The sequence below is a fragment of the Paenibacillus sp. P2(2022) genome (assembly GCF_029522175.1).
Taxonomy (GTDB): domain Bacteria; phylum Bacillota; class Bacilli; order Paenibacillales; family Paenibacillaceae; genus Paenibacillus; species Paenibacillus polymyxa.
Genome location: NZ_JAKWFI010000001.1, coordinates 807400 through 922742, shown reverse-complemented (window position 1 = coordinate 922742; position 115343 = coordinate 807400). Strand labels below are relative to the sequence as shown.

Annotated in this window: 107 protein-coding genes and 1 pseudogene (2 of these 108 only partly in view); 16 read left to right on the top strand and 92 right to left on the bottom strand. The window is 45.1% G+C overall.

Features of this window, described 5'->3' with window-relative positions; genetic code table 11:
• The 5 genes from MMB75_RS03920 to MMB75_RS03900 all read right to left on the bottom strand — a co-directional run.
• Positions 1-909: the 5' portion of a dihydrolipoamide acetyltransferase family protein gene (locus MMB75_RS03920; RefSeq protein ID WP_025365153.1), read on the bottom strand. 486 nt of this gene lie to the left of the window's left edge; only the first 909 of its 1395 coding nucleotides appear in the window; its start codon is at positions 907-909; its stop codon lies off the left edge, out of view.
• Positions 910-998: 89 nt separating this feature from the next.
• Positions 999-1985, bottom strand: a complete 987-nt coding sequence (locus MMB75_RS03915; RefSeq protein ID WP_016822271.1) for an alpha-ketoacid dehydrogenase subunit beta — start codon at positions 1983-1985, stop codon at positions 999-1001.
• Positions 1986-1987: 2 nt separating this feature from the next.
• Positions 1988-3016 carry a thiamine pyrophosphate-dependent dehydrogenase E1 component subunit alpha gene (locus tag MMB75_RS03910; RefSeq protein ID WP_013371751.1) on the bottom strand — a complete coding sequence of 343 codons (1029 nt, stop codon included), beginning with the start codon at positions 3014-3016 and terminating at the stop codon, positions 1988-1990.
• Positions 3017-3156: 140 nt separating this feature from the next.
• Entirely contained in the window at positions 3157-4578 is a 1422-nt protein-coding gene (lpdA, locus tag MMB75_RS03905) for a dihydrolipoyl dehydrogenase (RefSeq protein WP_016822272.1), read from the bottom strand.
• Positions 4579-4699: 121 nt separating this feature from the next.
• Positions 4700-4933 carry a hypothetical protein gene (locus tag MMB75_RS03900; RefSeq protein ID WP_017427510.1) on the bottom strand — a complete coding sequence of 78 codons (234 nt, stop codon included), beginning with the start codon at positions 4931-4933 and terminating at the stop codon, positions 4700-4702.
• Between the two features lie 207 nt (positions 4934-5140).
• Between MMB75_RS03900 and MMB75_RS03895 the strand changes: the two genes are divergently transcribed.
• Together MMB75_RS03895 and MMB75_RS03890 are read left to right on the top strand one after the other, a co-directional pair.
• Positions 5141-5737 (top strand): thymidine kinase, encoded by a 597-nt coding sequence (locus MMB75_RS03895; RefSeq protein ID WP_026065459.1) that lies wholly within the window; start codon positions 5141-5143, stop codon positions 5735-5737.
• Between the two features lie 169 nt (positions 5738-5906).
• Positions 5907-6683 carry a sporulation protein gene (locus MMB75_RS03890; protein WP_025365154.1) on the top strand — a complete coding sequence of 259 codons (777 nt, stop codon included), beginning with the start codon at positions 5907-5909 and terminating at the stop codon, positions 6681-6683.
• Positions 6684-6804: 121 nt separating this feature from the next.
• On the opposite strand, the gene MMB75_RS03885 is transcribed toward MMB75_RS03890, so the two are convergent.
• From MMB75_RS03885 to MMB75_RS03725, 33 genes are all read right to left on the bottom strand, one after another.
• Positions 6805-7209 (bottom strand): hypothetical protein, encoded by a 405-nt coding sequence (locus MMB75_RS03885; RefSeq protein WP_045244451.1) that lies wholly within the window; start codon positions 7207-7209, stop codon positions 6805-6807.
• Positions 7210-7568: 359 nt separating this feature from the next.
• Positions 7569-8072: a hypothetical protein gene (locus MMB75_RS03880; RefSeq protein WP_045244450.1), complete on the bottom strand. Its 504-nt coding sequence runs from the start codon at positions 8070-8072 to the stop codon at positions 7569-7571.
• Between the two features lie 169 nt (positions 8073-8241).
• Positions 8242-9942: a methyl-accepting chemotaxis protein gene (locus tag MMB75_RS03875; RefSeq protein ID WP_016822278.1), complete on the bottom strand. Its 1701-nt coding sequence runs from the start codon at positions 9940-9942 to the stop codon at positions 8242-8244.
• A 248-nt stretch (positions 9943-10190) separates the two neighbouring features.
• The gene (locus MMB75_RS03870; RefSeq protein ID WP_045244449.1) at positions 10191-10940 is read right to left on the bottom strand and encodes a class I SAM-dependent methyltransferase; all 750 of its coding nucleotides are present in this window, start codon (positions 10938-10940) and stop codon (positions 10191-10193) included.
• A 458-nt stretch (positions 10941-11398) separates the two neighbouring features.
• Positions 11399-12202 (bottom strand): sporulation transcription factor Spo0A, encoded by an 804-nt coding sequence (gene spo0A / locus MMB75_RS03865; RefSeq protein WP_013371763.1) that lies wholly within the window; start codon positions 12200-12202, stop codon positions 11399-11401.
• Positions 12203-12419: 217 nt separating this feature from the next.
• Positions 12420-13580 (bottom strand): SpoIVB peptidase, encoded by a 1161-nt coding sequence (spoIVB, locus tag MMB75_RS03860; protein WP_016822280.1) that lies wholly within the window; start codon positions 13578-13580, stop codon positions 12420-12422.
• 123 nt (positions 13581-13703) lie between these two features.
• Complete coding sequence (gene recN, locus MMB75_RS03855) at positions 13704-15422, bottom strand: DNA repair protein RecN (protein WP_019687901.1); 1719 nt, start codon at positions 15420-15422, stop codon at positions 13704-13706.
• Positions 15423-15480: 58 nt separating this feature from the next.
• The gene (gene ahrC / locus MMB75_RS03850; RefSeq protein WP_013371768.1) at positions 15481-15930 is read right to left on the bottom strand and encodes a transcriptional regulator AhrC/ArgR; all 450 of its coding nucleotides are present in this window, start codon (positions 15928-15930) and stop codon (positions 15481-15483) included.
• Positions 15931-15946: 16 nt separating this feature from the next.
• Positions 15947-16423, bottom strand: coding sequence for a hypothetical protein (locus MMB75_RS03845; RefSeq protein ID WP_045244448.1), 477 nt, complete (start codon positions 16421-16423; stop codon positions 15947-15949).
• A gap of 154 nt (positions 16424-16577) precedes the next feature.
• Positions 16578-17429, bottom strand: a complete 852-nt coding sequence (locus tag MMB75_RS03840) for a TlyA family RNA methyltransferase (protein WP_016822283.1) — start codon at positions 17427-17429, stop codon at positions 16578-16580.
• A 75-nt stretch (positions 17430-17504) separates the two neighbouring features.
• Positions 17505-19403, bottom strand: a complete 1899-nt coding sequence (dxs, locus tag MMB75_RS03835) for a 1-deoxy-D-xylulose-5-phosphate synthase (protein WP_031461695.1) — start codon at positions 19401-19403, stop codon at positions 17505-17507.
• Positions 19404-19510: 107 nt separating this feature from the next.
• The gene (locus tag MMB75_RS03830) at positions 19511-20434 is read right to left on the bottom strand and encodes a polyprenyl synthetase family protein (protein WP_016822285.1); all 924 of its coding nucleotides are present in this window, start codon (positions 20432-20434) and stop codon (positions 19511-19513) included.
• Positions 20406-20666, bottom strand: coding sequence for an exodeoxyribonuclease VII small subunit (gene xseB, locus MMB75_RS03825; RefSeq protein WP_013371773.1), 261 nt, complete (start codon positions 20664-20666; stop codon positions 20406-20408). The genes MMB75_RS03830 and xseB overlap by 29 nt, the downstream gene beginning before the upstream one ends.
• Entirely contained in the window at positions 20656-21969 is a 1314-nt protein-coding gene (xseA, locus tag MMB75_RS03820; RefSeq protein ID WP_044785404.1) for an exodeoxyribonuclease VII large subunit, read from the bottom strand. The genes xseB and xseA overlap by 11 nt, the downstream gene beginning before the upstream one ends.
• Before the next feature lie 66 nt (positions 21970-22035).
• Complete coding sequence (gene folD / locus MMB75_RS03815; protein WP_016822287.1) at positions 22036-22893, bottom strand: bifunctional methylenetetrahydrofolate dehydrogenase/methenyltetrahydrofolate cyclohydrolase FolD; 858 nt, start codon at positions 22891-22893, stop codon at positions 22036-22038.
• 37 nt (positions 22894-22930) lie between these two features.
• A complete protein-coding gene (gene nusB / locus MMB75_RS03810) occupies positions 22931-23380 on the bottom strand; it encodes a transcription antitermination factor NusB (RefSeq protein WP_019687905.1) in 450 nt (149 codons plus the stop codon).
• 136 nt (positions 23381-23516) lie between these two features.
• Positions 23517-23750, bottom strand: a complete 234-nt coding sequence (locus tag MMB75_RS03805; RefSeq protein ID WP_016822290.1) for a DUF2273 domain-containing protein — start codon at positions 23748-23750, stop codon at positions 23517-23519.
• Between the two features lie 15 nt (positions 23751-23765).
• On the bottom strand, positions 23766-24305 hold the full coding sequence (amaP, locus tag MMB75_RS03800; RefSeq protein ID WP_013371778.1) for an alkaline shock response membrane anchor protein AmaP: 540 nt from the start codon (positions 24303-24305) through the stop codon (positions 23766-23768).
• Between the two features lie 73 nt (positions 24306-24378).
• Complete coding sequence (locus MMB75_RS03795) at positions 24379-24792, bottom strand: Asp23/Gls24 family envelope stress response protein (RefSeq protein WP_013310820.1); 414 nt, start codon at positions 24790-24792, stop codon at positions 24379-24381.
• A 125-nt stretch (positions 24793-24917) separates the two neighbouring features.
• Positions 24918-26261: an acetyl-CoA carboxylase biotin carboxylase subunit gene (gene accC, locus MMB75_RS03790; RefSeq protein ID WP_013371779.1), complete on the bottom strand. Its 1344-nt coding sequence runs from the start codon at positions 26259-26261 to the stop codon at positions 24918-24920.
• A 60-nt stretch (positions 26262-26321) separates the two neighbouring features.
• Complete coding sequence (gene accB / locus MMB75_RS03785; RefSeq protein ID WP_016822291.1) at positions 26322-26813, bottom strand: acetyl-CoA carboxylase biotin carboxyl carrier protein; 492 nt, start codon at positions 26811-26813, stop codon at positions 26322-26324.
• A gap of 138 nt (positions 26814-26951) precedes the next feature.
• On the bottom strand, positions 26952-27776 hold the full coding sequence (locus tag MMB75_RS03780) for a SpoIIIAH-like family protein (protein ID WP_045244447.1): 825 nt from the start codon (positions 27774-27776) through the stop codon (positions 26952-26954).
• Positions 27777-27838: 62 nt separating this feature from the next.
• Positions 27839-28480 carry a stage III sporulation protein AG gene (gene spoIIIAG / locus MMB75_RS03775; RefSeq protein WP_016822293.1) on the bottom strand — a complete coding sequence of 214 codons (642 nt, stop codon included), beginning with the start codon at positions 28478-28480 and terminating at the stop codon, positions 27839-27841.
• Between the two features lie 16 nt (positions 28481-28496).
• Positions 28497-29264: a stage III sporulation protein AF gene (spoIIIAF, locus tag MMB75_RS03770; RefSeq protein ID WP_044785233.1), complete on the bottom strand. Its 768-nt coding sequence runs from the start codon at positions 29262-29264 to the stop codon at positions 28497-28499.
• A gap of 38 nt (positions 29265-29302) precedes the next feature.
• Positions 29303-30493: a stage III sporulation protein AE gene (gene spoIIIAE / locus MMB75_RS03765; RefSeq protein WP_017427498.1), complete on the bottom strand. Its 1191-nt coding sequence runs from the start codon at positions 30491-30493 to the stop codon at positions 29303-29305.
• Positions 30494-30505: 12 nt separating this feature from the next.
• The gene (spoIIIAD, locus tag MMB75_RS03760; protein WP_013371785.1) at positions 30506-30895 is read right to left on the bottom strand and encodes a stage III sporulation protein AD; all 390 of its coding nucleotides are present in this window, start codon (positions 30893-30895) and stop codon (positions 30506-30508) included.
• Between the two features lie 8 nt (positions 30896-30903).
• The gene (spoIIIAC, locus tag MMB75_RS03755) at positions 30904-31107 is read right to left on the bottom strand and encodes a stage III sporulation protein AC (protein WP_010345636.1); all 204 of its coding nucleotides are present in this window, start codon (positions 31105-31107) and stop codon (positions 30904-30906) included.
• Between the two features lie 12 nt (positions 31108-31119).
• A complete protein-coding gene (gene spoIIIAB / locus MMB75_RS03750) occupies positions 31120-31638 on the bottom strand; it encodes a stage III sporulation protein SpoIIIAB (RefSeq protein WP_013371786.1) in 519 nt (172 codons plus the stop codon).
• Positions 31631-32626, bottom strand: a complete 996-nt coding sequence (gene spoIIIAA / locus MMB75_RS03745) for a stage III sporulation protein AA (protein ID WP_016822297.1) — start codon at positions 32624-32626, stop codon at positions 31631-31633. The genes spoIIIAB and spoIIIAA overlap by 8 nt, the downstream gene beginning before the upstream one ends.
• 390 nt (positions 32627-33016) lie before the next feature.
• Complete coding sequence (locus MMB75_RS03740; RefSeq protein ID WP_013371788.1) at positions 33017-34270, bottom strand: aspartate kinase; 1254 nt, start codon at positions 34268-34270, stop codon at positions 33017-33019.
• A 196-nt stretch (positions 34271-34466) separates the two neighbouring features.
• Positions 34467-35024 (bottom strand): elongation factor P, encoded by a 558-nt coding sequence (gene efp, locus MMB75_RS03735; protein WP_013371789.1) that lies wholly within the window; start codon positions 35022-35024, stop codon positions 34467-34469.
• A 33-nt stretch (positions 35025-35057) separates the two neighbouring features.
• Positions 35058-36131 carry a M24 family metallopeptidase gene (locus tag MMB75_RS03730; RefSeq protein WP_039269268.1) on the bottom strand — a complete coding sequence of 358 codons (1074 nt, stop codon included), beginning with the start codon at positions 36129-36131 and terminating at the stop codon, positions 35058-35060.
• 74 nt (positions 36132-36205) lie between these two features.
• Positions 36206-36796, bottom strand: coding sequence for a YqhR family membrane protein (locus MMB75_RS03725; protein ID WP_045244446.1), 591 nt, complete (start codon positions 36794-36796; stop codon positions 36206-36208).
• A 265-nt stretch (positions 36797-37061) separates the two neighbouring features.
• On the opposite strand from MMB75_RS03725, the gene MMB75_RS03720 reads away from it, so the two are divergent.
• From MMB75_RS03720 to MMB75_RS03710, 3 genes are all read left to right on the top strand, one after another.
• A complete protein-coding gene (locus MMB75_RS03720; protein WP_016822300.1) occupies positions 37062-38063 on the top strand; it encodes an ABC transporter substrate-binding protein in 1002 nt (333 codons plus the stop codon).
• Positions 38064-38331: 268 nt separating this feature from the next.
• Positions 38332-39324, top strand: a complete 993-nt coding sequence (locus MMB75_RS03715) for a DUF1385 domain-containing protein (RefSeq protein WP_016822301.1) — start codon at positions 38332-38334, stop codon at positions 39322-39324.
• A gap of 7 nt (positions 39325-39331) precedes the next feature.
• Positions 39332-39652, top strand: a complete 321-nt coding sequence (locus MMB75_RS03710) for a hypothetical protein (RefSeq protein WP_181575626.1) — start codon at positions 39332-39334, stop codon at positions 39650-39652.
• A 120-nt stretch (positions 39653-39772) separates the two neighbouring features.
• Here MMB75_RS03710 and MMB75_RS03705 read toward each other — a convergent pair whose 3' ends face one another.
• The 3 genes from MMB75_RS03705 to mntR form a co-directional block, all read right to left on the bottom strand.
• Positions 39773-40762 (bottom strand): patatin-like phospholipase family protein, encoded by a 990-nt coding sequence (locus tag MMB75_RS03705; protein ID WP_016822303.1) that lies wholly within the window; start codon positions 40760-40762, stop codon positions 39773-39775.
• Between the two features lie 95 nt (positions 40763-40857).
• Positions 40858-42600 (bottom strand): family 10 glycosylhydrolase, encoded by a 1743-nt coding sequence (locus MMB75_RS03700; protein WP_045244444.1) that lies wholly within the window; start codon positions 42598-42600, stop codon positions 40858-40860.
• A gap of 137 nt (positions 42601-42737) precedes the next feature.
• On the bottom strand, positions 42738-43163 hold the full coding sequence (gene mntR / locus MMB75_RS03695) for a transcriptional regulator MntR (RefSeq protein ID WP_007430946.1): 426 nt from the start codon (positions 43161-43163) through the stop codon (positions 42738-42740).
• Positions 43164-43415: 252 nt separating this feature from the next.
• Between mntR and splB the strand changes: the two genes are divergently transcribed.
• Positions 43416-44480: a spore photoproduct lyase gene (gene splB, locus MMB75_RS03690; protein WP_045244443.1), complete on the top strand. Its 1065-nt coding sequence runs from the start codon at positions 43416-43418 to the stop codon at positions 44478-44480.
• On the opposite strand, the gene MMB75_RS03685 is transcribed toward splB, so the two are convergent.
• The 8 genes from MMB75_RS03685 to adhE all read right to left on the bottom strand — a co-directional run bounded on the left by MMB75_RS03685 (position 44473) and on the right by adhE (position 57305).
• Positions 44473-45189 (bottom strand): cytochrome c biogenesis CcdA family protein, encoded by a 717-nt coding sequence (locus MMB75_RS03685; RefSeq protein ID WP_025365168.1) that lies wholly within the window; start codon positions 45187-45189, stop codon positions 44473-44475. The two genes, splB and MMB75_RS03685, sit on opposite strands and share 8 nt — an antisense overlap.
• Positions 45190-45357: 168 nt before the next feature.
• Positions 45358-47376 carry a methionine--tRNA ligase gene (gene metG / locus MMB75_RS03680; protein WP_045244442.1) on the bottom strand — a complete coding sequence of 673 codons (2019 nt, stop codon included), beginning with the start codon at positions 47374-47376 and terminating at the stop codon, positions 45358-45360.
• A 415-nt stretch (positions 47377-47791) separates the two neighbouring features.
• Positions 47792-48082, bottom strand: coding sequence for a membrane protein insertion efficiency factor YidD (yidD, locus tag MMB75_RS03675; RefSeq protein WP_045244441.1), 291 nt, complete (start codon positions 48080-48082; stop codon positions 47792-47794).
• A gap of 1 nt (position 48083) precedes the next feature.
• Positions 48084-48575 carry a Fur family transcriptional regulator gene (locus tag MMB75_RS03670; protein WP_016822309.1) on the bottom strand — a complete coding sequence of 164 codons (492 nt, stop codon included), beginning with the start codon at positions 48573-48575 and terminating at the stop codon, positions 48084-48086.
• A gap of 255 nt (positions 48576-48830) precedes the next feature.
• A complete protein-coding gene (locus MMB75_RS03665; protein WP_044785242.1) occupies positions 48831-51050 on the bottom strand; it encodes a copper amine oxidase N-terminal domain-containing protein in 2220 nt (739 codons plus the stop codon).
• Positions 51051-51267: 217 nt separating this feature from the next.
• Entirely contained in the window at positions 51268-52026 is a 759-nt protein-coding gene (gene pflA / locus MMB75_RS03660) for a pyruvate formate-lyase-activating protein (RefSeq protein ID WP_045244440.1), read from the bottom strand.
• A 77-nt stretch (positions 52027-52103) separates the two neighbouring features.
• Positions 52104-54365, bottom strand: coding sequence for a formate C-acetyltransferase (gene pflB, locus MMB75_RS03655; RefSeq protein ID WP_045244439.1), 2262 nt, complete (start codon positions 54363-54365; stop codon positions 52104-52106).
• Positions 54366-54692: 327 nt separating this feature from the next.
• A complete protein-coding gene (gene adhE / locus MMB75_RS03650) occupies positions 54693-57305 on the bottom strand; it encodes a bifunctional acetaldehyde-CoA/alcohol dehydrogenase (protein WP_016822313.1) in 2613 nt (870 codons plus the stop codon).
• Positions 57306-57564: 259 nt separating this feature from the next.
• Here adhE and MMB75_RS03645 point away from each other — a divergent pair, with 259 nt between their 5' ends.
• On the top strand, positions 57565-58281 hold the full coding sequence (locus tag MMB75_RS03645) for a Crp/Fnr family transcriptional regulator (RefSeq protein WP_014599995.1): 717 nt from the start codon (positions 57565-57567) through the stop codon (positions 58279-58281).
• A 142-nt stretch (positions 58282-58423) separates the two neighbouring features.
• On the opposite strand, the gene MMB75_RS03640 is transcribed toward MMB75_RS03645, so the two are convergent.
• From MMB75_RS03640 to MMB75_RS03610, 7 genes are all read right to left on the bottom strand, one after another.
• The gene (locus MMB75_RS03640; RefSeq protein ID WP_016822314.1) at positions 58424-59191 is read right to left on the bottom strand and encodes a dioxygenase family protein; all 768 of its coding nucleotides are present in this window, start codon (positions 59189-59191) and stop codon (positions 58424-58426) included.
• Positions 59192-59896: 705 nt separating this feature from the next.
• Entirely contained in the window at positions 59897-60241 is a 345-nt protein-coding gene (locus MMB75_RS03635) for a winged helix-turn-helix transcriptional regulator (protein WP_013371810.1), read from the bottom strand.
• A 243-nt stretch (positions 60242-60484) separates the two neighbouring features.
• Positions 60485-61216: a ThuA domain-containing protein gene (locus tag MMB75_RS03630; RefSeq protein ID WP_031461699.1), complete on the bottom strand. Its 732-nt coding sequence runs from the start codon at positions 61214-61216 to the stop codon at positions 60485-60487.
• 19 nt (positions 61217-61235) lie between these two features.
• The gene (locus MMB75_RS03625; protein WP_016822316.1) at positions 61236-62204 is read right to left on the bottom strand and encodes a sugar phosphate isomerase/epimerase family protein; all 969 of its coding nucleotides are present in this window, start codon (positions 62202-62204) and stop codon (positions 61236-61238) included.
• Between the two features lie 77 nt (positions 62205-62281).
• Positions 62282-63364 carry a Gfo/Idh/MocA family protein gene (locus tag MMB75_RS03620; RefSeq protein WP_016822317.1) on the bottom strand — a complete coding sequence of 361 codons (1083 nt, stop codon included), beginning with the start codon at positions 63362-63364 and terminating at the stop codon, positions 62282-62284.
• The gene (locus tag MMB75_RS03615) at positions 63357-64124 is read right to left on the bottom strand and encodes a sugar phosphate isomerase/epimerase family protein (RefSeq protein WP_025365172.1); all 768 of its coding nucleotides are present in this window, start codon (positions 64122-64124) and stop codon (positions 63357-63359) included. The genes MMB75_RS03620 and MMB75_RS03615 overlap by 8 nt, the downstream gene beginning before the upstream one ends.
• Before the next feature lie 33 nt (positions 64125-64157).
• Complete coding sequence (locus tag MMB75_RS03610; RefSeq protein ID WP_230681876.1) at positions 64158-64304, bottom strand: hypothetical protein; 147 nt, start codon at positions 64302-64304, stop codon at positions 64158-64160.
• A 306-nt stretch (positions 64305-64610) separates the two neighbouring features.
• On the opposite strand from MMB75_RS03610, the gene MMB75_RS03605 reads away from it, so the two are divergent.
• Entirely contained in the window at positions 64611-65429 is an 819-nt protein-coding gene (locus MMB75_RS03605) for an AraC family transcriptional regulator (RefSeq protein WP_013371816.1), read from the top strand.
• Between the two features lie 79 nt (positions 65430-65508).
• Here the strand turns inward: MMB75_RS03605 and MMB75_RS03600 are convergent, their stop codons facing one another.
• The 5 genes from MMB75_RS03600 to MMB75_RS03580 all read right to left on the bottom strand — a co-directional run bounded on the left by MMB75_RS03600 (position 65509) and on the right by MMB75_RS03580 (position 69863).
• Complete coding sequence (locus MMB75_RS03600) at positions 65509-66993, bottom strand: alpha-N-arabinofuranosidase (RefSeq protein WP_103042513.1); 1485 nt, start codon at positions 66991-66993, stop codon at positions 65509-65511.
• A 323-nt stretch (positions 66994-67316) separates the two neighbouring features.
• Positions 67317-67595 carry a DUF6171 family protein gene (locus MMB75_RS03595; protein WP_045244437.1) on the bottom strand — a complete coding sequence of 93 codons (279 nt, stop codon included), beginning with the start codon at positions 67593-67595 and terminating at the stop codon, positions 67317-67319.
• Positions 67596-67690: 95 nt separating this feature from the next.
• A complete protein-coding gene (locus tag MMB75_RS03590) occupies positions 67691-68008 on the bottom strand; it encodes a hypothetical protein (protein ID WP_016822322.1) in 318 nt (105 codons plus the stop codon).
• Between the two features lie 57 nt (positions 68009-68065).
• Positions 68066-69010, bottom strand: a complete 945-nt coding sequence (locus MMB75_RS03585) for a Gfo/Idh/MocA family protein (RefSeq protein ID WP_045244436.1) — start codon at positions 69008-69010, stop codon at positions 68066-68068.
• Positions 69011-69173: 163 nt separating this feature from the next.
• Complete coding sequence (locus MMB75_RS03580; RefSeq protein WP_025365176.1) at positions 69174-69863, bottom strand: TerC family protein; 690 nt, start codon at positions 69861-69863, stop codon at positions 69174-69176.
• Between the two features lie 351 nt (positions 69864-70214).
• On the opposite strand from MMB75_RS03580, the gene MMB75_RS03575 reads away from it, so the two are divergent.
• Both MMB75_RS03575 and msrA read left to right on the top strand, forming a co-directional pair.
• A complete protein-coding gene (locus MMB75_RS03575) occupies positions 70215-70832 on the top strand; it encodes a TVP38/TMEM64 family protein (protein WP_045244435.1) in 618 nt (205 codons plus the stop codon).
• 181 nt (positions 70833-71013) lie between these two features.
• Complete coding sequence (msrA, locus tag MMB75_RS03570) at positions 71014-71985, top strand: peptide-methionine (S)-S-oxide reductase MsrA (RefSeq protein ID WP_045244434.1); 972 nt, start codon at positions 71014-71016, stop codon at positions 71983-71985.
• Positions 71986-72079: 94 nt separating this feature from the next.
• On the opposite strand, the gene MMB75_RS03565 is transcribed toward msrA, so the two are convergent.
• Positions 72080-72883, bottom strand: coding sequence for a lipid II flippase Amj family protein (locus MMB75_RS03565; protein ID WP_017427474.1), 804 nt, complete (start codon positions 72881-72883; stop codon positions 72080-72082).
• A gap of 152 nt (positions 72884-73035) precedes the next feature.
• Between MMB75_RS03565 and MMB75_RS03560 the strand changes: the two genes are divergently transcribed.
• Positions 73036-73224 carry a DUF2188 domain-containing protein gene (locus MMB75_RS03560; RefSeq protein WP_017427473.1) on the top strand — a complete coding sequence of 63 codons (189 nt, stop codon included), beginning with the start codon at positions 73036-73038 and terminating at the stop codon, positions 73222-73224.
• Between the two features lie 188 nt (positions 73225-73412).
• On the opposite strand, the gene MMB75_RS03555 is transcribed toward MMB75_RS03560, so the two are convergent.
• Both MMB75_RS03555 and MMB75_RS03550 read right to left on the bottom strand, forming a co-directional pair.
• A complete protein-coding gene (locus tag MMB75_RS03555; RefSeq protein ID WP_025365179.1) occupies positions 73413-74117 on the bottom strand; it encodes a YitT family protein in 705 nt (234 codons plus the stop codon).
• A 420-nt stretch (positions 74118-74537) separates the two neighbouring features.
• Positions 74538-75464 (bottom strand): DMT family transporter, encoded by a 927-nt coding sequence (locus MMB75_RS03550; RefSeq protein ID WP_016822329.1) that lies wholly within the window; start codon positions 75462-75464, stop codon positions 74538-74540.
• Between the two features lie 303 nt (positions 75465-75767).
• Between MMB75_RS03550 and MMB75_RS03545 the strand changes: the two genes are divergently transcribed.
• On the top strand, positions 75768-76181 hold the full coding sequence (locus MMB75_RS03545; RefSeq protein ID WP_025365180.1) for a YhjD family protein: 414 nt from the start codon (positions 75768-75770) through the stop codon (positions 76179-76181).
• Between the two features lie 480 nt (positions 76182-76661).
• On the opposite strand, the gene MMB75_RS03540 is transcribed toward MMB75_RS03545, so the two are convergent.
• Positions 76662-79187 carry a transglycosylase domain-containing protein gene (locus MMB75_RS03540; RefSeq protein WP_045244433.1) on the bottom strand — a complete coding sequence of 842 codons (2526 nt, stop codon included), beginning with the start codon at positions 79185-79187 and terminating at the stop codon, positions 76662-76664.
• 192 nt (positions 79188-79379) lie between these two features.
• Here MMB75_RS03540 and MMB75_RS03535 point away from each other — a divergent pair.
• Positions 79380-79837, top strand: a pseudogene (locus MMB75_RS03535) (Y-family DNA polymerase); the annotation flags it as partial.
• Positions 79838-80039: 202 nt separating this feature from the next.
• Here MMB75_RS03535 and MMB75_RS03530 read toward each other — a convergent pair.
• The 3 genes from MMB75_RS03530 to MMB75_RS03520 all read right to left on the bottom strand — a co-directional run bounded on the left by MMB75_RS03530 (position 80040) and on the right by MMB75_RS03520 (position 84333).
• Complete coding sequence (locus MMB75_RS03530; RefSeq protein ID WP_044785255.1) at positions 80040-81308, bottom strand: DNA polymerase IV; 1269 nt, start codon at positions 81306-81308, stop codon at positions 80040-80042.
• Between the two features lie 795 nt (positions 81309-82103).
• Positions 82104-83144, bottom strand: a complete 1041-nt coding sequence (locus tag MMB75_RS03525; protein ID WP_045244432.1) for an NAD(P)-dependent alcohol dehydrogenase — start codon at positions 83142-83144, stop codon at positions 82104-82106.
• Between the two features lie 319 nt (positions 83145-83463).
• Positions 83464-84333 (bottom strand): SDR family NAD(P)-dependent oxidoreductase, encoded by an 870-nt coding sequence (locus MMB75_RS03520; protein ID WP_045244431.1) that lies wholly within the window; start codon positions 84331-84333, stop codon positions 83464-83466.
• 222 nt (positions 84334-84555) lie between these two features.
• On the opposite strand from MMB75_RS03520, the gene MMB75_RS03515 reads away from it, so the two are divergent.
• A complete protein-coding gene (locus MMB75_RS03515) occupies positions 84556-85461 on the top strand; it encodes a helix-turn-helix domain-containing protein (protein ID WP_045244430.1) in 906 nt (301 codons plus the stop codon).
• A gap of 648 nt (positions 85462-86109) precedes the next feature.
• Here MMB75_RS03515 and MMB75_RS03510 read toward each other — a convergent pair.
• Both MMB75_RS03510 and MMB75_RS03505 read right to left on the bottom strand, forming a co-directional pair.
• On the bottom strand, positions 86110-86967 hold the full coding sequence (locus MMB75_RS03510; protein WP_029515122.1) for a GRP family sugar transporter: 858 nt from the start codon (positions 86965-86967) through the stop codon (positions 86110-86112).
• 136 nt (positions 86968-87103) lie between these two features.
• On the bottom strand, positions 87104-87943 hold the full coding sequence (locus tag MMB75_RS03505; protein ID WP_016822338.1) for an AraC family transcriptional regulator: 840 nt from the start codon (positions 87941-87943) through the stop codon (positions 87104-87106).
• Positions 87944-88221: 278 nt separating this feature from the next.
• Here MMB75_RS03505 and MMB75_RS03500 point away from each other — a divergent pair, with 278 nt between their 5' ends.
• Entirely contained in the window at positions 88222-89586 is a 1365-nt protein-coding gene (locus tag MMB75_RS03500; RefSeq protein WP_045244429.1) for a glycoside-pentoside-hexuronide (GPH):cation symporter, read from the top strand.
• A gap of 314 nt (positions 89587-89900) precedes the next feature.
• Here MMB75_RS03500 and MMB75_RS03495 read toward each other — a convergent pair whose 3' ends face one another.
• The 4 genes from MMB75_RS03495 to MMB75_RS03480 form a co-directional block, all read right to left on the bottom strand.
• Positions 89901-90188, bottom strand: coding sequence for a stage VI sporulation protein F (locus tag MMB75_RS03495; RefSeq protein WP_016822341.1), 288 nt, complete (start codon positions 90186-90188; stop codon positions 89901-89903).
• Between the two features lie 111 nt (positions 90189-90299).
• Entirely contained in the window at positions 90300-92348 is a 2049-nt protein-coding gene (recG, locus tag MMB75_RS03490) for an ATP-dependent DNA helicase RecG (RefSeq protein WP_025365192.1), read from the bottom strand.
• A gap of 1 nt (position 92349) precedes the next feature.
• Positions 92350-93216 (bottom strand): DegV family protein, encoded by an 867-nt coding sequence (locus MMB75_RS03485; protein WP_080942673.1) that lies wholly within the window; start codon positions 93214-93216, stop codon positions 92350-92352.
• 48 nt (positions 93217-93264) lie between these two features.
• Positions 93265-95049, bottom strand: coding sequence for a DAK2 domain-containing protein (locus tag MMB75_RS03480; RefSeq protein ID WP_045244427.1), 1785 nt, complete (start codon positions 95047-95049; stop codon positions 93265-93267).
• A 498-nt stretch (positions 95050-95547) separates the two neighbouring features.
• Here MMB75_RS03480 and rpmB point away from each other — a divergent pair, with 498 nt between their 5' ends.
• The gene (gene rpmB / locus MMB75_RS03475) at positions 95548-95736 is read left to right on the top strand and encodes a 50S ribosomal protein L28 (protein ID WP_013310881.1); all 189 of its coding nucleotides are present in this window, start codon (positions 95548-95550) and stop codon (positions 95734-95736) included.
• 223 nt (positions 95737-95959) lie between these two features.
• Here the strand turns inward: rpmB and spoVM are convergent, their stop codons facing one another.
• The 18 genes from spoVM to dapF form a co-directional block, all read right to left on the bottom strand.
• Positions 95960-96040, bottom strand: a complete 81-nt coding sequence (gene spoVM / locus MMB75_RS03470) for a stage V sporulation protein SpoVM (RefSeq protein ID WP_010345573.1) — start codon at positions 96038-96040, stop codon at positions 95960-95962.
• A gap of 390 nt (positions 96041-96430) precedes the next feature.
• Complete coding sequence (gene rpe, locus MMB75_RS03465; protein WP_016822345.1) at positions 96431-97099, bottom strand: ribulose-phosphate 3-epimerase; 669 nt, start codon at positions 97097-97099, stop codon at positions 96431-96433.
• 4 nt (positions 97100-97103) lie between these two features.
• Entirely contained in the window at positions 97104-98021 is a 918-nt protein-coding gene (gene rsgA, locus MMB75_RS03460) for a ribosome small subunit-dependent GTPase A (RefSeq protein WP_016822346.1), read from the bottom strand.
• A 73-nt stretch (positions 98022-98094) separates the two neighbouring features.
• On the bottom strand, positions 98095-100374 hold the full coding sequence (pknB, locus tag MMB75_RS03455) for a Stk1 family PASTA domain-containing Ser/Thr kinase (RefSeq protein ID WP_045244426.1): 2280 nt from the start codon (positions 100372-100374) through the stop codon (positions 98095-98097).
• Positions 100371-101147, bottom strand: a complete 777-nt coding sequence (locus tag MMB75_RS03450; RefSeq protein ID WP_277506961.1) for a Stp1/IreP family PP2C-type Ser/Thr phosphatase — start codon at positions 101145-101147, stop codon at positions 100371-100373. Before MMB75_RS03450 ends, pknB begins: the two co-directional genes overlap by 4 nt.
• 6 nt (positions 101148-101153) lie before the next feature.
• Positions 101154-102194: a dual-specificity RNA methyltransferase RlmN gene (gene rlmN / locus MMB75_RS03445; protein WP_025365198.1), complete on the bottom strand. Its 1041-nt coding sequence runs from the start codon at positions 102192-102194 to the stop codon at positions 101154-101156.
• A 186-nt stretch (positions 102195-102380) separates the two neighbouring features.
• Entirely contained in the window at positions 102381-103796 is a 1416-nt protein-coding gene (gene rsmB / locus MMB75_RS03440) for a 16S rRNA (cytosine(967)-C(5))-methyltransferase RsmB (protein WP_026065454.1), read from the bottom strand.
• Positions 103793-104752, bottom strand: a complete 960-nt coding sequence (fmt, locus tag MMB75_RS03435; protein ID WP_025365200.1) for a methionyl-tRNA formyltransferase — start codon at positions 104750-104752, stop codon at positions 103793-103795. The genes rsmB and fmt overlap by 4 nt, the downstream gene beginning before the upstream one ends.
• A gap of 6 nt (positions 104753-104758) precedes the next feature.
• A complete protein-coding gene (def, locus tag MMB75_RS03430) occupies positions 104759-105256 on the bottom strand; it encodes a peptide deformylase (protein WP_016822352.1) in 498 nt (165 codons plus the stop codon).
• A gap of 132 nt (positions 105257-105388) precedes the next feature.
• Positions 105389-107965 (bottom strand): primosomal protein N', encoded by a 2577-nt coding sequence (gene priA / locus MMB75_RS03425; RefSeq protein ID WP_045244425.1) that lies wholly within the window; start codon positions 107963-107965, stop codon positions 105389-105391.
• Positions 107965-109269 carry a bifunctional phosphopantothenoylcysteine decarboxylase/phosphopantothenate--cysteine ligase CoaBC gene (gene coaBC, locus MMB75_RS03420; RefSeq protein WP_016822354.1) on the bottom strand — a complete coding sequence of 435 codons (1305 nt, stop codon included), beginning with the start codon at positions 109267-109269 and terminating at the stop codon, positions 107965-107967. The genes priA and coaBC overlap by 1 nt, the downstream gene beginning before the upstream one ends.
• A gap of 90 nt (positions 109270-109359) precedes the next feature.
• Positions 109360-109563, bottom strand: coding sequence for a DNA-directed RNA polymerase subunit omega (gene rpoZ / locus MMB75_RS03415; RefSeq protein ID WP_013371850.1), 204 nt, complete (start codon positions 109561-109563; stop codon positions 109360-109362).
• A gap of 120 nt (positions 109564-109683) precedes the next feature.
• Positions 109684-110256 carry a guanylate kinase gene (gene gmk / locus MMB75_RS03410; protein ID WP_016822355.1) on the bottom strand — a complete coding sequence of 191 codons (573 nt, stop codon included), beginning with the start codon at positions 110254-110256 and terminating at the stop codon, positions 109684-109686.
• A 14-nt stretch (positions 110257-110270) separates the two neighbouring features.
• Entirely contained in the window at positions 110271-110531 is a 261-nt protein-coding gene (gene remA / locus MMB75_RS03405; RefSeq protein WP_005548256.1) for an extracellular matrix/biofilm regulator RemA, read from the bottom strand.
• A gap of 56 nt (positions 110532-110587) precedes the next feature.
• Positions 110588-111475 (bottom strand): YicC/YloC family endoribonuclease, encoded by an 888-nt coding sequence (locus tag MMB75_RS03400; RefSeq protein WP_016822356.1) that lies wholly within the window; start codon positions 111473-111475, stop codon positions 110588-110590.
• 35 nt (positions 111476-111510) lie between these two features.
• Complete coding sequence (locus tag MMB75_RS03395; RefSeq protein ID WP_016822357.1) at positions 111511-113397, bottom strand: bifunctional homocysteine S-methyltransferase/methylenetetrahydrofolate reductase; 1887 nt, start codon at positions 113395-113397, stop codon at positions 111511-111513.
• A 156-nt stretch (positions 113398-113553) separates the two neighbouring features.
• Positions 113554-114573: a hypothetical protein gene (locus tag MMB75_RS03390; RefSeq protein WP_031461721.1), complete on the bottom strand. Its 1020-nt coding sequence runs from the start codon at positions 114571-114573 to the stop codon at positions 113554-113556.
• Between the two features lie 207 nt (positions 114574-114780).
• A protein-coding gene (gene dapF, locus MMB75_RS03385) for a diaminopimelate epimerase (RefSeq protein ID WP_016822359.1) crosses the window boundary here: on the bottom strand, positions 114781-115343 show its 3' portion. Its footprint extends 271 nt past the window's final position; only the last 563 of its 834 coding nucleotides appear in the window; its start codon lies off the right edge, out of view; its stop codon occupies positions 114781-114783.

Sequence of the window (115343 nt, the reverse complement as noted above, 5' to 3'; positions counted from 1 at the left end):
ATTCACGACTGCTTTCATGAGAAAAGCCAGATACGTAATATTGATGCCTTCTTTTTGCTTGAACTCGTTTTTGATCTTGTTGCGGAGCATCACCAGATTGGTCACATCCACTTCAATCGTCGTCCAGGCATGAGGAATCTCCGAAACACTTTGCCGCATATTACGGGCAATTGCACTACGAATAGGTGTAACATCAATAAAATACTCGGATCTGTTATTGTTCCCACCCTCAACTTCAATCATAGGAACTTTCGGTGCTTCCGTTAAATGAATGCCGCTGTTGCGCACCGGAATTGTAGGGTCCATATTTTGAACTGGTGCACTATGCTGAGCGGCGGACTGCTGTATTCCTGCAAAAGGAGATCCTTGACCTTGGGTCGTCCCAGTCGTTTGGTCAGTCACTCCAGTTGGAGCTGAGCCGCCCTGCTGAACAAAATTCAGCACGTCTTTGCGAGTAATTCTTCCCCCCATGCCTGTGCCTGGCACCCTGCTTAGGTCCACATTGTGCTCAGCAGCCAGAGTTTGAACTGCTGGAGAAAAACGTCCGCGCATGGACTGATCCGATCCAGCACTCTGCTGGGATTGTGCTTGTACGTTGCCTTGAGATGCTGATGCCGCTGGTGCCGCTCCTCCTGTTGATGCTGTAGGTGCAGCCGACTTCGTCTGGATACGGCAAATCAACTCGCCTACCGCTACCGTCTGACCTTCCTCCGCCAACAGGTCACCCATAATGCCATCCAATGTGGATGGGATTTCAGCGTTCACTTTATCTGTAATGACCTCGCAAATTGGCTCAAATTGCTCTACTGTGTCACCAGGTTGTTTCAGCCATTTGGCAATTGTTGCCGATACGAGTGATTCAGCCAATTGCGGCATGGTCACGTCGTTCCATTGTGTTTGGTCTGACATTTTTTTCAACTCCTTAACATCATAGAAGGGCGCGTTTTATCGCTGCCCCACTACTCTTTTGGAATACTTTCGCCCGAATCTGCTCTATATTAATACATGGCGAGACGGCGCATGGCTTCCTTCACTTTATCCTTGTTTAACATATAAAACTTCTCCATTGGTGGACTGATCGGCATGGCTGGCACATCAGGAGCGCACAGACGCTCAATCGGTGCATCCAGTTCGAACAGACACTCTTCATTAATAATAGCTGATACCTCGGCACCGATACCGCCCGTTTTGTTGTCCTCATGAACGATTAAGACCTTACCTGTATGTCGTGCAGCCTCGATAATGGCTTCGCGATCCAATGGCTGGAGTGTGCGCAAATCCACAACATGTGCGGTAATGCCCTCTTCCTTCTCCAATTCCTCAGCTGCCTGCATAACAAAATGCAATGGCTGGCTATAACCGATGACCGTAATATCGTCACCCTCACGCAGTAGATTAGCCTTGCCGATTGGAACGATATAATCATCCTCAGGCACTTCACCCTTAATCAGCTTGTAGGATTTTTTATTTTCAAAAAACAGCACTGGGTCAGGGTCACGAATAGCTGCTTTCAGCAATCCTTTGGCGTCATAAGGTGTAAATGGAGCAACAATTTTTAGACCCGGTGTACCAAAAAAGATAGATTCCGGACACTGAGAGTGATACAAACCACCAAAAATACCGCCACCGATAGGTGCGCGGATCACCACAGGGCAATTCCAATCGTTGTTGGAGCGGTAGCGGATTTTAGCCGCTTCACTAATAATCTGATTCGTCGCTGGCAGCATGAAGTCCGAATATTGCATTTCGGCAATCGGCTTCATTCCGTACATTGCCGCACCAATTGCAACCCCTGCAATCGCCGACTCTGCCAATGGTGTATCCATGACACGTTGCTCACCGAATTGGTCCATGAGCCCCTTAGTCGTTGTAAAAACACCGCCTTTTACGCCGACGTCCTCACCTAATACAAAAACCGTTTCATCCTGCTCCATTTCTTCCTTCATAGCAAGACGTATCGCATCAATATATTCCATCATCGCCATAATTACCGACCCTCCCCATCGCTATCAGCATACACATGCAGTAGCGTATCTTCGGGCTTAGGAAAAGGCGCATTATCTGCATATTCAATGGCTTCCTTGACTTCGAGCAGCAGTTCGGCCGACAGATCTGCATCTTTGGCCTCATCCCAAATGCCGCATTCAATCAAGTAACTCTTCATGCGGGCTACGCCGTCCTTGGCCCAGTTCTCATCCACTTCCTCCTTGGTCCGGTAAGCCAGATCATTATCCGAAGTGGAGTGAGGGGACAGACGGTACATCATCGCTTCAATTAGCGTAGGACCTTCACCGCGGACAGCACGTTCACGTGCTTCCTTCACCGCAGCATATACGGCTAGCGCATCATTACCATCGACACGAATACCAGGGAATCCGTAACCCAATGCTCGGTCACTTACCTTGCCTGCCAACTGCTTATGAATCGGAACCGATATCGCATATTGATTGTTCTCGCACATAATGATGACTGGCAGCTTCTGTACACCCGCAAAGTTACAGCCTTCGTGAAAATCCCCCTGATTGCTGGAGCCTTCCCCAAACGTAACAAACGATACAAAATCCTTTTTCTGCATCTTGGCGGCCAGCGCTACACCGACTGCATGTGGAACCTGTGTGGTCACTGGGCTGGAGCCTGTCACAATACGCAGTCGTTTACTACCAAAATGCCCCGGCATCTGGCGACCGCCGCTATTAGGGTCATCTGCCTTGGCAAATGCCGACAACATCAATTCGCGCGGTGTCATGCCGACTGCAAGCACGAATCCGTAATCCCGGTAATAGGGAAGGAAATAGTCCTTTTCCCGATCTAAAGCGAAAGCTGCACCTACTTGTGCCGCCTCCTGCCCAATACCGGAAACGTGGAAGTTAATTTTTCCTGCCCGTTGCAGGAGCATGTTGCGCTCGTCAAATCTTCTTGCGAGCAACATATATCTGTACATATCAATTACTTGTCCGTGAGTAAGTCCCAGCTGTTCATGTCTGAAGCCAGCGTCTACAGCGCCTTTAGAACTCATTGAGGCACCTCCTTAAATGTCAAACATCCTACTTTCAGCACCTAGTACCATCTTGTCTTAAAACCTGGTACTAAACTCTGACTAACCCCATTATAATCCTTTTCGCCCCAAAAAGAAAAGTACCGATTTATTTGAAACGTTTATATGCCTATCGCTTGTCCATCAACGGCCAGCATCGCTTCTCCCAAAATCTCCGACAACGTTGGATGCGGATGAATAAGCTGTCCGACTTCCCACGGCGTAGCATCCAGCAATTGCGCAAGAGCGGCCTCGCTGATCAGATCCGTTACATGCGTACCGATCATATGTACACCGAGAATATCATTAGTTGTCTGGTCCGCCACCACTTTAACGAAGCCGTCCCGACTACCGTATACTAGCGATTTCCCGATCGCTTGGAAAGGGAACTTCCCTGTTTTCACCTGGTGTCCACGTTCACGGGCTTCTTGCTCCGTCAAGCCGACGCTTGCGGCTTCAGGACGTGTGTAAATACACCGCGGAATCATATAGTTGGGTACGCTGTGAAACTCTTCGCCCGCCAAATGATGAACTGCCTGCAAACCTTCATGACTTGCTGCATGGGCCAGTTGTAAGCCGCCGATGCAATCCCCGATGGCGTAGATATGTGGCTCATTTGTCTGCAAATGCTCATTAACCGAGATAAACCCACGCTCCACGCGGATATCTGTATTTTCCAGCCCAATATTTTCCACATTCGCCTGACGACCTACAGAAATGAGCAGTTTGGAAGCACTGAGAGTTTCGGTTTCTTCTCCTTTTTGCACGTCAATCTGTACGCCTTCCTCATCCTTGCCATAGGTTTCGGCCAACACTTGTGCCCCCGTCAGCACCTTGACACCACGCTTGGTTAACAAGCGCTGCATTTCACGCGAAACGTCCTCGTCCTCCGTAGGAATAAGTCGATTTGCGGCCTCAACCACTGTAACCTCCACGCCAAAATCATTCAGCATGGAAGCCCATTCCACGCCAATGACACCACCACCTACGATAATCAGAGATGCTGGCAGCTTCTCCATAGTCAATGCTTCGTCACTGCTCAGAATAAATTCGCCATCTGGCTCTAATCCAGGCAGCACACGCGGACGTGATCCTGTTGCAATAATGAGATGTGCAGGAACAATCGTCTCCATCTCACCATCTTCTAGCTCCACAGCCACTGCTCCGCTTTTAGGAGAAAATATAGACGGTCCAATCACGCGTCCCTTACCGCTCAGCACCGTAATTTTATTTTTACGCATCAAAAATTGAACGCCCTGGTGTAGCTGCTCCACAACGGCTTCCTTACGTTCCTGAACCTTGGGAAATACAAGCTGTGCTCCCGATGTCTCGATACCATATTGCGCACTTTCTTTAATCGTTGCATATACTTCCGCACTGCGCAGCAAAGCCTTGCTTGGTATACAACCTCGGTGCAGACAGGTTCCGCCAAGCTTGTCCTTTTCGATGATAACCACTTCCTTGCCGAGCTGAGCTGCGCGAATTGCTGCTACATACCCTCCGGTTCCTCCACCCAAAATAGCGACATCACAATGTATAGTCATGTTTCTCCTCCATTAACATTGATTATATATAGCTTATTGTACTCTCTTTATTTCACTGTACAAAATATGGCGTTTAGGCATAGGCTGCAAATCATCTACCTAATCTAGATATCTCTCCATATCATTCATACAGCGCATCTCGTAATTTGGTAGACATTCTTGGACTTTGTGCTGATTTGGCTCGTAACGCCTTGCGGAACGATTCATTTTGCTTGTTCAGAAGATCTAGCTCTGTCTCCAGCTCAATGATTAGCTCCAGAGCTTGCGGGCTAATCAGTCCTTGTTCCAGTAATGCTCTTCTTTTGGCACTATAATCCGTGTTTTTTTCATCCATGCCTTCCACTCTTCCCTTCATTCCACTACGCTTCACCATATCATGCCCGCGGCGGCAGAGCAATGACGACCACATTTACGTTTTAAGAATAGACATACAAAAACATGTCGAAAAACAATATATTTTCTCTAGTCTGTATGTGGCTCGTTATGGTAATCTATAATGGCGTTTTCTTTCGGAGATGAAGATTTACAGCATAATGTACATGTTAAGAGAGGGGAATTCGCTTTGCCTACAGGACGAATTACGATAATTACAGGCCCCATGTTCAGTGAAAAATCCGGCGAATTAATTCGCCGTTGTCAGAAACTAATCCAATACGGGCATCGCAAGGTGGTCGCTTACAAACCAGCTGAAGATAACCGTTATGCCGAGGACGAAATTGTAAGTCGGATCGGATATCGGCTACCCGCTATCTCTATTCCAAGAAAACTTACGGATGAGCTCGTTCAGCATATTTTGCAAGAAACGAAAGATGCCGATGTGGTTGCCTTTGACGAAGTCCAGTTTTTCAGTCGACATATTATGTCGCTCATACAAGAGTTAGCTTATTGCGGAAAGCATGTCATTGCCGATGGGCTGAATCTGGATTACCGAGGCAAGGAGTTTGGCTATGTCGGTGGTCTGCTCGCTATGGCGGATGACATCGAAAAGCTGACTTCCTTCTGCGCTGTATGCGGCAGTTCGGAAGCAGTATTTACACAGCGTATGGTCAATGGGAAACCTTCCACTGTAGGACCTATCGTGATGATCGGTGACTCTGAGGCTTATGAGCCTCGTTGTCGTAAATGTTTTATACCTCCCCATAAAGTGAACTGCGATTAGTAAGCTACATGGGTCAGCAAATTCCATGCGCCTACTTGTTTTCCATTACTTTTTTCTTGCATTTTTTTGGAACGGTTTAAGCTGTTTCCCCGTATATCCGGTTAAGCTGTACAGGTTCTTAGTTTTCGTGTGTTTACCATAACCATAAGATTATCGGGGGGACGGAATGATGAGTTTCTTTAACAAGATCTTAGCAAGTGCAGGAATCGGTTCAGCCAAAGTCGATACGTTAGTGGATCAAACTGTATATGTGCCTGGAGAAGAACTTAGCGGCATCATACGTATCAAGGGCGGTAAAATTGATCAGGAAATCGGCAAAATTGATATTGAGCTCAAGACTGAATATATCGTAGAGCACGATGATAAAAAAAACGTCACCACCTGCTGCATTGCGCGGATCAAGGTATCTGATGGCTTTCATCTAAAGCAAGGACAGGAGCTTGAAATCCCCTTTTCCTTCAGATTGCCTTTGGAAACCCCTGTTACTCATGCCAAACAGCCTGTCTGGCTGGAAACAGCATTGGATATTGGCATGGCTTTGGACCCGACCGATCGTGATTCACTTAAAATCGAGCCGCATCCTTATATGAGTACGGTGTTTGAGGCGGTTCACCTGTTAGGCTTCCGATTCCGTTCCTCCACCTGCGAACGTCACCCCAAGCTTGGACGCGGTGTTCCATTTGTGCAGGAGTTTGAGTTTACGCCTGGCTCGGAGTATGCACGGGATATCGAGGAGCTAGAGCTGATTATGCAGTTGGAACCCGAGGGGGTACATGTGCTTGTAGAAGTAGATCGTAGAGGCAGAGGCTTGTCCGGTTGGCTTGAGACTGCCTTTGATATGGATGAGCGTCATGCCTGGTTGAGCTTAAGCAGGGAAGAACTATCCTATGGACCAGATCATATAGCTGATGCGCTAGAGGAATTGATTGACAGGCAACTTCGCTAACAATGTAGTAAATATAGCAAAATACTAACAAAAAACTCCTAACCAATTTATTTACATATGGTTGGGAGTTTTTATGAATTATAAGAATTCTTTAATGATGGTCCTCAATAGTTTGCATAGACTAAAGTGGCAGCATATCCTGTCTTTCCGCCTTATGCTTACACTCTTTACATACTCCATATAGCGAACCATTATCATCAGCATAAAAGGTTAATTTTTCTTCTTTTTTACAAAAGGAGCATTTTTGCTTGCCTGTGCTCTGGATTGAGTCAGACAGTCCAAACCCAGCTTGAGTCTTAATATCTGCCACTTTTGTATTTGTGCGTGTCCCAGAAGACATTTTAGACTTCATTTCATTTGCGGTGCGGGATTGCCGGGCAGGCTTACGAGGACGAAATTCAATGACATTATTGCCCCGATGTTCATTCGCTTGTTTATTGCTGCTACGTCCACGCCATGCCATAACAATCCAACCCAACGCCACTAACAACACGCCGACGATCACCCAAGTCAGACTATTCCACATGCTCTCATCCCCGCCTTTGCTTTAGAATCTTTTGCATCCATACCACTAGCCCGTTCAATACGATGACTTAGCCTATAACATATGATTGTATATATCCGTGTATACAGCCTCTATGTTGGTCATTCGATTGCTACCCATGTAAAAATCTACCCTCCAGTGAAACATCCGACTCGCCTCTTAACGAGACATTGATCATGTTAGGTAAAACATGTTATGCCGAGGAGTAGTTTGAGCCTTTTTACAAATTGTACATCATCCTTTTGAAAAACGATAATATCCACTCTATGGACATCGTGCTCCTTATCATAATGCTTATCTACTTCCCGATGATGAGCACAAAAATGTCTCAGATGGCTACATTACTCCCCTTGATAATAAAAATCAATGAATCTTTTCGTCAACGGATTAAATTTATCAAAACGTTTGCGATGTGGTAAAAAGCCTGACTTATGTACTTGTTCTGCTAGTGTTTCTACATGTTCAAATCGCTTGAAAAAGGGCAGCGCAAAAGTGTAGATATCTTCAGTAATCTCTTGGATCACTCGTTCTCTTTCTGCTTCTGTGGACACAAGATAATCCCTGTTGCCTGTATATTTCTTGGTTAAAGCGATCAACTCACTGTGAAAACAAGCCCCTGTACTATACTTCTTTTTTATACTTTTAGATTCCACGTTAATGTAAACTTTTAATGCACTATATTTGGTCGCGCCAAAACAAATTTCAAATATAAATTCCTTGTTTTCTTTTTTCAAAACTTTTCTGCTTTTCAGATATTTAAAATCATTCAAAAATGGTACAGCTATGATTTTGTCTATCGATAACTGACGCAGGTCACTTGCTTTAAGTTCAGTCTTATTGTCCATGATATCACTCCAACTCAAAGAATTTCCCATCATTATATCATATCTTTCCAATTACAGACTCTGCATATCTCCACGGTAAAATCGCAATCTATTAATTAAAAATGAATAGGAAAAAAGCCCCTCACAATAGAGCGGCTTTTTCCCCTGAAATATAGAAACGGTATACGATTTATACCTTGAATTTACCAATTTGTCCTTGTAGGTCTTCTGCCATTTTGGACAGATTTCTTGCAGAGGAAGCAATTTCCTCCATCGATGCCAGTTGTTCTTGAGTCGCGGCAGATACGTGCTGTGTCCCGGCTGCAGCCTCTTCAGCAATCGCTGAAATTTGTTTAACAAAGCCAACAATCTCATCGGTACTTGCAGACATTTGCTCCGATCCAGCAGAGACCTCTTCAATTTCACTGGCCACTTTATTAACAGTTTCCTGAATAAGCTCAAAGGATGCACCTGCATTTTGCACGACTTCCCGACCTGTCATGACATCTCGCCCATTGGATGCTACCGCCTCAATAGCATGCGAGGTGTCCTTCTGTATCAATCCCACCAGCTCCGTAATTTGTTGAGCAGAATGAGCCGATTGTTCAGCCAGCTTACGCACTTCACCTGCAACTACAGCAAAGCCGCTACCGTGGTCTCCTGCGCGGGCTGCTTCAATGGCAGCGTTCAGGGCAAGAAGATTGGTCTGACTTGAAATATTGGTGATGACATCAATAATCTTCCCAATTTCATCTGAACGCTCTCCCAATCCAGCCATAAGATCAGCCAAGCTATTCATAGAGTCATTCACACTATTCATCTGGACAACAGCCTGCTGGATCAACTGATTGCCTTCAGCTGATTTGTGAGCTGCATCCTGAGCTGATGCAAAAACATTTTGCGCACGGATTGCAATTTGTTCCACACCAATGGACATTTCCTCAATAGCCTGGGATGACTTGGTTACCATATCTACTTGATCGCCCGTCCCTGTAGCTACTTCTTGCACTGTTTCGGTGATTTGTGCAGTTGCTTGGCTATTTTGCTCTGCGCTGGCCGTCAATTCTTCCGAGGAAGTGGTAACCAACTCAGTCGTATTACTTACAGACTGAATCAGTTGACGAAGGTTTTCAACCATAGTATTAAAGGAATGCGTCAGCGTGCTAATCTCATCCTTGCCCTTCACGACAATAGCTTCCCCAGTAAGGTCACCGGACGCAATGCTTTCAGCAGCACGACTGATGCGCAAAATAGGCTTAGAAATAATTTGGGCTATAATGATCGCCATGATCAATGCTAGGATAACGGCTGCAATGCTCAAAACAATTACTAATTGTCTACCTAAAATAAAGTTATCAACAGCTTCTTTTGTAGTCAGTTTTGATCCATCTGCATTCAACTTAATAAGCTGAGCGATCATATCGTTTGAACTATACCATAACTTATAGGATTCCTGGTGAAGGATGCTTGACTGAGTGTAATCATTAGCTCTCCCGGCTGCAATCACTTCTGGCAACTTATCCAAATACTCTGTATACGCTTTGGAGAATTTTTCATACATTTCACGTTCCTTAGGGGTAGCAATTAATTTTTCGTAAGTTTTTCGGCCTTCTTCAACTTTTTTTAAAACCTTATCATATTCGGCCTGAACCTTCTCCATTTCCTCCGGGTCACGTTCTACAATAATATTTAATGAAAGCCGCTCTACATCAGATACATCACCATTTAGTGTTCCGAGGATGGTCACACTTGGCATCCAATGGCTATCAATTTCCATTGAAGTATCGCCTAATTTTTTCATTCTCGAGATCGATACTGTACTAATCACAACCAACAGGATTATTACCGCAAGGAAACCCAATAACAATTTTGTTCGAATGTTAAATTTCATATATTCGCTCCTTAGTTCTCTATATAATAGATATTATATCGACAAGAATCGACACATTGTTTATATCAAAATTAAAGAGAATTTCAGAACTGTTTACAAAAGGAAAACTTTTCTTCGTGATTGTTATATAACTGATTGAGGCATATAATAAGCCGCGTGAGAGTATTATTTTTCAACCATCTAATTCATCTGTTGAAGCATTGCAAGCAAAAAAAAGAGACACCCCAAAGCGGGTATCCCTTTATGTTTTACTTCCTAGCCACAATCATAAATCGCTCTGCATTTGTCCTAATTCCTTTTGGAGTTTGGTTGTCCAGAATGAATTGTTGGAGTATTTCAAAATCATTTTGTTTTTGTCCAAAGTCAGGAATAATGGGAGTGTGTTTTAAAAGGAAAACTAAGTCTGCAGGAGTCTGATAATATTCGGTTGCATTAAATTCGAATGACTGAATGTCGTTAAAGCCCGCTTCATTTAGTTCTGTAATACATTGAGTTTTCAACGAATCTTTCTTATTACCCAATGCCTGCCCTCTTCCAAACGCTTCTTTAATGTTTAATTTGTCATTTTCGCTTACTTGCTGTGTTAAAAATATACCACCCTTAACTAACACCTTAACTATTTCTTTTGCACAGAAGCACGAATGTCGAGAAGAGACTACATTAAAGAATTCCCTGGGAAAATTCAGATTTTCAGCATCCATCTGTAGAAAACGAACATTCGCTATATCAGATTTGATAGAGTTCTTTGTTGCCGTTTCAATCATTCCAGTAGATTGGTCAATCCCGACTAAAAGTAATGCAGAATTTGCTATTGCTAAAATAGCTTCCCCACCACCCGTGCCGATATCAAGCAATATGTCCGACTTCTCGCACGTCTTTGATACTTCATTGTAGAAGTCCCATTTTACTCCTTCCGAGATACATTTCACATTACTGAAATTCCATCCGTTAGTTTTTCCAACCTTATCATAAAACTCTTTATATTCAATTGAATTCATTTTTATCCACCTTCAAATAAGATAATAAACTACAGAATGGCAAACCGAATTTATTCAAAATTTTAGTTTTGTAGTCAACAGGGTAGACTCCCCCCTTAACAGCTGGTACGCGTTTTTTTCCAGCCCGGAAACTAAATACTTCGAACAATACGGAAAGACATCCGATTCACCTCATTTGAAAGTTTGCTTTAATTATATTTCTAATCAGGCATACCAATCAAGAATGATTCGTCGCTAAACTTCTTTGCCCCCTTCTCCTATATGGAGTAGCGTATATCCACTAGAATTAAAGCCCTCCTTAGTGTTAGAGACTTAGTTTAAGGGTAGCAGACAGCAGCACATGTAGAGGCAAAAGATTGTTAGGTTAAAATTTAAAATTGTTCGTAAAAAATACCGCTTATTTATCGGTCATGGATGAACCAATAAATAAGCGGTATCCATTAATCATCCTGATCCTTTCAGGACACCTTATTCTCAATCCGCAATTTGTCTGCGACCATCGCTATAAATTCTGAGTTCGTTGGTTTGGACTTGCTGATATTAATAGTGTAGCCGAACAGGTGAGAGATGCTGTCGATATTTCCACGGGTCCATGCTACCTCAATAGCATGACGAATGGCGCGTTCTACGCGGGATGCCGTCGTTTTGAACTTTTCGGCAATTGCCGGATATAGGGTTTTGGTGATGGCTCCCAAAATTTCGATATTATTGTACACCATCGTAATGGCTTCACGTAGATATTGATAGCCCTTGATGTGAGCTGGTACGCCAATCTCATGAATGATAGCCGTGATGCTGGCATCCAGGTTTTTCGTCTTACCCATAGGCACAACGTTGGACCGCATAGATGAAACGGTTACCGGGCTGTTGCTGACTAATTGCGGTCCTACCAATTGGCGTATACGGTTAGCAAGCACTTCCATATCAAACGGCTTCAAAATATAATAAGATGCCCCGAGTTGAACGGCCCTTTGTGTAATATTTTCTTGACCGAATGCAGTCAGCATAATGATTTTCGGTTGTGGAGTCAGGTTCATTTCTCTCAAACGCTCCAATACACCGAGACCATCCAGATGAGGCATAATAATATCTAAAATAAGTACATCAGGTATGTTGCGGGATTCTGCGATGCGTTGGAGTACTTCTTCACCATTGAAGGCGATTCCTGTAACTTCCATATCCTCCTGATCGGAAATATATTCAGCAAGCAAATTCGTAAATTCCCGGTTGTCATCAGCCAACAATACCTCAATTTTTTGCAATGTACTTCCTCCTTAGTGAGTGTTATTCCATTGGGACATCTGTTTGCATTAAATAAATATTTCTTGTCGGAGTATATGATTTCGACATCGAATTATGAATTCCTTCTGTCGAAAATTATTTTTATTTATTTTTTTTATAAATTCAATTATAATTGAATTTTTATCTTGCAAATCTGAGTTATTCCTCTCCTTTTCGACAAAAAAAATCTTAAGGCCACTAGCTCGCCTTAAGATTAGAGGATGACTTCAAGCTCAGTTTATTATGCATGATTCCTGCGTCACGCAACATCCATTCGATAAAACATCCGTAACCTGATTTAGGATCATTAACAAATACATGCGTTACAGCTCCGATCAGCTTACCATTTTGGATAATCGGACTACCACTCATTCCTTGCACGATTCCGCCGGTCTTATCTAATAGCTTTGGATCTACAACCCGAATCACAAGCCCTTTGGTTGCTGGTTTATCCTGCTGAGAAATGTGTACAATTTCTGCCTGAAAACGCTGAATTTGTTGACCTTCCAGTACAGTCAAAATTTCTGCTGGTCCTTCTTTTACTTCATTCGCAAGTCCCACCGGAATGGGCGTCGAATACAATCCATTTTGAGGCTCATCTGACATTTTCCCAAATATTCCAAAGCTCGTATTCCGTTCAATATTTCCTAAGATCCGATGATCCTTGAGAAAATGAGCACGCTTCTCTCCGGGTTCCCCACTCTGGCTTTTCGCAATTGACGTCACATTGGATTGAACAATCTCGCCGCTGCCCACGACAATGGGAGTTTGAGTATTCATATCGGTAATTACATGGCCCAAGGCCCCGTAAACCCCCTGATCCGGTGCATAAAACGTTAATGTACCTACGCCTGCAGCCGAGTCTCTAATATATAACCCGAGCCGCCACGCTTTATCCTCTTGATCATATGCTGGGGTTAACTTGGTGGAGATCGTCTGTTCGCCTCGACAAAGCGTGATGTCAAGCGGCTTTTTGTTTTTACCTGCCTCGTCCACGGCTTCCGCTACCCTGGCGAGACTATTGAGGGGTTTGCCGTTCATGTGTGTAATACGGTCCCCTAGGCGAATACCAGCTGTCTCACCAGGTGACACCTTACGATCATTGCTTTCCTGAATGATATGGTGACCAACGACAAGCACTCCTGAAGATTTTACTTTGACCCCGATCGTCTGACCCCCTGGGTATACTTTCAAATCGGGAACCACGCTTTCCTGGGTTGTTTTCATGCTTTTAGAGCCGAACAAATCCAAAGAAGCTTGTAGAGGCAGCGCTGCTTGCACATGCTGAGCGTTACCGAGAGAACACATAAGAAAAACAAGCAAAAGACCGAGCAATTTGATCCTGGAGAAAAAATTCAATGGCTGTCACGCTCCCTTTGCTTCTTTCGCTTGACGAGTAAAGGTGGTCGCCAATTGCGTACCTATAAGGTAACCTTGCCCCCAGGCTTTTATAACTGTTAATCATTACGCCAGTCGCTCTTTTCAGGCTTTCTTTCCTTCCGCCAAATTCAGCATTTCCTGTGCGTGATGCAATGTTTTTTCGGTAATTTCTACGCCGCCCAGCATCCGTGCCAATTCCTTAACCCGACCTTCCTCCGTTAGTCCCTCAATTTGAGTCATGGTTCGTCCGTCATGCACATTTTTTTCAATCAGGTACTGATGATCTGCCATACACGCCACCTGCGGCAAATGAGTAATGGAAAACACCTGACAAACGGAAGACAAACGATACAGCTTCTCGGCTATAGACTGAGCTGCACGACCACTTACCCCGGTATCCACCTCGTCAAAAATGAGCACCGGTATTTGATCATGACGCGCAAAAATACTTTTCATTGCCAACATGATACGTGATAACTCACCACCAGAAGCGATTTTACCGAGTGGGCGAAGTGGCTCACCTGGATTGGGCGAAATCAGAAATTCCGCATTATCTATCCCTTGCTTGGTAGGTCGTACCTTTAGACCCTTATATTCATATCCCCGTGGATCTTCAATTGGATCAATGCGTACCTTGAGTGACGTTCTTTCCATTTGAAGATCTTTTAATTCCTGCTCTACTTGCTCTGCAAGCTCTTCGGCACAAATTTCACGCGCTTCTGTAAGCTCTTCAGCAATCTCCAGCAAATCCGAAAGCAACTCATCCCGCTTTGCAATGAGCTGCTCCAGCCGCTCATCTTTATTTTCCAACAGATCGGTTTCCTGCTCAATACGGCTATAGTATTCCAAAATCTGTTCTATACTATCACCATATTTTCGCTGTAGTCCGGTAATTTGATTCAAACGTTGCTCCACCTCATGCAGCTTGCCCGGATTAAATTCAATATCCTCACGATAAGAACGTAATTGAAACGCTGCATCCTCCAACTGATAGAAAGCAGACTGAATCTGCTCCGCAATGGGCTGAAGACTTTTACTATCATAGCTCTGAACATCATTTAATCTGGACAACACGTTATTGACCGTATCCAACCCGCCTCTGCCACTTAACAGCTCATATGCTCCTGATATTCCATCCATCATTTTCTCACTATGGGATAGCTTGACCCGTTCCTCTGCCAATAATTCATCTTCACCCAATTTTAATTCTGCCGCAGCGATCTCTTCCAATTGGAAACGATACATGTCCAATAGCTGATAAGCCTTTTGACTGGAGCTTTGCAATTCCCTTACTTCTTTTTCCGCTTTGACAAAAGCATTGTAGCGCTCCCTGTAAAGCGCTTTGACTGGACCGATGACTGAATCACCGAACGTATCCAGCAGCGCCAGATGTCGATCTGCACGCAGCAAGCTTTGATGCTCATGCTGCCCATGAATATTAACGAGTTGCTCACCTACCTCACGTAACATCGTTAAATTAACCATCTGACCGTTAATTCGAGATGAACTTTTCCCTTGAACCGTAAGTTCTCGACGAATCAGCAAATGTTCCTCTGGATTGGCCTTAATCCCTTGTTCCTCCAACGTATTCCAAACGGGATGTTTGACCGGCAGTTCAAACAAGGCCTCCATTTCTGCTTTATCACAACCGTAACGCACTAGGTCAGCAGACCCCCTGCCACCCGCAATCAGCCCAAGTGCGTCAATAATAATGGATTTACCAGCACCAGTTTCCCCGCTCAATACATGAAATCCTTTATAAAAATGAACATCGACAGCCTCTACGACTGCCAAATTCCGTATAGACAAAGTGACCAGCATCGTTCTTTCACCTCTATGATGTACAAATTAAAACGCCTAATATGCGTAGCCTTTATAATTAGGAAATGTAGCCCATAAGACGATTCACGATAGTTTCACTGTTTTCTTCCGATCGGCAAATAATCAAAATGGTGTCATCCCCGCTAATCGTACCCATGACCTCAGACCATTCGATATTGTCTAATAAAGCAGCAATCGAGTTAGCTGTTCCTGGTAGGCACTTCATCACAATCAGATTGGTTGTGTAGTCAATATGCAAAAAGTTGTCAACCAATGTACGTTTCAGTTTCTGCGTCGGATTGTAACGCTGGTCTGAAGGCATCGAATATTTATATCTGCCGTCGTCCATTGGAACCTTTATGAGCAGCAGTTCTTTGATATCCCGGGATACAGTGGCCTGGGTGACCTGAAAACCAGCCTCACGCAATGCTTCAACTAGATCATCCTGCGTTTCAATCTCATGTTGTGAAATAATTTCCCTGATTTTAATATGTCGTTGACCCTTCATATAATCCTCCTATGGATTAACCTTCATATTCCTCTTCTTCGAGGTCTTCCACTATTGTAATAAGACGAATACTTTTCTCGTCCGTATCAACGTACAATACCCCCGCACAGCCTGGATAGAGCAGCAAATAAGGCATAAGCCTGTCCCGTAAATCAGGACCGTTCCACTCCATAGGTTTCTTGCGGCGTGACGTTTTGACCATATATGTCGAACCGTTACGTACAGCTACGTAGTCAATAAACAAACGGCTATACACGGTATGTCCATTCACTTTAAAAGCAAGCGGTATTTTCATTTTCCCGCCCACCACCTCATATCCTGCTTCCTCCAGTTGGTCCACAGCAGGTCCTTCGTTCAAATCCTCATTAATCGGTATCGTTTTTAGCACAAGCGGTCCCGGCTCCTTTAACCAGGCACGCAGGCTATAAAAAGCCCATATCCCTAACATCACCCCGATCACAGTGATGATAACCGTATCGTATCGCGTGTCCATGAACCGATCACCTCATGGACATATTCTAGGACATGACGCAAAATTCCTTTTCATCTGTACATCCATTATAGGCGAACGTGAGTTCTACAAGCAATCCCTCACACCAAAAAGAGGTTCTCTTAAGTTCACAGAACTCATGGAGAACCCCTGAATGTCACTTACGCGATGGGCCATTATTAAAAGTCTGACCTGCTTCCTGAACAGTTCGTTCAATCAGTGGACTGTAATCCATCTTCTCCAGCTGCGATTCTGCGGCCGGGAGCCCATCCAAACGCCAATGCGCTAAAAATTCAATATTTCCTTCGCCGCCTGTAATCGGGGAAAAGGCCAAGCCTTGCAACGTAAGTCCAAGCTCATGTGCAAACATCAAGATGGTCTGCAACACTTCTTTATGCGTAGCAGGTTCTCGAACCACGCCAGATTTCCCAACCTTTTCGCGACCAGCTTCGAATTGAGGCTTGATTAGAGCTACAATATCAGCAGGTTGATGCAGCAATGCAAGCAATGGCGGCAAAATAATTCGTAACGAAATAAAAGAAACATCAATACTTGCGAAATTAGGCACAGGACCGCTCAAATCCGCAGGTGTCATATATCTGAAATTCGTTTTCTCCATAACGCATACACGCTCATCATTACGAAGTGACCAATCCAGCTGATTATACCCCACGTCAATGGCATACACGTACTGAGCTCCATGTTGAAGCGCACAATCCGTAAAGCCTCCGGTTGATGAACCGATATCTAGCATCGTCCTGCCCTTCATATCCAGCTCGAATTGACGGATGGCCTTTTCGAGCTTCAACCCTCCACGGCTTACATACGGATGCACCGAACCTTTAACTTTAAGCTCACTGGAACGTGGTACCTTCATTCCCGCTTTCTCGATCCGTTCACTGTCCGCCAACACTAAACCTGCCATGATCGCGGCTTTAGCTTTTTCGCGGCTTTCAAAAAAACCTTGTTCTACAAGCAATACATCAATGCGTTCCTTCGGAACAGACATGTTAATCTCCCTTTAGGCAGCCAGGCTGCTCTTGTCATACTTTTTATAAAATCATGTTGTTTACTTTAAGTTATCCTATACAGATTGCCCCATGCCATATGCTGGCTCAGCGGACCACTTACGCAGCTTTAAGCACACAGCTTCAACGGTAAGTCCCACTTCAGCGCGTTGCTCTTTGATGGAGCCGTGCTCCACAAACAGATCGGGAATCCCCATTAAGCGCACCTGTGCATCTTGTATTTCTTCTTTGGCGTAAAATTCCAGTACAGCACTACCCAAACTTCCTGCTTCAGAAGCTTCTTCCAATACGATCAGCTTCGTATGCTGGCGGGCCAGCTCACGCAACATCTCCTCATCCAAAGGCTTGAGGAAGCGAGCATTCACAACGCCCACTTGCATACCCTCACGTTTCATCGCCTCCGCAGCCTCTGTCGCCACTTGGAGCATCGGTCCTGAAGCGATTACAGCGAAGCCCTCACCTTTACGCAGAAACTCCCAACTGCCGATAGGAATAACCCGCAATTCTTTATCCAACGGCACACCAACCACATTAACACGTGGGTAACGATAAGCAATTGGACCGTCTTCGTAGTCAAGTGCTGTTTTCATCATATGGCGGAGCTCATTTTCATCCTTTGGCATCATAAGCACAAGATTCGGGATATGACGCAAGAATGCTACATCAAACACGCCATGATGAGTTTCACCGTCTGCACCAACAAAACCAGCACGATCAATCGCGAACATCACATTGGCATTATGACGACAAATATCGTGCACAATTTGGTCATATGCACGCTGCATAAAAGTGGAATACACCGCAAATACCGGCTTCATCCCTTCCATTGCTAACGCTGCACACATGGTTGCAGCATGCTGCTCAGCAATGCCGACGTCGATCATACGTGTAGGAAACTCTTTACTAAAAGGTACTAGTCCTGATCCACCAGGCATTGCAGGGGTGACCGCAATGATGCGCTCATCCTGTTCAGCCAGCTCAATCAGCGTTCTACCGAAAATTTCCGTATACATCGGATTGCCTACAGCTTTGAGTACCTGACCTGATTCAATTTTGTATGGACTGATGCCGTGCCACTTGTGTGAATCGGCCTCCGCAGGCTTATAGCCTTTACCCTTGGTGGTTACGACATGCACTAATACAGGGCCAGTCACGTTATCAGCCTGCTGAAAAGTCTCAATTAGCTTGGACAAATCATGTCCGTCCACCGGACCAAGATACGTAAATCCCAGCTCTTCAAACAGCACACCTGGAACCATCATATATTTAAGACTGTCCTTGACGCGGCCAGCCGATTTGGCAAGTTTACCGCCTATAGCGGGTATTTTTTTCAGCAAAACTTCCAGCTCATCCTTTGCCCGCAAATAGTGACGGTCCGAGCGAATTTTGCTCAAATAATTATGCATGGCCCCTACATTCGGGGCGATGGACATTTCATTATCATTCAGAATGACCATTAAATTTTTACGTTCATGACCAATATGGTTTAATGCTTCGAAGGCCATGCCCCCAGTCAACGCGCCGTCCCCGATCATTGCAATAACTTTATTGTCCTCGCCCTTCAAATCACGTGCCAAGGCCATCCCCATTGCAGCCGAAAGGGAAGTGCTGCTATGTCCAGCTTCCCAAACATCATGCTCGCTCTCACTTCTTTTTACAAAACCACAAAGTCCATCACGCTGACGAAGTGTATCAAAACGATCCATTCGCCCTGTCAATATTTTGTGCACGTAGGCTTGGTGCCCAACGTCATAAATCATCTTGTCCTTTGGACTGTTATAGCAATAATGCAGGGCGATCGTGAGCTCAACCACTCCCAGATTCGATGCCAGATGCCCCCCAGTCACGGACAGCTTCTCAATCAAAAAGCTCCTGATTTCCTCGGCTAGAGAAGCCAACTCCTCAACCGACAGTGATTTCAGATCGCCTGGTTGCTTTATGTGTGGAAGCAGCACGCATATCTCCCCGCTTTCCTTCAAGTTTGTGTGTAAAGTTAACAAGTATTATATCACACTTTTGGACTGTGCTTAAACGCAGACAAGTCAAACCAGTTCTAACGCTACTAATGATCACGCTTCATTAGGTAATCCGCTATCTCCAGCAAGCGTGAAGAATCGGGAATACCACCTTCTGCAATCACTTTTTTGGCGGACGCTGTGAGTTCCTCCACTTGCCGCAGAGATGCGTCCATACCGATGAAATACGGATAGGTAACCTTCTCCTGTTCAACATCACTCTGCGTTTTTTTCCCCATTTTGCTTTCATCGCCTACGAGATCCAATATATCGTCCTGAATTTGAAAGGCCAAGCCCAGATCTCGTCCAAAGCGGCGAAGCGCCTCTAGTTGACTCTTGTCTGCCCCACCAATTCGTCCACCTGCCAAGAGTGAGAAAATGATCAAATCAGCCGTTTTATGAAGGTGGATATATTCTAGTTCCTCGATCCCCGTCATTCCCTGCTCGCCCGACATATCTGCGACCTGTCCACCTACCATGCCTCTGGCACCGCTCATTTCGGATAAATCCTCAACTATGGACAATAGCGCATCGGAAGAAACCCCGTGACGACGACCCGCCTGCACGATGCTATAAAATGCATGGGTCAGCAAAGCATCGCCCGCAAGAACAGCAACCGCCTCGCCGTATACCTTATGATTTGTCAGCTTTCCTCGCCGATAATCATCATCATCCATCGCCGGCAAGTCGTCGTGAATGAGGGAATACGTATGTACCATTTCTACCGCACATGCTACTGGCAACGCCGCTTCCCTGCTTCCACCAAATGCTTCCGCAGCGGCGATCACAAGCAGAGGCCGCAGCCGTTTACCGCCTGCGGTCAGTGAATAGTTCATAGATTCTCGAAGAACATCTGGAATGTCCCAATGCGCCGGAAACTGCTCGGTCAATGCAGACGAAACTGCATCCGCCGTCACAGTCAAATATTCCTTGAACGACAGTCTATTCAAGCCCTTCACCGCCGTTTTCATCCAATCCGCCGCCGAAAGGCTTCTTGCGCAAATCTCCATCCTCTTCCACGATCATTTCAATTTTACGTTCGACCTGTTCCAGCTTCTGACTGCAAAGCTGAGACAGCTTCATCCCCCGCTGGAACAAATCAATGGCTTGCTCCAGAGGAACGTCTCCATGCTCCAGTTGTCCGACAATTTCTTCAAGAGCGGCCATGGCCGCTTCAAAATTCAATTCCGCTTCATTCGCCACCGTGCTTCGCGTCCTCCTTCATTCCCCATACTTGACAGTCTAACTGTCCGTCACTCACTTTTATCTTGATAGAATCTCCCGGTTGTACATCTTTGAGCGACTTGATTAGCCGTTTCTCCTGTTCATCGTATACCAAGCTGTAGCCTCGGGCCATGACTTTGAGCGGACTCAGCGCGTCCAGCTGACGAATTCCGGTATGCAGCTGCTGCCGCCCCGTTTTTGTAATCGCACGCATCGCAGACTCCAGCTGACGTTGTGCCATATCCGTCTGCTTGCGCGCCGAACGAATTTGTTCACGCGGATTAAACCGCTCTAGTACCTGACGCATACGCGCGTTTTTCTCTGCGTTTAAGCGTGAACGGTTAGCCGCTGCGCGGATCAGACGCTGATGCAGCATGTCCATCCGCTCTGCATGCTGGAGCATGTAGCGGCGCGGATGCAGCAGCACTGGCGAACGCCGAAGCCTAATCAAGCGTTCACGACTGGCTTCCAACCGCTGCCTAAGGGCATTACGCAACCGCTGCTCCCGCTGAAGCAGCTGATCCCGAAGCTCTCCCTGATGAGGCACAGCCAGCTCAGCTGCTGCGGTCGGCGTCGCTGCGCGTAAGTCAGCCACAAAATCGGCAATGGTAAAATCCGTTTCGTGTCCAACGGCCGAAATCACAGGAATGACCGATGCGTAAATGGCACGCGCAACCGCTTCCTCATTAAACGCCCACAGTTCTTCTAAGGAGCCACCACCCCGTCCGACGATCATCACCTGAACCTCCTGCATACGATTCATGGCTTCAATTGCCTTAACGATCGAGGGGGCAGCACCTTTTCCTTGCACAAGAACTGGATACAACACGATTCCAGCCTGCGGGTATCGCCGTTGAAGTGTAGTGATAATATCACGCACAGCCGCTCCGGTCGGTGACGTAATTACGCCAATGGTTGCAGGGTGAGCAGGGAGATTCCGTTTGCGAGTGGTATCAAACAGCCCTTCTGCATCAAGCTTTTGTTTGAGTTGTTCATATGCCAGATAAAGGCTGCCTATACCGTCAGGCTGCATTTGAGTCGCATAAAATTGATATTGACCATCCCGTTCATACACGGATACGTTTCCCCGGGCGATAACACGCGTACCTTCTTTCGGTACGAAAGGGAGCCGTCTATTATGAGTTGCAAACATAATCGAACGTATGCGGCTCCCCTCATCCTTGAGCGTAAAATACATGTGACCACTCGAATGATGCGTAAAGTTAGAAATTTCCCCGCGTATCCATACATCAGACAGCACCTGATCGGATTCCAGTTTCATCCGGATATAGCGATTCAGGTCCTGTATAGAATAAATACGTTGTTGTTCAGCCACAGGCAGCTGCCTTTATGCCAAACCGTGCGACCGCTTGGCCGCTACGAGCGTATTTTGCATCAGCATTGTAATCGTCATTGGGCCTACTCCGCCGGGAACAGGCGTAATCGGACCGGACACTTGCTTTACGCTCTCAAAATCAACGTCACCCGCCAGCTTTCCGTTCTCCAGACGATTCATTCCCACATCGATAACTACTGCACCCGGCTTTACATACGAAGCATCGATGAAATTGGCTTTGCCGATGGCAACGACCAAAATATCCGCTTGTTTACTGAGCTCGGCAATATTCGCTGTACGAGAGTGACACATCGTAACCGTAGCATTTTCACGCTGCAGCAATAATGATACCGGCTTGCCCACGATATTACTGCGACCAATAACAACTGCATGTTTACCAGCTATTTCTACTCCAGCGCGTTTGATTAACTCAATGACTCCAGCGGGAGTGCAAGGCAATAGGCTATCATCGCCGATGACCAGATTCCCTACGTTTACCGGATGAAATCCGTCAACATCTTTCTCCACTGCAATCGCGTCAATGACAGCTTTTTCCTGAATATGCTTTGGTAATGGCAGTTGCACCAAAATCCCATGGATATTACTTTGATGATTCAGCTTATCCACCAGTTTCAGTAATGCTTCTTGCGAAGTATCTGCCGCCAATCGATGAACCTCAGAGTAATAGCCGAGATCATGACACGCCTTTTCCTTATTTTTAACATACACCTGAGAAGCAGGATCTTCGCCTACCAGTACAACAGCCAGTCCGGGTTGAAAGCTGTGTTCTTTCAAACGAATGACCTCTTGCTGAATGCTTGCCCGAATATCCTGAGAGATTTGTTTACCATCAATGATCGGTGCTGACATGTTTAACCACTCCCCAACCTGATTCAGTAGTCTCTAATTAAAAACGTGCTTTCAATTGCTCCAGCTCTTGTATCACTCGTCCCAGCACACCATTAACAAATTTACCCGATTCCTCGGTACCAAAGTGCTTCGACAACTCAATTGCTTCATTGACTGCTACCTTGGCTGGAACATCCTCGCGGAAAATCATTTCATATACCGCAAGCCTCAAAATTTGACGATCTACACGCGAAAGTCGGCTGATCTGCCAGCCTTTCAGGTAATCCGCCAACAGCCCGTCAATCGCTTCCTTGTGCTCCCATGTGCCACGCACATGCTCCAAAACATACGCTCTTAACACTGCCGCGTTTTTAATTACGACTTCGGCTTCGTTTTCCTCGGCCGCTTCCTGAAGCAGCATGTCCACAGCTGCCGCCGCTTCCACTTCATTCATTTCCATATGGTACATACTCTGTACCGCTAATTCCCTCGCCAGACGTCTTTTCATGCCCTGCCTCCTACGCTTGCCTATATCTATTTTTCATTTTAACCAATTTCCACAAAAAAACCTGTGAACGCATCCTCCAAAACCGTTGGGCGCAAATAAGCTACAGCTGTATTTTGGAGAACACGTATCACAGGGTTCATTTAAAAGGACGCCAACGCTGCGACAACCATTCGCTCCATTCTTTCCAAGGGAAGAATGGACCAAGCGCTGAATCGCTACGTCTTCCTAGCGTATATCCGATGAACACCATCAATGCAAAGAACAACATATTCCAAAAGCCTGCCCACAAGTAAATAAAACCGAAAAAAATACCAGCCGTGATCCCCATGATCCGGCCCTTGTAACTTCCCCATATTTCTTTCCAGGGCATCAGGGAAAATCACCTCTATTCCACACGACTCTTAAAGCTTGGTGACTGAGAAACATTAGCGATGTACACCGACACATTGGATACTGGAATTCCTGTAATCTCTTCCACATGGTCGTGTACCCCCTTTTGTACCTCTGAGGTTAACACCGGAATGGAGCTTTCCCCGTCAACAATCGCCCGAATCGTAATATCAAGTCCCGATTCCAACACACGAACGCGTGCTTTCAGATCCTGCATCCCGCGAAATCGGGAAGCCGCTTTGAGGCACAGGTTTTCGATGGTATCCACCGAAATCTGAATATCACCGTATTCGGTTCGCTGATCAATAGAATGCTGTACGGTTTGGTTCCGTCGAATAGAGATATAAAAAACCCGAAGACTCAATAACAACAGAACTCCTGCAATAATCAAGCTGGTAAACCACACCACTCGCTCATCCTCAATACTTAAAACATACGGAATGGCCCCGCTCAGGAGGAGGATGGCGAGAATGGAGATAATTCCGATACTTAAGCTGTACAAAAACAGCAGAAGTCTGTCCATAACTTTAGCCACGAAACGCACAGCCTCCTTAAATTAGAGTAAACCCTCGACCCATAAGGGTCGGGGGTTTGTACAAAGTATCGCTCTATTTAACCCGTCCGGCGCCCAGCACTTCCGGCTCTTCTACTTTTTCAGCATTTTTGAATTGAACATCGTGAATTTGCACGTTCACTTCTACCACGTTAAGACCTGTCATGTTTTCAATGGAACGCTTAACATTATGCTGAATAGCAGCAGCCACCTCAGGCAGACGGTTACCATACTCAATAATGACGGAGACGTCTACAGCAGCTTCACGCTGTCCGACTTCCACTTTTACACCTTTAGATAAATTTTTGCGGCCTAGCAGTTCGGCAAATCCGCCAGCAAATCCGCCACTCATTCCCGCAACGCCCGGTACCTCAACGGTAGCCAGTCCGGCAATGACTTCAATAACTTCTGGGGCAATTTGAATCTCCCCAATTTCTGTACGTTCGAATTCGGTTGGCACTGTGCTCATACCTTCAACACCTTTCGGTCAAAATAAGTTTCATTCCAGCTTTGGATATCAAAGCAGACATGCTCACTTATTATCCATACTATATCATTTGGCGTTCATTATGACAAACTGAGGAAATATACCGATTAAACTTCGTTTTCCTCCAAAAATTTAATATCAAAATCGCCTTCAATAAAGGTCGGATGCTCTAGCAAGCGCTGGTGAAAAGAAATCGTTGTGGGTATGCCCTCAATAGCAAACTCAGCTAAAGCCCGCTTCATTTTGGCAATCGCCTCCTGCCGTGTAGGCGCCCATACAATCAGCTTGGCAATCATAGAGTCATAATAAGGAGGAATGCTATAACCTGGATAAGCAGCGCTGTCTACCCGCACTCCAGGACCGCCTGGAGGCAGATAAAATCCGATTTTACCCGGTGCAGGCATAAAATTACGATCCGGGTCCTCAGCGTTAATGCGGCATTCGATTGCCCAGCCATTAATCGTGACTTCTTCCTGCGTAAAGGAAAGCGGATGCCCTTCAGCGACCGAAATCATTTCTTTAATCAGGTCTACACCGGTAATCATTTCTGTTACTGGATGTTCCACCTGAATACGTGTGTTCATTTCCATGAAATAGAATTTATTGTCCGGACCAAGCAAAAATTCAAGCGTACCTGCGCCAGAGTATTGAACGGCCAAAGCTGCACGAACAGCTGCCTGTCCCATTTCTTCACGAACATCCTGCGAAAGTACTGGACATGGTGCTTCCTCCAACAACTTCTGACGACGACGCTGAACAGAGCAGTCCCGTTCACCCAAGTAGGCAACATTACCATGCTTGTCCGCTATGATCTGTATTTCCACGTGTTTCATACCAGTCAGATATTTTTCCAGATACACGCCCGCATTACCAAAGGCCTTCTGCGCTTCCTGCTGAGCAGTCGTGATTTGCTGGATAAGATTATCCTCATCTTCAGCGATACGAATACCTTTACCACCACCACCTGCTGTGGCCTTGATAATGACCGGATATCCGATATCACGTGCGATACTGATTGCATCCTGTACATCCTCAACCAGTCCGTCTGAACCTGGAATAACCGGAACCCCGGCATCCTTCATGGTCTGCTTGGCTACAGCCTTATCTCCCATTTTGTTAATTGCTTCAGGAGAAGGTCCAATAAACGTAATATTGCATGATTCGCAAATTTCAGCGAAGTCTGCATTTTCCGCCAAAAATCCATAACCTGGATGAATGGCATCACATTCAGTCAATGTAGCAACACTCATCAGGTTCGTAAAATTAAGATAGCTGTCCTTAGACAACGTCGGTCCGATACAGTAAGCCTCATCTGCGAGACGCACATGTAACGAATCCTTGTCAGCTTCCGAATAGACGGCAACTGTCGAAATATTCATTTCGCGGCAAGCGCGAATGATACGAACTGCAATTTCTCCACGGTTCGCGATTAATACTTTTTGAAATGTCATGACTTTATCCTCCCTGGGAGCAGTCTTGCCGAACCCTCAAAAAGGGGTCAAACAAGCTTTTTACTCCGGTTTCACAAGGAACAATGGCTGGCCATACTCAACCAACTGTCCGTTTTCGGCCAAAATTTCCACAATTTCGCCCTTCACTTCAGCTTCCAACTCGTTCATCAACTTCATCGCTTCAATGATACATACCGTTGTTTTATCGCCTACTTTACTGCCGATACTCACATACGGAGCCGTATCCGGGGATGAAGAACTATAGAAAGTGCCTACCATCGGAGATACGATTTTATGTAGATTGCTTGCATATTCCTTCGGTTCCCCAGCAGTTGCATGTCCAACATCGGACTGTACTTGTGGATTCGGAATTGCAGCTTGTGGCGCCACTGTATAAGCAGGTGCTGTTACAGGAGCCTGTACCGTAACGATCTCGCTTTTACCCGGTTTACGGATCATGAGGCGAGTTCCTTCATTTTCAATTTCAAGCTCATGCACAGACGTTTCATCCACCAGCTTGATCAATTCCTTAATCTCGCTTAATTTAAACATCTCTATTAATCACTCCTTCAGCATTTTGCCGGTTGCTGATAACATTTTTGAAACAGCTTTATGTATTATATCACAATCATTAAAAATAGAAAGAGCCCGGGATTGTGCAGAAATCCGGGCTTTTTCGCGTTTTTTGTCTTATTGTGTAACATACTGGACACTGATCTTGTCCTGCGTTACGTTTAATTCCTTCATGACTTTATCGACAATCGTTACCGCTTGCTTAGCATCCAACTTTTCACTCAGAACCACTACTTTGTATTTATCAGCATCTTCCTCGCGGACGACTGCATTGGCGAATTGCTGCTGCAGTTCTTCTTCGATACCGGTAATTTTGGCCTGTTTATCTTCAAGTACATGCAATTCCTTTTGTGCCTCTGCAGCTTTCTGCGGTGTACTATCATTCATTGCCGTAGTCAGCTCGTCATTTTTCTTTTGATTTTCCACATCCCGCTCCAGTAAATAGTTGTCAATCACAGCTGCCGCTGTTGGTTGGGCTGCTTGTTCGTTTGCTACTTGATCAAGTACCTGCTTGTCGGTTTTGGCGCTAGAAGCTGCTTTGTCATCACTTTTAGCTGTCGTGCCTGTCTTAGCTGTAGTTGTGTTTTGATTGGATGCAGTCGATTCAGTAGCAGGGGGGGCGGCGGCTGTGTCTTTATCACCTTTTGATGGTTCTGTTGCTGGATCAGTTGTAGAAGCTGTGTCCTTTGTGGAAGTCTCTGCCGTTCCGTCAGTTACTTCTCCATTGGTTACTACTTCATTTACTTTCAGTTCGTTCATTTGTTCTTCTGCCTTTGTCGTTGCTTCCTGTGCAGCATCCTGTTTAACCTTGCTCACCTGCTCGCTGTCCGCTACTGGCGGATTCGCCGGACTTGAGTCCTCCGTAAACAAATAATATGCAGACAGTACCACCATTAAACTCAGCATGGACACCAGCCAAACGGTTTGTCTTTTATTATTCATGTTCTGTCCTCCATATTCATAAGTGGTTTGCAATATTAACTTCTTTGTTCCCCAATTCCATATTATCCCTGCTTACGCGGAACGACTGATATTTTGTATGAAGGTACGTTTAGTCCCTTCTGCACAGCATCCACAATGAGCTGCTTCACCGTAGGGTTTTCTGCCCCCATAGCCACAACAAGCACTCCCCTTACCTGTGGTTTTACTTTTTTGGTAACAATCGGGGTGTGCTGACCGCCCGATGATTCATAGGTGACAATCTCACCATCGCGTGTATATTGAGTAGTGTGCCTTTGTCCACCATTGGCGTCCGACTCGTTATTTTCTTCCTGCATGTCTTTCACATTCCGTTGAACGATCACTTCTTCGGTAGAATCTACCGTAACCATGACATCGACGGTTCCTACGCCAACAATCTGCTCCAGCATCTGTTTCATATTGTCCTCAAAAGCCTTCTCGATTCCGGCAAAGGAACTGTCCTCACCTACCGTTGTTTCTAACGCAGGCTCATTTTTCATTACGCCAGGCGGTTCTCTCCCTACGTTTTCCGGGTCGACTTTTTTCACATTAACGAATGAATTAAAGAGCATAATCGCTACACCGATAAGGCCAAGAATAAGTAGCCAACGAAATGAATTGAACCTTTTCGCTCCGTCCCCCCCTCCACCCATCCATTGCTCCAGCTTTTTCCTCCATTTGCCCATTTCGGTTCACCTCCTGTTACCATTCATGTGTTCCATCCTGCGAATTAATCACCTGAACATGTGTGCTGTCGATCCCCCATTTTTCACGTAGAATTCCTGTGATTAAACCAAAAGCTTTCTGATCCGCAGATTTGCCATTCTCTGTGGTTTCGTCAGGACTACGATCATCTTCTCGCGTTCCTTCATTATGATTAGAGGGTTTTGACTGTGTCGGCTCCACACGAATATTCACTGTCTTTTCAGCTACAGGCTCCACCATAATCGGCTTGACATCTGTACCCAGCGGGATGTTTGTGTTTTCTTCTTTTTCTGCCTTCTGCTCCGCCAATTTAACCACTACTGACTGAACACCCGTTCCTGCCTCTAGCCCCGATTCTTTCTGCTGAATCTGCGTAAGGGTCACCTGGACCGACTGAATTGCTAACCCAGTGTACTGCTCCAATTGCCCTTTCATTTCCTTAGCTACCTCTTTGCCTGCCCATTGCATGGAGCTTTGTTCCTGCTGTTGCTTTAGCTGTTTGCCTTTGGCTAAGATCTCTTCCAATGTCGGTTCCCTATTACCTGTCTCTGCCTGGCGTTGCAGATCCAATGCGCGCCCCAGAACCTCTGAGGGACTGCTGCTCAGCAAGCGCACAATCGGAGACAGCAATGTCAGCAATACAAGCAGGCTGAGTACGAGTTTGACATACCTTTCCATAGATCGGCTCGGTAAGATCATATCGACAAAAGAAGCCAGCAGCACGATTAGCACTAGTTCCTTGAGCCAGCCTCCCAGCCAGGTCACGTCACTCGCCTCCCTCTCGTTGGATTATGTGCATGTATTCACCTCATCATGACCGTCATGTTACCTGCTGCGAGCATGACGGTAATCGCAAGGAAGGACATTAATCCCACTGCCGCCAGTGCCGCAAAAACATAAATCATACTCTTGCCGATGGCATCCAAACATTCCACAATAGGCGTATCTCCCAAAGGCTGCATGATTGCTGCGGTCACTTTATAAATGAGGGCTAGTGTCAGAATTTTGAGAGCAGGAAAAGCACACAGGAACAAAATAATGATGACTCCCACAAGGCCGATGGCATTTTTAACGAGCAGTGATGCCGAAATGACCGTATCCGTCGCATCTGCCAGCGCCTTGCCTACCACCGGAACAAAGCTACCTGTAATATATTTAGCTGTACGGATTGTTAATCCGTCAGTAACCGAAGAGGTTAATCCCTGTACCGAAATGACTCCTAGAAAAATAGTCAGAAGCACTCCCAGCACGGCAACACCCGCGTTCCGCAGTAGATCAGCTAACTGGGTCAGCTTGTATTTGCCCGTGAGCGAGTTGACCAAGTACAGCACAGCCGAGAAGAACAGCAGCGGGAAAACAAGCGTATGAATAACTGTTCCGACCGTGTTGATCATAAATACAATCAGCGGGTGGGTCACCGAAACGGTGACAACGTTACCCATCGAGGCCAACATGGTAAACAGCAAGGGCAACATCGCCATCATGAAATGAATCATGCTGTCAATTGCTTCTTTGGCATAACCAATCGCTACACTAAAGCTATTAATCGCCAAAATGATAATGACCATGTACACGATAGCGTAGGCAACTTTGCTGACCTGCTTGCTTTCAAAAGCGCTTTGCAGCGTTTCCAGCACCATACTCATAATGCTGAGCATGACGATGGTGACGAGCAGCTTGGCATTCACCCGGATTTCATGGATGAAAAAATCAGCTATGGCCATCAACACACCTTTTATACTGAATCCTTCACCACCCGGAAGCAGCATGTCCATGAAAGAAGGCGTTTTCTGGTCAGGGAAAAATCCGCCGTATTGCTTCATGAGTCCGTCCCAATAATGTTCAACATCATCTTTGGGCATTTGCTCCGCCTGTTGTCTGATCCATTCGTTTGTAGGTGTATCTGCGAAGAGGACCGCAGCCGAGGCGCACCAGAGACATAGCAGCAAAATCACAATAACTTTGAGATTCGGCATGCCCCCCAGCCTTTTCATGGCATCACCCCCTCAGGCGGGCATCAGCTTCAGAATGGTATCAATAATAATGCTGATAATCGGGATTGCGAGTACCATGATGAGTACCTTTCCAGTAAGCTCTATTTTGGAAGCTATACCGTCTTGCCCCGCATCCCGTACGATTTGTGCTCCAAATTCAGCAATATAAGCGATACCGATTATTTTTAATACGGTTTTAAAATAAATCATGTCCATCCCTGAAGACCTGGCCAGTCGCTCCAGCACGGCAACCACAGATCCGATCTTGCCAATCAGCAGCAAAAAAATGACGATTCCCGCAGCTGTTGCAATCAAAAAGGCAAACATCGGCTTCTGTTCCTTGATAACTAAGATGAGGACTGTGGCAACGAGGGCGAAGCCCACCACTTGAATGATTTCCATGTGTTCACCTACTGAAAAAGAAAAATAGATTTGATCTCTTGCAGAAGGTTATCCAGCATTCGCACCACCATGAACAGTACGACAACGAAACCGATGACCGTCACCCAGTGTGCCATGTCTTCCTTGCCCATTTGCTTTAGTACGGTATGAATCATAGCGATAATAATGCCAATTCCGGCAATCTGGAAAATTGCGTTCACTTCTAAATTCATTCGAGCACCCCGCTAATAGATCAAAATGACGATCAATGCTCCGATCAGCAGTCCCAGGCTTCTGCTCATACGCTCGTATCTCACCTGATCTGCCTGCGCCTGCGCTTCTTCATGGGATAACTGCTGGATGGTCAGCGCAATGTGCTTGATCTGGTCTTCACGGTCGCTGGTTCCAAGGCTGTAAGCAAGCTGACGCATCGCTTCCTTCTCGGCCTGCTTCATAGAGGAACGGCTCCACGAGACTTCAATCGCTTTATGCAAGCTTTCTCTGGCGGTCAGGCCAAAAGAGGGGTGCATCCAGCGTGAGGCTTGCTGAAACAGAGAGCGCAGCGGCTCTCGCAAGGGCTCTCCAGTCTTGGCGAAAGCATCTGGTAACGGAGACACCCCGTAAGAAACCTCGGTGGTCAGTCTTTGCAGTGCGAGAATTAACTCTCTGATTTGCCGCGGCCTCATGGCAAATTGTCTTGCCCGCTGCCAGCCTGCCAGTGTGGTGGCTAGTATAACCAAGACAGCTCCCAGCAGCTTAAGCATAGGAGATGCCCCCGTTCTGCCCTTCCCCAGGCAGTGTCAGCCTGCGCTGCTTGGCATCTGCCAGCCGAAAAGAGACGCCCCGGCTCGTCCGCTCCAGCATGACATAGAGCTGGAACAGCTCCTGTCCTGTAGCTAATCCGGCAAAGGCAGATCGGCTCGCCATTTCAGCCACATCACGACCATGTGCGGAAGCAATGACTGCGATGCCTGCATGAAGCGCTTCACGTACCGCTTCCGCATCTTCTGGCCGCCCGATTTCATCCACAATCAGGACATCTGGTGACATCGAGCGAATCATCATCATCATACCCTCCGCTTTCGGACATCCGTCCAATACATCGGTGCGAGGTCCGACATCAAAGCCGGGGATGCCCTTATGACTACCGGCGATCTCAGAACGTTCATCTATAATGCCCACCTTAAGTCCATTTCGTCGCCCTCCGTTGCTTTGCATCCCTCCGTAACTCAGTTGTCGAGCCAAGTCCCTAAGCAACGTCGTCTTGCCATGCTGAGGCGGTGACAAGATGAGCGTATGCCGTATCGTCCCGGATTTTCGATCCGCTACATAAGGTAATATCCGATCAGCTATGCCAGGAATGGCCCGAGCAATTCGTACATTAAAGCTGCTTATATCCCTCAAATGCTCTACTCGCCCTCGGTTAAGCACAGTTCTCCCTGCCAAGCCAACACGATGACCGCCAGGGATGGTAATAAACCCTTTGCGAAGCTCCTCTTCCATGGTGTACAGGGAATGATTACTGATAAAATCCAGCAATCGGTGGGCATCCTCGCGGTTAGGCTTATAGGCTTCAACAGGATTCAAAGTCAGCCGACCAGCAGTCGTTACAAAATGATGATCACCATTCGCATTAACTTCCAGCGGCCTTCCTTCCCGGACCCGAATTTCTTCCAGTTGCTTAAATACCGTTTCTGGAAGCCTTCCGAGTATACCGTGCAACGGTTCCGGAAATAACTCCAGCCATTCCATACCAGTGCCGCCTCCTCACAGTTGTCCTTTTTCTTTAAGACAAGTCTATGGCTGACTCTCGCTTTTTATGCCGAAAATATATTGAAAATCCAGTCGAACCTTTGATCACTCCTATCCATGCTCAGCGGACCTTTCCCCGCTCATTCAAGCACCTTTCCCTGCTTTGTATAATAAAAAAAGGCTCCCTCGAAGCCTTGGTGGCTAAGGGATACCCTTAAATAAAAAAGCTAGATTTACAGCAAAAAGAGGCTGTTCCACAGTCTGTCTCTCACTGATGAAACAACCTCTTAACCTACTGCTGTATTCTATGATTTATCAATCTATAAATAGGGAACGTATAATTTATCGACCTTTCCCCGTCATAGCATTTCTCTATATCAATTGATGTTATTAACGACGGTCTTTAGGGCCGCCTACAAACGCTTGCTCCTCGGTATCCAGATTATAAGCTGTATGCAACGCTTGGATAACCTCATGAAGCTTTCCAGCTTCAATTACACACGATACCTTGATTTCGGATGTGCTTACCATTTTAATGCTAACGCCTTGCTCGGCCAGCACGGCAAACATTTGTGCTGCAACACCCGGGTGGCTAACCATTCCTGCACCTACAATGGAGACCTTCACCAAATTTTCCTCAGACGTTACTTCACGGTATGGAAGCTCCCCGCGAATACCTTCCAGCGTCTTAAGTGCAGCTTCACGATCCGTTAGAGCTACCGTAAAGGAGAAATCTGCTTTTCCTGCCTCAACCCCGCTCTGTACAATAATGTCTACATCAATTTTGGCTGCTGCCAGTGTTCCGAAAACTTTTGCCAGTACACCAGGGATATCTGCAACGCCCAAAATACTGATTCTTGCTACATTTTTATCATATGCAATTCCACTGACTACAACGCCTTGCTCCATTACTGCATCCTCCTTTACGACTGTTCCTTCATTATGGTTAAAACTGGACCGCACAATCAACGGTACCCGGTTATGTTTGGCATACTCTACCGCACGGGGATGTAAAACAGCCGCACCTAAATTGGCTAATTCCAGCATCTCATCATAAGAAATTTCTTTTAGCTTACGTGCCACCTTCACAATCCGTGGATCTGTTGAATATATGCCGTCCACATCCGTGTAAATTTCACAGGCATCCGCTTGAATTGCCGCCGCCAGCGCAACGGCCGTCGTATCAGAACCACCACGTCCCAGCGTCGTAATATCTCCATCTGCAGACATCCCCTGGAAACCAGCTACAACAACAATCTTGTTGCTGCTCAGTGCATCCAGCACACGCTGAGGTTGAATATCCGTAATCCGTGCCCGACCAAAGTCAGATTCAGTACGGAAGCCTGCCTGCCATCCCGTAAACGATACCGCTTCATGACCCAGTTGCTGAATAGCCATCGACAACAATGCGATTGAAATTTGCTCGCCTGTCGTCATCAACATATCCAGCTCACGTGCAGGCAACTGCTCATTTAATAATTTGGCCTGGTCAATCAATTCGTCTGTTGTGTCTCCCATTGCGGAAACGACCACTACACATTGATGCCCTTCACTCTGTTTCTCAACGACGCGTTTTGCCACGCGTTTCATGCGCTCCGTGTCACCGACGGAACTGCCTCCGAATTTCATGACATACAAAGACAACGATATTCACTCCCTCAGACTCAACAGTATGTAACCTTGAGATGGCACCAAACGATTTGAACGTGACATCCTGCGGCATAACTTTAGTACAGTATAATACGAAAGTGCTGTGTGGAGCCAATGTTTTTTAATATTCGTACATATAAAAATATCCTCTGCCCTTAATAAGGACAGAGGATACCTGAAAATGTAAATTCTATGCGCGAGACATGTATTTGCCGTCACGAGTATCAATTAACAATACGTCATCTTGGTTAATAAACAGAGGAACTTGAACATTCAAGCCTGTTTCCAGTTTGGCATTTTTGGTTGCACCTGTAGCTGTATTCCCTTTAATACCTGGTTCTGTTTCAATTACTTTGAGTTCCACGCTGGTAGGCAGGTTGATACCCAGGATTTCTCCGTTGTAGCTTATGATATTTACATTCATGTTTTCTTTCAGGAAGTTAAGCTCCCATTTCAGCTGATCGCTGGACAATGTAAATTGATCATATGTTTCGTTGTCCATGAATGTATGATCGTCTGCACTAGCATACAGATAAGATACACCACGATTTTCGATTTGCGCCCGGCCGATTGTTTCACCCGCACGGAATGTACGTTCAACCGTATTACCATTACGCAGGTTTTTCAATTTGGAGCGTACGAATGCTGCGCCTTTACCTGGTTTTACGTGTTGAAAATCCAGAACTGTAAAAATATCTCCGTCTACCTCGACGGTCAAACCTGTTTTAAAATCATTAACGTTAATCACTAAAATACCCCTCCTACAGGACTGTTATCGTTATTAAACGACTGTAAATTCTTTGCTCGAATGCGTTAATACTTTGATGCCGTTATCTGTAATAACGATATCATCCTCGATCCGTACACCGCCCAATCCAGGCACATAGATACCTGGTTCGACCGTTACAACCATGCCCGGCTCCAGAATATCATCACTTGCCTTCGACAGACGTGTAGATTCATGCACTTCAAGACCCAGACCATGACCTGTACTGTGTCCGAAATTGTCTCCATACCCATGGCTAGCAATAATATCCCGGGTCAGCGCATCCGCTTCACGGCCTGTCATGCCCGGCTTAATATGTTCGAGTGCGTGAAGTTGCGCCTTAAGTACAATATCGTAGATCTCGCGCAACTGAGGCGCCAAATCCCCTTGTGTAGCCACTGTACGGGTCAAATCGGAGCAGTAGCCATCCAGCAACGCACCAAAATCAAACGTAATCAGCTCACCTGCTTGTACTAACTTTGCACTAGCTACTCCATGAGGCAATGCCGAACGAACTCCGGATGCCACAATCGTGTCAAATGAAGAAGAAGTAGCTCCCTGCTTGCGCATGAAGAATTCCATTTCCAGATCCAGCTCACGCTCGCTGACTCCTGGTTTGATGTAAGGTAAAATGTGTGCAAATGTAGCATCTGCCAAATCCGCTGCCCGTTGCATCACTTCGAGCTCTTCCGCATCCTTGTACACCCGCAGCTTTTCCACAATGCCCGATACCGGAACCAGCTTAATAGGTGACAGATCTTCGCTATAAGCTTTATGTGTCGCAACAGTTACATCATCCTGCTCAAAGCCTGTTTCGCTAATCTGATGGGAAGACAGCAATTCTCTTACTGTTTCCATGACCTGCGCAGCGTGCTGCACTACCGTAAAGCCTTGGGCTTGTTCGGTCGCTTGTGTCATATAACGAAAGTCAGTCAGCAAATAGCTATGGGATTCTGTAATCAGCACATAGCCCGCTGAACCTGTGAAGCCTGTCAAATATCGACGATTGACAGGGCTAGTAATCAGCATAGCCCGCAGGTTATGCTCGCCCAGCGCCTGCCGCAACTTTAGCACCCGGTCATTCTTCATCTTCATTCCGCTCCCCTCTGTCAAATAACCAAATGCTATTTTAACACAGGGGATAGGCGCTTGAGAAGTTTTTGTTACGTTCTGTCCCCAGCCTTCTCAGGCTCGCGCATTCTTTCATCCGTATACTCGACAGCAACGGTATATCCGATAAATAGTCCCCACAGTATAAATACGCAAACTTCCGTATATATGGAATTCCATGTTAATCGATAAGGAGGGTTCATCATCCCTAACTTAGGGCCTGTTAACACAAATAAAATAACCCACCAAATCAGACCGTATATAATACCGGGGATTGGGCCATTAAACCTGCGCAAAATCAGGGTGTACACCAATGACGCTACCACGGACAATCCAATAAAAAACAGCAACCCCACCAAATGCCCTGCCATGGTGTTCATGAACGAATGCTTGAAAAACGGCTCTGCCAGAAAGCCAGGCGCCACTACTGTAAAGTGCAGCGTATAAAACAGCCAGCGCAGCAACCCCCAGAGCAAACCCGCAAAAAAACCCAGCTCAAGTGCAAAGGGAATGAGCGGTGTATGTAATTTGCCTGACTGTTGTCTGCCTCTGTTACTGTTGTCATTATGATTACGTTGATTTTGAGATTCACGGGACTGTTCCTGATCACGACCTATTTTCGGTATAGAGTAAGTTTCACTCATGTGGTTGGATCTCCTTTCAAAATGAATAAATTTTCTCATGGTGAGGACTCATTGTTATAAGGAAAAGCATGTGTACTTCCACCAAATTCGTGCCTATCCATTTTGAGAGGTAGTATGCTCCAATGGGGGGCAGTTTAACAATGAAGTTGAAGAGTAGATTTAATAATCTTTGCATTGACAAAATTTCAATCCTGTTTCATAATATATTGATGAAAATGATAATCATTATCATTTTATAATACGTTTATACAGGAGAACGCAATCTATGAAAAAGGGATTTATCGGATTCTTATTGTTACTGACTTTTATGCTCACACTGGCAGGTTGTGGAGCAACTGACAATGCAGCAGATAAAGGTCAGACAACTACGTCGGGCAGCAAACCCACTGAAGCAGCGACCGGTCCTGTGACAGTAAAGCATAATCGTGGTGAACTCACGCTTGACAAGCCCGCGCAGCGTGTCGTGGTGCTTGAATGGACATTTACGGAGGATTTGATTGCATTGGGCGTTCAGCCAGTTGGTAATGCGGACAATGCCAACTATAAGGTGTATGTGACTCCAGAGGCGGCTCTGGACAGTAACGTGGTCGATGTCGGTACACGCAACGAGCCTAATTTGGAGGCGATTGCTTCATTAAAGCCGGATCTCATCATATCCAATTTTGATGGGAATGAAGCAATCTATGAGCAGCTCAAGGCCATCGCACCGACGATTGAATATAATCTGAACGATGGTAACGGCTACGACTATGATAAGATGGTGAAGATTTTTAATAGTATCGCAGTCGCTCTTGGAAAAGAGGATAAAGCTAAGCAGGTGCTTGCCGATCTGGACCAGCATTATGCCGAAGCCAAACAAAAGCTCGCCGCTGCAAACAAATCGGATTTCCATTTTATACTGACACAGGCTTTTACTTCGCAAAATGCAGCCAGTCTGCGTATGTTTTCAGATAATTCAGTCGTTGTGGGAACACTGGCGAAGATCGGTTTGGTTAACGATTGGAAACCGAGCAAGGTTGAATCGTATGGCTTTTCAACGGTTGGCATTGAAGCTCTGTCAGCCGTTCAGGACAGCAACTTTATCTATATTGTGCAGCCAGACGATAATGTTTTCGGCTCATCTATGAAAAACAATTCTGTTTGGAACGGTTTGAAATTCGTCAAAGAAAAACGTACTTATCCGTTGGCCAGTACAACATGGACGTTTGGCGGCCCGGTCTCGTCAAAGGGACTGGTGGATGAGACTGTCGGGGCAATTACGCAATGAATTTGATCTGGCGATTCCGTCTGATTTTATAACTGGCGATAATAAGCATTTATGGGGGCAGTCTGACCGCTCTCATAAATGCTTTTTTAAACCTATGGCATGATATCTCCCCACACTACAAGGATTTCCATCTTCTCCGTTATGATTAAATTTCCTTTTCGAATGATAAAATTAGCAGGTCACTACATCCCATTTTCGTCTAACTAGATATTCCCTTCCAAATTCGATACAATATACAAAAAAGTATGTATTAAGAGAGGTGAGACGGTTGTCACAAGCATCCAAGCCTGTGAGCTACGGCGGTCAGGCAGTCATTGAAGGTGTCATGTTCGGCGGCAAGCGTGTCAATGTCACGGCAGTTCGCCGCAAATCTGGCGAAATCACATATTTGGAAGTACCACGCAAGGAGCAATCCTGGGTGTCCAAATTCCGCAGAATTCCGTTATTGCGGGGGATTGTCAGCATCATCGACTCCAGTGCCAAGGGCACCAAGCATTTGAACTATTCAGCCGATGCGTATGCTGATGATGAAGTAGATCCGGAAGAACGCGCTGAACAAAAGAAAAAAGAGGAATCCCGTTGGAGCCTGAGCATGATGATCGGCGTGGCTGCGGTCGGTATATTGTCCTTCCTCTTTGGCAAAATTGTATTAACCCTGGTTCCGGTTGTTGTGGAGAGTTTCCTGTTTGGCGGCTTGTTTCACAACCAGATTTTGCATAATCTCGCTGAAGGAGCTATTAAGCTGATTTTGCTGCTCGCTTATTTATGGGGTATTTCCCAAACTCCGTTAATTAAGCGACTGTTTCAATATCACGGCGCGGAGCATAAAGTGATTACTGCATTTGAAGCAGGGGAAGAACTGACTCCAGCCAACGTACAAAAATATAGCCGACTGCATTATCGCTGCGGTAGCAGCTTTATTATGCTCACCGTGATTATCGGGGTACTCGTCTACTCCCTGTTTACCTACGATAATCTGTGGGAGCGCATGGGGCAACGTCTTTTACTACTTCCGATCGTATTGGGTCTTTCTTTTGAATTTCTCAAGCTGACCAATGCACTTCGGGAAATTCCAGTGCTTCGTTATCTAGGTTACCCCGGCTTATGGCTGCAGTTGCTTACCACCAAAGAACCGACCGATGATCAAGTGGAGGTATCGATTGCCTCATTTAAGCGTATGCTTGAATTGGATGCTGAGTTAGAAAATGTACCTGTAAAGGAGACTCTCAACAGTCCGGTCCTTGATCCTGTGAAAGGATGAGTGAATGATGTACAGACATGCCGTTATTTTCTGGCTTACCCTTGCTTTGGGCGCATATGGAATTGTAGATATGCTATGGAAAGGTAGCTGGGGCTTTCTCATTAGTTTACTAATCCCCGTCTTTATTTTTGCAGTTATATTTCTGCTGTACAAATACCAGCCAGTACAACGCAAGCGAACTCCCAAAGTTAAGCCCTCTGTGCGCACCATGGCCAAAACAGCCAGTGCACGTAAACAGCAGACTACAAGCAAACGCAAAACGTATCCTTTTCATGTCATTGAGGGTTCCAAGGGCAAAAATGAAGAGGAACAACCTAAATATCATTAATCATTATCAACCTTTAAAATGTAACACAAAGGAGCCATCACCCGTGTTATGCAATATGACCGGGAAGAGGCTCCTTTTTTACTTTCTTTTAAAATTACTTCAGCTGCCAGTAAGTGGTGCTTATTTCATGGCGTACATGGTATCTTTCATCAATTGATACTTACTATACTGCTGCTGGTAAGAAGTGATGCTCCATTTGTGGAAAAAAGCTTCTCCTGCCTGCACACCGGAAGCATACAACAAATCACTTTGCTCTGGTGAAATGCTGAATTGGGCAGTGCGGATACCCAAAGTTGGAATTTTAATGGTCCGATACCGATTCTCCTGCTCAATATACCGTTCATCATGTGCCGATAGCATGGTATCAAAAATAGCCTGCAGCATGGTCAATGGGCCTCGTATATAAGAAACCTTGGTCTCCGTCCCTGTTTTGCCCACCATTTGAAATCCTACCGTTGGAATCGTTTTGGCCTCACGTTCATTGACAGGCTCATCAAAAAGCCATAGAGGCAGATTGCTGAGTAAGGCTCCATCAACAACAAATACAAATTGCTGTGAAAAGGTTTTTCCCTTGGCAAGTGCAGAATCAAGTCTTAACATAACAGGATCAAAAAAATAAGGGATACTCGTGCTCATCCGAATGGCCTTGGCTACCTCTAGTGAAGAGGGGTTTATACCAAAACGTTTGATATCCTCAGGAAGCACCAAAATGCGTCCATTCGTAATATCTGATGCAATAATGCGCAGCTTGCCAGGAGGTAGATCCGCGAATGTACGCACTCCTTTAGCTAGTAACAGCTCGCGTACCCAATGCTCCAGTGCCTCCCCTGAGTAGAGCCCTTTTTTAAGAAAGATACGTGCTGCTGGCCCAACCCACTTAATATTGAACACTGGAGAACGTCTTAACAACTTGACCAAGGGAGTTTTCTCAATTACGGCTTTCATTTCATCCGCCGTATATCCCGCAGCCAATAAAGCAGCTACAATAGCCCCTGATGATGTACCAGCCAAACGATTGAATACAATATCATGCTCCTCCGCAGCCTTAACTGCACCCGCCAGCGATATTCCCTTAACCCCTCCACCCTGGAACACAGCATTGATCAGCATAGATCAAAAAACCTCCGTTCTCTTGGGAGTAAGCAGTTCTACTGCTTATGTATGAGAACGGAGGTCCATATAGAACCTAAATGATCCAATTTATATCATAATTGATAATAATTTTGAAGAAGTTGAATGAGTCCGTATGGATTTTTCCGCAAATGCTGTGCACTAAAATAAATATCCCCTTTGACCTGCTTATAATTCTCGTTCAGTTCAAGCTGCTTAATTAACTCTTGAGCGGATTGCCATCCTTTTTCAGGGGTGCCGATTTTATAAGGTGAATGGCCAATATACAGCTTAACATCTGAATTTTTGACCTCATTGGACCACCATGCGACAAGCTTGTCATATCCAGCCGCTGGGAAACCGATACTCCAGTAAATTTGTGGAGCTACATAATCAATCCATTCTTTGTTAATCCAGGTTCTTACATCTGCAAATGTCGTGTCATACGCAGTAACGCCTGCCTTGGTGTCTGAACCCGTTAAGTCCTGAGACTTGTTGCGCCACACGCCAAAAGGACTAATCCCGAATTGAACTTTCGACTTGCTGGCATGAATGCTTTTGCCCAAATCGCGAACAAAACTATTTACATTATCTCTCCGCCAGTCACCTTTGTTAGAGATTTTGTTGGCGTTATATGCTTTGAATGTCGCGTCATCATCAAAAGTCCCGCTGTAAGGATAAAAATAATCATCCAAATGGACACCGTCAATATCGTATCCGTTTACGACCTCCATAATCGCAGCAATGACATGCTGACGTGCAGCTGGAATTCCAGGATTGATGTACAACTGGCTACCATTCTTAACAATCCAGTCCGGATGTTGATTAGCCACATGGTTTGCTGCCAAACCGCTAGTTGTTCCTGTAGAATTAGCACGGAACGGATTAAACCAGGCATGGAATTCCATCCCCCGCTTATGTGATTCACTAATCATAAATTTCAACGGATCATAGCCTGGATTTTTACCCTGGGTATTCGTTAAATACTTGCTCCATGGCACAAGATCAGACGGATAAAGCGCATCCCCGCTGGCACGAACCTGAACAAATACCGCGTTAATGCCCATACCCTGCAAATCATCGAGCATTTTTGTAAACTCCTGCTTTTGCTTCTCGGAACTGCTTCGTGCAGATGAAGAAGGCCAATCTCCATTAATGGTGGAAATCCATGCTCCACGCATAGAGGTTGTAGCCTTCACCTGAGCCATATTTCCCTGTGAGGAACCTGAACCTTCCTCATTAGTAGAGGTTGACGGTGAGGTAACAGCGTCCTGTCCATCCTCCTTGGCTCCCTGATCGGTACTAACACTCTCCTGATTGCCAGATGCTGAGTTATTTGATGTTGAGCTGCTGTCTCCCACAGAAGTACTCCCAGCAGTAGAGGTACCTTCTTTACCACTGCTTAACGTAATGACCCGCTCTGAGGCTTGCCAGTCTACTTTTAACCCCAACTCTTCCCCAACAAAACGCAATGGTACCATGACTCTCCCACTTGACATACGCGCAGATGCGTCCAATCGAACCGACTTGCCATTCACAGTAGCGCTTTGTGCACCATTATCCATAGATATATTTTTGTTCTGTGCTGTAATCGTTACCGTACCAGACGATGCCGACCAGTTGACCTGTGCGCCTAATCCCTCACTAATCACTCGCAAAGGAACCATCGTGACATTCGCTCCCTGTACAATGTACGGTGACGCATCACTTTGCAGGGACTGTCCGTCCAATATAATCTCAATCTCACCAGTTGATGCCGCTTGAACTCCAGGCACGATGGCAGTCTGTACTGCTAAGAGTAGACCCGCAGCCATGAGCCCTATTTTCTTCCGCTTCATATCTTTATAATCCTCCGCTACCCCTGTTAATTTTAACCCCTATCTTGTCCTGCTATATAATGGATAGACGCTAATAACCAGATATTTGTTGCGGTCAGGAAAATAAAAAAAAGCATTGTCCATAAGGACAGATGCTTTTAGGAATCCCCACTCAATTCCTTGTGTATGTCATGAAGCTGGCGCAAGCGATCTTCATCTCGGCGGAAATATTCAACCAATGTCTCGATACGTGTGATGGAATCCCAGCTCAAATGGTGTTCAATACCTTCCACATCTTTATATATTAAGTCCTTGTCAACCCCAATCATATCCAGAAATTGCTCTAGTAACTGGTGGCGGTCAACCAACCGTTTGCCGACCTTTTTCCCTTTCGGTGTCAAAATCAGTCCCCGATACTTCTCATATACAAGATAATCGTCCTTATCCAACTTCTGAATCATCTTGGTGACGGACGAAGGATGCACCTCCAAACCCTCTGCGATATCCGAGACACGAGCATATCCCTTCTCATCGATCAGTTGGTAAATGCGCTCCAAATAATCTTCCATGCTTGGCGTTGGCACTTGTTTCCCTCTTTTCTGTTATTGAACGGGCGCTTACCGCCTTCATTTCCTGCATTAAACCTACTATGTAATGATACATGTTATCATCGCTCATTGGCAAGTCTCGTCCCTCCACTCACATCTATTGCCACGATTTGTTCAATTTAAGCAGGGTACACTAATGTTGTCGCCCCTGTATCGTTACTTTCTGCGGAGATGCTTTAGAGTTGGACACCAGAGCACAGAGGATTTATTTCGAAAGGAGCGTTAGCCATGTCTACGCTTGAGCGTACTCCTGTCCAAATCAGAGGAACCAAACCATTCATGCCTGATCTGGTGTTTTTTGAACCAGACGCACTAAATTATCCCAAAGGCCAGCGTATTATGGGTTGGGTCAAAGCCAAGGATATTCCGTATCGTATGACGACCTCTCACAACCGAATTACCAATTTACCAGGTGAAACTGAAGTTGAAAAATACCGAATGGCAAAAAAGACACTGGTTGTCGGCATCCGTAAAACATTAACTTTTGACCAATCCAAGCCCTCTGCCGAATATGCCATCCCTATTTCGACTGGTTGCATGGGGCACTGTCACTACTGTTATTTACAAACAACCTTAGGAGCAAAGCCGTATATTCGCATCTATGTCAATACTGACGATATCATATCAGCAGCTAAAGCCTATATCGAGGAGCGGGCGCCTGAAATTACTCGTTTTGAAGCAGCTTGTACCTCTGATCCGGTTGGTTTGGAGCATATCACTGGATCACTTGGAGACTTGATTCGTTTCATGGCAGATGAGGAATTTGGCCGACTTCGTTTTGTTACAAAATATCATCATGTTGATCCATTGCTGGATATTAAACATAATGGCCATACTCGCATCCGCTTTAGCATTAATTCCGATTATGTTATTAAACAGTTTGAACCTGCAACTTCGCGCTTTGAGGAACGTATTGAAGCAGCGGGCAAAATCGCACGGGCCGGTTATCCGCTGGGGTTCATCATCGCACCCATCATTTGGTATGACGGCTGGGAAGAAGGATACGGAGAGCTGCTGCGTAGATTGGGAGAAACCTTGCCCCAGCATGCTACGAAGGATCTGACATTCGAATTAATTCAGCATCGCTTTACCAAAACATCCAAAGCTGTTATCGAGAAACGTTACCCGAAAACCAAACTGGAAATGGACATAGAAAAACGTAAGAAAAAATGGGGCCGCTGGGGCCAGAATAAATATGTTTATCCCGATGAACAGCAAAATGCACTACGGGAGTTTATCACAGAACGCATTTTTGAACATTTTCCTTTAAGTCGTATCGAATATTTCACATAACCAGCATCCAATCCGGGGTAATCCGTTGTAAAAAAAGCGTAACATCTGTCATATGATCCGTTACCAGCAGACCGCCAGTGATCACAAGCAGCATGCCACCTATTTGGATAAGGATGGAAGTATAACGGGACGATAACTTAACAGAGCCTGCCAGCAAAGCCAATACAAAAAACGGAATCGCAAAACCAAGTGCGTAGCCAGTAATCAGCTTGAACCAAATGTGATGCTCTACTGCCGCCAAAGCGATAATAGCTGTTAGCATAGGACCGATACAGGGTGACCAGCCTGCCGCAAACCCAATTCCGATTACAAAGGAACCGGCGTAACCGGCAGGCTTCCATGTCCAGCGCAGCTTATGCTCTCTCATTAGAAATAATGGACGCACGAAACCAAGAGATACCAGACCCATGAGTATAATAAGTAGTCCCGCTACGACTCTTAGCGTATCCCCATAATTGGCAAACCATTCTCCAAGCAACCCGACACTTGCCCCCAGTGAATAAAAAACAACCGAAAAGCCTAATACAAAAGCAAGCGTGTGTCCCATCGTACGATAGCGAACCTCTGCCCTGTGCCGTCCTTCAGCCAGTTCACGTGCCGACATTCCTGTTATATACGATAAATAGGATGGATATAGTGGCAAGCAGCACGGTGAAAAAAAAGAAACCAGTCCAGCAACGATGGCCAACCCGGCGTTGACATCTGACATCATCATTTCCTCCCACCTGTCTTAGTGAACACGCAGAGCAAATACAAGCCCTACCTACTAAAACATACGTATAGACAGAGAAAAATATGATGCAAGCCAAAAAGCGTATGCCTGGGAGAATAATATCCAAGCATACGCTTTTTACGTTCTTTTATTTTATATAGCCTCTTATTTTACAATCGCACCATTTGGCATACCATCCGGTACAGTGGCCAATGTAAGCTGATCCCCATGTGATGCTGCCAAAATCATACCCTGCGACAGCTCACCCCGAAGTTTTACTGGCTTAAGATTGGTCACACAGATCACCTTACGCCCAATGATATCCTCAGGTGTATAAAACTTCGCAATTCCTGATACCACCTGTCGCTGCTCATAACCAAGATCGAGCTGAAGCTTCAATAGTTTATCGGCCTTCTTCACAGGCTCACAGGCGACAACCTGAGCAACGCGCAGTTCTACCTTGGCAAAATCCTCAATGCCAATCTCTTCTTTCGGCTCTGGTGCTTCCTGGCTCGCCTCAGATGCATTCAGCGGTTGAGCTTGTGTGGCAGCTTCCTCCGGTTTCTTACCTCCAGTCATTGCTTCTACGATAAAAGCAACCTCTTGCTCAGAGTCCAGACGAGGGAAGATCGGATTACCTTTTACCAACTGCGTTCCTTCTGGAATACGTCCAAATTGCTTGCCGCTATCCCATGTAGTCAGCTCCCCTTGACGAATACCGAGTTGTTCCCAAATTTTATGAGGTGCACGCGTCAAGAAAGGCTGAAGTAAAATGGAAGCAATACGCAAGCTTTCTACCAAATGCACCATAACAGATGCCAATTCGCGACGTTTTGCCTCATCCTTAGCCAGATTCCAAGGTTGCGTCTCGTCAATATACTTGTTGCTACGGCTGATAAATTGGCTAATCGCCGTTAAAGCCACGGAAAATTCCATGTTTTCCATAGCTTCTTCAACTTTACTATAAGTCGATGTTGCCATATCTACCAAAGCTGCGTCGAATGAGGTTACATTGGCTTCATAAGCGGGAACTTTGCCGTCAAAATATTTGTCTACCATCGCTACCGTACGATTCAACAAGTTGCCCAGATCATTGGCTAAATCCGAATTTACACGATCTACAAAACTTTCAGGTGTGAATGTTCCATCCGCTCCAAATGGCACCTCGCGCAGCAAGTAGTACCGAAGTTGATCCAGACCATAACGGTCAATCAACGTTACCGGGTCTACCACATTGCCTTTAGATTTCGACATTTTGCCATCTTTCATGAGTAACCAACCATGTGCAAATACTTTTTTAGGCAACGGAAGGTCCAGTGCCATCAGCATGATTGGCCAATATATCGTGTGGAATCGTACAATCTCTTTACCTACGATATGCACATTTGCTGGCCAAAATTTATCGTACAGCTCAGTATTAGAAGAGCCATACCCCAAGGCAGTGATGTAGTTGGAAAGTGCGTCAATCCACACGTATACGACATGCTTCGGGTCCCCCTTGACCTTAACACCCCAGTCAAAAGTTGTACGGGAAACAGCCAGATCCTCTAACCCCGGCTTGATAAAGTTGTTAATCATTTCTTTTTTCCGGGATTCCGGTTGGATAAACTGCGGGTTCTCTTCATAAAATTGCAGCAACCGATCAGCATACTTGCTCATGCGGAAAAAGTAACTCTCTTCCTTGACCAGTTCTACAGGGTGTCCACTATCCGGGCTCTTACCTCCAGTTACATTACCTTCAGCGTCCTTCACGACGTCAACGAGTTGAGTTTCTGTGTAGTAAGTCTCGTCAGGAATGCTGTACCAACCTTCGTATTCTCCCTTATAAATATCGCCTTGTTTTAATAAACGATCAAAGATTTCCTGTACGACAGCCTTATGACGTTCCTCCGTAGTACGGATAAAATCGTCATTGGAAATGTCGAGCTTCCGCCACAGGTCTTGAATACCTGCCACAATGTCATCTACGAAACGTTGCGGCGTTTTGCCAGCTGCACTTGCCTTTTGCTCAATCTTCTGGCCATGCTCATCCGTTCCTGTCAAATAACGAACCTCATAGCCCCGTAGCCTCTTGTAGCGAGCCATCGCATCACCCGCTACCGTCGTGTAGGCGTGTCCTATATGGAGCTTGTCACTGGGATAATAGATCGGTGTTGTAATGTAAAATGTGTTCTCACTAGACATGTATGTTCCTCCTGTTTTGTTCACGACAGCAAAAGATTTGCTATCATGATAGGTACTCCAATTCATGAATTCGACACAAATTGGGCACAAAAAAGACCCCCGTCCCTATGGGACGAGAGTCACCTCACGCGTTACCACCCAAATTCCCTGTACCCTCGCAGAATACAGGCTTCACCGGTCACATCTGACCGCCCATTAACGCTGGATCACGCCTCCTCCTTACGATTGCCTCTTGAACATAGCTTCTTCACTGTGGCAAATACGCTCGAAAAAGGTTCCTCCAGGACCATATTCAGGCTTCACTCCAGACCGGTTTTCAGCTAACTCCGGCTCTCTGTACTGGACGACTTACCTTACTCATCCCTTCACAGGAAAACAATATTAACCAAAATATAACCAAATCGGCATGGCGCTGTCAAGTCAGACCCTTCTCAGTATGGGTAGCCAAACGATCTTTGTCAGACTGATCTAACCCCTTTTTTGCAGGAGGGACCAAATCTACACCGCCGGGATGAAATGGATGGCATTTAGCTATACGCTTTGCAGCTAGCCATGAGCCTCTGAGCGCACCATGCACTTCTACCGCTTCCAGCGCATACGCCGAACACGTCGGATAGAACCTGCAGGTAGCCGGCTTTAATGGTGAAATGTAAGCACGATAAAACTGAATCGGAGCCTGTACCACTCTGCGTGTGGTGATTTTCATTTCAGTAGCCCCCGTGGCTGTGAGTGTGACTGCTCGTCTGTTTGAAACCCCCATCCGAATTACTCTCAGTATGCCCATTCTTCTGCTGACAGTCTTTGCAATAACCAAAAATTTCAAACTTATGCTCGACGATTTGGAATTGATCTGTTGTATCTGTCATTTGCATTGGACAAAAAGAAATCGGCAATGTTTTCTGACAGCTCAAGCAAATCATATGGTGGTGGTGATGATGTTCATTACAGCTCACCTTGAACTTCATCCCATCCTCAAAAGATACCTGCTCCAGTACACCCAATTCCTGCATTACACGCAGATTGCGATATACTGTATCAAAGCTAAGTCCGCTGTACTTCTTACCCATATATTCATAAACGTCTTTAGGGGACAGATACCCTTCATTCTCGGAAAATAACGTGGCCAACGTCTTGCGTTGATCTGTAATACGCAGCCCCTGAGCGGACATCGTTGCGATAATCTCATCCTTTGTCAGCATGCGTTTCACCCTCCCCTGTCTATAGTTTCAGGTTTTCTGATGCAGGCTTAGGCTTGCATCTATTCATTATACCACGATTAAAGTCAATATTATAAGAGATATTCGCGCTACTTATAAGAAAAAGACGTTCTCCAGTGCTGCAACCAAGTTCGCAACGGGAGAACGCCTATATCCTGCAAGTGACATCGACTTTTAAAACGGTGAATGATGAGACTCAAGTGGTCTATACCGGTAAACAGCACCGATTATTTAAAATTAGTTTTTAATAGCTGGTAAAGGCATAACTACTACGGAAACCGGCAGATTACTACCAGCAGCTGCAGTGAAATACATCTCTACACTTTCTTCGATATGACCTGTGCGATACAGCACACTCATCTCATTCGGAGCTTGCACAGAACCATTTGTTGGTATACCCACAACCTGATTATTCACCATCGCATAGCCGGCGTATTCGCCTCCACGTGGGTTGAACGCAATCAGTGAATACGGCGCTACATGATCCAACTTAACCTTATATACAACACCAAAGTTGCCGGCATTGGAAGCAGAAGAGCCGTCCAGACCGTCGGTACCAATCAGATTCGGGTCCACCTTATTATCACCAAGAACGATACGTTGAGCTGTTTTACCAACCTCTTCGGTATAATTGAGTGAAATATCTGAATTTGCGTACGTTCCACGGTTATGAATGCCGTCCTTAGGCAGTTTTGCCAGAGTAGGCAACGCAGTCAACGGATCTACATTAGCATCTAGCACAACTACCGTGTATTGAATAGGTTGATCCGTGTACAGATCGGATAACAAAGAAATAACTTGTTTTTGCTTGATTTTTTGCGCGTTCAAATCTTGTAAAATAACACGGCTCTCACCCGGATTTAGAACTGTGCTGGAATGCTTGCTTCCATCCAACATAGATTGAAAGTACCTTTGAATCGAAACTTTACCCGCAGCTGTGGCAAATTCAGATGGTCCAGCAAAACCGGAATTTTCGACATTTATATTGGTTGGAGTGATATTGTTGTTGGTCGCAATCACGTACATCTTCACATCTCGACCCGTTTCATTGACATGATGGACAAGAATACGCGTACTGCCTGATCCGGTTTCCTGATACACGATACCATCCTGGAACACACGCTCTGGGCTGTTAGCACGGATCAATAGACGTGGGGAAGAAGTACTTGTCACTGGAATAGTAGCCATAGCAGGCACCTGACTGCCATCTACACTGTATTTATCACCATATGGCGTGAAAATTTTATTGAAATCATCTTCGTTGTACAGCAGTTCATTCGTAATTTTAATTGTTTCACTTTTGGTACCTGTTGCGCCATGCTTATCAGTCACGGTCAGGGTAATGGTTACATCACCTGGCTGGAAGAAGGCAAGTTTCTTGTTCTCCCAATCACGCTTAGTGATCGCATTTTCGTCGTCAGTACTCAGGTCGGTAATGGTAATTTTTTCACCCATCTTGTACTCTTTTTTATCCGTTGTAAACAGAGCTACCGGCGGCTGGTTTGGCGGTCTTACTGTAATTGTTACTGAGTAAGGATCACTCCAGTTCCCAGCAGAGTCAAGAACGGAATAGGTAACTACATATGTACCCGGCTCCTGAAATACGTCCTGCTTACCTTCCCAACGTTGGTTCACAATCGGAAGACCTGTAGGAGAAGATTCCTTGGTCAAATACGTAACTTGAGTTTCACCCGCATAGATATCTTTTTGTTGAACCGTGAAAGAAGCTTTTGGCTTCTGATTCAAATCCATGATAACTTGTTTAGTTGTATTATTCACAGTATAAGGAATATTTAAGGCCTGCGTAATCGAGGTCAACGGTACCATAAATACGTTCTTTTGTTGGAAAGCCGGTCCCTTCATTTGTCTAGCTTCACCGTTAACCGTATAAACTTTGCTGTCTGTTTTGAAGCGCAGGACATTTGTTCCTTGGGTGATTACGGTTTCTTTGGTGGTAGTGTCATAACTAAACTGCAATCCGACACGGCTGACAAGAGAACGGATAGCTACATAGGAAACTCCGTCTTTGACTGTCATCGGCTGAGTTGCCGTATATACCTGTCCGTTTTGTTCCATTTTAGCACTGTTCAAATACAAAATCAGTTGATTCGCATTCATGGATGTTGGAGCTCCACCAGGATTGGTGATCGTTCCGTCTCCACCGTATACATCATTGGTTACGTTCGATCCGTTAGTGGTATCTGTAGGCAGCCCAGTCAATGGATCATTGGATACACCCGTGTTATCAGGTGTTACCGTATTAGCTGGTGTGCTTGTTCCATTTTGATCTCCGATACTATTCTGAACGCCGGAATCAGCAACATTGGTCGTCTGCTGGGCGCTAACCGAATCGGTGGATTGAACGCTTGTTGATGCTGCTTCTGCTCCTACAGGGGCTACTGCAGCCACCTGAGCTACCGCCAAGGCGGTGAGCATGGTCCATTTCTTGAAATTCATTGTCTGTCTCCTTCTATCCCCAAATTATTATCATTCCCGTGAAAAGTCATACTATTAGACGCGACAGTTGTCAAAAAGTTTCTGGAAATTTTGACGATCATGAAAAAAAGGGAACTTTCTCCTGTGATTGCAAAAATTCAACAACAAAAAAACCGCCGTCCATCTATCTGATGTGACGGCGGCTTCATGACCTGAAAGTAGTTCTAATCCATTTACATTATGATGGACGACAAGCAGTATCCGTTCCTGCAGTCTCCAGACGACCCTCTTCAATGAGCCGGTAAGCACGTTGAACTTCTTCATCTGTAGGAGACGGAACTCCCTCCAACGGATACGCCTTGCCGAGCATTTCCCATTTGTAAACACCCATTTGATGGTAAGGTAAAATTTCGAATTTCTCGACTCCGTTCAACGTTCCAATGAACCGTCCCAAATTGAGTAGATCTTGCTCGTCGTCATGGATACCCGGTACAAATACGTGTCTAATCCACATTTTGCGCCCTTGCTCAGACAACCAGCGGGCCGTACTTAGCATACGATCGTTGGATTTGCCTGTAAGCTTAATATGCTTGTCGTTATCGATGTGCTTAATATCAAGTAGTACCAAATCCGTTACGTCCAGTAGTTCATGGATACGACCTGCATCATTAAAGCCGTTACTGTCCAATGTCGTGTGCAAATTCCAGCGACGTTTCACTTCTTTGAACAGCTCTGCTACAAAATGAGCTTGTAATGTCGGTTCTCCACCGGAAACTGTTAATCCACCTCCCGAAGAACGGTAGTAGGCTAAATATGGTTCAATCTCAGCCAATACTTCTTCTAACGTCATCGGATTACCTTCATTCAAGGCCCAAGTGTCCGGATTATGGCAATATTGACATTTCAACAAGCATCCTTGCATAAAGAGCACGAAGCGGATGCCGGGACCATCGACGGTCCCGAAGGTTTCCAATGAGTGTATGTGACCTTTCAACATGTTGCATCATCCTTCCCGCATCCGCTATGCGTGCGTCAGTGTATTATTTGATACGTAAAACTTATTTACATTGTACCTTACATTGTACCGTGGAAAGTACGGTTAATAACATCCAATTGTTGCTCACGAGTCAGCTTGATAAAGTTAACGGCATAACCGGAAACACGAATCGTAAGTTGTGGATAGTTTTCTGGGTGTTCCATTGCATCCAACAGTTGTTCACGAGCAAACACATTGACATTCAGATGATGTGCGTGGCTTCCAAAGTAGCCATCCATCATCGAAACAAGGTTTGTTTTGCGTGTTTCTTCTTCTTTACCCAGTGCTTTAGGCACGATGGAGAAGGTATTCGAGATACCATCTAAGCTGTGTTCATAAGGCAATTTGGCTACAGAACTCAGAGATGCCAGAGCGCCTTTTTTATCACGACCATGCATTGGGTTTGCACCTGGTGCGAACGGTTCGCCTGCTTTACGTCCATCAGGTGTTGTACCTGTTTTCTTACCATATACCACGTTGGAAGTAATGGTCAGTACAGATTGAGTAGGAACCGCATTACGATAAGCTTTATGTTTGCGGATCATGCTCATGAAGCTTTCTACCAGTTCTACAGCGATAGTATCTACGCGGTCATCATTGTTACCGTAGCAAGGATATTCGCCTTCGATTTCAAAGTCAACAGCAATTCCTTTTTCGTTGCGAATTGGTTTAACTTTTGCATATTTAATGGCGCTCAAGGAGTCGGTAGCAACTGACAGACCCGCAATACCACAAGCCATGGTACGAAGAATATCACGGTCATGCAACGCCATTTCAATGCGTTCGTAGCTATATTTATCATGCATATAGTGAATAACATTCAAAGTGTTCATGTACAGTTTTGCCAGCCATTCCATCATAGGTTTGAAACGGCTTAACACTTCTTCGTAATCCAGCACTTCACTTGTAATAGCTGGGAACTCAGGTCCTACTTGAACGCCGGATTTTTCATCCTTACCGCCGTTAATGGCATACAGCAGAGCTTTTGCCAAGTTGGCACGAGCGCCAAAGAATTGCATTTGTTTACCGATTCTCATAGCGGATACACAACAAGCAATACCATAATCATCGCCGTAGATTGGACGCATCAAATCGTCATTTTCATATTGAATGGAGCTAGTTTCAATAGAAACTTTTGCACAATATTTTTTAAAGCCCTCAGGCAGTTTTTCTGACCACAGTACAGTCAAGTTAGGTTCTGGAGCAGGTCCTAAGTTGTACAGTGTGTGCAAGAAGCGGAAGCTGTTTTTGGTAACACGAGTTTCTCCAGTGACAGACATACCACCAATGGATTCTGTTACCCAAGTTGGGTCACCACTAAACAGTTCGTTGTAGTCAGGTGTACGCAGGAACTTAACAATACGCAGTTTCATAACAAAATGATCGACCAGTTCCTGAGCTTGTTCTTCGTTCATCGCACCTTCCTCAAGATCACGTTGAGTATAAATATCAAGGAATGAAGATACACGTCCCAAGGACATTGCTGCACCATTTTGTTCTTTAATCGCTGCAAGATATCCAAAATATACCCATTGGAAAGCTTCTTTTGCATTGTTAGCTGGTTTAGAAATATTAAAACCGTGCTCAGCAGCCATTTGTTTCAATTCATTCAAAGCACGAATTTGTTCAGAAATTTCTTCACGCAGACGGATTACGTCTTCTTCCATGGAATCAACTTCAAGGCTTTTCAATTGAAGTTTTTTATCTTGGATCAAGAAGTCTGCACCATACAGAGCTACGCGACGATAGTCACCGATTATACGACCACGACCGTATGCATCTGGCAGACCAGTAATGATGCCAGCTTTACGAGCTGCTCTCATTTCATCTGTATAAGCGTCAAATACACCTTGGTTGTGTGTTTTACGAATATGAGTGAAAATGTCAACAATGCTTTGTGGCACTTCAAAACCATAGGCTTTACAAGCATCGATCATCATCCGAATTCCACCAAACGGCTGCAAAGAACGTTTGAATGGAGCATCTGTTTGTACGCCGACAACTTGTTCTTTGTCCTTGTCCAAATAGCCTGGTTTATGTGAAATGATGGTGGATGGCGTATTTACGTCTACATCAAGAACGCCGCCGTTTGCCAACTCTTTTTTAGTAAGATCAGATACAATTTCCCACAATGCAGTTGTATTGGCGGTAGGACCAACCAAAAATTCTTCATTGCCAACATAAGGTGAGATATTTGTTTCAATAAAATCGTTGACGTTAACTTCTTTAGTCCATTTTCCTTTTTTAAAACCTCTCCAGCCAGATTGTTGCTCTTGTAATTCTCTCTCAATCACCGACATGTAAATCCCTCCAAATTGTTTGGTCTTCCGGACTTGTGATTTTTTTCACGTTTAAACTATTTCTTGAGCCCGGCCTTTTCACCGATGCCTTACGCTCAGTGTCGGGACCTTTCTTACACTCTTATTGTAGAATAATGATAGAGTGTAGTATGTGACAAAAATCACAATATGAGTGATTTTTGTCACTTTATTTTCCCTAGCTTCACGCGCATACCTCTAGCCTTGCCGTTCACCTCCCTTCCCAAACCAAGAGGCCCTCTATATAGAGAGCCTGCATTGGTATTGTATAGAAAAATGCTTAGTTACAAGCCTCTTCATACTATTATATTATTGATCAAAGCGTCCGTAGAAGGCATTACGGTATACATCAGCCAATTCAGTAACCAGCGGCAGCTTTGGATTTGCAGTTGTACATTGATCCTCAAAAGCGCGGTCAGCCAAATAATCTACACGTGATTCAAAGTCTTTTGGATCGAAACCAAGTTGTTGGAACGATTCCTCGATACCGAGTGTTTTGTTCAACTTACGGATCGCGTCAATTAAACTGTTAACCCCTTCTTCAGTGGTACGTGCAGGCAGTCCCAGTATGCGTGCGATTTCTGCATAGCGCTCATCTGCAACAAAGTGCGAATATTTAGGGAACGATGCAAATTTTGTCGGTTTTTTCGCATTGTAGCGAATAACGTGCGGCAGCAAGATAGCATTCGTGCGGCCATGCGCTGTATGGTATTGTCCGCCCCATTTATGTGCAAGACTATGGTTAATACCCAAGAATGCATTAGCAAACGCCATACCTGCAAGTGTAGAAGCATTATGCATTTTTTCGCGAGCCAGCTTATCACCAGTCAGAGCCGATTGCTCCAGGTATTGGAATACCAGTTGAATGGCTTTAATTGCCAGACCATCTGTGTAATCATTGGCCATTACAGACACGTAAGCCTCGATAGCATGCGTCAGAACGTCCATACCTGTATCTGCTACAGCAGTTTTAGGCAGCGAATATACAAACACAGGGTCAATAATTGCCACATCAGGAGTCAACTCATAGTCAGCCAGAGGGTACTTCGTGTTGCCCAGGTTTTTGTCCGTAATAACTGCAAACGATGTAACTTCCGAACCTGTACCCGAAGTTGTAGGGATAGCCACAAATTGTGCTTTTTGACCCAGACGTGGGTACTTGTAAATCCGTTTACGGATATCCATGAATTTTTGTTTCAAGTTATTGAAATCAGTATCCGGATATTCATAGAACATCCACATGCCTTTAGCAGCATCCATTGGCGAACCGCCGCCGAGTGCGATGATGCAATCCGGTTGGAAACGTCTCATCATTTCAGTACCGCGCTCTACCGTAACTGTCGATGGATCTGGCTCTACTTCGGAGAACACTTCAATAGCAACCGGTGTTTGACGCTGGTGCAAATAATGGATGACACGGTCCACATATCCGAGTTTCACCATCATAGGGTCAGTGATAATGGCTACACGTGTGATATCAGGCATTTTAGCAAGATACTGTGTCGAATTTTTTTCAAAATAGATTTTGGAAGGTACTTTGAACCATTGCATATTCACCGTCCGTTTCGCCACCCTTTTCACATTAATCAAGTTAACTGCAGATACGTTCGACGAAGTCGAGTTACGACCGTACGAACCGCAACCAAGTGTCAACGAAGGAAGGTTGGTGTTGTAAATATCACCGATTGCGCCATGTGTGGAAGGTGCATTTACAATGATACGTCCTGTTTGCAAACGATCTGCGAAGCGAGCAATAACATCCTCATCTTGCGAATGGATTGCTGACGAGTGACCCATACCGCCGAACTCTACGACTTCAGCAGCACGTTGGATACCTTGCTCTGCATTTTTTACTTTGTAGCAAGCCAATACCGGACTCAATTTTTCCGCAGATAATGGGAATTTGGTTCCTACTCCTTCAATTTCAGCGACCAAAATTTTGGTTCCTGCCGGTACTGTAATACCGCTCATTTCAGCGATTTTTACAGCAGACTGGCCGACAATGGCCGGGTTCACTGCACATTTTTCTACATTCATAGCTCCTTGAGTGAGCTTAGCTGCCTCTTCTTTATTTACAAAGTAGCAACCATTAGCAATCATCAATTTCTTCACTTGCTCGAAGATAGGCTCTTCAATAATTACAGCTTGTTCCGAAGCACAAATCATACCGTTATCAAAAGATTTAGAAAGGATAAGGTCGTTCACGGCCTGTTTGATATCGGCTGTTTTCTCAATAAAGCAAGGTACGTTACCAGGACCTACGCCAAGTGCAGGTTTACCACAGCTATAAGCTGCCTTAACCATGCCTGATCCGCCAGTTGCCAAAATCAACGCTACATCAGAGTGGTTCATCAGTACATTTGTTTTATCCATCGAAGGTGCTTCAATCCATTGAATACAATCCGCTGGAGCACCATGTTTAACAGCTGCTTCAAGCAAGACGCGGGCTGCTTCCGCACTACACGATTGAGCAGATGGATGGAAGCCGAAAATGATTGGGTTACGTGTTTTAATGGCAATTAACGCTTTGAACATCGTAGTCGAAGTTGGGTTTGTTACTGGAGTAATCCCCATGATAATACCGACTGGTTCAGCTATCTTTTGAAAACTATCAAAGTCATTGTCTTCAATGACACCGACGGTTTTCTCATTTTTGATGCTATGGTAGACATATTCTGTTGCAAACATGTTTTTGGTGATTTTGTCCTCGTACACACCGCGTCCTGTTTCTTCAACAGCCAACTTCGCGAGGTGCATGTGCTTATCCATCCCTGCGAGTGCCATAGCTTGTACGATTTCGTCAATCTGCTCCTGATTCATACTCATGAAAGCTTGCTGTGCCCGGTTCGCCCGGTCAATCAGCGTTTGAATATACTGCTCTGCGCTTTGTTCTTTTTGGATAACCTCGTTTTTAACAGCCATTTCCCTCATCCTCCTGTTATCTCGTGTACTATCTCTTGTTCACGCACTGATCGTAACACAGCTTTCTAAGATATTTTGTGATTTTTTTCACAATCTATTTAAAATTTTATTTTATGAAGTGAATTAAATCACAAAGTTTGGAATTCTGCCACTTTTACCCCCTCATCTTGCCCCAAAAACGCATTGCACAGGTATATAATGAATTTGAATTGATCAAGTTGCAGATAAAATAACATAGGATACAAAGGGGAAATGGACGATGAGAAACCCTACAAATGTAATGGAAGCCCGCGGCAACACCTGTTGCTTCTCGGAGGCCAGCTTCAACCGGCTGCAAGTGATGATGAAAGATCGAGTTATGCCAGAAAGTTCGCATCTGTTCTGGGAAGGAGATACAGCGGATAAGCTGTTTTATATTAAGCGCGGACGCGTAAAAGTGACCAAAACAACGGATGAGGGTAAGGAACTTATTCTATATATGTATCAAAGCGGCGATCTTGTTGGTCAAGCTGATCCTTTCTTCGGCACTAAGCATTCCTTTTCTGCTGAAGTTCTGGAGGACAGTGATATTGGCGTAATCGATCATACAGATTTGGAGTTGCTTATTTGTCAGCATTGTGATTTTGCGATTGACTTTATGAAATGGATGGGATCGCATCACCGCATTACCCAGACCAAGTTCCGCGATTTGATGATGTACGGCAAGCCTGGCGCTCTATGTTCCACACTCATCCGACTATGCAACACCTATGGTGAGCCTCACGGCGACTATATTCTGATTCATAAAAAGATTACTCATACTGACTTATCAAATATGATCGGTGCTACCCGGGAAAGTGTAAATCGGATGCTCAGTGATCTGCGTAAGAAAAATGCAGTCGAATACGATAATGGTATGATTGTTGTCAAGGATTTGGAAATGCTGCAAGGTGTATGTCATTGTGAATTGTGCCCACGTGAGATTTGCCGGATATAATAAATTTTTTTAATGTAAAAGGGAGTGCTGTAAGCCATTATTAGCTTATAACACTCCCTAATTTTATTCCACTCCCCATTTTTTAGAGAACGGACGGGACAGTAACAAAGCACATAACTCGACCTTCTTCTGCCTACCCACTTTAAAACTGCAAACATAGATAACTTAAATTTCCCATCTCATAGCTTCTATGGATGACCTTAGCTTTGTTTGCAGGGTCGCCACTACCCATTGCAATAAACAACGGTACAAAGTGTTCTGCTCTAGGTACAGCCTGACGAGCATACGGCGCTTCGCTTTCATAGTGATCTAAAGCTTCTATATCTCCGCTTTGCACTTTTTCGATAATCCAGTCATCAAAATCAATTGCCCAACGTTCCGTTTTCGTTTCTCCCCATTTGACAATACGCAGATTATGGACAGTCACGCCACTGCCAATGACCAGAATATCTTGTTCTCCCAACTCACGCAGCACTTCACCAATGGCAAATTGTGCTTTGGGCGAGAGGTACGGATTTACGGAAATCTGAACTACCGGAATGTCTGCCTCAGGATACATACGATGCAACAATGTCCAGGAACCATGATCCAGTCCTCTCACATGATCAGTTTGTACCTCGATGCCGTTTTGTTCATATAACTTTTTCAACTTATTAGCTAGTTCAACAGAACCATGTGCTGGATATTTCACTTCGTACAGTTCCGGTGGGAAACCTCCAAAATCATAAATTGTATCGTATATGTCATCCATTGAACTAATCGTTAACATTTGTGTCTCCCAGTGAGCTGTAAAGATAACAATCGCCTTAGGATGAATGCTTTTCCCCAACTGCTCTAAAAATGCAGTATAGTCCGTCTGTTCAATAGCAAGCATAGGTGATCCGTGGGCTAAAAATAAAGATGGTATCATTAAAATCTCCTTATCGTATACAGTTTATTTTATTCATAAAGTAACTTTATGTAAGTTATAATACATAAGTAATAGAGTAATGTCAATCTCGATGCCAGCATATACTCAAAGATCAGCAATTTCTTTAAATAAAGATTGATATAGGTATAAAGTCATAGTAATATGTAACTAATAAATTTTAAAATACTACTATATTCCGATACAAAGGACTGGTTTCTATGGAGATACATACTTCGAATTGCCCAAAATGCGGTTCCATTTTCCGTCAAAATCTTAGAAACCTGTGTAGCACTTGTATTCAAGAAGAAAATATATTCTTTGACCGCTGTTCTAACTATCTATGGAGGCATCCTTCTACTCATACCCGCCAACTCAGTGATGTGACTGGCACACCTATGGATTTGCTCACAGATTGGGTAAGAGCAGGCAAATTTCCCTCCACATACAGTCAGCTTGATTATCCTTGCGAGTCTTGCCGTTCTCCCATTTATGCAGGAAGACTTTGCCACTCGTGCTTAGGCACATTTCGTACAGCCGCACTGGATATTCAATCCCGTGTCCCCCGCCGTACAACAGCCGGAGTATTCTCAGTAGCAGGCCGTGCTAAAAGCTATTAAGCCGTACTACCTATCACAAAATAAAAAAACAGCCTTTTTCCTAGGAAAAGGCTGTTTTGCTATGAAAAACACTTAATGAGTTTGGTGATCATCTAATCCATTCCTCAGCCCAAAATTGAATCTGCTCCATAACCGGCTGAAGTGCACGACCTTTGGTGGTTAGCTCATATTCAATGCGGACAGGAGTTTCCGGATATACATGGCGTGTAAGAATCCCTTCATTTTCCAGATCCTTCATCCGCTCTGATAACATTTTGTCACTCATTGTGGGAATCAGATTGGAAATATCCTTAAACCGCTTGGGACCGCTCATCATGGATTGAATAATCAATCCATTCCAGCGCTTACCCAGACATGAAAAGGCGGTTTCAAAACGCGGACACATTTTTGTAAATTGCGGTTGACTCTCCAAATTTTTCACCTTCTTTTGCATTTCGGTTTGATAAAGCTTTCCTTTTGTTAGTATATATCATTTTAGCATACTTTATCCCGAAAGAAAACACTTTCTTAAATTTAATTACCTGTGATGATAAAGTTGCCATGACCAAAACTGATTATACAACAAACCAATGCGGCAGGTATATGTCTAATTCGTTAAATACAAAAAGGCGGAATCCCAGAGGTTCCGCCTGTAAATCTGTTCTTTATAGAATTTATCATAATGTGATAATTGTAACTATACCAACACTCCACCAAGAGGCCTTACTGGTTCACTCCTACCATATATAGGTTTTTTATTACTTGTCGGAGAAGCCCAACGGATGCTGTTAGCAATGACCTTCAAAATATCAGGTTGGTAATAAGTTGGATAGGTTTCATGCCCTGGTCTGAAATAAAATATTTTACCACTGCCTCGATGGAAGGTGCATCCAGTTCTAAATACTTCGCCGCCTTCAAAGTTACTGATAAAGACCAGTTCATCCGGCGCAGGAATATCAAAGAACTCTCCATACATCTCTTCCTGCTCTAAGAGAATTTTGGCGTCTATCCCTTCTGCAATGGGATGTGACGGATTTACTGACCAAATAATCTCCTGCTCTCCTGCAACTCTCCATTTTAAATCACAACTGGTGCCCATCAGAGCTTTAAATGGCTTAGAAAAATGGCCTGAGTGCAGTACGATGAGGCCCATCCCTTCCTGCACACGCTTGACGACACGCGCTGTAACTTCATCGCTCACCTGATCGTGGGCTTTATGTCCCCACCACAGCAGCACATCTGTGGAATTGAGGATTTCTTCTCCCAAACCATGCTCGGCATTATCACGCAGAGTAGCTGTTCGAATGGCAAAACCTTCATCTGCCAAGCCGTCAGCCAATGCTTGGTGTATGCCGTTAGGATAAATCCGTTTGGCTTCTTCATTTAACTTCTCGTTCAGAAATTCATTCCAAATGGTGACGTTAATCATCACAGTTCCCCCTATTAGGTTAGACCCACCACATCTCGCTAAGCGGTTCTTCAATCAGGACCTGGCGAAGATTATGGACAGCCTTAGTAAAGCCTTCTTCTACAGACATCAGACCGTCTTCATGCTCAATACTCACTACATAATCGTATCCCACCAGACGCAGAGCACTGATAATATCTGCCCAGGTTTTTACATCATGACCATAGCCCACAGTACGGAACTGCCATGCACGATCTAACATATTCGTATACTCCTGCATATCAGTAAGTCCGTATTTATTAACATTGATCGGATCAATCGTCGTATCCTTGGCATGGAAATGGTGGATGGCTCCCTCTCGGCCCAAAATTTGAACCGCCTGTACGGGATCAATTCCCTGCCACCACATATGGCTCGGGTCCAAATTAGCACCAATGACCTCTCCTGCCGCTTCACGCAAACGAAGTAAGGTTGCTGGTGTATGCACGGAGAAGCCCCCGTGTAACTCCAGCCCTATTTTAACATGGTGATCTGCTGCAAATTTACCTGTCTCGGTCCAGTAAGGAATAATTTTATTTTCCCATTGCCACTTCAATACTTCCTGAAAATCATTAGGCCACGGAGCCACGGGCCAGTTTGGATACTTCGCGTCCTCGTGATCCCCCGGACAGCCTGAGAAAGTGTTCACAACAGGAACTTCCAGCTTTTCCGCCAAGCGGACTGTTTTCAAAAATGCATCATGATCTGCCTGTGCCAAATGCTTTTGCGGGTGAAGAGGATTACCATGACAGCTAAGCGCGCTAATCGTTAGTCCGCGAGATTCTACTGCCTTTTTAAAATTTTTGAGCGCCGTATCGTTCTCCAGCAGCTCATCAGGCTTGCAATGCTTATCTCCCGGGTTGCCACCTGTTCCAATTTCTACAGCATCCAATCCCTGAGAAGCCACATAATCCAGCGCCTCCTCCAGCGAACGTCCACCAAACAGCACCATAAATACTCCAAGTTTCAAAAGAAATCCCTCCCTGTATCATATGTGAAAAAAGCTGCTTTCATTATAGTGATTGTCTATTCGGGATAATTACAGGCTTAGTCAAAGTAAACTGCTTTTCCCGTGCGGGCCGATTCATAGATGGCTTCCAAAATTTCAGTAACAACCAGTGCCTGCTCCGGCTTCACAAGAAGTTCTTTGTCGTCCAGAATAGATTCGATCCACAGACGGGCTTCACGGTCTGCTTCATTTTCCGTTTCACCGGAGTAAAAGGCAACTCCTCCTGCATTCAGATCTATTTTTGTATCAAACAAACGGCTATTTTTTTCTCCGTTAATGCGCAATCCATCCTGCATATCTGCTCCGCCTTCGGTACCGCATAACAACGTCTTGGCTTCACCAAACTCTACAACATTTAATGCCCAGCTGGATTCCAATACAATTGTAGCTCCATTTTGCATGGTGATGAATCCAAAAGCTGAGTCCTCTACTTTAAATTCATCAGGATTCCACGGTCCAAAAGCGTTTGCTGCATTTTTTCGGTCTCCCAGCTTATGGAAGGTTGAACCTAGTACGCTTTTAGGCTTGTAATTATCCATCAGCCAAAGTGTCAGGTCGAGTGCGTGTGTGCCGATATCAATAAGCGGGCCACCCCCCTGTTTCTCTTCATCCAAGAACACTCCCCAGGTTGGAACCGCACGGCGGCGTAGAGCAATGGCTTTACCCAGATAAATCTCACCAAGCTCTCCTTGCTCGACCAATTGCTTCAGATACAGACTGTCATCACGATAACGATTTTGATAAGCAATGGACAGCTTTTTGCCTGTACGGTTGGCCGCATCAAGCATTTCCCGTGCCTGCTCAGCAGTTTTAGCCATCGGCTTTTCACATAGCACATGCTTACCTGCCTCCAGCGCCGCTACTGTAATTTCTGAGTGCGAGTCGTTAGGGGTACATACATGTACAACTTCAATGTCTTTATTTTCTAGCAACTGACGGTAATCGCTATAAACTTGCGATCCTTCTGCACCATACTTTTCAGCAGCCTCTTCAGCACGTTCTGGTATAATGTCACAGAAAGCAATGATTTCTGCTCTCTTTTGCTTGGCAAGACTCGGCAAGTGTTTGCCGTTGGCAATGCCCCCACAACCGATAATCCCGATCTTGAGTGTTTTAGACATGAATATTTCCTCCTTGAGCTGCGTATTGTTGGAGCCACTTCATACTGGTTTCAATGCTTTCGATTGGAGGATTTGAGCTGAAATCCTGTTCCACGACAACCCAATCCACACCTGCTTCAATAGCGGCGTCTGTAATAGCCTGAAGCTGCACTTCTCCTTTGCCTAACTCTACAGTAATTGCTTTCTGCTGCTCGTCACGTGCCATATCCTTTAAGTGAATGATAGGTAGGCGTCCACGATATCGTCCGATGTATTCCACTGGATCATAGCCTCCATAGTATACCCAACAAGTATCCATTTCGACCTGTAACAAATCATCGGGAACCGCATCATATAGAGCATCGAATACCGGGCGATCATTGATTTTCTCTGTTAGTTCAAAATCATGATTGTGATAGGCGAGTATCAACCCATGCTCCTTTACTTTTTCACCAATACGATTCAGATTAACAAAAAGGTCATCCCACTCCCGCTCTTCTTCGGTTAAATAAGGAACAATGAGGTATTTATTGCCCAATTCTTTGTGATATGCAATTTCCTCATCCAAATGATGCAGCAAGCGGCTGTATTGTATATGGGTTCCGACAACCTCCAGATTCAGCTCATCCAAAAGCGCTCTGACATCCTTGGCACTACGTCCGAAAAAGTTATGAAACTCAACCCCTTTGTAGCCCAGCTCAGCTACCTTGCGCAATGTACCTTCAAAATCCTGTTCAAGCCCTTCCCTAACTGTGTATAATTGCAATCCTACTTTAGTCATTCTCCTTCACCTCTTTGTCAGGATGAATTTCCGTTATATCTGTTCCATTACACCTGCTTGCCCGCCTCTGGTATCGCACATCTGCAGTGCCTGGCAGCCAGGTACCGGCAGATAAAATGCAAGCTCCATCTCAGGCCGAAGCATCGATCCATCCACTTTGTATACGTTTTCAACACTCAATTTATCGCCCTCTCCTTGGCCCTTCCATTCAATAGATCACCAAAGGTCACTACTTCAAAGGGCGGGTTGGTTTGGAGAATTTTAAGATATACCGAGCTAGTGTTACCACGGCTGATAATCCCGGCCTTGATTCGTTTTACGTCTTCACACTCCTTGGCCTCTAACATGTACTTTCTCATCTAACATGTAAGCTTTACAGTTCACATGGTATTCTATTTTGCTTTCGTTTAAAATGAATAATATGATTAAAACATGAACAATCTGGTCAATATTTGAAACAGCCATATGCCCAAAGGAGTCATCATCATGTCTATCATTGAGCCTTGCCAGGTTCTTACCGCAGGCTATTCCTTCCACCGTAAGCCCTTTTATTCGAACCAGCCTGATGGAATCAAAAATTATTTATTCCGTCTGCAAACAGATGGACGCTGTCAAGCACGCATTGACGGGAAAATGACACGGATTGAGGCAGGTGATCTGCTGCTGTTCAATCCAACCGAGCCTTATGAACTGGATATTCACAGTGAGTTGAATCCCATGGGAGAACAGGTTGTTGAAAGTGGGGATTATCACATTTTTTTCGGTGGTCCGTGGGTAGATGAGTGGTGGAATCATCACAAACGTCCCAACCGAATTAAGGTTCAACTCACAGAAGCCCTGCTTGGTCTATTTCGTCAGCTCGTGTTGGAGCAGCGACGTATTTCTAATCCTTACCCGGAAATATCAAGCTATTACATACGCATTTTATGTTTGGAGTTTGACCGTATACTATCTGAGCAACCCATTGCTACTCATCATAACTATCTTGCTTATCAGATAAAAAATTATATTGAAGAAAATGCATCATCTAATTTTAAGCTGGATGATGTCTCTTCACACGTTGGAATCAGCGTATCACGAGCGGTACACCTTTTTAAAGAAACGTTCGATACGAGCATTATGCAGTACACACTGGACATCAGGCTCAACATGGCAAGGGAGCGTATCATTTTCAGTCCCATGTCACTGGAACAAGCCGCCGAATCGTCAGGATTTGCGAACTACACATACTTTCATCGTGTATTTCGTTCCCGCTTTGGTATGTCGCCCAAGGAATTCAGGTTGATTCACCGCGAGCAATTGTAGGAAAAAGAGAGCGTTCAGGGGAACGCTCTCTCTTTTTTATAACAATATATCGATACTACTCACATTCCACAATCTGTTTTTACGGAGCAATCGTCAGCATCACAACTGACATCGGTGGCAGTGTAACATCCAAATGCTGACCTTGCAGCTGATAAGATGTAAAAGCTTCCTTTTTCACACGCTCTGGCTGATCAAATGTATTATGTGCCTGCATATCGTCACTGGCTAAGACAACACCATTGATCTCCTTAACCTCTTCGAGCCCTCTTAGCTCAAGGCTCAAATTTGCCGATTCACCTAGATGGACGTTGCATAAGCTTATATGAATAAAGCCATCTTGTGCCTTAGAGGCGGACACACTTACTTGTGGGATGGAATCTCCATCATACTCATAGTTGCCTACCTTCGCATGAATTGCCAGTGCTTGTGCATCCTGATGCACTTTGAACATTTCAAATACATGGTATGTCGGCGTCAACAGCATAGCAGGGCCTTCTGTCAAAACCATCGCTTGCAAAACGTTGACCATTTGAGCAATGTTGGTCATTTGCACACGATCATGATGATTATGGAATATGTGCAGGTGTAGTCCGGCTACCAGCGCATCCCGCATCGTATTTTGCTGATAAAGGAAGCCAGGATTGGTACCCGGCTCGGTCAGGAACCAAGTTCCCCATTCATCGACGATCAGCCCGACCCGTTTGTCAGGATCATATTGGTCCATAATGGCAGAGTGACGAGTAATCAGTTCATCCATATGCAATGATTTTTTCATCGTCTCAAACCATTCTGCTTCATCAAAACCAACTGCGTGTCGTTTCCCTTCCCAACTCCCCGGAATTGTGTAGTTGTGTAGACTCAAACCGTCCATCAGATGCCCGGCTTCGCGCATCAGCACTTCGGTCCAACGGTAATCATCCACATTCGCCCCACCAGCTATTCGATAAATGCGATTCTCTCCATAGTTACGGACATATGTCTGATAGCGGCGATACAAGTCGGCATAATATTCAGGGCGCATGTTACCGCCACAGCCCCAGTTTTCGTTACCTACTCCAAAATATTTGAGCTTCCAAGGTTTTTCACGACCGTTTTCCTGACGCCATGCAGCCATAGGGGACTCCCCGTCAAAGGTCATGTACTCTACCCACTCCGACATTTCCTGCATTGTACCACTGCCTACATTCCCACATATATACGGCTCTGCATTCAATAGCTCACACAGCTGGAAAAACTCATGTGTACCAAAATGGTTATTTTCAACCACACCGCCCCAGTGCGTATTTACCATTCTTTTGCGGTTTTCTTTCGGTCCAATCCCATCTTTCCAATGATATTCATCCGCAAAACAGCCCCCAGGCCAGCGCAGCACAGGAATGTTCAGCTGTTTCAGCGCTTCCACCACATCATTTCGAATTCCGTCAGTGTTAGGGATTGGAGAGTCCTGTCCCACCCATAAGCCTTCATAAATGCATCGTCCAAGATGCTCAGCAAATTGCCCATAAATATTTTTATTAATAACACCCTGTTCCCAATCGGTATTTACAATAACAGAACCCTTCACAACAAACCCTCCCAGAACATTAAGATTGTTGGAACATCACACAGATGGTTACGCTTTCATAATTGCGTGAACTTCACTTACACTTCTGTTCTTTTTCGAACTCTACTGTACACATTGTCACATCTAGTAATCCTTTAATTAATATAAATATTAATAATTAAACAAAAACATTTTACGTGTTTAATATATTTTATTGTCTACAATTTGTCAATTGCTAACAGCAAAGTCCAAGCAAACTAAAAAGGTCTGCCATTAAGGCAGACCAGGGGATGACTACTTTAGCCTGTAATCTCAGGTTTAACTGAGTCTGGGCTTTACATTTTTCAAGCTGATCCTCGCCAACGTGAACCGTGGTAACTGGGACAATTTTGAGTTGCTGCCAAGGCACGTATACGAACAATACTTCCACTAATGCCACATGTGTGCCCGGACATTAACTCATTGCATTGTGCGCAGGCTAACAGTCTGGCTTCGTACACTTCATCGTTTACACATTCCATTTTGGGTCTCATATTGTTTAGAATTCTGGTAATTTGCTCTTCCGATAAAGCGATATCTCTTTCACAGCCTTTACAAGTGCTTGGCACAGGTATATCTTCCATCGTCAGCTTACCCTCCTGATCAACAATATCCTCAGTAAATAGTTTATTTACACGATGTTATGATGATTTTGCCAGATGTTTTATTTTAGCTGGACTTATTTTCGTTCCGACGGGAGCTGGGCAGCCGCCTCGGATACGACCATCGCCAAGTCCTCATTTCCGAACATGGACAGCACACCTAATACCGTATCCAGCGGAATATCACCTGCTTCTTCGCGCGATACAGTCAGTTTGCGTATTCGTAGCAGACGCTCGTTGCTATCCTGCTGTGGATACGCTACACGATATAATTCCTCTGGCTCCAAGCCGTTATTAATGCACCATTGAGCAAACACAAGGATCATCATATCTTCTTCTTGCTTATAATTTTCAATGATGGCTTCTTCTAACTGTTTTCCGCGGTTGTCTTCCATTGATACATTTCTCCTTCAACCTATAACTCTTGATGTCTCGATCGTCATGGTTCCTTATTAATTACGCAAACGACTAATCAGTTCTTCTGCCAGCATATGGCTTTCCAGGACTTTTCCAGCTTGTATCGCACACTCCTCCGGACGATGAATATGCTCCAGAAAATGATTCACCACCCCGGTAAATCCCCGTCTTTCTAATATTGTATCCCAACTTCCAAAAGTTTGAGTTTGTGATAAATTATTTTTTTGCATGAAAACAGCCTGTTCCATATTCGTTACCTCAACAGACCGTCCTGCCCCGTGAAGCTCCAGCTTCTCTATGTCAGCCCCTGCCTGTCTGCTCATACTGTATGTACCGGCAGCATCCCCCAAACGCAAAGTCCCAAATGCAGCGTCCATGTAACCTTCACTCGTTGTATCCAGACTACTATGCAGTAGCTCATAATTATCGCCACCCAGCCATAATAGCAAGTCAAGCATGTGAATTAAATCATCATAAACCGTCTGTGCCGCCGGTCTACGATCATATCCAGTTCGGTGTTTAATCGCCGCACATTGACTGAAACCACCCACTTCCTCTAGCCAAGCTTTTGCAGCCACATAGTGCGGAGCAAAACGCCGATTAAAACCTACCGCCAGCAGTACAGCCTGCGCTTCCGCGAAAGCAGTCATTTCCAAATTCTGACGAACATCATAGGACAATGGTTTATCCACGTACACCGCTATCCCTTTTTCAATACACGCCATGACTAGGTCAAAATGAGCTTCGGTGGCCGCATGTATAAATATTGCTTCCGGCTCCCATGCCAGCATTTCCTTCACATCCGTCGTTCCTCTTGGTAGTCTATACTGCTCCATAATAGAACTGACCGGCTCCTGTGAACGGTTCATGACACCTACGATGTCTACACCTTGGTGTGCAGCCAGTAACGGCAGGTACACTTTACGAGCGATACCACCCAATCCTGCAATCGCTACTCTTGTCTTGATTTGCTTGTCCATATCGTTCCACCTCTAATCACTCATTTCATCTGTTGTCTAGTTTACATGGAAGTCCGCTGACAAGCAAAGAAAAGAGGCTACTCCCGATCCAGATGGACCTGACGGAACAGCCTCTAAGACTTGAGTATCCAGCTTCAGCCAGATTACTTCAATATAAGTTAGCTTATGCGTGCAATGCTTCCTTTTTTGTTTTCTCACTTTTTATTTTTTTAACACGCATCCCAATGGCTACAACCAAAACTACAACCAAGGCTTCGAAACCATATTTAACGACTCCATTTGCGAACCAATGTGCAATTAATGGCTCAGCCACCACCATTTTAGCAGCGGTATACGCTAATACTGCGGCTCCAATTGTAATCACTACCGGGTAACGTTCTGTCAGTTTCAGAATAATCGTGCTTCCCCATACCATGATCGGAACGGAGATTGCCAGACCGAGAATAACAAGTAGCATATCCCCATGAGCGGCTCCCGCAACAGCAAGCACATTATCGAGTCCCATCATTGTATCCGCAATAATAATGGTGCGAATCGCTGCCCACATCTGATTTGTAGCTGAAATTTCATGTTTTTTCTCTTCGACCAACAACTTATAGGCGATATAGATAAGGGCGAGACCCCCAACCAAACGCAATCCATATATTTGCAGTAAGTATGTGACCAGCACGGTAGCAATCACACGAATGATGACTGCTCCGACCGTTCCCCAGATAATGACCTTCTTTTGATTGGCCTTATCAACATTCCGCGCCGCCAAGCCGATTACGATCGCATTATCACCAGCTAGTACCAGATCAATGATAATGATGGACAATAATGCGGTTAAAAACTCGATTGACAAAAAATCCATACGTTTCTCCCACCTTCTTTATTTATTTTGTTATACTGTACATAGTTCAGCGCTTTATACTAAAAAAGCGCCATTTCGCAGAATCCGGAAACGGCGCTTGACCCCATTTTGGCATCAAAAAAAGACCATTTACCCGGATTCCTAAAATCCTGGCAAAGGTCTCGCTTACAACATTACGTTGCCAATAAAGCCGGGGATTAAGAATCCCGTAATGACGACTTTACTCGCTGAGCTACTCCCCTTTGGGAACTATTCTGTTAGTGGCAGTATAGCATACATTTTTGGGAATGTGAACCCTATTTTTTCTGTATAAGCAAAAAGCCGAACAGGGATATTGAAAGAGGTATGTAAATGAAAAAATGGTTACTCCCCGCGGCTTATGTTTCGCTGCTCTGCATCGCGTTTATCTACAGATATGATTGGCTCGCATGGGCGGACCAGCAAACCTCCTTTCCGGTTCTGCTGCTGCTCGCATTTTTATTCGCGTTAATTCCGTTTATCCCTTACAAGCTGATTATCGCTTCCATTGCTTATGCAGCAGGCGCCTGGCAAGGTGCTCTGATTTGCTGGCTTGGCACTACTTTCGCTGCGTTAGTCGTATACAGTGCCGTACGTACCCTGTTTCGTGACAAAGGACGTGCTTATTTGGAGCGTGTTCCCGCACTGGAGCGCTTCAATCAGGTCATGGAGAAAGAGCCTTTTACTGCTGTGCTACTGGCTCGCCTGATTCCAGTCATTCCTCAGGCAGCTGTAAATGTATATGCCGGAGTAGCAGGGTTTCCGTTCTGGAGCTTTATGCTAGGCACAGCGATCGGCAAGCTTCCCGCAATTGCAGTGTATGCTTATGCAGGCGGTACCTTTGCGGAACATCCAATCACGGGTTTGTTTATTTTACTGCTATATACTGCACTGGTAGGTGGCGGATTTGTACTTTACCGAAAAAGAGTTAGGCGCGCCAACAAAACATGATAGCAATGAGTTTGTACCGGTTCTGTAGAATGTTTGATTGCTTTTTTTGGGACACACTACAGCTACGCAGCTGAGTACTTTCTGATGTTTCGTTGGATTTTGCAAAAATCCCGTATATAATTTAATTGTAAGCTATTTAAATAACAACTAATTAAACATTCTCAGATTGGAGTGATAAAATATGAGCACCAACAATCCAAACACGGTAGAAAAGGCAACTTTTGCGGGCGGCTGCTTCTGGTGCATGGTCTCCCCTTTTGAGGAAATGCCCGGTATTTTGAAGGTTAGATCTGGATATACAGGGGGTCACACCGAAAATCCTACCTATGAAGAGGTATGCTCTGAAACAACGGGACATGTGGAAGCCGTACAGATTACATTCGACCCCCAAGTGTTCCCGTATGAAAAACTGTTGGAGTTATTTTGGCAACAGATTGATCCAACGGATGAAGGTGGACAATTTCACGATAGAGGTTCATCCTACCAAACGGCTATTTTCTATCATAATGATGAACAACGCATCAAGGCAGAGGCTTCCAAAGAAGCTCTTGCTCAAAGTGGCCGTTTTGACAAGCCCATTGCAACATCTATTCTGCCTGCCGCAACTTTTTATGAAGCAGAAGAATATCATCAGGACTATCATAAGAAAAACCCCGCTCACTACAAACGCTACCGCAAAGGGTCGGGACGTGAAGATTTTATTGAGCAAAATTGGGCTGTCAAGATTGATAAGTCCGAGCTCAAAGATCGGCTGACGCCTATTCAATACGAAGTAACACAAAAAAACGCGACCGAGCGCCCATTTCAAAATGAGTTTTGGGATCATGAAGCTGAAGGCATTTACGTGGATATCGTATCAGGAGAGCCTTTGTTTAGTTCACTGGACAAATATGATGCGGGTTGCGGCTGGCCTAGCTTTACCCGTCCGTTGCGCAGTTACAATGTCAAAGAAAAGACCGATCTCAGCCATTTCATGATTCGTACCGAGGTGCGAAGTCGCGAAGCAGACTCCCATTTAGGGCACGTATTCGATGATGGTCCAGGTCCAGAGGGTTTGCGTTATTGTATCAATTCTGCCGCGCTCCGCTTTGTGCCTCAGGAAGACTTGGAGCGTGAAGGATATGGAGCATATAAGTCATTATTTGAAAAGTAAGCAGCCGTAAAATCATTAAGGCTGACCCGGAATCATCTTTATTAGATGGTCACGGGTCAGCCTTTTTTGGATATGGCAGCACATCTTTACTGATCTAGCTCATCACCCACCCAAGCCAAATGGCTAGCGGTACCAGCAATAGCTGAGCTAATAAAGTTCCTGCCAAACGCGAGATGATCATCCAACCGTACACACTATTCATCCGAATTAGGGGTAGCTCCCCTCGTAGCGTTTTTTCTGACAACACCGCCAATCTTGGATCAATTAACAAGGTCAACAATACCGTTGCGACGCCATTGATTAAGCCTGACGACATTGACATTGCCGTACCTTGGGCGGGCCATAGAAATGACGCATACAAGGCAGATACCACTCCAGTTGTATAAATTGCGGTAACGGCAATATTTAAAATAATTAGACGCTTGGGGATCACTCCACTGATCAGGGAGGTAAGCATGGACCAGCTAGGGCGCTTTATGTAGTAGCCTGCATGCTTCCAGCGATTTCGACTCATTAAATGACGTATTAAAGCTGGAATAGATCCAGTATGCTCCAAATGCACAATCCATCTGGCTGACATGCGCACCACTGTTGGATACAGTAATATAGCAAACATAGTTCCAACGGTGGCGGCCAGCAATACCCCGTGCATATACAGTTCCAGTCTCGTATCCGTTCCGCCCAATTGTGCTGACTCTTTAGCCTGATCGACCATCCCTCCAAGTAAAGGCCCCTGCGCCATATTGGAGGTGCGTGAAACCAACAGCAGCATTCCGGCCACGGTTAAGGCCAATCCAATCCGACGTGCTCGCAAACCACCAAGCCGAAGAGCATAAGACAAGCTATCGGTAGTATGAATGATGATGGTTAGTAAAAAAACGAAACCCCAGGCAAGCAAATGTTCCACTCCTTTTTCTGGTATTCTGCACACCATTATACGCCTTTTCTCAAGATATATTTTACAATACATTCATTACCTTAATTTTTGTTTGTCTAAGCCAACAACGGGTAATACATAATACAACATCTGCTAAAAAGGAGTGTGCAACAATGCCTTGGAACAAACATGATTACCCGCCATCCATGAAAAATCTGGAACCCCGGGTGCGAGAAAAAGCCGTTGATATCGCTAACGCTCTACTCCGCGAGGGCTATGAAGAAGGGCGTGCTATTGCGATTGCCACTGCTCAAGCTGAAGAATGGAACGATAATCATCCAGTAGAAGAAAATAAGAAGTAGAAAAAATATAAAAACAGCATTCAAGTTACAATGGGTATGACCAAAATTTTGCTTTTTCTAATTCTAAAGAGTCCTTCATGTGCTGCTGAACGTGAATTGCCGAGCGATCAAAGAAGAGGGAGATGAAGCTGAATACAGCGAAAGGGTGTTACGTAAGAAGATTTCTCTCCTGACGTAACACCCTTTCCTTATTGACGAAGGCTGTGGACGACCCGCACTGTTTTGGCAACTACCTTTTTAGCGGGATTAGCCGCTGGCAGTACCTTTTTCACAGGTCGGTGCAATTGGAACGTGGTCGTCCATGTAATTATTTTTCCGGCAAGCCACACAGCCAGTATAGTAAACATTGTTTCCTTTACAGGCAGATACAACAGCGATAATCCTAGCACGATGATGTCACTGACAATAAACACGTTGCCGATTTTCCATCCGCGCCACTCGCTCACCAGCAGAGACAAAATATCATCGCCCCCGGTTGCTCCACCGAATCGCAGTACGATTCCGGCTCCTAAACCTGTGAGCACCCCACAAAGTAGAGCTGCTATCAGCAGATTTCCATGCAGATCTATAACCAGAGTCGAGTATTTCTCAAATCCTGCATAAAACAGTGAAAAGGCGACGGCTCCGATTAATGCTAGCATCATAAATCTTTTGCCCTTCAGTACCCATGCCAGCAATATGACAGGAACATCAAGCAACAGCATACTCCATGCTGGAGATATGCCAAACGCATAATGCCCCAGCAGAGCTAAGCCTGCAAATCCGCCCTCTGACAAATGATTCTGGGCGTTAATGTGATAGTACGTAAAAGCTAAAATGCATGTTCCGAGCAACATGACAGCAATCTGTCTCAGTGCTCCATTGTTCACGATAGATTCGTAAGTTTTCCTCATACAGGCTCCCTCGGTTTCTCGTAAGTTTGATGTGGATGAACCCACTCTTACGGAAGCAACCTGGTAAGATGTGCCTGGAGGACTTGGTCCTTCGCATGTACAATCCCCTCTTCCGCAGAGTTGGCTTTCGCAACTTGACGTTACTCCGCGGAAAAGCTAAGTATAAGACAGATCAAATCGTTTCCAAATCGTCCTTTGGGGAAGTATCCTTCGGGGACACATGGTATCCTGATCCTTTCTTTTGTGGAATAAAACTCCGACATTTCTGTGGTGCATATAATTCTATAATTTATTATACCACACCTTGTCACCTGCTAAACAGCTTGCTTTTTTGCTGCACCATATTTTATTTTATGTGTGAGCATGCTTTATTGTATGTGCGAGTTGACGCATTATACCAAAGGTTTGGCGAGTACACACTCAATGACCTGAGTGTGTTTTATTTTCACTTGGAGTTATTACCCTTAGTTTGGCTGTTCTGCGCTGATTGGCCATAAATACGCCCCCGAGTATAAGAACCAGACCGGTCAGCACGTTCCAGCCGATATGCTCATTCAGAAGTAAAAAGCCCCATACGATGGCACTCACTGGTACAAAATACGTTACCGAAGAAGCGAATTCCGCACTCCCCCGCAAAATCATATAGTTGAACAAGATATATGCTACCCCTGAACCCAAAACTCCTAGTCCTATTAGGGAACCTAATACTCCTGGAACAGAAACGATCGACAAATCTGGTCTCTCTACAATTACCATCATAATACCACCCCCTGCTGCCGCACCAAACAGTGTCGCAAAGGTAGCCTGATACATGGAAAGATTGGAGAGAAAACGTTTGGAGAGCTGTGTTCCAAATCCGTAGCAGAGAGTCGCAAGCAGCATACATCCAAAACCTACCGGATCAACAGAAATAATAGAGGCAGGATTAATACCCAATAAAATAATAATTCCTATAAAAGCGAGCCCCATTCCTAACCACTGCAGGCGATGAAATATAGCTCCGAAGAAGACAAGACCCACCAACATAGTCCATATTGGCGTGGTGGCATTCAATACAGAAGCCATGCTGCTAGCTATTCTGGTCTCACTAAAACCAATCAATGTCCATGGTAAAACCATGTTGACACATGCTACCAGAATAACCGATTTCCACGGAATGCTTTTGATTTTAAACGGCTTGCGTATAAGAAGCATTAATAAGATGATAAAAATAAGACCAAAACTGGATCGCAGAAATACAATGGTCCACGGTCCTACTTGATGTAGCAATAACACCTTAATAAACATAAAAGAACCGCCCCAAATAAGGCTCAACAATAATAAAGCTACATATAACGAACGTGACAATATGTAAACCTTCTTTCTCGACTTTCTTAAGTTAAAAGTAGAAAACGACCGCTATCAGAACGCTATCCCTTCTATGTAAGTTTTTTATCCATTAGCTTAACACAAATTTTGTTTGACTGTCATCGGTCATATACGAAAGAATCTTTACCACAATGGCACATGGAATTAGGACTTCCTGACACTTTTCCAATAATTGATGATTGCTTTGGCAACAGAAAAATCCCTATGATGAGGTATATCCAGAACGTATGTTCTATATACTTATTATATATTGTACTTTCACTCCGCGTAAAGGAGATATTTATGACAAACAAAAAGGTACTTGCTAACAAGCATAAAGCTCCTCTGCCTTCTGAAGAAGACGCAGGACTGATCAAAATGTGTGTACTTCTAACACTTGTACTGGATGTGCTGGAGCGAGACATTCGTATTATGAATATCTCTCCTCTAAAAATGCCCGATTTGTATATTCGTAGCCTGACTGGAGTACAACAGCGCGTAACTGTTCAATTAGCAGACACAAAAGCACGAATGAAAAGACAGGGAGTGAAAATATACAGCGAAATCCGAAATCATGAAGGCGTAGAGGTTTTGTATGTATGCCGCGGTTACCAAAGACGATTTTTCATGCTTTCATCCTTTGCCCGCAGTGAGGTTCGGCGTAAACTCGGATACTACCTGGGAATTGATCTGACCCAAGACTATGACCCCTTATAATTTCGCCTTGCCTACTTGCCTGAACAAAGAGAAAATTTTAAAGCCCATTGGTTACATGCAAATAATTTGGCTCGTATTTTCAAAAAGGAGAAATCTAAAATATGAAAAAAGAGCAGAGCCGCATAAAATGCTGGCTCTACTCATAATTACAACAGGCTGCTGGGATCAGGACAGCTTAAAGGATGCCAGATTGGCAAATGCATCGATTTATGATCTTACTCCTAAGGGCCTACTCCAGCAAACACTAGAAGTTGTAGATGAATCTCAAACCAATGAAGGTAAAGTACCAATGAAGTTTATTCAGGCACCGAGAATTCTGTCCGACAGATGTACCGGAGCCTGACTATCCAACTTCCCATTCAAGGTAGCCATTGTAATGGAATAGCGTTGGAATGAGGAGTATCCCCGTGTCCGTTTTCATCCGCAGGTCACTGTCAATATTGTTGGAAACGGTGTTCTAAACTAGATCGTCCATGTTGCTTAGTTGTTGGATTGATCAGTCGTTGGTTCAGGATCGATAACCTCATCAGGCTGAGTTTTTGGAGCACCACTCTGGTTCTCTGATTCAGAAGGTGTCTCCGGCACGTTTTCAATAGAAGGTTGCGAAGTATCTGTTGATGGCACATCGTTATTCTCATCAGGCGGTTCGATCTCTGCGTCTGTGTCAGGAACAGAAGGAACTGTTTCCTCTGGTGGAACCTCCTCTTGATCTGTTGCTGGTACCTTGATCTCAGGGACATCTTCTTTCTTGATATCTGGTTTGGACGGAACTACTGGTCTAGCAGAACGTGGAAGCTGTTCTCTTCCGACTTCGGTCGGCACGTACTTTTGGTTAAACCAGTCAGTCACGAGGTGACCTGATTGGCGGGAATAGCGCCCTGGCAGCTTACCTGTAAGACTAGATACCGTAACTTTCACAACGCCTTCCGGCTGTATAAAATGCTTATTCTTAAAAAGCTCAGGCTGGTCCTTGACCGCCTCATTCATGATCAACGCCCACACCGACTGTGCTCTGGTGTGACCTTCTTGAGATAATGTATTAACCTGTTGACGATAACCAGCCCATACGCCTAGCGTAACGTCAGGTGTGTATCCCATAAACCACACATCACCAAAGTTCTGTGTCGTACCCGTTTTACCCGCAATATCAATGGTACCGTAGCTCTTAAAAGCTTTTTGCAGACGTTTGCCAGTTCCTCTTGGGTCTGATATAACGGTTCTGAGCATATCCGTCATCAAAAATGCGGTTTGCTGCGAATATACACGTTTCGTCTGTGGTTTAAATTCATATACAATCTTACCGTTGGCATCTGTAATTTTACTGATCAAGTGAGGGGCATTATACACGCCCATATTGGGAATTGTTCCATATGCTGCGGTCAGTTCCTCGACAGATACCCCCTTACTAAGTCCACCTAGAACTCCTGTTTGAGCATGTTCATCCTGCGGCTGAATCGTCGTAATTCCAAGAGAACGCACAAAATTCCAAGCGTTTGGAATTTTAACTTCATATAAAAACAGCCTCAGTGCAGGGATGTTAATTGACCGATTGAGTGCTTCACGGGCTGTCATAAGCCCCTCATACCTTCTGTTATAATTTTTAGGAATATGATAACCCTTTCGTCCGTCTTTCAATATGATTTGTGAATCATCAATAAGACCCGCGGGCTGAGTGTAGCCCTTCTCCAAAGCAGGTAAGTAAGCAGCAATAGGCTTCATGGCAGAACCGGGCTGACGTGTCATTTGAGTTGCATAGTTCATTTGCTCGGTATTAAAATCCCGGCCCTCGATCATACCGAGGATAGCCCCTGTTTTATGATCAATCATGATTGCCGCAATCTGTTCTAGTCCCTTCTTCTTACTGTATGGAGAAAAATTTTGTGGATTAGCTGCAATCTGTCGCATATTGCTATAAATTTTTTTATTTATCGTTGTATAAATTCGATAGCCGGACCGTTGCAACTCTTCTCGCGTATTTTGAAGAAGTTCAGCATGCTCAGGCTTAGAAATCTCGGCTGCTGTGAGATTCGGATTTTGCTGGAGTGCTAACAGCTGTGCGGCCTCCCGCTCTGTTTCCAGCATCAAATAAGGGAATGTGTTATAGCTTTTTTCGCGATGGGGTGCAAGAGTCGCTCTCACATCAAATTGAAGCGCATCATTATATTCGGACAGTGTGAGCTTGCCTGTTTCCAGCATTCTTCCCAACACAACACGTTGGCGCTCCATCGCTTTGTTGAAACCTTCTTCATCAAAATTCCCTTTACCATCAAAAGCGGAATAAACAGATGGCAGCTGTGGAAGACCTGCCAAATAAGCCGCTTGAGCAATATGAAGCTTATGTAGATCACTTACATTAAAAATTCCTAACGAAGCAGACTTGATTCCATACAAATTGTAACCAGCGGAACCATTACCAAAAGGCATTTTATTTAAGTAAGCCGTTAATATTTTGTCTTTGCCCATAAAACGCTCCATACGTAGTGCCAGCAGCATTTCCTTCACCTTTCGGCTGTCCGTTTTATCCAGACTGAGGAAAACTCTTCGGGCTACCTGCTGCGTCAGTGTACTGCCGCCAGTTTGGCGGTTTTCATTCAAAAGTTTCTGTTTGACAGCACGAGCCGTCCCCTTTAAATCTACACCATGGTGCTCATAAAATTGGCTATCTTCTGTTGAAATGAGGGCATCCACAATGGACTGAGGGACATCCTTCAAGTCAACGAGCTGTCGGTCCTCTTCCATGCGCATTCTTCCAACCGGAGTTACCTGATCATTAAAAAATACAAAACTGGTCAGAGCATTCTCATTTACCTTTTCATATATCAATTGACGTGATCGTACAGGTTCATCATGAACCAGTGCCGCCACATAACCGGATATAAGACCTCCGGCAAACAGCACTCCAAGTACACCCGCAAGCGAGAACCACTTGATATTAATCAGCAAAACTCTGCCAAAAATGCGCCACCTACTGCGTTTTTGAGATGATGGTCGACGTTTTGGGTTCATAAAAATGGTTTTCTCCCCTCAATATTCATTCATTTCCACTTGTTTTTGTTCAAGATAATATGATACGCCATGCTAGGTTTCCCGTAAACTGTAATGTTCCAAAAAATACATTTGTATTAGGAACACTTGTTCTACATATAATACTACTATAAGGGTATATGTTCAAGAATATTCTGGAATATGATTAATCACATGCCAGGAGAGGAGGTCAACATTGTGAAGGAGCGTGGAAGTAGAACCATATTTCTAGCGGACTGCCAAAGCTTTTACACCAGCGTCGAAAAAACGGATAATCCCGCATACCAACATAAGTCGCTCGTTGTGGCCGGTGACCCTGCACTTCGTTCAGGCATTATTTTAGCCACGTGTCCGCTGGCCAAAAAACATGGTATATCCACTGCAGTACGTCTGGGGGAAGCTGTAAAAAATGTCCTGACCTTATCATTGTACGCCTGCGCATGCAGCATTATATCGATGTCTCATTAAAAATAACAGAAATCTATAATGAGTATACGGATTTGGTTGAGGTTTTCAGCATTGATGAACAATTTCTGGATATGAGCGGAAGTCTCTCCCTGTTCGGAGATCCGTTGAGTATTGCAAGTGAAATTCAGCGGAAAGTGCTGGGACAAACAGGAGTATGGATTCGAACCGAAGGAAAAGTATAAAACACAGCTAAAATACCAAATAGCATTGTAGTATTAACAAAGTCCAGCAATAATTTTCTAGACTTTAATTCAAAGATTAACAGTTTTTTAGTTTTACCTGTTTCCCAAGAACCCTTCAGACCAATATGTAGTGGGATCTGACCTTGCTCTAGTAATTCTAAATTACATCAGTATATCCCTTCATTTATTTATAATGCCCCCCGATTTTTAGGGATCTCTCCAGTGCCTGACCAGCTTGGGTCAAAGAGGACGCTCTTACGATAGCTGCGCTACCATAGCGTTCTTTAATTTTATCTGTTGCTTCTTCCAAGGAGCGGATACGCTCATGATCCTCAAAGAAGGAAAGTTGATAAGTTTGGTCGTCAACCAACCCACTTAAAGTGACACCTAAGCGTCGTATCGGCATACCGTTCCAAAAATTATAAAATATTTTTTTTGCTGCGTTGTACACTTTATTCGTATTGTTAGTCGGATCTGTAAGCTTCATTTGCCTGGAAAATCCGGTGGGAGCCTCATATGGGCTACATGTACAACTAACGGTCACGACAGAGCCCATGCACCCCTTACGACGACTGTCTCGACAAACTTCTTCCGAGAGTTCAAGCAGGATGGTCTCTACTTCATTTGGTTCCAAATAATCTTGGGGTAGGGTCATCATATGACTTATCGACTTTTGTGGAGAACTGAAGGTATACGGAGCTACAGGACTCTCATCTAGACCATTGGCTGTTTTCCACATGACCTCCGCCTGTATATCCGACTGTTTTCCAAAACGAGCGCGAAATTTAGACTTAAGGTCTGGTAGAGACGTTCTAGCGATATCACCAATGGTTGTCATACCAAGCCGCTCAAAATGGGACGACATCCGCGAACCTACCCCAAACATTTTATTAACTGGCTGTGGCCAGAGCAGCTGCTCTAATTCTGTCTTGGGCAACGTGAATATACCGCTTTTAATTTTTTTAGCCCAAATATCGGTTGCGCTTTTGGCAAGAACCTTATTGGAACTGATTCCTATTCGTACCCAAACCCCGGTTTGTAAAAGAACCTTCTTTTGAATTTCTCTTGCAACGGTTAAAGAATCTCCAAAAATTTTAAAACTACCCGAAATGTCCAGAAACTGCTCATCGATACTAAACACCTCTACCAGGTCGGTGTATTCCTTGTATATATCCGTAATTGCTAAAGAGACATCGATATAGTGTTTCATACGGGGACGGACGATCACAAGCTCAGGACACTTCTTGAGGGCTTCACCGAGCCGTTCTGCTGTAGACACCCCGAAACTTTTGGCCATAGGACATGCTGCTAAAATAATTCCAGACCTGCGTGCAGGATCGCCTGCTACCGCAAGCGGTTTATTTTTATACTCTGGGTAGGAAGCTTTTTCTACACTCGCATAAAAACTCTGGCAATCCGCCAAAAGAATTGTCCGCTCAGTTGTTTTAGTCATGCTGCACCCTCCAAAAAAACGATCATATACGTACGAACATGTATTCTTATTTATTATAATACCAAACATTAGTTCTGTATTCAGGTAATTTATAGGATTATGTAAATCAATCATCAAAGATTGGGTATCTGGTACGAGCGTGGATCATCACATTATTTCTGTGATCATAAAGGCCAAGAAAGCTTAATGTGCTCGTGGGGGATGAGGATCGGAACGGAATTCTGGTTGGCTGGGCTTCATCTTTTAAATGTCAACAAAAATAAAGAACCAATGTATAACATTTTATCTTGTCTTGAAAAAGCGGAAACTTGGTATACACATATGAATTCAATTAAAAAAAGGCTTTCTTCAACGATGTCGTAGGTACATTTCCGCTGTATGGACTGAATTCCATGACATTTATAGTTCCCAATGTACTTTTAATTTCTTGAAAAGCTCTAGTAAGCTGTGCTTTGTTAGTAATATCCGCAGCAAAACCTTGAGCCTCAGTTTAGTTAATTGCTCAGTATACTGGTCTAGTTTCTCTTATGTTCTTGAAATCATAGCGAAATCCGTGTTTACCAAACGTCTTAGCCAGTGAAAAGTCCAATCCGGGATCTGCTCCAACTATGACCAATGATATCAATGCAAATTCACTTCTTCTCTTTTTAAATTCTTATGAGCTAATTTACTAGCGTATTTATAAATTAGAAAAGCGGACGAGCAGCAATTCGTCCGCTCTATTGTAAGTCCTGTCTTTCAGATAAGTGCTTTTGATGATGTTTGTGTCTATTGAGTTATCCTCGAAAATACGACTTAAAAGGTAGATGTATCAATAACAAATCGATATCGTACATCATTTCGGATAAGTCGCTCAAAAGCTTCGTTGATTTGATTGGTGTGAATTACCTCAATTTCAGGGACAATACCATGCTCTGCGGAGAAATCAAGCATTTCTTGGGTTTCAAGAAGATCGCCTCCAGGCGTTGCTGCAATTCTGCGACGACCCATAAGCAAACTGAGCGTATTAAATTGGTTCGGCTTACCGGAATCACCGATGATAACAAACGTACCATTTATATTAAGCATGGATACGTAAGCATCTAAATTAAGACTTGCAGAGGTCGTGTTGAAAATCACATCAAATTGACTAGCTAGCGTCGAGAATGTGTCAGGATCGTTCGTTGCATAGTAATGATCGGCGCCAAAACTTAGCGCATCGCTTTTCTTATCCATTGTCTGACTCAAGGCCGTAACTTCAGCTCCTAATGCATGGGCATATTTGATAGCTAGGTGGCCGATACCTCCAATACCGACGATAGCGACTTTTTTGCCTGGACCTACTCCCCAATGTTTCAAAGGATAGTAAGCCGTAGCTCCTGCACAGAGTAGTGGACTGGCAACATCTAAGCCCAAACTATCTGGGATCTGAAGTACGTAATTTTGCTTCACTACAATTTTTTGACTGTAACTACCGTAAGTAATATTTCCATCGTAGTCTACGGAATTATACATCATGACCATGCCCTTTTTACAGAACATATTCTCACCACGTAGGCAATTCTCGCACTCTCCACAAGAGTTCACGAGAGGCCCTACTCCAACCCGGTCACCCACTACAAACTTAGTTACTTCCGTTCCAACCGCTTCTACAATTCCTGTCATTTCATGACCGGGAACCATTGGGAATTGAGAGTAACCTCCATCATTATGGACCATATGAACATCGGTGTGGCATACACCACTATACTTAATATCGATTAGAACATCATCTGGGCGCAATTCCCTCCGTTCAATCATCGTCCGTTCAAATGGTGCATTCGCACTGGGAACACTCAATGCATGAACTTTACACATACTTGTTATACCCCTTTCATTTTTCATATTATATATTTCAGATATCAGCTAAATTGTTGTATTTGAATTGTATTCGTATCCCTATCTCATCCCCCTTCATACACTATTTACAGCCTACACTTAGGTACAGCGTGATAACGCATCTAAGGTTGTCTTAATGGATACTTATAGTTTAAAACTCCAGATCTATGGTTAACATAGCCTGATTACAGACAAAGTTGTCCCTATTACTGATTATTAGGAAAGAAAATGAATACAAAAAGCCCCTCAACTTCAGGAAAGCAGAGGGGCCATCGTAAACCTTATTATTGCTCCGTACTTATTTATTCATATAAGGGCTAATAACCTTTTGGCAGTAATCCCAAACTTTTATTTCGTTTTCTACAGAATAATATCGATCCCGTGGTTTTTCCTCCCTCATGTTACCAAAGAATTTCCCATTAACCTTTTCTACTTCTTGTGATGTGGCCAAATATACGGTTGTAGCAGCTCCTTTTTCTGGCGTATTCATGAATGGAAGTGCCAACTTAAACACTATATTATTAATAAAACCTTTATCGTTGTCTTGTCCAAATCTAGTCGCAACAGCACCAGGATGTAACACGTTCGCAGTTATATTTTTCAGTCCCCTTCTCATTAGTTCAGCTGACCAGTGTCTTGTGATCCAAATCGTATACAATTTGGAGGATGCATACGCACCGGATGAGGTGTAGTCCTTTTCCAACTGTAAATCGCTGAAATCTGGTTTTTTGGCAATCCTATGTGTTGCGGAAGAGGTATTAATGATCCTTGCTGAGGGGCTTTTTGAAAGAACATCTAATAATAACTCTGTTAAGAGCAATGGTGAAAATACATTAAGGGTCATTGTCTTTTCAAGTCCCTCCTTGGTTAGCTCCCTATCTTTACTTAATATAGCACCAGCATTGTTAATCAGGACATCCAACCGATCGTATTTCTGTTTAAAAGCTGCAGCCATGCGTTTGACCTCAGCAAGAGAAAACAAATCACCTGTTATAATGTCCACCTTATTGTTGCCTGTTTCAGCAATTATCTCTTCACATACTTTCTGTGCTTTGTTTTGATTCCGTCCATGAATGATCACAGTGTGTCCCTGCTTTGCCATGGTTTTCGCCGCAACTTTTCCGATTCCATCAGTAGCTCCAGTAATAAGGATGATTTTTGTAATCATCGTAATTCTCCTTTTCATTTAAGTAATATATTTATACTGCAACCCATTCGATTAGGTACATATCCAGGTTACTGATGATATTGTCCAGATTACTGATAAATAGTTCTGTAATTCAAACAAGTTTATCGTGGATTAGACTATGTCTTACTTGAAATTCAAAGGATATGATAAGAAGAGCTTTCTATTTGCGAGGAATTGTTTTGTTCATAAGGAGGGCAAATCATGTTAACGGTTGAATCAATATCTGACTTACATGAATTACTCGGATACAATAAACCTAAACATCCATTAATTACTGCGATGAATTTTGAAAATGCTAATCCATCGGAAACCATGTTTAACACTGACGTCATGTTGAATTTTTATGTGATATCTCTAAAAAGTGGTACTCAATGTGATTTTAAATACGGCAGAAAAAACTATGATTTTCGTGAAGGCAGCCTTGTTTTCACAGCTCCTGGTCAAATCATGATTTCTGAGGGCAATTATACACCTGAATATTCGGATGGCTGGATGCTTTGTGTTCATCCTGACATGATCAGAGGAACCACACTATGGTCAAAAATATCCGAGTACAGCTTTTTTGAATACGAAGCAAATGAAGCCTTGCAGCTCTCTGAACAAGAGAGAGAGACGATTGAACGTATAGTGAAGAACATTGAGAATGAATACAGTAAAAATATAGACCTTTACACGAAAGAACTCGTTGTATCCAATTTGGAATTACTCTTAAACTACGCTAAACGCTTTTATGGCAGGCAATTTATCACTAGAACAGTGGTTTATAAAGACGCCGTCACCAAGTTCGAAGAGCTTTTAAATGAACAGTGTACAGTGGATATTATTGAAGGATCAGGTACACCAAGTGTAAAAGGCCTTGCTCAAGCAATGGGGTATTCACCTAATTATCTTTCGGACATGCTAAAAAAAGAAACCGGTAGAACAGCTCAGGATTTTATCAAATCCAGGGTGCTGGAACTTGCAGAAAACTTGCTTTTAACGACTAAAGAGCCTATTCATCAAATTGCTGAGAAGCTTGGATTTGAACAGCCTTCTAGCTTCACAAAATTTATAAAAACGCACTTAGGTTTGAGTCCAATGGATTTCAGAAGACAGCATTTGGTATGAATAAAATTAAAAAAAGGTTTGTCTCTATGTTTATTTTGAGACAAGCCTTTTTCCTAATGTTCATCCTATCCATCGAAATAGAATAAAAACATTATATTGACACTTTTTGAGCCTCTCAAAACTGTAAAACATCATTGCATTTATTAATTATTATAAAATATAACTAAATAAGCTTGTCCGAATAACACACCTATCTTAAACACCTGTAATCAGGAAGTATGCGCAACGAAATTTCTGCCATGTACAAAGCTGTCTGTCACATATATTAATGCACCACATTTATGACTGTAGTAAAGTACAGCAAACGGATAATCTTTCTATTATTTATAAAAATGCTTTTACAGCGGGAGATGTTATTTCAATCTCAAAAGCTACTCACCTGAAAACTACTTCCTTTGACAGTGATTGCGCGTCCTATGACCGCTGTTAAACACAAAATTCCAAAAAAACCCTATGCAATGGTTAAACCATTCACATAGAGTTTTCTCATTATCCGTTTACTTGCGAAAGCTAATATTTTTAATATTTCCGCCTCGGTCAGCCGCAATCTGTAGCTTGCAGCGCTGGACGAGAACGGTACGCTACAAGCTATCTCAAAAGGTACGGGTTTGTAATCAGCGCATTCCGCTAATATTCAATTGCTAAATCTCAGAGCTTGACCAGGCTAATCAATCCCACTCCGACCATGATTACCGTAATGCCGGCCAGTAGACGAAGCCATTCGCCGGGACTCTTCTTTTCCCTGAAAATCAGAATACTGCCAACACAGGAGATGGCGATACTCGCCTGAGAGATCGGAAAACTGGCAGCGACTCCAATAAGCCCATTCGAAATGAATAGCGCCAAATTTGCCACGCTCCACGACAAACCCGTAGACAAATTGCGCAGCACCTGAACCAGATGAAGCTTCTGCCCTCCCTTACAGTTCATTAAAAGCGCAGAACACAGCATGCCAAGTGATTGCGGTAAGATGACCGACAGACCGGAAACATGAAAGATTTGATTAATAATAACATACAAGGTTAAGGCTATACCTGAACAAACCAACATGACAAGAATTTGAAGGGGTAAAGGCTTGGACAAACCACTTGATTTGCCCTGATAGCTCGTCAGCAAGATGCCAGACAAAATAAATATAAGCGCTGCTAATCCAATACCAAATTGGTACCCGGTCGTCCATTCGCCCAAGATCAGTGCTGCAAAAAGCGTCGTTCCCATAAGTTGCAGCCCGCAAATAATAGGAATGGCCGTTGAAACGCTTACTTTCTGAAAAGCCTGAAATTGAAGCAACTGTCCTACGGACCAAAACACACCAGAGACAAAGCTCACAATAAATGGTGTGATTTGAAAGTTAACAGGTGAGTACGAATACAGGCACAGTGCGAACAATACGGCACCGATGACCGTCCCCGTCAGTTGCTCGCGAGGACTGGCTTTTGTCATTTGCGCCAGTATGGGCATGAATCCCCAGCCTATGGCTGGAATAAAGGCAATGAGTGTATCCACATGCAGTTCCCCTCTCGTAAAGTGAGTTCTTCCGTGCAATCCTTTAAAATACCATGCAGGAAAAACCAACAGCTTTACGATATCAAAATACACCCACCTCAATCACCAGTATTTTTAGAAGATATATATAGCAAAATCAAAGAATATTTTCACGATAAGCGCTGGGAGAAATGCCCATCATTTTTTTAAACGCCCGTGAAAAGGTCAGTTGATCCGAGTAACCGACCGAATTGGAGATTACTTGAATAGAGTAACTGGTATCCTGTAACAGCTCGCATGCCTTTTTAATCCGAATGTTCATTAAATATTGCTTTGGTGTTTCGCCTATTTCCTGCTTAAAAACAGAGGTTAAGTAATTTGGGTGAAGGCCGAGATACTCTGCCACCTCATTGATTTGAATGCCACCGTTGTAGTTTTTCTCCATATAGTTGATAGCTTGAACTGAATAGGGAAGCTCTTGTTTCACAGGCATCGTTTCACCCGATTCATGCACCAGCTTGGCGAGAATATGGCACAAATACCCCTGAATAGCCAAGGATGAAGAAAGCGTATTATTCCCTATACGAAGCATTTCAAGAATGGTCGAATGAAAAAAAGTGATGTCTCCGATACTTACCACATACGGATTATCCTGAACAAGAGAGATGTTCTGCAAGTACATTTCGGATTTGATCCCCATAAACCCCACCCAGCTGTACTCCCATGGCTCGTACTCATCAGCTTGATAATAAGCGGCCTTATTGGCAGGGATTAAAAAAGCCTGTCCTTTCTCTATGTTATATGTTTCCTTATCTAATACCAGTTTGCCTCTCCCCTTTAATACGAAGTGGATAAGATTGAAATCCCTGGCGATAGGCCCAAAGTCCTGGTTGGGAGAACAAGGCTCGGAACCACAATTATATAGGATTAAATCTGTAATATTTTTATGTTTTGAACTGGTACGTGTATCTACAAATTGAATCATATTCTCACTCATTCCTAACCTCCATGTTTCAGAATTTAAAAGTTAACCAAGGGCGGTGTTCCCGTAACAAATATAGCATAAATTAAGAATTATGTTATAAGAGCTAAAAAGAAACCTCAACCTGTGAATGTTTGCGACAATCTTTGTTTTTGCTATCATCTGCTTTAGAAAAATCATGTACTCCTCCTGCAGCTTTTGTTATTCTGTAATTCAAGATAACGCTTACAAGTTTGCGTTAAACGTATCATTACAGTCTGTTATGATCGTCAATTTTTGAAAGGGGTTAAAACATGCTTACTTCTGCATCTGCAAAAAATAATGACAAAGTCAGTTTAAAAACACTGATCTCTTACTCACTGAGTAGTTATGGGATGAATGTTATTTACAATTTAACCGCCGTTTATCTTATGTTCTTCTATACTGACAGCTTTGGATTGAATGCGCTTGCAGTCGGGACATTACTGATGGTGGCACGGGTGATTGACGCGGTAGTTGATATCTTTATCGGCATTGCAGTCGACAACACGAATACGCGTTGGGGGAAGTTTAGGCCTTACATGTTCATCGGGGCTTTCTTGGTAACACTCACCACCTTCGCACTCTTCCTCAGTCCGGACCTTTCTTCCGCCGGGAAGCTGGTTTATGCCTATGTTACCTATATCGCTTGGAGCATTAGCTATTCCATATTGGATATTCCGTATTGGTCACTGTCCGCCGCTATAACCAAAGATGCTGCAGAACGAACCAAGGTCGTGACTGTTCCTCGTACGGTTGCAAGTGCCGGCTTGTGGACGGTCAATGTCGTAGCGCTTCCCCTCGTCCATTTCTTCAACGGCTGGGCTGGAGCGGTTGCTGTACTTTGTGGCCTGTTCTTCGTCTGCATGATGTTTACGGTGTTTGGCGTAAAAGAAAAACACGTAGTGCCTCGCCATGAAAAACAAACGTTAAAAGGAGTACTCCGCCTTTTCTTCATTGAAAACCGACCTTTACGGCTGTTGATCATCTCGTTTTTTATTATCGAAATGACTGCCAACATTCGTAATGCCTTTACTTTGTATTATTTCAAATACAACCTAGGTGCCGAAGCATTCATTCCACTGTTTATGGGACTAACCGTGGGATTTCAAATCGCAGGTAACGTCGCAGTTCCGTTCATTGCCAAGTGGATCGGCAAAAAAGGCACTAGCATAGCAGGGGTGCTAATCACCTCCATATCCATGATAGCTCTTTTCTTCTGCGGCAACTCTATTGTACTTGTCTTTATTCTCAGCTGTATCATTTCTTTCGGTGTGGGGCTGAACTATGTTGTCATGTCCACAATGCTAGCAGATTGCGTCGATTATGGAGAGTGGAAAACAGGAAACAGATCAGAGGGGATGGTTTTCTCAGCTAACGTTTTTCGGGCCAAATTGGCGGCCGCAATCGGCAGCGCCGTGGGTGGTTATGCACTGGCGTTGGCGGGTTATCAGCCTAATATCGTCCAAACAAATACAACCCTTATTTGGCTCACACTACTATTTACAATTATTCCGGGGGTTCTGACATTTCTCTCCGTATTTCCAATGAAGAATTATGAGCTGACGGAAACAATGAACAGAAAAATTGTTCAGGAGGTTCGGGCAAGACGGGAACAAGGTGAACCATCCGCACAGTAACCGGATTCTGGTCCTTCGCGTGATGCGCTTACTGGAGCAGTCACCGTGCTAGCCTATACAATTTTCTGGGGCGGAGGCGTTCTCTGCACCGAACAACGGTACGTCCAGGTGTACAGGCCATGGAACGGTCTATCAAGATTGGTGGTTATTACGAATAGAATTTCACACTAAAAGACTACTGCCTATTGCCCGGGGAATGAAATACAAAAGCCTTAAATAAAGCCAAAAAGGATCGCCTAACATCAGGCAATCCTTTTTTATCTATGCTTCACATAAAACATGAAAAGTGCTTTGAAGCACCCGTTCGAACAGCATCAACGGAACATTCCCCATAGCTTGATCAGATGGAACGTATTAGACGGATCAATTTTTTGTGCCAATACGAAGGCAGTCAGTTGCTCCTCCTGTGTAGCCGTCAATCGCTCGTTTAAAATAGCAGAAGTGGTCTTCACAAGATGACGCACCTTAGCTTTGTTTTGCAGATCTGCTTTGGTCACGCCCTCGATCTGCTGCTTGACCCGCTCCTTGAGCGCACGATTTTTCATTTTTAACTTAATCCGCTCCACCAATTGCGGACTAATTCCATATTGCTGATAGCTCAATGTTGCCACACCTCCCATATCATTCGGTCATTCCCAAATATATGACGGTCAGCCTGTCCATTGTACCTATCTGTTAGAAACGTTTAGAACATCCTCATCATTCATGGTGGGTCAGTCGATAAGATCCCCTTGGAAAATCTGCTCTTTTTGCAAATAACCGCGAAGTGCTTCATACTGCGGAGATGTCCAAAAAGAGGAGTCCTTGATTAGATCAGTTGCATCCTCACGTGCCTTTTCCAGCACCTCAAAGTCCGCTACCATATCTGCTAACCGAAACTCGGGCAACCCGCTCTGCTTGGTGCCAAAGAAATCCCCCGGCCCTCTCAAATCCAGATCGCGTCTAGCAACCTCAAAACCATCGTCCGTATCGGTCATTACCTTCATCCGCTCTTGACCAACCTCCGACTTAGGATCAGCGATCAGTACACAGTATGAGGCATGTGCGCCCCTTCCGACACGTCCACGTAACTGATGTAGCTGGGACAATCCAAAGCGATCTGCATCCATAATAATCATTAGCGTCGCATTGGGCACATCTACCCCCACCTCTACAACCGTGGTTGAAACGAGTAGCTGAACCTCATTTGCATAGAAGGAACGCATAACTTCTTCCTTTTCTGCAGGAGTCATTCGTCCGTGCAACAGCCCAACGCGATAATGTGGAAAAGCCTGCTGCATTTGGATATGCAGATCGATGGCATTCTGTACATCCAGCTTCTCTGACTCTTCAATCAACGGGCAGATTAGATAAGCCTGCCGTCCCTGATCTACCTCACGAGAAATAAAACCGAGCACTCGATCCATCAGTTCGTGCTTCACCCAATACGTAGAAATTGGAATCCGTCCCTTTGGCCGCTCTGATATTGTAGAAACATCCATATCACCAAAAGCAGTAATCGCCAGCGTACGCGGGATCGGTGTGGCGGTCATGGTCAGCACATCGGGGTTGTAGCCCTTGCGGCGCAGTACACTACGCTGGTTGACTCCGAACCTATGCTGCTCATCCGTTACAACTAGTCCAAGCTGGCGGAAATACACATCCTCCTGAATAAGGGCATGCGTGCCCACCACAATATCCAGCAGACCCATTTGAAGAGCGGCAAGCAACTCCTTACGCTTCTTCCCAGTTGTACTTCCTGTCAGTAACCCCACGCTGATTCCAAAGGGTTCAAACAGCTTGTGAAGCGACCGCATATGCTGCTCGGCCAATATTTCGGTTGGCACCATCAGTGCTCCCTGAAAACCGGAACGTACTGTTGCGAATAAACCGATGGCGGCAACCACAGTTTTCCCCGACCCAACATCCCCTTGGAGCAGACGGTTCATACAATAAGGTGAGCGTAGATCATACAGTATTTCAAGCTCAACCTTCTTCTGTGCATCCGTTAATTCAAAAGGCAAAGCCCTCACAAATTCACGGATCGTGGCGTTATCCACCGTATGCACCACCCCGTCCGCTCGACCACGATTTAACGCTCGGAATGCCTGCATTTTCAGCTGGAATAAAAAGAGTTCCTCATACACCATCCGTCGCCGAGCCTCTTGTCCCTCTCGATTGTCCTGAGGTTGGTGTATACCTGCAATGGCCTGCTTGCGCGGCATCATACTATACTTGCGTACCAGCAGATCTGGCAATATCTCGGGAATCATTTCACCAAACTGCTGGAGCGTCTGATTCATTATTTTTCGCATCCAGCTCTGCGTAATCTTGCCACCTATAGAGTACACCGGTTGAAGTGTCCCCGAACGAGCCACTCCTTTATCAGGGAACTCAGAGTCTGCAACAGTCATCTGCATTCGCTTAAGATCCCATTTCCCAGTCACCACAATTTCACGACCTGATGTTAGCTGATCCTTCAAAAAATGCCGATTAAACCATGTTGCAGTAAACATCCAATCCTCAGCCATCAATTTACAAGTTAACCTTGATTTGCGTCCGTAACGCTGAAGCACCGGAATGCCCATAATTTTCGCCTGTACTGTAATCTTATCTCCGTCCTTCACTTCGCTTAGCGATCGCAGTCGGTAATCTTCATACCGAAACGGATAATATTCCAGCATATCTTGCACGTTAGAAATGCCAAAAGCGTGAAGCTCTCCTTCTTTGAGAGCACTCACGCCGTGTATTTGTTTTAATGGTATTTGATCCAATTGCAGCATATTACCTCTCATCTCCGGCCGGCCATGCAAAAATACCAATCGTTCCTGGTCCCACATGAGTTCCGATCACAGCGCCAAGTTCAGTATATATTTGATCGCCCAGTTCAAAATGCTCTGCCAGCTGAGCCACAAACGCTTCTGCCGCCGAGCGATCTGCCGTATGACCCACAGCAATATTAATTTTTTGGCCTTTTAAATCCCGCTCCAGCAGTTCAATAATTCGTGCTGTCGCTTTTTTATGCCCTCTCGCCTTATCAGCCGAATAAATAATACCTTCTTTGTCAATCGAAAGAATTGGCTTAATGTTAAGCAACGTACCAACCATAGCCGCTGCCTTGCCAATTCGTCCGCCTTTTTGCAAGTATTCCAGTGTATCCACCAGGAAATACAAACAACGGCGTTCCCCAAGACGTTCCACACCCTGAATAATTTCAGCCGGGGATTGCCCGGCAGCTGCCAGCTCTGCGGCGTAAACCACGAGCATACCGTATCCGTACGAGGCCGACTTGGAATCCATAACGGTCACTCTATCTTCATGCTTCTCCAACATGGATTTACCCAGCAGAGCGGACTGGTACGTTCCGCTCACACCGGAGGATAAATGGATAGAGATAACCTGGCTCTCGGGGTATTGCTCCAACAGCTCCGTGTACGTCTCCAAAAAACGGGCTGGTGATGGCTGTGACGTTGTAGGCAGTTCATCAGCCCGTACCAGTTCGCTGTAAAACTGTGCAGCTGACATCTCAATACCGTCCAGGTAAGCTGTGCTGCCGAACATCACCGTCAATGGTACAATGACTATGCCGAGACGATCTGCTATTTCCTGTGGAATATCAGCCGTGCTATCTGTCAAAATGATAGTTTTCATCAGTCAGACCTCCTTTGTAGTGGACTACCATGGGTGTGCCAAAGCACATCAGGTTTCCACTGAGAACAGATAAGGATAAATCGGCTGACCACCTTCATGAACTTCCACTTCAACATCCGAATAATTTTCTTCAAGCCACGCAACAAGCTGATCTGTCTCTTCTTGTTTTGCGTCCGAACCTGTAAGAATCGTAACAATTTCATCGCCATTCACCAGCATTTTCGCCAGCAAAAGACGGGATGTTGCCATTAATTGCTCCTCAGTCGCCACGATCTTAGAATCCTGAATACCAATGTAGTGGCCCGCTGTAATATGCAGATCATCAAGTGTCGTATCCCGAACCGCATAGGTCACTTGTCCAGACTTCACACGGGTAACTGCGTCCCGCATATTATCTTGGTTTACCTCAAAGGCTTCTTCCTCTTGGTAAGCAAATGCTGCTGCAATGCCCTGAGGAATTGTTTTGCTTGGAATCACCGACACCAAACGTTCCACCTCTAGCAATTCACGCGCTTGTTCAGCAGCCAAGATTATATTGGAATTATTCGGCAGAATAAAAATATGTTGAGCCGCGATCGAGCGAGCCGCATTCACGAAGTCTTCTGTGCTCGGATTCATCGTCTGACCACCCGAAAGGACAACATCAACACCCAAGCTTCTGAAAATATCAGCAATCCCTTCACCAGAAGCCACAGCTATAAAGCCAAAAGGTGCTAGCTCATGAGCTGGAGGCTCAGATGGCTCCTCCTCACGTGCAGGCTCTGTTGGTATTTCTGCAAACCATTCAGGCTCAGGAGCACCATCCATACCTGCTGACAGCAAATCACGATGCTGCTCGCGCATATTCAAAATTCGAATCTGTGTAATTTCCCCGTAACGCAGCGCAAGATTCAAGACTTCACCTGGAGCCTTCGAATGCACATGAACCTTGATGACATCATCATCCGAAATAACGATAATCGAATCACCATCTACTGACAACGCTTTCCGGAAAGCTTCCTCATCAAAATTTGTACCTTGCGCTTCGCCCAATTGTCGATTAATAAAAAACTCCATATCATACAAAAATTCAATATTCTCCGTTTCGAGCTTCGCCTGCGCAGAAATCGGCGCATCTGGAGAAGGAGCAACAGGCGCAGCTGTAGGTCTCTCCAATACATAAGGAGCAAAAACCGGGCGTACACTATCGCCTTTTGAAGTTGGAGATGTCACCAATCCGCTTCCAAGATGCTGCATAAATCCTTCATAAATATACACAAGTCCTTGTCCACCCGAGTCTACAACCCCTACTTGCTTCAGTACAGGGAGCATGTCCTGCGTCATGGCGAGCGTTTCCTTTGCTTTGGCAAGCACTTCTTCCATCAGTTCTGTGATGTCGTTCGTCCGGCGCGAGAAAAACACAGCATGTCTGGCCGCTTCCTTCGCCACGGTAAGAATTGTACCCTCCACCGGCTTAACCACCGCCTTGTAGGCCGCATCCACCCCGCTCTGCAATGCCGATGCGAACTGAAGGGTATTCAATTCCTCGTATGGGGCAGCGTAACGGCTGAAGCCACGGAACAACTGAGACAGGATAACCCCTGAATTGCCGCGGGCCCCCATCAGCAAGCCTTTGGATAAGATGCCGGACATGACACCGATGGAGGAAGAATCTCCCCTCTTCAATTCCGTTACGCCCGCGCCCATCGTCAGATTCATATTGGTTCCCGTATCACCATCTGGCACCGGGAATACATTTAGTGAATTGACATGCTCCGCATGCTGCTGTAATTGTTCCGCCCCGGCTAAAACCATCGCGGTAAAGTCTGTTCCATTCAAAGAACGATTACTCAAGAGAATTCCCCTTCCTAGCTTAATACAATTGTTTTACAATCCATCTTCACAACACATGTTCAAGGTTCAATTGAATTATACTAAAGCCAGACGACGAATACGAATGTCACCCTTTCGTAAGCTTCCGTAACCATCCTCTGGTTTCTTTCCACAGCTCATATAATATGAAAAACCAGTCAACTGCCCAACAAAAAATCATTGGCCGGAATGATGATTATGGTCCCGCCTCTGAACTGCCCGGCATGACTGGAATAAGAATTCACATTCCATTAAAAAACAAAATAGTCGCAGCAATAGCTATCCCATATTGTACTATAATGCGAAAGAGAAATAAATAAAGTTTTTGAATCAGTTGACGGGGCTTTTTTGACTATGATATTATATTTAAGTATTGTTTTGTTCAGGTTAGTGACTTATAAAGTCCGGCTGACCCAGTCGGCCTGAAGAGCGACCCATTCCATATGGAGTTTGGTTATTTTCAGAATAGGAGGTGGAATCATGTCTCGTAAATGTTCTGTAACAGGCAAAAAGCCTGGCAGCGGTAACCACGTATCTCACGCTAACAACCGTAATCGCCGTACTTGGGGCGTCAACGTACAAAAAGTTCGCATTCTCGTTAACGGTAAACCGAAACGCGTTTATGTCAGCACTCGTGCATTGAAAGCCGGTAAAGTGACTCGCGTGTAGTCGTAAAAAAATATCGTTATAAACAAAAGGCACCTCGTTTTAAACGGGTGCTTTTTTGATTATTCGAATAATATCCCACTGATTCAGGAGGACAAAATGTCAGGCAACTTCCCGCGCATTCTTGTCTTTTATCGCCGAGCTATCAATCTGCTGTGCCCGGGAAGCGTGCCTCCTGTGTACCTTTCGCCTTCATCCTACATCCTGTGTCAACGTTACTTTGATTTCAGTTCTTCTGGAATGTATTCAAAATGGCTTTGACGAATCCACCCAGAAATTTTGGCAGCTTGATTGTGTAAAACTTCATGCCTCACCCTCCCCATCATCCTCCTGCATCCGTTCTCTGTAGTTTATGCAACCTGTCAAGGGTTGTTGCCCCACAAAAAAAGGCTACATGAGAATCCCGCTCATGTAACCATATTTATGCACAACCATCCCAGGCTATACCATCAGACAAGTCCACGAACATAGAGATATGCTGAGAGTATAAAGATAAACAGGATATAATAAAGCACACTGCTCACCACAAAACCGATACGCAAACCACGCCGTTCATTTTTACGAAAATAAAACAGGACAATAAGAACAGCCAAAAGTGAAAGTATAGCATTCCAAGGCGTCTTCACTAGCGAGAAACAACTGAGGGTCAAACCGGTCAGCATGCTCGCTAAGGTCATCCACAGTGCTTCAGTTAGCTTCACTTGGACAAATGAGCGACACTATCCCGAATAGCAGCAATAGCCGCTGCACGGTCTGCTCTGCCGTACACTGCACTGCCTGCCACTAACACGTTAGCACCCGCTTCAAATACGGCTGGTGCCGTCTCCTCCGCAATACCTCCGTCCACCTCGATATGTACGTCTGGACGACCCAATTCGTTCAACCAAGCACGGATTTGTCTGATTTTATTCAACGTCTCTGGAATGAAGGACTGGCCCCCAAAACCAGGGTTAACCGTCATCACAAGAATCATATCTACATTGGGCAGCACTTCCTTGATCGCGTATGGTGAAGTCCCCGGATTGAGAGCCACTCCCGCCAGAGCGCCTTGCTGCTTGATCATGTGAAGGACACCATGCAAATGAACACAGGCCTCCGCATGGACCGTGATGATATTAGCTCCTGCCTTTACAAAATCACTAATATAACGTTCAGGCTGCTCAATCATCAGATGAACGTCCAGTGGGAGAGTTGTATGCGGCCGAATAGCCTGAACGATAGGGGGGCCCAGTGTAATATTGGATACAAAATGACCATCCATAACATCCACATGAATCCAGTCTGCCCCCGCTGCTTGGACTTCCGCGACTTCACTGCCCAAACGAGCAAAATCAGCGGATAAAATCGACGGTGCTATTTTTAACATATGCTCAATACCTCCGTTTTTTTTCTTTTAATTCCTGATAAAACTGCAGATAGCTATCATAGCGTCCCTGTGAAATATGTCCCTCTTCCAAGGCCTCTCTTACTTTACAGCCAGGTTCGTGAATATGCGTACAACCCCGAAATTTGCATCCTTCCGCATATTGTTGGAATTCTCGAAAACAAGGCGATAACTCATCCACACCCAGCTCTAAAAAATCCAGTTGGCTAAACCCCGGTGTATCTGCTACAAACCCGCCGTTGTCTAAAGGAATTAGCTCCACATGGCGAGTCGTATGTCTTCCTCGTCCCAGCTTATTGCTTATGGCGCTCGTCTCCAGCGTTAAGCCAGGCTCCAAAGCATTAAGCATGGAGGACTTCCCTACACCTGACTGACCGGAAAACACGCTGATTTGGCCGGCCAACAGCTTCTTGAGCTCAGCCGTACCCTCTCCAGTACGGGCGCTGGTTACCAGCACCTCGTAACCAATCTTCCGATACATTTCCTGAACCATCAGCACCTTATCATCCTCTGAAGGGCTGCCTTCATACAAATCGCGCTTGGTCAGACAGATAATCGTATCCAGCCCGGCGTGCTCAATATGGACTAAAAATTTGTCCAGTAAAGGCAGGTTTAAATCCGGCTCACGCAGGGAAAACAGCAGCACGGCCAGCGTGGTATTAGCTACTGGAGGGCGAATTAGCTCCGTCGTACGCTTTCTAATCTCCTTGACCATACCTTCCCCGTTTTCAGTCAGTTCGTAAACGACTCGATCACCGACAAGGGGCGTAATCTCTTTTTTCTTGAAAAGGCCACGTGCTCTGCATTGTACCGTAGCTTCGCCGGATACCGGACGCCCATCCTGATCCAGGCTGGAGACATAATAATATCCGCTAAGCGCCTTGACGATCAGACCTTCAGGCATGTGTAAGATGTCCTCCTTCATAATGTTCAAGTTTCATTGTGTGGAACAGGTTAAGCTTCTTTCTCTAGTAAGTTTACTGATGCTGCACAGCCTCGATCACTTTGTCCTTCTTTTTGCGGGAACCGTGACCGGGGTTGTTTTTTTTGCTAACCGCCAACTCACTGCGCGTAACTCCTGAGGAATCGGTTCCTGGGGCAAAAGCAGAAGGATCACCATCGCCTTCTGTCCCCTCCTGGTTGTTAGAGTCGCCTCCACCATTATCACTATCGATAGAAGATTCCCCGCTGTTTCCTTCCTCACCGTTTCCACTTCCATTCGGCGAGGAAGTACCACCAGATGTATCAGTCGGTGATGTTCCTGCAGGTGGAGCAATTTGAGGCATCGTCACCGTTCCATTTTTTGCATCAATATAAGAAACAGGATACGTGTCAACAAAAGCACCATCTCTAAATACGGAGACGACACTGTCTTTGTTAGGGGCCATCAGCAGGTTGATCGTAAACACCTGTGTCGTATTAATCGTACGGCTGCCCCACTCCTGATTTTCTCCACGTGCATCTGTATAAGTGATGCGAATTTTACTGTTTTTGCCCTCTTCCTTCGGCGCCACAGGTACATTAAACGGTAACGTAATCGCTTCTGGCGGGTAACCCGTACTTACATAAAACGTAATTTCCGTATTTGGGGGCAGATCACTGCCCGCCTCTGACGGCCATTGTTTGGTTACTTTTCCTTTATCCTGCTCATAGCTAAATTCCTCTTTAATTGAGCCAACCTTCAGCCCCGCCTTTTTGACCTCATTTTCCGCCTGGCTCTGCGTCATCCCTACCAGATTCGGCATTTTAACAGTGGCAGCGCCTTTGCTGACGGTGAGCACTACCTGAACCGAATCCTTATCAAATGGCTCATTTGCAGCAGGTGTCTGACTAATGACGGTTCCTTCAGCCTGATCACTGAACTGCTCATTTTGCTGAATCTGCGTTTCCTTAATCTGCTGGGCGGTCAGTAGCTTGACAGCATTCTCGTAGCTTTGCCCTTTGACATCTGGCATCGGGGTGAGCGGCTTGGCAATCCCGACTTTCAGACTAATCTCCGTTCCTTCCTTGACTAAAGAACCTTCAGGGTAGCTTTGATAAAAAACAACTCCCGGTGCAATCCCCTCTTTATATTCATGCTGGATTGGATCATCAATGACTAGTCCTGCTTTACTTAGAGTGACCTTCGCTTGGTCTTCTGTTTGTGTCAGTACACTTGGTACTTTCACCTCAGGTACGACAAGCACACTTTGCACATAGTACACCACGCCGCCCATGCACAAAAGTAGTACCAACACTAGTGTTACCCAGAAGATCGTTTTTTTTCTATTTTTCTTGGACGTTTGCTTGTTCGGAAGCTGTTCAGACTCCCGAGGTTGGACAGGCACATCGTCACCACTGGAAGACACACCTAATTGTTGAGGCTTAATAGCTGGGATAACCCGCGTTTGGTCCTCATCATCCAAATGTGTAAACTCCAGCTTGGATTCATTGCGCCGCCCAGGTAGCAGACAAGTCTCCAAATCCCTTAGCATTTCGTCTGCTGATTGGTAACGTTCCTCCGGATTTTTACGCATCGATTTCAGAATGACATTTTCTACACTTTGCGGAATCAACGGATTAATTTTACGCGGTTCCTCAAATTCCTCTTGCAAATGTTTGAGTGCCACACTAATTGGGCTTTCTCCCAGAAAAGGAAGCTGTGCCGTTAGCATTTGATATAAGACAATACCTAAAGAATATAAGTCCGATTTTTCGCCGGTAATGACACCCTTTGCATGCTCAGGTGAAAAATAATGAACAGAACCCACAACAGAACCTGTCTGAGTAATTGTCGTTGACGTAACAGCTCGAGCAATCCCAAAATCGGTTACCTTAACCCGTCCATTACGTCCAATTAAGATATTATGAGGCTTAATGTCCCGGTGAATAATCTGATTTTGGTGGGCATGTTCCAGCGCATCACAAATCTGGGAAGCAATCCGCACTGCTTCATCCACTTGTAATGGCGCACGTTCTTTAATAATCTCATTCAAATTTTTGCCTTCAACGCACTCCATTACAATATAATGGATTTCATCCTCTTGGCCGACATCATAAATACTGACCACGTTCGAATGAGAAAGCGAGGCCGCTGACTGTGCCTCACGCCGAAACCGGCGAATAAATTCCTCATCATGAACAAATTGCTGACGCAACACTTTTACCGCGACATTGCGATTCAGCAAAATGTCTTGAGCCTTATACACCAGCGCCATACCGCCGCCACCGATGCGCTCAATAATTTCGTACCTTCCCCCAAGCAGGTGCCCGATCATGCTTCACACCCCTTTTCACTCAATGAAACCGTGTTGTCGGGCAATTCAAACAAAGCTACAGTAATGTTATCGTCTCCACCGGCAAGCAGCGCCAGATGTAGCAGACGATCCGCACGTTCCTCCAAAGGATTTTCTGCGGCACCTACTACCTTACTGATCTGTTCTTCTGTTACCAAATTGCTTAATCCGTCACTGCATAATAATAGTACATCGCCTTTTTCCAGCGTAATGGTGTCAATGTCCACCTTCACCTCGGAATCAGTGCCCAATGCCCGTGTCAGCACATTGCGACGGGGATGGTTTTCCCGCTCTTCCTTACTGATCTGACCGTTTTTGAACAACTCATTAACCAAAGTATGGTCTTCTGTAAGCTGACGTACCGTTCCTTTGGATATGACATAGGCGCGACTGTCACCAATATGTCCGATAATTCCAGATGCATCATTGAGCAACACGGCAACAACCGTCGTTCCCATATTATGATACTGGTCATCGCACGCAGCCGTTTGGAAGATGACTTCATTGGCATGCAAAATAGCGTCGCTGAGCGCCGCCGTCAAAGAATGTGCGGATAATCCGCTCTCCAGCGTCGCCAAATCAGCGGCAAGTGTCTCTACCGCAAGGCGGCTGGCCGTATCACCGGCCAGATGCCCTCCCATACCATCGGCAACAATTCCAAGAATATAGCCTTGCTCCAAGTGCCTGATCCAGGCAGAATCCTCATTTACCGAACGCACACGTCCGACATGGCTGACATGAACTGTTTTGATCAAATGGTTTCACCCCAACTCCATATGCTTTGCACGCAACTGACCGCAGGCAGCGGCAATATCGTGACCCTGTTCACGCCGGATCGTCACATTGACGCCTTTTTCGGCAAGAATACGTTGAAAATTAAAAATATCGCTGCGCGATGTGCGCACATACTTGCGCTCAGGCACATGGTTGACTGGAATCAAATTGACGTGACACAGCATGTCCTTCAACACATCCGCAAGCTCTTCAGCATGTTCTGCCTGGTCGTTTACTCCACCGATCAAGGCATATTCGAACGAAATTCTCCGCCCCGTCTTAGCAAGATAATAACGAAGAGAATCCATAACATCCTTAAAAGGATAACGGCGATTTACAGGCATCAGCTTCGAACGCAACGCATCATTGGGCGCATGGATGGATATTGCCAGATTAATCTGTGTATCCTCGTCAGCAAATTTATAAATATTGGGCACAATGCCACTGGTTGACACCGTAATATGACGTTGACCAATATTCAGGCCCTTTTCATGAATCATTGTACGCAAAAACGTCATTGTCGCTTCATAGTTCTCAAAAGGCTCACCCGAGCCCATAATCACAATACTGCTCACTCGTTCATTCGTTTTATCCAGAATTTTCTGAGCCTGCACCACCTGTGCCGTAATTTCGCCAGCCGTCAGGTTTCTTTTGAGACCCCCAAGCGTCGAGGCACAAAAAGTACAGCCAATCCGGCAACCCACTTGAGTCGTTACACAAATACTGTTTCCGTAATTATGTCTCATGATAACCGTCTCAATAGCATGGTCATCGTGTAAGCCAAACAGAAATTTAACAGTCCCATCTTTCGATTCCAACTTTGTTATTTCGTGAAGCGTCACAAAACTGAATTGCTCCTCCAGCTTTTCTCTCAGCCCCTTGGACAAATTCGTCATCTCACTGAAATTATTGACCCGCTTTACATACAGCCAGTCAAAAATTTGTCCTCCCCGAAAGGCAGGCTCACCGTTGTTTTTGGCCCAGTCCTGAAGCTCTTCCAGTGTTAAATCATATATAAAAGGTTTCATCAATATTTGCACCCGTTCCTTCTTCATTAAGTTCTGTTTAATCGCAGACAGTGTTTTTCATTCTTCCTATTTTAGCACAAATCCCTGAGGGGGTAAAAATTTTTCATCTTCATGCAAAAAACCGCCGGAAGTGTCCGGCGGATTGTGGAAATACTGGTGGGCAGCTACCTGGAATTCTCTTCCGAGCTACTTTACCCGGCGCAGACGCGCAATATAAAATCCGTCACTGTGAAAATGCTGCGGTAACAGCTGTACCGAGCCTTTCTGTATACCATCCATTTCATGACTCACGGCTGGAAAAGAATGATCCTTTGCCAACTCATACTCTGGATGTTCGCTTAAAAACCGAGCCAATTGTCCTTCATTTTCGTCAGGCTCAATCGTGCAAGTACTGTATACCAGAATACCACCCGGCTTTAACAGTCCGGCCACACTATCCAGCAACTCGTGCTGCAGTTGAGTAATGTCGCGAACATCCTGCGCAGTTTTGCTCCAACGCAGATCAGGTTTACGGCGAATCACCCCAAAGCCCGAGCATGGCGCATCCAGCAAAATACGGTCAAAAGAAGCCGGAGCATATCGTTCCTTTAGATCCAACGCATCACCAGTAACCGTCTCAACAGCATCCAGGCCAAGCCGATTCGCTTGCTCACGGATTAGTTGATGCTTATGGGCATGCAGATCGTTTGCAACGATCCGGCCGCGATCCTTCATCAACTCAGCCATATGAGCTGTTTTGCCACCTGGAGCTGCGCAGCAGTCCAGCACCGCCATGCCAGGCTCAGGAGCGACCGCTTCAGCAACAAGCATGGAGCTTTCATCCTGTACAGACAACAATCCGTCCGTATACCACGAGGTAAGCGCCATATTTCCGCCGCTACGAACAACAATCCCATAGGGGCTAACGGCCGAAGGAACGGCATCAATCCCTTTTGCAATCATCTCGTCCAGCAGCTGATCACGACTGGTCATCGTCGTATTCACTCGCACGCTGACTGCAGGGGGCTCGTTATTAGCCTTGCAGATAGCCTCAGCTGTATCGGTACCGTATTGCTTGATCCAGCGCTTAACTAGCCACTGTGGATGGGAATGTTCTAACGAAATCCGTTCCTCTGCTGACAAACCGTCAGGAATACGCAGCTTGTCCGACTCACGCAGCATGCTGCGAAGCACACCATTGACCATACCGGAAATCCCCTGATGCCCGCGCCGCTTGGCAATGGTCACTGCTTCACTAACAACTGCATGATCTGGAACTCGATCCAGATACACCAGCTGATATACGCTCATCCGCAGCAACGAACGTACCCAAGGCTGAAGCTTGGCCGTTCCTTTTTGAACAAATTTATTCAAAAAATAATCCAGTGTATTTCGGCGTGCCACTGTACCGTATACAAGTTCCGTCGTCAAACCAACATCACTTGCAGATAAACCTGCCTGCTGAAGCCGGCGATTGAGCTCAAGATTGCTATACGCGCCCTCTTGCTCCACACCGGTCAGCACGTCAAGTGCAACTTCCCGCGCCGTCTGTTTGCGAGTTTTGTCGGATCTGGTCCCCACTCCCTTGCGTTGGTCTCCCTGACGGGAGTGTCCCCCGCTCATCCGAGCACCGTGCCGGGCTTCATCTGTCCGCCGCGCGCAAAGGTTCCGGCTTCCATAACCTTCTTACCTGCCGGTTGAACCTGGGTCAGCCAGAGAGTGCCTTCGCCTGTCTGCACCTCAATGCCACGGGCGGTTAATTGAAGAACCGTGCCGGGTGCTGGAGCATTTGAGCCACTCGCTTCATTATTTATGGAAGGCTGCTCCGCAGCCCATATTTTAAAAACATTGTTCTCCCAAAGTGTAAACGCGCCAGAAAAAGGAACCAGACCCCGAACCCGGTTGTATATTTGCTCTGCATTATCACTCCATGTAATGCGCTCATCATCACGGTTCAGGTTCGGGGCATAGGTCGCCTCGTCCTCATTTTGCGGCGTACGGTCTGATTGCCCTGCCAGCAACTTGGGCAGCTCGTCCTGCAAAAGTCTAGCTCCGGCTACACTTAGCTTTTCAAAAATTGTGCCCGATGTATCCTCCGGCTCTATAGCCACCTCAACCCGCGATATCATATCTCCGGTGTCCAGCCCTTCCGCCATATACATTAGCGTCACACCTGTCACAGTTTCACCGTTAATAATCGCACGCTGGATCGGTGCACCTCCCCGATATCGGGGAAGTAACGAACCATGCACATTCAGACAGCCGAAACGAGGCAGGTCTAATACGGACTTAGGCAAAATTTGGCCATAAGCTGCGGTTACAATCAGGTCGGGACGCAATTCCGCCACCTGAGCTACCGCTTCCGGTTGACGCAGGCGTGTCGGTTGCAGCACAGGCAATCCGCGCTTCTCAGCCGCTTCCTTGACTGGTGTAGGCGTCAATATTTTTTTCCGTCCCTGTGGCTTATCCGGCTGAGTAATTACACCGACCACGTTATATCCGTTGTCCAGCAACATGTTCAGCGATGGGACTGCAAATTCAGGTGTACCCATAAAGATAATACGAATGTCTTGGCTCATCGAACCTCACTCCCCTGTCTGACGGTTCGGTCCTGGCTGTTCCAGAGCAACCTCATATACTTTTTCTGCAATATCCGTGAACAATACTCCATTTAGATGATCAATTTCATGCTGAAAAGCACGAGAAAGCAACCCTGTCGCTGTAACGGTAATAGCCTTACCCTCGCGATCCAGTCCCTTGACTGTAACCTTCTCGGCACGACGTACATCCCCGTTCAACCCTGGAATACTTAGGCAGCCTTCAGGTCCCAGTTGCTCTCCTTCTTCGGCCACAATTTCTGGATTGATCATTTTTATCAAGCCATGCTCATCTCCAGCATCTACGACGATGAGCCGCTTCAAAATACCTACTTGTGGAGCAGCTAGACCTACTCCTTCCGCTTCATACATCGTATCTGCCATATCGTCCAGCAGCTTTTGCACATTAGGCGTAACTTTAGTAACTTCCTTCGCTACTTTGTGCAATACGTCATCCGGCTCCAACACTATAATTCTAATTGACATGACAACAGAACACCTTCCTCTTTTTCCTTCATTTAGGCTTTACTGTATTCATCACAAAAGCGACTGCTACATTATCCTATGTACGGACGGCTTGTCCGCATCAATTGTGCGAATAACTTTAGTGTTAACACTCTACATTAGCATCTGCGGATCAACATCCAGACTAATCAGCAACTTTTGTGCCTGTGCAGATTCGGCCATTTCATCAGCCACTTGCTGAGCCAAACCAATCGCGTCGATATTTCCACGCCATTTTATCATACATTGAAATCGGTATCTATTCTTGATTCTCGAAATGGGTGAAGCTACTGGCCCCAAAATGTCCAATACATTCGATGTAAGCCGGTCCATATTCCCGAACCAGCCCCGTTGTCTGGCTCGTCCCTGTAGTGTCGCTGAATAATTTTCAGCCAATCGGACTAGCACTGGAAGCTGTTCATGAGAAAAGGTCACCAAAATAAGTCGGCAATATGGCGGGTAGTGCAAATTACGGCGGTGTTTCAACTCTTCCCTCACAAAAGATGAATAATCATGACGGCTTGCATGAACCACCGAATAATGCTCTGGAGTGTAGGATTGTACGAATACTTCCCCCGGCAATTGATGCCTTCCAGCACGCCCGGCTACTTGTGTTAACAGCTGAAAGGTCTTTTCCGCAGCCCGAAAATCCGGTAAATTAAGAGCAGAATCCGCAGTAATGACACCTACCAGCGTTACATCGGGAAAGTCCAGCCCTTTGGCTACCATTTGAGTACCCAGTAGTACGTCTGCTTTTTTATCACGAAATTGCTTAAGCAGCTTTTCATGAGCGTTTTTTTCAGTCGTTGTATCAACATCCATTCGGACAACACGTATACCAGGGAATAGCTTAGCCAACTCTTCTTCCACTCGCTGAGTACCTGTACCGAAGTAACGAATATGCTCACTACCGCATTCCGGGCAAGTCTGAGGTACAGGCTCGGAATAGCCGCAATAATGACAACGTAAATTGTTCGACCGCTGATGATAGGTAAGCGAAATATCACAATCCGGACATCCCGCCACATAGCCGCAGCTCCGGCACATGACGAACGTGGAGTGACCACGCCGGTTCAACAGTAATACCGTCTGCTCGTTACGCTCTAATCGCTCTGCTATTCCATTATGCAACGCACGGCTGAACATGGAGCGGTTGCCGGCCCGTAGCTCCTCACGCATGTCCATGATATGGACTTCGGGTAACGTGTTCCCCAATGCGCGGGTCGGCATTTCAAGCAGCAGCGGCGCAAACTCGTCATTGCTTTGGGAGCGGGCAGCATAATAGCTTTCCAGTGACGGTGTAGCTGAACCGAGAATAACGACAGCCCCGTGCTGGTGCGCTCTGCGAATGGCTACATCACGCGCATGGTATTTGGGCGTCTCTTCCTGCTTATAGGACGTTTCGTGCTCCTCATCCATAATAATGAGCCCTAGCTCACGAAAAGGGGCAAATACCGCTGAACGAGCGCCAATCGCTACTTTTACACGGCCTTCGCGTATTTTGCGCCACTCATCGTACCGTTCTCCCCCGGACAATCTACTGTGCATCACTGCGACCTGGTCGCCAAAACGTCCTTTGAAACGTTCGACCATTTGTGGAGTTAATGATATTTCAGGTACGAGCACAATCGCCTGGCGATTCTGCTCGATACAGCGCTGAATGGTCTGCAGATAGATTTCCGTCTTACCGCTTCCTGTGACTCCATGCAGCAAATAAGCTCCTTGCTCACGCATGTCCAGCTGACGAACAATCCGTTCATACACCGACTGCTGCTCTGCCGTAAGAGGGAGTGGGTCTGTAGGCTTGAAGTGTCTGCCCCGGTAGGGATCGCGGAACACTTCAACATCTTCCTGTAACACATAGCCCTTATCTTCCAGTGCCTTAACCGTCGCAGCTGATACACCTAACGAGGTCATAACTTCCTTCAGCGGCAGAGGCAGAAACTCGCTACGTTCCAGCAAAAAAGCAAGTACCTCCCGCTGACGCTGCGCCTTGGCAGAAAATTGCTCCAGTGCCATGGATGCTTCATCTATGCTGATAGCCAGATCAACAGCTTTCATCGTCTTTTTGCCAAGCTTGTCTTTAATAACCTGGCTTTCCTGAAGCACTCCGCGGCGTAACAGCGATTTAATAACCTCCGCCTCCTCGGGGAAACGTCTACTAAGTTGCTGCAACGGGACTTGCTCCTTGCTCTGAATGAAGCTGACAATCTGACGCTCCGCCGGGTCGCTCATACCGTCGTCAGTCAGAAGGGCCCATTCGATCTCATCCCCCTGATTAGACAGCATAGACCGCTGTGGATTCGTAGACTCTTGCTGTTCGGCAATGGAGATATAACGTTCCGCCTTGCCCTTAAGCGCGGTAGGAATCATCACTTGCAGTGCCATAATTTGATTACAAGCATAACGCTCGCTCATCCATTTGCCCAGTTCAACCAAATCGGGAGATAAGGGCGGTACCAGATCCAGCAACTCCTGAATCGCCCTCATCCTGTATTTCGGCGGCTCTTCAGCTGGAACTACCGAGATAACAAAAGCCTGCACCGTCCGTTTGCCAAATGGCACAGCTACCCGACTACCTGGCTCAATCCAAGGTCTCATGGAATCTGGGATCAGATAATCGAAGGTACGATCTGTATCCTTGGCAGGTACATCGACAATGACCTTGGCAACTAAATTGCCTGTCTCCATTAATGCAGCACCCCACCCATGCGTCCCGCGGCTAGAGTAAGCAATTTACGCGCAACATCTTCCTTTGACTGTACAGGAATCTGCTCCACCATCCCGCTTCGGTCATATATTTGAACAGCATTTGTATCGACGCCAAAACCTGCACCATCCACAGTTACATCGTTTGCCGCAAGCAAATCACAATTTTTACGTTCTAATTTATCTATTGCATACGTCTCCAAATTTCCCGTTTCTGCTGCAAAACCAATTAAAAATTGATGTTTCTTGCTGCGTCCGAGTGATTCCAGAATATCGACGTTCTTCACTAACTCCAGTGTAAATACACTATCTTTTTTCTTGATCTTGGTCTGTGCCACCTCACGTGGTCGATAATCTGCAACGGCAGCAGCCATAACGACCATATCACTCGTTTCCCATTGTTTTAGCACAGCCTGGTACATGTCTTCAGCTGACCGGACCCTTTCAAGCGAAATACCTAAAGGCGGTTCCGCACTGGTATTGGCAGCAATCAAATGCACCTCTGCCCCCATCTCCTGAGCCACTTTCGCAATGGCAAAGCCCATTTTACCAGATGAATCATTCGTAATATAACGGACAGGATCAATTCGCTCAATCGTGCCTCCAGCCGTGACAATGACTTTTTTTCCCGAAAGCGCTAATTCATTCTTATCTACAAGTCGCTCGGTTACTTGTTTCTCCGTAGATTTTTCTCCAAACCACCGTGCTTCAGACTTGATTGTGGCTTCAGGCTCCTGAGCTTGCTGATCAAAAAAGCGCTCAATCGTTTGCACAATAGTTTCTGGCTCTTCCAAACGTCCTTTGCCAACATAACCACAAGCCAGTAATCCTTCACCAGGCTCAATCATCTTCACACCACGGGATACCAGTGTCTCCATATTTTGCATGACTGCAGGATGAGTGTACATATGTACATTCATCGCAGGGGCCACCATAATAGGCGCTGTCGTAGCCAGCAACGTTGTCGATAACATATCATCAGCAAGACCATGCGCCATTTTCCCGATGATATTCGCCGTTGCAGGAGCAACTAGCACCAGATCAGCCGCATCCGCCAGATGAATATGGGATACGATAGACGGCTCTCTTTCATCAAATGTATCACTGTACACCGGATTGCGAGAGAGTGACTGCAGCGTAAGTTCGGTAATAAACTCCTTGGCAGAAGCCGTCATAATCACATGTACATCGGCTCCCTTTTGCGTCAACTTACTGCAGAGCGCAGCCCCTTTATAGGCAGCAATTCCGCCGGTTATACCAAGAATAATAACTTTCCCCTTCAACATCGTTAACTCCCCCTGACCGAAAAAAATAACAACCTTGCGGTTGTCAAAGGAATTGGCATTGCGCCTGGTTATAATGATTGTCTATAATTCTTATTCTTCTTCGCCGCTTTCAAGCAAAAGATGATCTGCATAGATCTCTTCGAGAGCTACTCCAACCTGTTTGTGAGATTTAGGACTCTTCAAGCTCGTCTTCTCGCCCTCACGCAACTGTCTAGCACGGCGTGATGCCGCTACAACCAGCGAATATTTACTATCTACCTTTTTCATCATTTCATCAATGGAAGGATACAGCACGAATAGACACCTCTTCATGTAGTTTTAAGCTGTATAAGCTGAACTCCAGTGTACACCTTCAAGCTCAGCTTATACAGTATTATTTCTCTTTTGGTACGCTTGGCATATGTAAAGCCTCGCTTAAGGTCGAACCTTACAATGTTCGGCGATAATAATGGATTCTATTCGTTTACAAGCGAAATCAATCTCATCATTGACAACCGCATAATCATAGTGACGCAACAGGTTCATCTCGTCCACAGCTACCGACATACGGTGATCAATGGTTGCTTGAGTTTCTGTGCCACGTCCCCGAATTCTATCCTTCAACTCATCCAGCGAAGGTGGAAGCAAGAATATAAATATGCCTTCTGGAAATTTTTCTTTAACCTTTAGCGCGCCCTGAACTTCAATTTCCAGAAAGATATCTTTACCCTGCGCAAGCGTCTGGTCTACAAAATCACGTGGAGTGCCATAGTAGTTACCTACATACTCTGCGTACTCCAACAATTCATCCCGTTCAATCATGCCTAAAAAATCTTCACGCGTTTTGAAAAAATAGGTCACTCCATCTTGCTCGCCCGAACGAGGTGTTCGAGTTGTAGCAGAAACAGAATACGTTATCTCAGGTAGCTTTTCGCGCAATGCATTGCCTACCGTTCCTTTACCGACCCCCGAAGGTCCGGATATTACAAATAATAATCCCTTAGCCATAGTACACTCCATTTTTATTCGTCATTGTCATCATCTTTAGTGGATAGGCGATGAGCGACCGTCTCCGGCTGCACCGCAGACAGGATTACATGATCACTGTCTGTAATAATAACAGCCCGTGTCCGGCGGCCATAGGTAGCATCAATTAGCATATGACGGTCCCTGGCTTCCTGTATAATCCGCTTGATCGGAGCAGACTCCGGACTGACGATGGAGATTATTCGGTTGGCCGACACGATATTGCCAAAGCCAATATTGATCAATTTGATTGCCATATTCAGGTCTTTCCCCCTATACATGTGACTATTGCAGCCGTGCCGCTACCAGGTAGCTACTCAATATTTGCAGCCTGCTCACGAATTTTTTCGAGCTCTGCTTTCATCTCAACGACCAGATTAACTAATGTGAGATGATTAGCCTTAGAGCCGATCGTGTTGACTTCCCTGTTCATTTCCTGGATTAAAAAATCTAATTTGCGACCGGCCGGCTCGTCCGACAGCAGCAACCTTTTGCACTGTCCAAAATGACTTTGAAGCCGGGTAAGCTCCTCATCAATATTGCTGCGATCCGCGAATAACGCAATCTCCATTCCGAACTTATGTTCATCAAGCGTAAATGAACCGTCCTGAAGCTCTTTAAGCCTGTGCTTCAGCCTGTTACGGTAGTCGCTCACAACATGAGGAGCCAACACCGTCATTTCATGATGAAAGGATTCCAAACGTAAAATGCGGGATTCCACATCTTGTGCCAAATGCCCGCCTTCTCGCCTTCTCATCTCCAGCAAACCTTGCAGAGCTTCGTTCAAAGCTCGCTGTAGCTGCTCTTCCCAGTCATCTTCGTCTCCATTGCAAGCCTCTCCAGGCTCACCCAGAACATCAGGCAAAGCAAGGATATCACTTATACCTAACGTTCCTTTCACGCCATAACGATCCGCCAGCTGCTCCGCTGCACGCAGGTAAGCCTGCACCACAGTGTCATTCAACCGTGCGGCGGGTATCTGTTCTTCATCACGTTCCCTGTGGATGAAAACATCGATACGACCGCGTTTAATCTGCTGTTGAACCGTTCTTCTCAAGCCATCTTCATAACGAGTCCATTCACGTGGAATTCTCATCATCACTTCGCAATAGCGGTGATTGACCGATTTCAATTCCAAGCGCACTTTATACCCCTCATGATGAAGGATGGCTTGACCGTATCCGGTCATACTCAATGACATCGGCATCACATCCATTATACTATTGTAATTGATTATTATAGTCGAAACAAGGGGGCCTGTGCTCGGCCTGATTTTTCCCATACATATGAAGTCAGCTCAGCTGTCATTTCATAGAACATAAAAGGAGTCATGAAATAGATCCCATTAAAATGTTCCATGGCCGTATCAAGCAGCTCCTTGGCAATAGACACGCCCATTGCTCGTCCTTCCGGGCCTTCTAGTCCCGACATACGTGCACGCACCTCATCGGATAACTGAATGCCTGGCACTTCATTGTGCAAGTATTCTGCATTGCGGCCACTAGCCAGCGGCATAATACCGATAAAAATCGGTATTTCCAAATGCCGTGTCTCTTCTGCAATGGCTATAATCAGCTCAGGATCGTAAACAGGCTGGGTCATAATATAATCGGCCCCGGAGGCAATTTTCTTTTCCAACCGCTGTACGGCTTTACCCAAATGCTTAACATTCGGATTAAAAGCAGCTCCCACCACAAAATTAGCTTTCTGCTTGAGTGGTTTACCGGAAAATGCGACGCCATCATTTAACTGCTTGATCATGCGTATGATTTCAAAAGATGTCATATCATACACCGAACTGGCGCCTGGTAAATCACCAAACCGCGCCGGATCACCAGTAACCGCCAGTACATGGTCAATACCCAGTGCGTCAAAACCCATCATGTGGGATTGAGTACCAATCAGATTACGGTCACGACATGCGATATGAATTAATGGACGCAAGCCTGTTTCAATACTAACCAGATGCCCAAGCGCCATGTTGCTCATACGAGTGACTGCGAGCGAATTGTCAGCAAGTGTAAGTGCATCTGCTCCGGCTTTCTTCAAGGCATGCGCACCTTGCATAAACCGGGTAATGTCCAGATCTCGCGGAGGATCCAGTTCTACAATGACCGTATGCCGTTCCTTAACCAGATCCACAATGTTGGGTTCGCTGGCATGTCTGCCATTGCCTCGTCCCCCTTCATTTGCTGTCTGCTCCACCACATGAATGGACTCTGTCGACAAAGCTTCTTTTGGAGCCAACGGGGGCGGTTGCAAATTTTTTAAAGCTTTGGAAATAGCAGCAATATGGTCTGGCGTAGTTCCGCAACAACCACCAATCAGCCTGGTCCCGAGATCTACAAAGGACCTGGCACATTCTCCGAAATATTCAGGTGATGCACCGTATACATAGTGACCGTCCACATAATCTGCCAGCCCCGCATTTGGATATACAGACAGCGGTACAGACAAAGGACCATCCAGCTGCTCCATTACACTCATAATTCCCTGCGGACCGGAGTGACAGTTAAACCCGAGGATGTCAGCTCCTTCACTACGCAGTGTTGAAAAAGCTTCTGACACTAGAAAACCATCTTGGGTACGACCAACCTGATCGACCGCAAATTGACAAATTACCGGAATGTCACTGTATTTACGTACACTGTGAAGCGCAATGCGCATTTCGTCCAGTGAATAAAACGTTTCGCATAAAATGCCGTCAACCCCTTCGGAAAGAAGGGCATCGATCTGCTGCTCGTAGTTTCTTGACAGCTCCAGCTTGGATATGTTAAGACGTTTGCCTCCGCATATGGAACCGACCGCACCTACTACATAATGTTCAGGTCCGGCAGCAGCCTTGGCAATTCGCACACCAGCACGATTAATCTCTTCCACCTTAGATTCCAGTCCAAAGCGGGCTAACTTATAATCATTTGCAGAGAATGTATTCGTCTCCAGCAATCGTGCTCCTGCATTTAAATACTGCCCATGTACGTCTGATATAACATCAGGCGAAGTAATGTTCAGTTCTTCGTAAGACGTATTTACTGGAAATCCTAGCTGGTACAAAAAAGTCCCCATAGCGCCGTCTCCGACAATAATTTCACGATTCAGCACAGTACGCAAATCCGGTTTCATGTCCTCTGCTCCACCCCGCTCTTTATTTTCATACTAATGTAACATAAAGAGACTACAAACATAAGCCAAAAACAAAAAAAGCCGCCTCACGCCCCGACAAAATGATACCAGGAGTAAGGCAACTTGAGTTATCATTTTCTATTTACCACTACATTTTCATAGCATTTTCCCATCAGAAGAATGGAGAGAAAACTCGTAAAAAGTCCCTTTTTTATTTACTTTAGCCACAATAGAATCCGTCCCCTTTTGGGAGAACGTATATTGATTTCCTTGAACATTCACTTTATAGCCGGACACATTGATATTGAACAATAGTTGAACCTTAGGCTTGACCAGCTTCAATGCTTCGGCGGCGGTATATTTTGGACTTGCAAAAGATTTTTTGAAATCTGCGTCATCATTCCAGTCCATCCCAGAGGTGGATACAGCCAGCACTTTTCCAGTTACCGCTCCAATTTTGACCTCATTCGCCTCACTTGCATCCTCGAACGACCAATAAGAAAGCCCATTCTTCTCATCCTTGTAGCGTGAGGCATGCTGCACTGTGATTCGCTGTCCACTCACTCGCTTAAATGTGTTCATTGCACGGTTCAATAATACTGGGTCCACCTGTCTCAGCGCATAGTCCGCATTGACGGTAATAGCATTACCTTGATCCACATCAACATACAATGAGGAAGCTTTTTCTCCTGCCCCCCAGAATACCCAGTAATTCGAAGGCTTGTTGGACTGATAGGGGGATTTGACCCGCCAGAATGCTTCAAATTGTAAGGGACGCTTGCTGTCAAACGCTTTGGCGCTGTTTAATACTTTTGCCTTGAGTGGCGCGTTCATCGCCTTTCCCAAACTACTTATTTTATATCGTATAGTTGTAGAATCTACTCTGTTTTTCTCTTTATTATATTCTGTCTGCAACGTAGCTGTTCCGTCTTCCAATTCACCCTCGACAATCCAGGTTTTCCCCATATCCGTTACATCGTCAAATTGAAATGCAGCTTTTGAACCGATAAGTTCTTGTACTGCTTTTTCTAAACGGCTTACGACTGTCGGAGTTAGCGAGCCCACCTGCTTGTCCGTCGTTCCCGTGGCAGCAGGAATAGTCGCCGCTTGAACCGGAAGCGCGGTGGCTACTAGTATGAGGACTGCAACTGCTGAAATCCAACGAAATTTCCGCACTATGAACGGCCTCCTTATCGTTTTCTCATTTTCTATATTATACATTGTTCAGACGTCAAAAAAAGACAGAATATCGCTTGGTTCACCATTTCCCCAGTAAACAGCGGCATAAAAGGACAAAAAAAGAAGACCTACTCAGGTCTTCTTTCCCTTCACTTCTATATATTCTTAGGTATTTTACGGGCTATTCTTATCATTCACATCAATTCAGAATAGACGACCTTCGAATACAATCTCAGCCGGACCTGTCATATAAATGTGATTATCATCCTCGCTCCATTCAATATCCAGATCGCCGCCCTTTAGGCTTACCATGGCGCGGCGGTCGCTGTATCCATTTAGTACAGAAGCAACAAGCGTAGCACAGGCTCCAGTTCCACAGGCTAGCGTAGGTCCTGCTCCCCTCTCCCATACCCTCATATCTATATGCTTCCGACTCCGTACCGTGGCGAACTCAACATTTGTTTTTTTAGGGAACAATGGATGACACTCCAGCTTTGGCCCCCAGGCCTCCAGATCAAAGCTAGGCGCATCCTCAACATAAATGACACAGTGCGGATTTCCCATAGAAACAGCCGTAAAGCGAAAACCACTTCCTCCAGCTTCAATGGGCTCATCTATTACGTTAGTCAAATCGAGTGTAGTTGGAATTTTCAATCCTTCCAGAATCGGCTCTCCCATATCGACCTTTACCATTCGTACAGTTCCGTTTTCCACAGTCAGTTCAACCTGCTGCACACCTGCACCCAGCGTCTCAATCGTGATCTGTT

What these genes read in the sequence shown, in the direction of transcription:
- MMB75_RS03585 (WP_045244436.1), bottom strand. Translation starts at nt 69,010, where the DNA reads ATGGACAAGCAAATCAAGACAAGAGTAGCGATTGCAGGATTGGGTGGT.
- spoIIIAE (WP_017427498.1), bottom strand. Translation starts at nt 30,493, where the DNA reads ATGAAAAGGCTGGGGGGCATGCCGAATCTCAAAGTTATTGTGATTTTG.
- MMB75_RS03840 (WP_016822283.1), bottom strand. Translation starts at nt 17,429, where the DNA reads ATGTCTGTTCCGAAGGAACGCATTGATGTATTGCTTGTAGAACAAGGT.
- MMB75_RS03880 (WP_045244450.1), bottom strand. Translation starts at nt 8,072, where the DNA reads ATGGACAATAAGACTGAACTTAAAGCAAGTGACCTGCGTCAGTTATCG.
- MMB75_RS03395 (WP_016822357.1), bottom strand. Translation starts at nt 113,397, where the DNA reads ATGAAACCGGATTTGCGTACTGTGCTGAATCGTGAAATTATTGTCGGA.
- rsgA (WP_016822346.1), bottom strand. Translation starts at nt 98,021, where the DNA reads ATGCCTGAAGGTCTGATCGTCAAGGCGCTTAGCGGATATTATTATGTC.
- MMB75_RS03830 (WP_016822285.1), bottom strand. Translation starts at nt 20,434, where the DNA reads ATGAAAACGGCGGTGAAGGGCTTGAATAGACTGTCGTTCAAGGAATAT.
- MMB75_RS03870 (WP_045244449.1), bottom strand. Translation starts at nt 10,940, where the DNA reads ATGAATTCAATTGAATATAAAGAGTTTTATGATAAGGTTGGAAAAACT.
- spoIIIAG (WP_016822293.1), bottom strand. Translation starts at nt 28,480, where the DNA reads ATGGGCAAATGGAGGAAAAAGCTGGAGCAATGGATGGGTGGAGGGGGG.
- ahrC (WP_013371768.1), bottom strand. Translation starts at nt 15,930, where the DNA reads ATGAAGGGTCAACGACATATTAAAATCAGGGAAATTATTTCACAACAT.
- gmk (WP_016822355.1), bottom strand. Translation starts at nt 110,256, where the DNA reads ATGGCTAAGGGATTATTATTTGTAATATCCGGACCTTCGGGGGTCGGT.
- accB (WP_016822291.1), bottom strand. Translation starts at nt 26,813, where the DNA reads ATGTTTAAATTAAGCGAGATTAAGGAATTGATCAAGCTGGTGGATGAA.
- MMB75_RS03555 (WP_025365179.1), bottom strand. Translation starts at nt 74,117, where the DNA reads ATGAGGAAAACTTACGAATCTATCGTGAACAATGGAGCACTGAGACAG.
- yidD (WP_045244441.1), bottom strand. Translation starts at nt 48,082, where the DNA reads ATGAAAATCACCACACGCAGAGTGGTACAGGCTCCGATTCAGTTTTAT.
- xseA (WP_044785404.1), bottom strand. Translation starts at nt 21,969, where the DNA reads ATGAAACTGGAATCCGATCAGGTGCTGTCTGATGTATGGATACGCGGG.
- MMB75_RS03635 (WP_013371810.1), bottom strand. Translation starts at nt 60,241, where the DNA reads ATGCAAAAGAAGGTGAAAAATTTGGAGAGTCAACCGCAATTTACAAAA.
- def (WP_016822352.1), bottom strand. Translation starts at nt 105,256, where the DNA reads ATGTCAATTAGAATTATAGTGTTGGAGCCGGATGACGTATTGCACAAA.
- MMB75_RS03485 (WP_080942673.1), bottom strand. Translation starts at nt 93,216, where the DNA reads ATGAAAACTATCATTTTGACAGATAGCACGGCTGATATTCCACAGGAA.
- priA (WP_045244425.1), bottom strand. Translation starts at nt 107,965, where the DNA reads ATGGAGACAGGCAATTTAGTTGCCAAGGTCATTGTCGATGTACCTGCC.
- adhE (WP_016822313.1), bottom strand. Translation starts at nt 57,305, where the DNA reads ATGGCTGTTAAAAACGAGGTTATCCAAAAAGAACAAAGCGCAGAGCAG.
- coaBC (WP_016822354.1), bottom strand. Translation starts at nt 109,269, where the DNA reads ATGTTGAAGGGGAAAGTTATTATTCTTGGTATAACCGGCGGAATTGCT.
- MMB75_RS03400 (WP_016822356.1), bottom strand. Translation starts at nt 111,475, where the DNA reads ATGTCATTGAGTATGACCGGATACGGTCAAGCCATCCTTCATCATGAG.
- rpmB (WP_013310881.1), top strand. Translation starts at nt 95,548, where the DNA reads ATGTCTCGTAAATGTTCTGTAACAGGCAAAAAGCCTGGCAGCGGTAAC.
- MMB75_RS03645 (WP_014599995.1), top strand. Translation starts at nt 57,565, where the DNA reads ATGAGAAACCCTACAAATGTAATGGAAGCCCGCGGCAACACCTGTTGC.
- spoVM (WP_010345573.1), bottom strand. Translation starts at nt 96,040, where the DNA reads ATGAAGTTTTACACAATCAAGCTGCCAAAATTTCTGGGTGGATTCGTC.
- recG (WP_025365192.1), bottom strand. Translation starts at nt 92,348, where the DNA reads ATGCTGCAATTGGATCAAATACCATTAAAACAAATACACGGCGTGAGT.
- MMB75_RS03705 (WP_016822303.1), bottom strand. Translation starts at nt 40,762, where the DNA reads ATGCTGATCAATGCTGTGTTCCAGGGTGGAGGGGTTAAGGGAATATCG.
- MMB75_RS03700 (WP_045244444.1), bottom strand. Translation starts at nt 42,600, where the DNA reads ATGAAGCGGAAGAAAATAGGGCTCATGGCTGCGGGTCTACTCTTAGCA.
- MMB75_RS03710 (WP_181575626.1), top strand. Translation starts at nt 39,332, where the DNA reads ATGTACAGACATGCCGTTATTTTCTGGCTTACCCTTGCTTTGGGCGCA.
- MMB75_RS03910 (WP_013371751.1), bottom strand. Translation starts at nt 3,016, where the DNA reads ATGAGTTCTAAAGGCGCTGTAGACGCTGGCTTCAGACATGAACAGCTG.
- MMB75_RS03575 (WP_045244435.1), top strand. Translation starts at nt 70,215, where the DNA reads ATGAAAAAATGGTTACTCCCCGCGGCTTATGTTTCGCTGCTCTGCATC.
- MMB75_RS03525 (WP_045244432.1), bottom strand. Translation starts at nt 83,144, where the DNA reads ATGTGTAAAGTTCATGCATTGAGTGTTCCCAGTGCGAATGCACCATTT.
- splB (WP_045244443.1), top strand. Translation starts at nt 43,416, where the DNA reads ATGTCTACGCTTGAGCGTACTCCTGTCCAAATCAGAGGAACCAAACCA.
- MMB75_RS03875 (WP_016822278.1), bottom strand. Translation starts at nt 9,942, where the DNA reads ATGAAATTTAACATTCGAACAAAATTGTTATTGGGTTTCCTTGCGGTA.
- folD (WP_016822287.1), bottom strand. Translation starts at nt 22,893, where the DNA reads ATGTCAGCACCGATCATTGATGGTAAACAAATCTCTCAGGATATTCGG.
- MMB75_RS03620 (WP_016822317.1), bottom strand. Translation starts at nt 63,364, where the DNA reads ATGTCTAAAACACTCAAGATCGGGATTATCGGTTGTGGGGGCATTGCC.
- MMB75_RS03505 (WP_016822338.1), bottom strand. Translation starts at nt 87,943, where the DNA reads ATGAGTGAGAATATGATTCAATTTGTAGATACACGTACCAGTTCAAAA.
- rpe (WP_016822345.1), bottom strand. Translation starts at nt 97,099, where the DNA reads ATGTTAAAAATAGCACCGTCGATTTTATCCGCTGATTTTGCTCGTTTG.
- MMB75_RS03725 (WP_045244446.1), bottom strand. Translation starts at nt 36,796, where the DNA reads ATGAGTGAAACTTACTCTATACCGAAAATAGGTCGTGATCAGGAACAG.
- MMB75_RS03780 (WP_045244447.1), bottom strand. Translation starts at nt 27,776, where the DNA reads ATGAATAATAAAAGACAAACCGTTTGGCTGGTGTCCATGCTGAGTTTA.
- MMB75_RS03500 (WP_045244429.1), top strand. Translation starts at nt 88,222, where the DNA reads ATGCTTACTTCTGCATCTGCAAAAAATAATGACAAAGTCAGTTTAAAA.
- MMB75_RS03720 (WP_016822300.1), top strand. Translation starts at nt 37,062, where the DNA reads ATGAAAAAGGGATTTATCGGATTCTTATTGTTACTGACTTTTATGCTC.
- nusB (WP_019687905.1), bottom strand. Translation starts at nt 23,380, where the DNA reads ATGAAAAGACGTCTGGCGAGGGAATTAGCGGTACAGAGTATGTACCAT.
- MMB75_RS03520 (WP_045244431.1), bottom strand. Translation starts at nt 84,333, where the DNA reads ATGATTACAAAAATCATCCTTATTACTGGAGCTACTGATGGAATCGGA.
- fmt (WP_025365200.1), bottom strand. Translation starts at nt 104,752, where the DNA reads ATGAGCCAAGACATTCGTATTATCTTTATGGGTACACCTGAATTTGCA.
- pflB (WP_045244439.1), bottom strand. Translation starts at nt 54,365, where the DNA reads ATGTCGGTGATTGAGAGAGAATTACAAGAGCAACAATCTGGCTGGAGA.
- MMB75_RS03915 (WP_016822271.1), bottom strand. Translation starts at nt 1,985, where the DNA reads ATGGCGATGATGGAATATATTGATGCGATACGTCTTGCTATGAAGGAA.
- MMB75_RS03890 (WP_025365154.1), top strand. Translation starts at nt 5,907, where the DNA reads ATGAGTTTCTTTAACAAGATCTTAGCAAGTGCAGGAATCGGTTCAGCC.
- MMB75_RS03595 (WP_045244437.1), bottom strand. Translation starts at nt 67,595, where the DNA reads ATGGAAGATATACCTGTGCCAAGCACTTGTAAAGGCTGTGAAAGAGAT.
- pknB (WP_045244426.1), bottom strand. Translation starts at nt 100,374, where the DNA reads ATGATCGGGCACCTGCTTGGGGGAAGGTACGAAATTATTGAGCGCATC.
- metG (WP_045244442.1), bottom strand. Translation starts at nt 47,376, where the DNA reads ATGTCTAGTGAGAACACATTTTACATTACAACACCGATCTATTATCCC.
- recN (WP_019687901.1), bottom strand. Translation starts at nt 15,422, where the DNA reads ATGCTGGTCACTTTGTCTATACGGAATTTGGCAGTCGTAGAGGCTGTC.
- spoIIIAC (WP_010345636.1), bottom strand. Translation starts at nt 31,107, where the DNA reads ATGAATTTAGAAGTGAACGCAATTTTCCAGATTGCCGGAATTGGCATT.
- MMB75_RS03560 (WP_017427473.1), top strand. Translation starts at nt 73,036, where the DNA reads ATGCCTTGGAACAAACATGATTACCCGCCATCCATGAAAAATCTGGAA.
- MMB75_RS03885 (WP_045244451.1), bottom strand. Translation starts at nt 7,209, where the DNA reads ATGTGGAATAGTCTGACTTGGGTGATCGTCGGCGTGTTGTTAGTGGCG.
- MMB75_RS03605 (WP_013371816.1), top strand. Translation starts at nt 64,611, where the DNA reads ATGTCTATCATTGAGCCTTGCCAGGTTCTTACCGCAGGCTATTCCTTC.
- MMB75_RS03845 (WP_045244448.1), bottom strand. Translation starts at nt 16,423, where the DNA reads ATGGACACGCGATACGATACGGTTATCATCACTGTGATCGGGGTGATG.
- pflA (WP_045244440.1), bottom strand. Translation starts at nt 52,026, where the DNA reads ATGTTGAAAGGTCACATACACTCATTGGAAACCTTCGGGACCGTCGAT.
- MMB75_RS03685 (WP_025365168.1), bottom strand. Translation starts at nt 45,189, where the DNA reads ATGTCAGATGTCAACGCCGGGTTGGCCATCGTTGCTGGACTGGTTTCT.
- MMB75_RS03515 (WP_045244430.1), top strand. Translation starts at nt 84,556, where the DNA reads ATGTTAACGGTTGAATCAATATCTGACTTACATGAATTACTCGGATAC.
- MMB75_RS03615 (WP_025365172.1), bottom strand. Translation starts at nt 64,124, where the DNA reads ATGACTAAAGTAGGATTGCAATTATACACAGTTAGGGAAGGGCTTGAA.
- MMB75_RS03545 (WP_025365180.1), top strand. Translation starts at nt 75,768, where the DNA reads ATGACAAACAAAAAGGTACTTGCTAACAAGCATAAAGCTCCTCTGCCT.
- MMB75_RS03590 (WP_016822322.1), bottom strand. Translation starts at nt 68,008, where the DNA reads ATGGAAGACAACCGCGGAAAACAGTTAGAAGAAGCCATCATTGAAAAT.
- MMB75_RS03580 (WP_025365176.1), bottom strand. Translation starts at nt 69,863, where the DNA reads ATGGATTTTTTGTCAATCGAGTTTTTAACCGCATTATTGTCCATCATT.
- accC (WP_013371779.1), bottom strand. Translation starts at nt 26,261, where the DNA reads ATGACATTTCAAAAAGTATTAATCGCGAACCGTGGAGAAATTGCAGTT.
- lpdA (WP_016822272.1), bottom strand. Translation starts at nt 4,578, where the DNA reads ATGACTATACATTGTGATGTCGCTATTTTGGGTGGAGGAACCGGAGGG.
- spoIIIAA (WP_016822297.1), bottom strand. Translation starts at nt 32,626, where the DNA reads ATGGAATGGCTGGAGTTATTTCCGGAACCGTTGCACGGTATACTCGGA.
- MMB75_RS03805 (WP_016822290.1), bottom strand. Translation starts at nt 23,750, where the DNA reads ATGCCCTGGAAAGAAATATGGGGAAGTTACAAGGGCCGGATCATGGGG.
- MMB75_RS03540 (WP_045244433.1), bottom strand. Translation starts at nt 79,187, where the DNA reads ATGAACCCAAAACGTCGACCATCATCTCAAAAACGCAGTAGGTGGCGC.
- rlmN (WP_025365198.1), bottom strand. Translation starts at nt 102,194, where the DNA reads ATGAAACCTTTTATATATGATTTAACACTGGAAGAGCTTCAGGACTGG.
- spoIIIAD (WP_013371785.1), bottom strand. Translation starts at nt 30,895, where the DNA reads ATGGAAATCATTCAAGTGGTGGGCTTCGCCCTCGTTGCCACAGTCCTC.
- MMB75_RS03795 (WP_013310820.1), bottom strand. Translation starts at nt 24,792, where the DNA reads ATGAGCACAGTGCCAACCGAATTCGAACGTACAGAAATTGGGGAGATT.
- MMB75_RS03530 (WP_044785255.1), bottom strand. Translation starts at nt 81,308, where the DNA reads ATGACTAAAACAACTGAGCGGACAATTCTTTTGGCGGATTGCCAGAGT.
- MMB75_RS03670 (WP_016822309.1), bottom strand. Translation starts at nt 48,575, where the DNA reads ATGCTGACAAAGGATGAGATTATCGCAACGATGTCCGCTCAGGGGCTG.
- rsmB (WP_026065454.1), bottom strand. Translation starts at nt 103,796, where the DNA reads ATGAGCGGGGGACACTCCCGTCAGGGAGACCAACGCAAGGGAGTGGGG.
- MMB75_RS03640 (WP_016822314.1), bottom strand. Translation starts at nt 59,191, where the DNA reads ATGATACCATCTTTATTTTTAGCCCACGGATCACCTATGCTTGCTATT.
- MMB75_RS03900 (WP_017427510.1), bottom strand. Translation starts at nt 4,933, where the DNA reads ATGAAGGGAAGAGTGGAAGGCATGGATGAAAAAAACACGGATTATAGT.
- remA (WP_005548256.1), bottom strand. Translation starts at nt 110,531, where the DNA reads ATGGCAATCAAATTGATCAATATTGGCTTTGGCAATATCGTGTCGGCC.
- MMB75_RS03730 (WP_039269268.1), bottom strand. Translation starts at nt 36,131, where the DNA reads ATGAAGAATGACCGGGTGCTAAAGTTGCGGCAGGCGCTGGGCGAGCAT.
- MMB75_RS03630 (WP_031461699.1), bottom strand. Translation starts at nt 61,216, where the DNA reads ATGATTAACGTCACCATTTGGAATGAATTTCTGAACGAGAAGTTAAAT.
- MMB75_RS03665 (WP_044785242.1), bottom strand. Translation starts at nt 51,050, where the DNA reads ATGAATTTCAAGAAATGGACCATGCTCACCGCCTTGGCGGTAGCTCAG.
- msrA (WP_045244434.1), top strand. Translation starts at nt 71,014, where the DNA reads ATGAGCACCAACAATCCAAACACGGTAGAAAAGGCAACTTTTGCGGGC.
- spoIIIAB (WP_013371786.1), bottom strand. Translation starts at nt 31,638, where the DNA reads ATGCTTAAGCTGCTGGGAGCTGTCTTGGTTATACTAGCCACCACACTG.